Consider the following 111449-nt stretch of genomic DNA (forward strand, 5'->3'; position numbering starts at 1 on the left):
CGAGCCACGGCAACTCAGCGCGATCGCCGCCGTGGCGGACGATCATCGCCGCGGCGAGCGCGGGGATGTCGTCGCGACGCTCGGCCAGCGCACGGGTCGCCAGCGGGAAGACCGACAGGCGGTAGTAAAGGTCGGCACGGAAGCGGCCGGCGGCGACTTCGGCCTGCAGGTCGCGGTTGGCGCAGGCGATGACGCGGACGTCGATCTTCTCCGGCGTCGTCGCGCCGATCGGCACGACTTCGCGCTCCTGCAGCGCGCGTAACAGCTTGGCCTGGAGGCCCAGCGGCATTTCGGCGATCTCGTCGAGCAGCAGCGTGCCGCCGTTGGCTGCACGGAAGAAGCCGTCGCCACCCGACGATGCGCCGGTGAAGCTGCCCTTCACATGGCCGAACAGCATCGCTTCCAGCATCGATTCGGGCAGCGCGGCGCAGTTGATCGCGATGAAGGGACCGTTGGCGCGTGGGGATCCGGTGTGGATCGCGCGGGCCAGCACTTCCTTGCCGGTGCCGGTCGGGCCGTTGATGAGGACGGTGATGTCGCTGGCGGCGATTCGCTCGGCCAGCGTGTAGAGCGCCAGGCTCTCCGGATCGGCGGCGACCGGAGCGCCGGGGCGCAGCATCGCGGTCGCAAAGCCCGCGCCGATCGCGGCGTCGTGCGAATCGAAGCTCAGCCGGGCGGGGTTTCCGTCACGGAACGGTACCGCGCGCGGTGCGCCTTCGCCCATGACCAGCGTCCGACTCGCGATCGGCGGGGTTTCCCCATCCGCGATCAGGAACAGGTCGCCCGGCGTCGGACGGCCGGTCTCGAACGATCCGATCGCAAAGCCCTGCGCCCGCATGCCGGATACCACCGCATACTTCTGACGCAGCACCGCGGCCGATGGAAAGAGTGAAACCATGACGTGAAATTCCCCTGAACAGGATGGGGAATGCGGCATGAATGGTTAACGGCCGGTAAAATGCCGCAGCTTGCCGGCAAATTTCTGCCTCTGTCGTTCCCGTGCCCCCGCCCGCGTATCGCGCGCCGGTGTCGTTTTCCCTGCGCGTAGGGCATCTGACGGGTCCGAAACACCCGTCGCGTCGCCAGGCGAGGCGCGGCGAAAATTCTTCCTAAAACTCCCGAACGGGCGGCCGTTATCACCTTCGACGGCTCGAGCTTCCGCAGCAAGGGGGGGTGGCGGGATCGTCTGCTGACAAGGAGATTCGATATGACTGTTATCGGTACCAACCTCGCCTCGCTCCGCGCCGCCAGTGCTTCGAGCAAGGCCACCTCGGCCCTGTCGACCTCGATGGAGCGTCTGTCGACCGGCAAGCGCATCAACTCGGCCAAGGACGACGCCGCCGGCCTCGCCATCGCCACCTCGATGACCTCGCAGATCAAGGGCATGAGCCAGTCGATCCGCAACGCCAATGACGGCATGTCGATGGCGCAGACCGCGGAAGGCGCGCTGGAAGAAGTCGGCAACATGCTGCAGCGTGTCCGCGAACTGGCGGTGCAGTCGGCGTCGCAGACCTACAGCACGGCCGACCGCACCAACCTGGACGCGGAAGTCCAGCAGCTGAAGTCGCAGATCAGCGACGTTCTCTCGAATACCGAATTCAACGGCGTGAAGCTGTTCAACGGTTCGGCGGGTTCGAACGGCACCGTCGCGATCCAGGTCGGCGCGAACGCCGACACCACGGTCAATCTGGACTTCAGCGCCATCACGACCACCTCGGGCGGTGACATCGACACCGCCAAGCTGGACGTCACCACGGCGACGAAGGCCAACGAGACGATCACCGCTGCCAACGACGCGCTGAAGTTCGTGTCGACCAAGCGTGCGACGCTCGGCGCTTCGCAGAGCCGCCTGGAATCGGTCGTGAACAACCTGACGACCAACATCACCAACCTGAGCGACGCTCGTAGCCGCATCGAGGACACCGATTACTCGGCCGAAACCGCAGCACTCGCCAAGGCCCAGATCCTGAGCCAGGCATCGACGGCGATGCTGAGCCAGGCGAACCAGAGCCAGCAGTCGGTTCTCCAGCTGCTGCGCTAAGAGGTCCCGTCCTAGCGGGGGTGGCGTCACCCCCCTGACAGGCGCCATCTCCCGCATGTGGGGACAGAGCCCCGGTGGTTTCGGCCACCGGGGCTTTCGCCGTTTTTGCATGGCCGGGCCGAGCGACCTATCGTCGTTCGAAAAGAGGAGGCGAATAATGCGCGCAGCAATGGCGGCAGGAATATTGCTCGGCCTGACCGGTTGCGGCCCGAACGCGACGCCGGCGGCGCGGACCGACAGCGTCGCAGTGCAGCCCAGCCCGGCCGCGTCGCCCGCTCCCCCAACGCCCACCCCGATTGCGACGGCGCCGTCGATTGTCGTCGCGATCGATGGAGAAGGCTTGCGGCTGGTCGATCCGGACACCGGCCGCACCCGCCCGGTCGCCTTCGGCACGCCGCGGAGTCAGACGCTGAACGCGCTTGCCGCCCGGGGAACGGCGGAGACGGGCACGAACACGGAATGCGGTGCCGGGCCGCTGGCGTGGGTACGCTATCGCGATGGTCTTACGTTGCAGTTCCAGGACGATCGCTTTGCCGGCTGGTCGGTCGATGGAACCGCCAAGGGCAAGATAACGACACTGGCGGGGATCGGTCCGGGTTCGTCGCGTGCAGCGCTCGAATCGGCCTATGCGATCACGCTGCCCGACAGCACATTGGGAATCGAATTCGCGGCGGGCGACATGGGCGGCCTGCTCGACGGCGCCGGTAAGGATGCGAAGATCACCGATCTGTGGGCCGGCGTGACCTGTATGTTCCGCTGATACCGAGCGGACACATCCAAAGGCGCATCGGGCCGCCGACGATTCGCCGACGGCCCGACTCTGTTCGACAGACTTACTTCGCGCCGTAGCCGTTATACAGCAGTCCGAAGAAGTCGCCCTTGTTCCACCTGGGCCGCTCCGCGCCGTCGGCGATCTCGCGCGCGATGGCGTAGTTCACATCGACGAAGCGCACGCCCTGGCTCCAGTCGAGCGCCGGCATCTGCCAGACCTCGTCGCTGGGCTTGTGATAGTGGTTCTTGAAGAAGTCATCGACCGCGGCCTTGCCCGGGCCTGCCTGGCCCGGCCACAGGAACACGCTCGGCACGCCCTGCTGGACGAAGCGATAATGGTCGCTGCGGGTGAACAGGCCCTGTTCCGGCATCGGGTCGGGCGAGAAGCCGACACCGATCGAGGCGGCCGCCTTGCGCACGATCGGGCCGAGCGTCGAGCGGTCGGCGCCGAAGGCGATCACATCCTCGAACTTGTAGGTGATGATTGGCATGTCGAGGTTGACGTCGGCCACCATTGCGTTCTTCGGCACGGTCGGGTTGTTGGCGAAATACTCAGCACCGACCAGGCCCTTTTCCTCGGCAGTGACCGCCAGGAACAGGATCGAGCGCTTGGGCGGCTGGCCGCTCGCCTTGAACTTCTTGGCTTCCTCGATCAGCGACGCGATGCCGACGGCATTGTCCTCGGCGCCGTTGTAGATGGTGTCGCCGTTGACCGCACGGCCGACGCCGACATGGTCGAGGTGGGCCGACAGGACGACATATTCATCCTTCAGCTTCGGGTCGCTGCCTGGCAGCAGGCCGACGACGTTCGAGCTCGGCAGCGGCGTCCATTCGGTGTTGATCGCGGCCGAGATCCTACCCGGCAGCGCAGTCGCCTTGAAGCGCGTTTCGGCCGATTCAGCCCCCTTCACGACGTCCGCCCAGGCGAGCTTGCTGCCCGTGAACAACGTCTGGGCAAAGGCTTGGCTGATCATGCCGAGACCCGGTGCCTGCGGCGCAGGATCGAAACCGACCCCGTTCCTTTCCCACGTTACGCGCGGCGACTTATATCCCTGCGCCAGACGCGGGAATACGGCGTTCTTCGCCGATCCGTTCGGCTCGATAATCAGCACGCCGGCGGCACCCTTGGCCGCGGCGATCGCGCGCTTGGTCGCGGTGCTGCCGAAGTGCGCGCGAAGTTCCGGGTGCAGGCTTTCGGGCGCGCCACCGAAGATCAACACGATCTTGCCCTTCACGTCGACGCCCGCATAGTCGTCGCGCTTGATGCCCGGCTCGACGATGCCGAAGCCGGCGAACACGATGCCGCCGTCGACCTTGGTCGCCGGGTTCGCGGGATTGGTGCCGGGGATGTAATCCTTGCCGAACGTCATCGGCACCGCCGCACCCTTGGCCGGCTGGTAGCTGAAGCGGCCTTCGTCCTTTGCGGTGACGGTGATCAACGGCACCTTCTGCAGATAGCTGCCCTCGTCGCCCATCGGGCGCAGGCCCGCGGCGTAGAATTGCGATGCGACGTACTGCGCGGCGATGTCATACTCCGGGCTGCCCGCATCGCGGCCCTTCATCGCATCCGACGCCAGGAACATGACGTGCGCCTTCATCGCGGCTTCGGCCGGCGGCAGCGCGGCGTTGGTGACGGCGTTCCGGGCTGCCATATCGACGACCGGGGCGGCTGCCGGAGCCGCGGTGCTGGCCGGGGCGGGTCCCGGGGTGGGCGCGGCCGGGGCGGCCGGCGCGGTCTGCGCAGCGGCAGGAAGTGCGAGCACGATCGAGAGCGCCACGGAGGTCGCGAGACGGTATTTGGCCAAGGTTTGCAGGTCCTTTGGGAGAATTACGATGGCCCATGCGTAGCAACGTCATTCGCATCGGCGCAATTCGCAGGCTGTCAAATGCGCGCAAGGGGCATATGAACCGCATCATGGACGTCCAGAGCACCGCCGCCGCCGCCCCGCGTATCATTCGCCGCAGCGATTATCGCGCGCCCGACTGGCGGGTCGATACGATCGATCTGAACTTCGATCTCGATCCTGCGCAGACGCACGTGACCGCGGTGCTGAACGTCGTGCGGAACGGCGATCATGATCGTCCGCTGCGCCTCGACGGGGACGGCCTGAGCCCGCTGTCGGTTTCGGTCGACGGCGCCGCGATCAACGACTGGCGGCTAGAGGACGGAACATTGGTGGTGCCGCTGTCGGGCGACACCCATGCGATCGAGACCGTAGTCGAGATCGCGCCGGAGACGAATACGCAGCTGATGGGCCTGTATTCGAGCGGCGGGCTGCTTTGTACCCAATGCGAGGCCGAGGGCTTCCGTCGCATCACCTTCTTCCCCGACCGTCCCGATGTGCTTGCGACCTACCGGGTCAGGATGACCGCGGACAAGGCGCGTTTCCCGGTGCTCCTGGCGAACGGCGATCCGGTCGGTTCGGGCGACCTCGACGACGGGCGGCATTGGGCGGAGTGGCACGATCCGTTCCCCAAGCCGAGCTACTTGTTCGCGCTGGTCGCGGGCGATCTGGTCGCCAACCGCTCGACGTTCGTCACGCGGTCGGGGCGCGAGGTGCAGCTGGGCATCTGGGTCCGCGCCGCCGACCTGGCCAAGACCGACCACGCGCTCCAGGCGCTGGAGACGTCGATGCGCTGGGACGAGCGTGTCTATGGCCGCGAATATGACCTCGACGTGTTCAACATCGTCGCGGTCGACGATTTCAATTTCGGCGCGATGGAGAACAAGGGGCTGAACATCTTCAACAGCCGCTACATCCTCGCCGACCCCGACACCGCGACCGACTATGATTATGACGGCATCGCTGCGGTCGTTGCGCACGAATATTTTCATAACTGGTCGGGCAACCGCATCACCTGCCGGGACTGGTTCCAGCTGTCGCTGAAGGAAGGCTTCACCGTCTACCGCGACCAGGGCTTCTCCGCCGACCAGGGCAGTGCGGCGGTCAAGCGGATCGAAGACGTGCGGGGCCTGCGCGCGGCGCAATTCCCGGAGGATGCGGGCCCCCTCGCCCATCCCGTCCGCCCGGACGAATATATCGAGATTTCCAACTTCTACACCGCGACCATCTACAACAAGGGTGCCGAGCTCATCCGGATGATGGCGACGATCCTGGGGCCGGAACGGTTCCGGGCCGCCACCGACCTGTATTTCGACCGGTTCGACGGACAGGCCGCGACGTGCGAGGATTTCGTCGCGTGCATGGAGGAAGGCGGCGGCGTCGACCTCAGCCAGTTCCGGCTCTGGTATTCGCAGGCCGGCACGCCCCGCGTCACCGCACGACTGGCGCACAGCGGTGGCCGCGCGACCCTGCACCTGTCGCAGCGCGTGCCGCCGACGCCGGGCCAGCCCGACAAGCAGCCGATGGTCCTGCCGCTCAAGATCAAGCTGTTCGGCGGAGAGACGGGGACGGCGCTGACCGAGGAACAGCTGTTCCTGCTCGACAGCACCGAGGCGGAGATCGCGTTCGAAACCGTGCCGGAACGGCCGGTGCTGTCGATCAACCGCGGCTTTTCCGCGCCGGTCATCGTCGAAACCGACCGGACCGCGCAGGATCTCGCGTTCCTCAGCGCGCACGACGATGATCCCTTCGCCCGCTACGAAGCGATGCAGCAGCTGATGCTCGATACGCTAGTCACCACCGTCGCGACCGGGCGGGGGAACACGCGCGCCGTCGTCGAAGCGGTACGCGGCACGCTGACCGATCCGGCACTCGACGCGGCGTTCATTGCGGAGGCGGTGTTGCTGCCGTCCGAAAGCTTCGTCGGCGACCAGATGGCAGTGGTCGATCCGGATGCGATCTATCACGCGCGCGAGGCGCTCAGGACCGAGCTCGGCCGTGCGCTCGAGGACGAATGGCGGGCCGCCTATGCCGCGTGCCAGTCGGCGTCCTTCGAATATTCGCCGTCCGCAAAGGGCCGCCGCCGGCTGCGGACCGTCGCGCTCGGCTATATCACCGCCGGCGGGGCCAGCGATGCGGCGGCCCTGGCGTTCGCGCAGTTCGAGACGGCGGACAATATGACCGACCGCCAGGGCGCGCTCGTGACGTTGGTCGGCGGTGGGTCGGACGAGCGGGAGGCGGCGCTCGACATCTTCTACAACCGCTACGCCGACAATCCGTTGGTGCTGGACAAATGGTTCCAGGTCCAGGCGCTGTCGACGCGTGACGATACCGTGCAGGTGGTCGAGGAGCTGGCGCGCCACCGCGACTTCACGCTTGCCAACCCCAACCGGGCGCGCGCGCTGGTCGGGGCGTTCGGGGTCAACCAGCGCGCGTTTCACGACGTATCGGGGCGCGGCTATCGCTTCTTGGCCGATCAGCTGATCGCGCTAGACAAGCTCAATCCGCAGACCGCAGCCAAGCTGCTGCCGCCGCTTGGCCGGTGGAAGCGGTTCGACGCTGGTCGCGCCAGCCTGATGCGCGGCGAACTGGAGCGGATATTGGCAACGCCGGGCCTGTCGAAGGATATGTTCGAACAGGCGTCGAAGAGCCTCGACTAGCGAGAGGGGCGAGACGCGGGTCGGCTGCCGGTGCGCTTGCGAACCCGCGCGAAACCGTGTTCGTCGCGCGCCATGCGAGCCGTTCGCCCGACGCCCCTCCTGCTCCTGTTGACCGTTGTCCTGGTCGCGCTCGCGTTGCTGCGGCCGGTCGATCATGACGAAAGCCAATATGTCGCCGCGGCGATGCTGACGGCGGACGGGTGGCTGCCGTATCGCGACTACGCCTATCTCCAGACGCCGCTCCAGCCCTTCGCCTTTGCGCCGCTCCTATGGGTGTTTGGCGCGTTCGCTTGGCCGGCGCTGCGAATCGCCAACGCGCTGCTCGGCGTGACGACGATCGCGGCGGGGTGGCGGGTAATGCGCGAGGGTGGAGTCGCGCCTGGTGTCGCAACGGTGAGCGCGGCGCTGTTCGCGGCGAGCGACATCCTGCTGTTTTCGGTCGGCACCGCGCGCAACGACGCCCTGCCCGCCGCGTTGCTGGCGGTTGCGCTGATCCCGATGCTGCGGGCGGAACGCGGGATGGGCACGCGGGGCGGTGCGGTGCTGGCCGGACTGCTGCTGGGCGCCGCGGCGTCAGCGAAACTGTCCTACGCGCTGCCGGCCGCAGCCTATGGGCTCTACGCGCTCGCCGTCCGGCGGCACCGTCCCCTCTGGGTCGCGCTCGGGGCCACACCCGCGGTTCTGCTGGTGGCGGGGCTGGCGGTGCTGGCGCCCGACGGTTTCCTGTTCGGCGTGCTGACGTTCCCGGCCGAGGCGCCAGCGGAATATTATACGGCGGCCGGGCGGGCGTCGAAGCTGTCGGTCGCGGCGAAGCTGGTCGATACGCTGAAGTTCCTGGCGCTCGGTCCGGCGTTGCTGGCACTGATTGCGATCGTCGGCCGCGCGCGGTCGCCCCATGCACAATCCCTCTCGGTGCGGGGCAGGGAACGACGATTGCTCGACCTGCTGATCGCCGCCGGGCTACTCGCCGCGCTGCTCCCGTCGCCGACGTGGCGGCAATATTTGTTGCCTATGCTGGTGCCGCTGTTCGTTCGGCTCGGATACATATGGCAGAGCCGGCCACCGGCGCGTGGCTGGCGGATCGCGGCGGTGGTCTTCGCCTGCGCCGGCCTTGCGCCGAGCGTCGAGGCACTCGCCAAAGGCGGTACGCTTGCCGAGGGCATGGCCGTGGCGCGGACGCTCGGTCACGCCCGCGGTGTCGCGACCTTGTCCCCGCAAACCCTGACCACCGCGCCCGATCGCCGTTTCGCGACCGGCCCCTTCTATTTTCGGAGCCGGACGCTGCTGGCGGTGGAGCAGGAACGCGCGCTGCATCTCGTCTCCCGGGCGCGGCTGGACGTCCTGTCGGCTGATCCGCCGGCCTTCGTGCTCGTCGGGGGGGAGGGTGCGTGGAGCAGCGGCGACGAGTCGCTCGACGCGGACCTCGAGCGCTGGGCGGTAGCGAACGGCTATCGGCTGGACCGGCGGATCAGCGCGCGTTTCCGCCTCTACGCGCGCACCGCCGCGCGCGCCGTGCCCTCGATGGCTCCGCGGTAATAATCGACCAGTATCGCGGCATGGTCCTGATCGGTCCGGACCTTCACGGCGGCGTGGCGGCAGGCGGCGCGCAGGATTGCGGGGTCGCGGCGGAACAGTCGGCCGATCGCCGCGGCGCAGCTGCGGGCGTCGCGCGCGCGATAGGTTTCGGCGAAGGGCGCTTCGGCGATATCGGACGCACCGCCTTCGTCGGGGACGATCAGCGGCATTCCGCTCGCCACCGCTTCCAGCGCGACCAGGCCGAAGGGCTCGGCGTCGGATCCGTGGATCAGCGCATCGGCGCTCGCCATGATGCGCGCGAAGCGTAAGCGGTCGTAGACCGGGCGAAACAGGCGGATATGCGGGCTGTCCGCAACCTGCCGCGCAAGCTTCTGGTGATCGACGCCCTGGCCCAGCAGCACGAGCCCGACCGGAATCCGCTCGCCTGCGCGCTCGACCGCGTCGATGATCGTCGGCCAGCGCTTTTCCGGGTGATGTCGTCCGACGCCCAGCAGCAGCTTCGCCTCGGGCGGCAGGCTGCACTGGGCGAGCAGCGCGGCGCGCAAGGCCTCGTCGCGCAGATCGGGCGAGAAATAGCCGCGATCGATGCCCAGCGGCATCGCGGCATCGACGTGCAGCCCGCGGCGCTCGTGACGCCGGGCGAGCTCGCCGCCGTTGGTCACGAACAGGTCGAACCGGTCAAGGAACCGGGCCATGTAGCGTGTATACCAGCTGCACCAGCGTTCGACCGTCGACGTTTCCGCGACGCCCTCCAGCCAGCGCACCGCATAGGCGCCCATATTGTCGTTGTGCGCGAAGAACACCTTCAGCGCTCGGCCCTGCCACTCGGCAACGATCCAGGCCGGGCGCCAGGGCGAGGAGACCTCGACGACATCGGGATCGAGCGCATCGAGCAGCCGGGTGATCGGCGCCGCGTCCCAGAACATGCCATAGCTGCGATCGAACGGCAGGCGGGGCGCCTTGACCCAATGGATCACGCCGCCGCCGGGACGTTCCTCGACCGCGTCCTCATAACCGGGCGCGATGACGATCAATTCGTGGCCCAGGTCGGCCAGAATGCCCATCTTGCGATCGAGATAGGTGCGGACACCGCCGCCGGTCGGCGAGTAGAATTCGTTGACGTCGACGATCCGCACGAGGCGCCGTCAGTCTTCGTGTGGAGCGAAGCCGGACAGGCCCCGCAGATATTGCGCGCGGATCGTCACCGGCGTGACGCCGCTGCCGATGGTGACCAGCGCCTGGTCGAGCTGCGGGCGGCTGCGGCCAAGCTTCGCCGCACCGACGAAGCCCGCGCCGTCGCGCCAGAAGTTGAATTTGTTCTTGCCGTCGCGGTCATGCGTGAAGAGCAACGCATAGCGACCCGGGGCGGGCGCACGGATGCAGATCGTGACCGCGCCGCTGGCCGGGGTTTGCGCCCAGGCGCGTCGGAAGACCTTGCCCTCCTTCACCAGATCGGTGTCGTCCTTCAGGAAATCATTGGCGTTGGCGGGATAGAGTTCGAGTTTCAGCCGGCCGGTGCGGTCTTTCAGGCCGGTTACCGTCACCTGCAGCGCCGGTCCGCGGACGCCGGCGCAGCTGGCCGATTCCTCGATGACCTGCTGCGCGGCAGCGGGTGTCGCGAGTGAAAGGAGGGCGATGGCGGCAAACAAGCGGATCATGCGCGGTTCCGGACAAACAGACTGTGCACCCCGAACACGCCGATCAGCGCGACGTGGACGGCCAGGGTCAGCGCGGCGGTGAAGGCCATCAGGTCCGACAACGCTTCGCCTTGTCCAATCAATAGGATGGCGAAATTGGCGAAAAGAAGGTCCTTGTTCGGCACCAGCGGCAGACGCGACACCAGCAGGCGCGCCGCGGCCAGGAACAGCCACATGCCCAGCGCCACGTCGGGCATCGCAAAGGCCCAGGCGACCGCGATCATCAGCGACCCGAACGCGAGTCGCAGGCAGTGCATGTTGAACACCCACCACAGCATCCGCCGGGGCAGCGAGAAGACGCGGCGTGAAAAGATCAGGAACGGCAGCGAGATGGCGAGCGTAATGGCGGCCGAACCTGCCACCATCTTGAACATTTCGGGAGACAGAAGGTCGCGCGCGAACGGCAGCGACACGACGACCATCGCGAGCGTGATGAGGTTGCCGGCGACTGCAGACAGGATCGTCACGTCCTTCACCGCGCCGAACGGGGCGGCAACCATCTTCATTCGCGCGCGTGCCCAGACGTAGAAATAGGCATCGCCCGAATAGCCGACGACGACCTCGTTCGCGATTCGCTTCTTGACCAATGCAACCAGCCCCGCCGCCGGCAGACCCCATAACCGGCGGAAGATCAGCCAGTCGAACGTGGGCGCGGACATGTAGAGCAGCGCGAAGGCGAGGTAGAAGGCCGGACTCGCCGGCACATGCCGCCACAGCGCCTGCAGCCCGTGGTCGAGCAATTCGCGCGCCAGCCCGGCCACCATCAACAGCGTCAGCGCGCCCGCCAGGATGACCGGCCAGCGGCTGCGGATCCGTTCGATCGGCACCAGCGCATCGACGTCGTCGGTGGGCGCCGCGGCTATGGCGGTGGCGGATTGGCGCGGCAGTTCGGGTGAACTCAAGATGGGATACTCGGCCCTGTAACTTCCGACGCTCGGCTTCGGCGCTGGACGATATGATCGCCCGATCACACCGGAATTTTGCATGGCTGCAATAAACGGCAGTTTCGTGGCAGTCACCCAGTTACGTTAGCCTGCTTGCAAATTCGCCGTCACGGCGCGGCGCGGCGCGGCGCGGCGTCGAAGGGCGACGCCTGTCGTATTTGTCCGCCTTGTCTTCCCGCGCCGGGCGGGTAGGAGGCGCGCGCGATGACGCAGCCACCGGCCCATCATATCCTGACCTATGCTTTGACGCTGGACGGTGGCGGGGTGGAGCGGGTGCAGCTTCGATTGGCCCGCGAATGGATCGCGCGTGGGCGCCGGGTGACGCTGATCGTCGGCTGCGACGCCGGACCGCTGGCAGAGGAGGTCGCGCCCGGGGTGGAATGCGTGCGGCTTAACACGCGCGCCTATGCCGCATTGGTTGGACGGGTGCCCGCCATTGTGGCGCGGTTGCGGCCCGATGCGATCTTCTGCCCCGGCAATCGCTATACCGCCGTCGCCGGCTGGACGCGCCTACGGCTGGGGCGCGCCTGTCCGCCCACGCTGGCCAAACTGTCGAATGCGCTCGACCGCATCGATATGACGCTGCCGATGCGCGCAGCCTACCATATGTGGTTGCGGCGGCATCCGGCGTTCGTCGACACCCTCGTCGCCATGAGTCCTGCGCTGGCGGACGATGCGGCGCGACGCATGGGCATGCCGCGCCATCGGATCGCCGTAGTGCCGAACCCGCCGCCGCGACGGGGGGAGGGGGCGGTCGGCGTCGACCTGCCGCCCCGCTATCTGCTTGGAGTCGGTCGTCTGGTGCCGCAGAAGCGCTGGGACCGTGCGATCGAGGCGCTGGCGCGAATCGCCGACCGTACGGTTCCGCTGATCATCCTGGGCGAAGGTGCGGAGCGCGAAGCGCTCGTCCGTCAGGCGGCGATGCTGGGGCTAGGCGACCGGCTGCGCCTGCCCGGTCATGTTCCCGACCCTATGCCGGCGATGAGCGGTGCCGCCGCAGTCGTCCTGACGTCCGATTACGAAGGCGTGCCGGGCGTCGTGCGCGAGGCGTTGTCGGTCGGCACGCCGGTGGTCACCACCGATTCGACGCTGGCCATGCACGAACTCATCCCCGATGCCCGGCACGGCAGCATCGTTCCCCGCGACGATCTGGCGGCGCTGGTCGCGGCGATCGACGAGCGGCTCGGCGCGGGCGGCGAGCGTCCGGCACCGGTCGCGGTGACCGGCGACCCGGCCGGCGACTATCTGTCGCTGTTCGATTCGTTCGTGTCGTCGAAATCGTCCTCGCCATCCTGATCCTCGGCCGCGCGCTCGCCGCGGCGTTCGAGCGCCGCCTTGACCATCGCGGTGATCGGATCGGCCAGCGCCAATCCCAGGATGCCGAGCAGTGCGCTGGCCAGGATCTGCGTGCCAAGCGTCAGCGCCGGCGGCATATCGACCGTCTTCTTGGCGACGATCGGCAGCAGGACATAGCCGTCGAAGACCTGCACCACGACATAGGTCGCGATCGCCCAGATGCCGGTGTCGACCCCCGCCGAAAATCCGACCGCGATCATCAGCGCACCCGAAATGAACGCGCCGATATTGGGGATAAACGCGAGCAACCCGGTCAGGATGCCCAGGATCATCGCCATCGGCACGCCGCCCGCCATCAGCGCGACCCAGGTCAGCACACCTTCGGCGACCATGCCCAGGATACGCCCGAACAACAGCCGCCGCAGCGTATGTCCCATGCGCCGCACGGTCAGCGAGAATTCGTCGCGGTGCTCCTGCGGGACCAGCCATTGCAGCCCGCGTTCATAGGTCCGCGGATCGATCGCCACGAACAGGCCCACGACCAGGATCATGAACATCGTCGTCAGACCGCCGATGGCGGTGCCGACCCAGGACGTCAGCCGCCCGACCGAACTCAGCGCCTGGCGCGCGATGCCGTTGATGTCGGACGCGCCCGGCATCAGCCCCTGGCTGCTCAGGAACGCGCTGAACCGCGCGGCCTGGGACTCGAGCGTGGAGCGAAGCTGGGTGATCTGCTCGGTCACCTGTACCCCGGTCAGGTAGAAGGTGCCGACCAGGAACGCGACGGTCAGCAGGCAGACGATCAGCAGCCGCCACGGCCGCCCGATCGGCAGCACGCGCCCGAGCAGGCGAACGCCGCCATCGAGCAGCGAGGCGAAGACCAGGCCCGCCAGAATGATGAGCAGCGGCTGGATCAGCAACACGACCAGGGCGACCGCGGAGATCATCCCGATCCATACCGCCGCGCGCTTGATTTCCTGCCGGACGAAGGGATCGCGGACTTCGCTCGGGCTGGCGCCGTCCAGAACGGGCACCGGGCGGCGGCCGTCGCGGATGACGGTGTCGGACGACGGCGTGTCGCTCATTGCTGGTCCTTCTGCGGGTGAAGCGACAGGCCGGCGCGGCCCGAGCGGAAGGATTTCGGCCAGGTCAGCGGGTTGAGCGTCGCCGTACCATCCAGCGAGAAGGTGATGAATTCGGCGCGTCCGCCGATATTCTCCCACGGCACTGCGCCGCCCAGCCCCTTGTCGGGCTCCACGGGGAAGCGGCTGTCAGCCGAATTGTCGCGATTGTCGCCCATCAGGAAGACGTGATTGGGCGCGACGGTGATCGGGCCGTAGTTGTCGCCGAACGAGTAACCACTGTCGATCGTGTCGTAGGACCGCCCGTTCGGCAATGTCTCACGATAGATCGGCAGGCGGCACATTTCGCGGCCATCGGCGCCTCGCACGATCGCGTCGGGGCCATAGCTGGTGCACTGGTTGTTCGGATCGACCGGCAGCAACCGGTCGCCCATCGCGCGGCGCGGGACTTCGCGTCCGTTCAGGAAGACGACGCCCCCGCGGACCTCCAGTCGGTCGCCGGGCAGACCGATGACGCGCTTGATGTAGTCGGTGCGGGTGCCAGGCGGCGTCACGATCACCACGTCGCCACGCTCGGGCAGCGATCCGAACAGCCGCCCCTGCATGAACGGCAGCAGGTGGAAGGTCGGCGTGACGAAGCTGTAGCCGTAGGGAAACTTCGTCACCACCAGCCGGTCGCCGACCAGCAGTCCCGGCATCATCGATTCGGACGGGATATAGAAGGGCTTGGCTACCAGGCTGTGGAAGCCGAGCACCGCGACGATCAGCCAGAGCAGCCCTTTGAGCTCCGCCCACCAGTCGGTCCGGCGCGCGGCCGGGGCCGGTTCGCTGCCATCGACGTGCACGTCGTTCGGGTTGCCGGGATTGAGCGCCACGTCTTCCGCCATCATCCTTCCTTGATCGCCTCGATGATGACGAACGCCTGGGCCCAGGGAAGGTCGTCGGTCAGCGTCAGATGTACCACAGCGACGTGGCCCTCGGGGGTCATGGCGTCAAGCCTCGCCTTCGCCCCGCCGGTCAGGGCCAGCGTCGGGGCACCGCCGGGGCGGTTCACGACGCCGATGTCCTTCATGAACACGCCGTGCGCGAAACCGGTCCCGACCGCCTTGGAAAACGCCTCCTTGGCGGCGAAGCGCTTGGCGAGCGTGCCGGCTTTGGTGAACGGGCGGCGGTCGGCCTTGGCGCGCTCGACGTCGGTAAAGCAGCGCGCTTCGAACCGCGCGCCGAAGCGGTCGAGCGAGGATTGGATCCGTTCGATATTGCAGAGGTCGGAGCCGAGGCCGATGATCATGATACCAGTCCTCCCCTGCGAGGGGAGGTGGCGCGCACAGCGCGTTGGAGGGGTGTCCCGCTATGCGGAAAGGGTGACACCCCTCCGTCAGGCCTTCGGCCTGCCACCCCCCCTTGCAGGGGAGGATGAGCACCACCTATCACCGCGCCGAATCCATCAGGTCGCGCATCCGTCGCACGACCGGGCCCAGCCCCTCGAAGATCGCCTCGCCGATCAGGAAATGCCCGATGTTGAGCTCGCGCACCTGCGGTATCGCCGCTACGGGCACGACGTTGTCGAACGTCAGCCCGTGGCCGGCATGCACTTCGATCCCGTTCTTCGCCGCCAGCGCCGCGGCGTCGGCGATGCGGCGCAACTCCGCGGTCTGTGCGTCACCGGACAGTTCGGCATAGCGGCCGGTGTGGAGTTCGACGACCGGCGCCTTCAGCCGGATCGCCGCTTCGATCTGGCGTGGATCGGGTTCGATGAACAGCGATACCCGGACGTGCGCGTCGCCGAGCGCGGCCACCATCGGCGCCAGGTGGTTGTGCTGACCGGCGGCGTCCAGGCCGCCTTCGGTCGTCCGTTCCTCGCGCCGTTCGGGCACGATGCAGGCGGCATGCGGGCGGTGGCGCAGCGCTACGCCCAGCATCTCCTCGGTCGCCGCCATTTCCAGGTTCAGCGGGACCGGCAACCCGTCCGACAGTCGCGCGATATCGTCGTCGGTGATGTGCCGGCGATCCTCGCGCAGATGTGCGGTGATGCCGTCGGCACCCGCCTCCGCCGCCAGGAACGCGGCGCGCACCGGATCGGGATAGCCGCTGCCGCGCGCGTTGCGCACCGTCGCGACATGGTCGATGTTGACCCCGAGGCGAAGGTGGGGCGCGCTCATGCCGCGGCCCGGCTCCCCGGCTTCACCGCCGGAATCGCCGCGAGTTCAGGCGGCAGCGCATCCGCCGGATAACTCGGGACATCGAGGCGGATCAGCGGGAAGAAGGGCACGTCGAATTCGGCCTTGCCGTTCGACCGGTCGACCAGCGCGGCGGCGGCGACGACGGTGCCGCCAGCCGCGGCGATCGCCTTCATCGCCTCCCGGCTCGACAGGCCGGTCGTCACGACATCCTCCATCATCAGCACGCGCATCCCGGGCTCCAGGCGGAACCCGCGGCGCAGCTCGAAGGTGCCGGTCGGCCGTTCCAGGAACATCGCCGGCACGCCGAGCGAGCGACCCATCTCGTGTCCGGCGATCACGCCGCCCATCGCAGGCGAGACGACAGCGTCGATTTTCAGGTCTTCGGGCAGCGTCGCGGCGAGCGCGTCGGTCAGCCGCGCGGCGCGGCGCGGGTCCATCAGGACGCGCGCGCATTGCAGGTAGCGCGGCGAGCGCAGCCCCGACGACAGGATGAAATGGCCCTCCAGCAGCGCTTGCGCGGCACGGAACTCGTCGAGCACCTGTTCTTCGGTCATGGCCGCCCGCATAGGCAGCGCGACAGGCTATCGCAACGGCCGACGCAAAAACCGTAGCGCTGGGCGCTTGAGGCATCGGCATCCCCCGCGTATAGGCCGTCGGGATTGGGTCTTTTTCTTTAGGCCCGGGCGGCGCGTGTGTGTCTGCCGCCATCGAACAGGGACTTGGGCTAAACACAGATGCGCATGACTGGTCTGAAGACGATCATCGCCGCCGCCGGGCTCGTGCTCGCGGGCAGCGGTGCTGTCGCCGCTCCGGCGAATACTGCCGCGCCGGCGGCTGCTGCCGCGACGGGCGCTGCGCCCACCGCCGCCGCTCCGGCCGCGGCTGCGACTCCGGCCGCCAAGCCGGCCGATCCGCTGGTCGGCCCCGACGGCACGCCGCTGATCACCCCGGTCGAACATGTCGGTCAGCCGTCGGACGGCTGGTTCGGCATGCAGACGCAAGTCACGCCGAACGGCCGCCAGGCGCGTCATTTCCATGACGTGTGGCTGGTGCCGCTGATCACGGCGATCTCGCTGCTGGTTCTGGCGCTGCTCGTTTACGCGATGATTCGTTTCCGGGCGAAGGCGAACCCCAACCCGTCGAAGACCAGCCACAACACGCTGATCGAAGTGATCTGGACGCTCGTCCCGGTCCTGATCCTGGTTGCGATCGCGGTTCCCTCGATCCGGCTGCTCGCCGCGCAGTTCAAGCCGGCGCCGGCCGGCGCCGTGACGCTGAAGGCGACCGGGAACCAGTGGTACTGGACCTATGAATATCCCGACCATGGCGGCGTGCAGATCACGGCGAACATGCTGAAGGAGCGCAACGAGGTTCCGGCCGGCACGCGCTTCCGCACCGATGCCGACGGTCCGCGCCTGCTGGCGACCGACAACCGCATCGTCCTGCCGGTCGGCGTGCCGATCCGTCTGCTGACGACCGCCGCCGACGTGATCCACAGCTGGGCGGTCCCGGCGTTCTGGATCAAGCTCGACGCGATCCCGGGCCGCATCAACGAAACAAGCTTCACCATCGAGAAGCCGGGCCTGTACTTCGGACAGTGTTCGGAACTGTGCGGTGCGCGTCACGCGTACATGCCGATCGCGGTCGAGGCCGTGACGCCACAGCAGTTCGCGGCATGGATCGCGGCCAAGGGCGGCACGATGCCGGGGGCGGCTGCAGCATCGACGACCGCGGCGACCGCCAATCCGGGCGCCGCGCCGGATGCCGGCGACGACACCGCGACGGCAGCCAACGCGATCGTGCCCGCCAACGGCACCGACGCGGTCGTCAACATGACCGAGACTCCTCCCACTTCGAACCAGGCCGCAACCGCCACCAAGGCGGCGTTCGGCGCTCGTGGAAACTAACCGATGACCGATACCGCGCTCACCCCGTCCGCGTTCGACGCGCACGGTCACGCCCATGACGCGCATCATCACGATGCCGATCACAAGCCGGCCTTCTTCGCCCGCTGGTTCCTGTCGACCAATCACAAGGACATCGGGACCCTCTATCTGATTTTCGCGATCTGCGCCGGCATCATTGGCGGCGCGATCTCGGGTCTGATGCGGGCGGAACTGATGCACCCGGGCATCCAGTATCTGCCGCAGTGGGCGGGCGTGCTGCACGGCGGCACCGCGACCTTCGACGAAGCACTGCACTTCTGGAACGTGCTCATCACCGCGCACGGCCTGATCATGGTGTTCTTCATGGTTATGCCGGCGATGATCGGCGGGTTCGGCAACTGGTTCGTGCCGATCATGATCGGCGCGCCGGACATGGCCTTCCCGCGCATGAACAACATCTCGTTCTGGCTGCTGGTGCCGTCGTTCGCGCTGCTGCTGGCCTCGCCGTTCTTCGGTGGCGCGGGCAACGGCTGGACGCTCTACGCGCCGCTGTCCACTTATGGTGAGCCCGGGCCGTCGACCGACATGGCGATCCTGTCGCTCCACCTCGCCGGCGCCTCGTCGATCCTGGGCGCGATCAATTTCATCACGACCATCTTCAACATGCGCGCGCCGGGCATGACCCTGCACAAGATGCCGCTGTTCGTCTGGTCGGTGCTGGTCACCGCCTTCCTGTTGCTGCTCGCGCTCCCGGTGCTGGCGGCGGCCATCACCATGCTGCTGACCGATCGTAACTTCGGCACGACCTTCTTCGATCCGGCCGGCGGCGGGAACCCGGTGCTCTACCAGCACCTGTTCTGGTTCTTCGGTCACCCCGAAGTGTACATCATGATCCTGCCGGGCTTCGGCATCATCAGCCACATCGTCGCGACGTTCAGCCGCAAGCCGGTGTTCGGTTATCTCGGCATGGCCTATGCCATGGTGGCGATCGGCGTGGTCGGTTTCGTCGTGTGGGCGCACCACATGTTCACGACCGGCCTCAGCGTGAATACCAAGATGTATTTCACCGCGGCGACGATGGTCATCGCGGTCCCGACCGGCATCAAGATCTTCTCGTGGATCGCGACGATGTGGGGCGGGTCGATGCGCTTCCCGACCCCGATGGTCTGGGCGATCGGCTTCATCTTCATGTTCACCGTCGGTGGCGTGACCGGCGTCGTGCTCGCCAATGGCGGCGTCGACGATTACATGCAGGACACCTATTACGTCGTCGCGCACTTCCACTATGTGCTGTCGTTGGGCGCGGTATTCTCGCTGTTCGCGGGCTTCACCTACTGGTTCCCGAAGATGAGCGGCAAGATGCTGAACGAATTCCTCGGTCAGCTGCACTTCTGGGTGTTCTTCATCGGCGTGAACATCCTGTTCTTCCCGATGCACTTCCTGGGGCTCCAGGGCATGCCGCGCCGCTATCCGGATTATCCGGATGCCTATGCGCACTTCAACAACGTCGCCACGATCGGTTACATGATCATGGCGGCGGGCATGGTGATCTTCTTCGTGAACGTCATCTGGTCGTTGATGGCGGGCAAGAAGGCGGGCGACAATCCGTGGGGCGAAGGCGCGACCACGCTCGAGTGGACGCTCAGCTCGCCGCCGCCGTACCACCAGTTCGAGACGCTGCCGAAGGTCGACTGACCCCAGCGCAGCGCCTTGCTGGAATGATGAAACGCCTCGGCAGCAATGCCGGGGCGTTTTCTTTTGCTAACTGTTGCGCGCGCGAGGCGCCAAGAAATGGCGCAAATTACCGTGGCGATTTAGGCCTGTGTATCACCCGCCAAAGATAAGCGTTTCAGTCCAGTGCCTTAGGAGAATGGCACGCCTCCTGCAAAGTCCCTTGCGTGCAGCGGGACACGCCGCCGAGCCAACGCAGAAGGAGACACATCATGACCAAGACCATCGCCCTGATCGCCGCCACCGCCGCCAGCCTGATCGCCACCGCCGTCCCCGCCGCCGCCCAGTCGCGCGCGTTCGATGCGGTCACGCTGTCGCAGCAATCGGGGGGTGACCGATATTGCATCCGCAGCGGCTGGGGCCTGGCCGGCACCTATGCTAACCGCCTGATCCGTCGCGGCGACTGCCACAACGTCCAGGGCTGGCGCGAACGCGGCGTCGCGATCGACCCGGTCGAGGTCCAGGTAGCGGCCCGTGCCAAGGCGATCCAGGTCGCCGCCCGCTGATCACGCGCAGCACAGCGTCTTGAGCGCCTCGGCCCCGCAGCCGGGGCGCTTTCGCCTTTCCGTCTCGGGCCAGCGAGGGTTAGAGTTGGTCCATGACGCCGTTCACCCGCCGCTTCACCGCTCAGGCAGAGCACATCGACGAACTCGGCCACGTGAACAATGCCGAATGGGTCCGCTGGATCCAGGATATTGCCGTCGCCCACTGGGCGGCGGTCGCCCCGTCCGAACATCAGGCCGCCTATGTCTGGGTCGTCGTCCGCCACGAAATCGACTATCGCGGCAACCTGATCGCCGGCGAAAGCGTCACCGGCGAAACCTGGGTCGGTGACGCTCCCAAAGGCGCCCGCTTCGACCGCCACGTCCGCTTCACCGGCGACGACGGCAAGGTCAAGGTCGAGGCGCGGACGACCTGGGCGCTGCTCGACAAGGCGAGCGGGCGGCTGCTGCGGATCACACCGGAGATCGCGGCGCCGTTTCTTCAGGCGTAGGGAGCGCCACGCTTGTCGTTTCGGGCTCGTAATGTTAGGTTCCTGCCGTGCTCACGATGCTCCCCTTGCTGCTGGCCGCGACGACGACACCGCCGTGTGCGACCGGCCGCTGGATCACCACCGCCGGCGATCGGCCGATCTTCGCCCTTACCATTGCCGACGGTCCCAATGGCCCGAGCGCGATCTGGGAGCGCCCAGCGCATTTCGACGCGGATGCCGAGAATTTCTCGAATGTCCGCGGCCCCGCCGTCCGGCGCACCGCGCAAAGCGTCCGGAGGGACGGGGATGTGCTGCAGCTCGCGTTCGACGACCCCCGCCCCGGCGCCACCCCGGACGTGTTCCGCGTCCGCTGCACGCCACCAGGCCGGCTCAGCGTCGAGCTGGAAGGAGCCGAAATGGAGCCGTTCGATTTCTCCAGAGCACCCGCGCAGGCGGCGACGCTAGGCGGGTGGGACGCGAACCGCACCTATGTCCGCGCGATCGATCGGGCGACCAATGCCGAGATGACGCGGATCTTCACCGCCGACCAGGCCGACCGCAGGACGACCGACGCAGACTGGCGCGCCGTCAACGAGGCCGACGCCCTCCGGCGCCAGCGGACCGAGGCCTTGCTCGATGCCGGCCAGCTGAACAGCGGCGACGACTTCTATCACGCCGCCTTCATCTTCCAGCATGGCGACAAGGCGAACGACTATCTGAAGGCCCATATTCTCGCGACGATCGCCGCGGCGCGGGGGAAGCCCGCCGCGGTGTGGATCGCGGCGGCCACGCTAGACCGCTATCTCCAGGCGATCGGGCAACCACAGGTGCTGGGCACGCAATTTACAATCCCGAACAACGCGCCGGCGACCCAAGAGCCGTACAATCGCACGCTCGTGTCGGACGCCCTGCGCAAGGCGCTGCGCGTGCCGCCGCTGGCGGAGCAGGAAAAGCAGCGGGTCGAATATTCCACCCCGCCGCCGACGGCGGTGCCATAGCTTCAGCAGTGACTATGGACCTACACCTTTGGTTCGCCTTCGCCGCCGCATCGCTGGTGATGGCGGTCATTCCCGGCCCCGGTGTCGCGAGCATCATCGGTTTTGCGTTCAGCTCGGGGCGTCGCACCGCGCTCGCCTCGGTCGCCGGGATGGCGGTCGGCAATGCCGTGGCGATGACGGTGTCGCTGGCCGGGGCGGGCGCGATCCTGGGAACTTCGGCGCTGGCCTTCACCATCCTGAAATGGGTCGGGGCGGCGTATCTGATCGCGATCGGTGGAATCGCGATCCTGCGCAGTGGCGGGCAGACGGCAGGCCTGCCGGACTATCGCCTGGTCAGCGCGCGTGCGGCGTTTCTGACCAACGTCGCGGTCGGCACCTTCCACCCCAAGACGATCCTGTTCTTCGTCGCCTTCGCCGCGCAGTTCATCCGTGCCAGCGCTCCCTATCTCCCGCAGGCGGCAATCCTGATCGCGACCTTCACGCTGATCGCCGCAACCACCGATACACTCTACGCGCTGACCGCATCCAAGGCGTCGGGCCTGATCCGACGCCCGGCCGTGCGCGTCTGGTCGCAGCGCGCCGGGGGAGGGGCAGTGATGACGGCGGGCATCGCGATGGCTGCGATGCGGCGGTAAGCTAGTCGCCGGCAAATCCGAATGGCGACACCCCCGCCTCGCGATCGTTGACGATCAACGCCCGTCCGGCCGGTGCGGCCGACCGTTGCGGGCAGTCGGGCCGGGTGCAGGCGCGGCAGCCAAGGCCGATCGGCGTCGCTTCGCCGGCGAGATCGAGGCCGCGCGCGGCGGCGAGCGTGCCGGCGGCGTCGGCGGCAAGCCCCAGCGTCACCGCGAAACGCGCGCGGACGGCGCCTTGCCAGCCTCCCGGCGGCCCGACGCAGCGGGACGAGGTGAACCAGCGGCTGCCGTCCTCCAGCTGAACCAACTGGACGATGCGCTCGTCGGGGCGCTGGAACACAGTGAAGGTGTCGAGCAGCGGGCACAGTCCCGGCCCCTCGACAATGGGCGCGTTGCTCGCGCCGGCGAACCGCTTCGACACCTGACCTGCGCGGTCGATCCGCAGCATGAAGAACGGCAGCCCGCGTGCGCCGACGCGGCTCAAGGTCGTCAGCCGGTGTGCGACCTGTTCGGGCGACGCGCCGAAGCGGCGGCGGATCAGGTCGAGGTCGTATCCGGTCGCCTCGCAGGCGCGCAGGAAGCGGGCATAGGGCATCATCACCGCAGCGGCGAAATAGCCGGTCAGATGGCGGCGGTAGAGCCTGTCGGCGGTGCGATCGGCAAAGCCTGCGCCGCGCACGAGCGCGTCGATCTCCGCGCGTGCCTCGATCTGCCCGAGGTGCCGGGCGAGCGCGAACACGCGGGACGGCGGATCGAGCGTTTCCGACAGCTGGATTTGCCGCGCATGAAGGTCGATGCGCACGCGGACGTCGGTCAACACTTCCAGCGGCAGGATACGGATCGACAGCTGGTGCTTCACGCGGAGCCGGTCGGCGAGGCTGCCGAACAGGTCGCCCGCGCCTTGGCGGAGTTCGTCGGCCAGTGCCTCGGCGGCGGTGTCGAGGTCGGCGAAATGGTTGCGCCACCGCTCGATCTCGCGGCGGACGGCGGTGCCGGTGTCGGCGGACTCTGTCCCAGTCGCGCGCCCGCCGCGATCATAGGCGCGGGCGAAGGCCTCCGCCCCGCCGGGCGCGCCGACCAGCCATTCCTCCAGCTCGGCGCGATCGATCTCCAGGTCGGCGAAGATAGGATCGGCCAGCCGCCGGCGGATCGCCTCGGCGCCGCCCCCCGGCTCTCCGGCGGCCAGCGCGCGGGGGTCGAAGTCGAAGCGCTCGGCCAGGCCGAGCAGCAGGCTGGCCGACACCGGCCGCTGATTACGCTCGACGAGGTTCAGATAGCTGGGCGAAATCCCCAGCATCTCGGCCATCGCCGCCTGCGTCAGCGCTGCGCCACGGCGGAGGCGGCGGACGGCGTGTCCAGCGAAGATCTTGCGATCGGCCATTTTGGTGTTGTGAAGAATTTACAATACGACATCAAGTCGCCTTCCGAAGGCCGACCTCGCGACCTCGCGATTGTGAATTTAAGCTGTTCTGTCGCGCCGACTGCTCGTTATCCCCGCGGCATCACCCTAACACGACGAAGGGACGACACCATGAGCACGACGTTCGAAGACCTGGTTCCTGCCCCCAAGGGCCGCTTCGACGGCATCGTGCGCCCCTATGCGCCAGCCGACGTCGAGCGGCTGCGCGGGTCGGTGCCGATCGAGCACAGCCTTGCCCGTCGCGGCGCGCTGAAGCTGTGGGAGCTGCTCCAGACCGAGCCCTATATCAACTCGCTCGGCGCGATGAGCGGTAACCAGGCGATGCAACAGGTCCGCGCCGGGCTGAGGGCGATCTACCTGTCGGGCTGGCAGGTCGCGGCCGATGCGAACACCGCGGGCGCGATGTACCCCGATCAGTCGCTCTACCCCGCCAACGCCGGGCCGGAACTGGCGCGGCGGATCAACAACGCGCTGCTGCGTGCCGACCAGATCGAGCACAGCGAGGGTGGGGCGACCCGCGACTGGCTGGCACCGATCGTCGCGGACGCGGAGGCCGGCTTCGGCGGCCCCCTCAACTGCTTCGAGATCATGAAGGCCTATATCGCCGCAGGTGCCGCGGGCGTACATTACGAGGACCAGCTGGCGGCGGAGAAGAAGTGCGGGCATCTGGGCGGCAAGGTGCTGATCCCGACCCAGGCGCACATCCGCAATCTTGATGCGGCGCGCCTGGCCGCGGACGTCAGCGGCGTGCCGACGATCATCTGCGCCCGGACGGACGCGGAGTCGGCGCGGCTCATAACCAGCGACATCGACGAACGCGATCGCGAATTCCTGACCGGCGAACGCACGCCCGAGGGCTTCTATCGCCTGAGGGACGGCACCGGCGTCGACCACTGCATCAAGCGCGGTCTGGCATTCGCCGAACATGCCGACCTGCTGTGGTGGGAAACGTCGAAACCCAACATGGACGACGCCCGCCGCTTTGCCGAGGCGATCAAGAAGGAGTTCCCGAACAAGATGTTGGCGTACAATTGCTCGCCCAGCTTCAACTGGGAAAAGAACCTCGACCGCGACGACATCGCCCGCTTCCAGCGTGAGATCGGGGCGATGGGGTACAAGTTCCAGTTCGTGACGCTCGCGGGCTTCCACCAGCTCAACTACGGGATGTTCGAGCTGGCGCGCGGCTACAAGGACCGCGGCATGGCGGCCTATTCGGAGCTGCAACAGGCCGAGTTCGCCGCCGAGGCCAACGGCTACACCGCGACCAAGCACCAGCGCGAAGTGGGCACCGGCTATTTCGATCTGGTGGCGACCACGCTCGCCGGGGGCAGCAGCTCCACCACCGCCTATTCGGAAAGCACCGAGGCCGATCAGTTCACCAAGCAAGCCGCCTGAAAGGAGACGACCGATGACCAATGAACCGCAGAGGAGCCGCGCCGTCTTCTCGACCGAAGACTTCGGGCTGATGAAGGAAGCCGTCGCCGATTACGTCCGCAAGATCGCCGACGAACCGCGATCGGCCAAGTTCAGCAACCTGTACCACCGGCTGGGCCGGTTAGGCTGAGATAACGCTCCCGGGAGAGGGTGCCTGCCCGTCCGGTCCAAAGTGGCCGGGCGGGCATTTTCGTTGGCGCGCACCATCCCCACCCGTTCGTGCTGAGCTTGTCGAAGCACCGTTCTTCGTGCCGCAAGCGAGGCGCGGGCGTATCGGAGGGCGGCCCTTCGACAAGCTCAGGGCGAACGGGGATAGGGCGAGCGGATGCCTCTCAACGGGTTGCGCCACCCCACCCAACCCCCTATCTGCCCAATCGGAACGATTTCCTCCGATTTGAGAGCCGCTCGCAACAATGCGCCTGACCGCCCAAGCCGATTACGCCGTGGTGCTGCTCGCGGCCGCCGCGCGCCATTGCGGCGTGTCGGGTCGGCTGAACGCGACCGTCATCGCCGAGGAAACCGGCCTGCCGCTCCCCACCGTGCAGAAGCTGGTCAGCCGCCTCAGTGCCGCCGGGCTGATCGACAGCGCGCGCGGGACCGGCGGAGGCTTTCGTCTCGCGCGCCCCCCGGCGACGATTACGCTCGCCGACATCGTCGAGGCGATCGAGGGGCCGATCGGTCTCACCACCTGCGTCGATCCGTCGAGCCATGATTGTGCGGTAGGCGGCACGTGCCACGTCCGGCCGCATATGGGTACGGTCAACGGCGCGGTGCGATCGGCGCTTGCCGGCATCACGCTTACTCAACTCAGTTCCCCGGCGCAGGGTACGCATCAAAGTACGACTTTGATGGGACCCAAGGCCGGGGCCCAGTCGCAACCGGTCGGAGGCTGGACCCCGGCCTTCGCCGGGGAACAGGTTTAAGATCATGGCTACGAAGAACGCCAAGGCTTACGAGGCCGCGAACAAGAAGTACGAATGGGGCTTCAGCTCGGACATCGAGCAGGAATTCGCGCCAAAGGGCCTGTCCGAAGACACCGTCCGCTACATCAGCGCCAAGAAGAACGAGCCGCAGTGGATGCTCGACTGGCGGCTGAAGGCGTTCCGCCTGTGGCAGACGATGGAGCAGCCCGACTGGGCCAAGCTGAACATCGACCCGATCGATTATCAGGACGCCTATTACTACGCCGAACCCAAGGCGAAACCGACCATCGCGTCGCTCGACGAGCTCGATCCCGAGATCAAGCGCGTCTACGAAAAGCTCGGCATTCCGATCGAGGAGCAGAAGGTGCTTGCCGGCGTCGAGGGCGCGCGCAAGGTCGCGGTCGATGCGGTGTTCGATTCGGTCAGCGTCGCGACGACCTTCCGCGCCGAACTGGAGGCCGCCGGGGTCATTTTCCGCTCGATCTCCGAGGCGATCCGCGAATATCCCGAGCTGGTGAAGAAGTGGCTCGGCAAGGTCGTGCCGATGCACGACAATTACTTCGCGACGCTCAACTGCGCGGTCTTCAGCGACGGGACGTTCGTCTATATCCCGGAGGGCGTCCGCTGCCCGATGGAGCTGTCGACCTATTTCCGCATCAATGCCGAGAACACCGGCCAGTTCGAACGCACGCTGATCGTCGCCGACAAGGGCGCGTATGTCTCGTATCTCGAGGGCTGCACCGCCCCGATGCGCGACGAGAACCAGCTGCACGCCGCGGTCGTCGAACTGGTCGCGCTCGACGACGCCGAGATCAAGTATTCGACGGTCCAGAACTGGTATCCGGGCGACGAGAACGGCAAGGGCGGCATCTACAATTTCGTGACCAAGCGCGCGCTCTGCCAGGGCAAGCGCAGCAAGGTCAGCTGGACCCAGGTCGAAACCGGCAGCGCGGTCACGTGGAAATACCCGTCGTGCGTGCTGAACGGCGAGGATTCGGTCGGCGAATTCTATTCGGTCGCGGTCACCAACAACCGCCAGCAGGCCGATACCGGCACGAAGATGATCCACAACGGCAAGGGATCACGCTCGACGATCGTGTCGAAGGGGATTTCGGCCGGCCGCAGCGACAACACCTACCGCGGCCTCGTGCGCGTCGCGCCGAATGCGGAGGGCGTGCGCAACTTCACCCAGTGCGATTCGCTCCTGCTCGGCGACAAATGCGGCGCGCACACCGTGCCGTATATCGAGGTCCGCAATCCCTCGGCGCAGATCGAGCATGAGGCGACGACGTCGAAGATCAGCGAGGACCAGCTGTTCTACGCCATGTCGCGTGGGCTTGATCAGGAAGCGGCGGTCGCGCTGATCGTCAACGGCTTCGCGCGCGAAGTGCTGCAGCAGCTGCCGATGGAGTTCGCCGTCGAGGCGCAGAAGCTGCTGGGGATTTCGCTTGAGGGGAGTGTGGGGTGACACCCCTTGATGACTCCAAGCGCCTTAACTCCCCTCCCCTTCAGGGGAGGGGCCGGGGGTGGGGCCTCTCCGCGAATACCATCGCTGAGTTGCAGGCGCGCGCAGCCGAAATGCGGCGCAACCCGACCGAGCCGGAAAAGCGGCTGTGGCGCATTCTATGCAACGCGCAGTTGGCCGACAGCAAATTCCGCCGCCAAGCCGTAGTGCCACCGTTCATTGCCGACTTCCTCTGTCCACGTGCTGCGCTGATCGTAGAAGTGGATGGCGACAGTCATGATGCCGGCAAGGACCGCGTCCGCGACGATCTGATGGCGCAGCGCGGATATCGCACCGTTCGCGTGACCAATGCCGAAGTGATGACCAACCTGGAGGGTGTGGCATACGCCATTCGCGATGCGCTCGCGGCGACGCCCCACCCCAACCCCTCCCCTGAAGGGGAGGGGCTTTAAGGATGACAATGCTTAAAATCGAAAACCTCCACGCCGAAATCGACGGCAAGCCGATCCTAAAGGGCCTCAGCCTCGAAGTGAACGCAGGCGAGATCCACGCGATCATGGGGCCGAACGGCGCGGGCAAGTCGACGCTCGGCTATGTTCTGGGCGGGCGGCCGGGCTATGAGGTGACCGAGGGGTCGGTGACCTTCGACGGGCAGGATCTGCTCGACCTCGAACCGCATGAGCGCGCCGCCGCCGGCGTGTTCCTGGGCTTCCAATATCCGGTCGAAATCCCCGGCGTATCGAACGTCCAGTTCCTGCGCGAAAGCCTGAACGCCCAGCGTGCGACGCGCGACGAAAAGCCGCTGTCGGGCGGCGAGTTCCTGAAGCTTGCCCGCGCCCAAGCCGACGACCTTGGCCTGCCGCAGGACATGCTCAAGCGCCCGGTCAACGTCGGCTTCTCGGGCGGCGAGAAGAAGCGCAACGAAATGGTGCAGATGGGCATCATCGCGCCGAAGTTCGCGATCCTCGACGAGACCGACTCCGGCCTCGACATCGATGCGTTGCGCATCGTTGGCGACGGCATCAATCGCATCATGCGCAAGCCCGACAAGGCCGTGCTGCTGATTACCCACTACCAACGCCTGCTCGATTATGTGCAGCCGGATCGCGTCCACGTGCTGGCCGACGGCCGCATCACGCGTTCGGGCGGGCCGGAACTGGCGCTGGAACTGGAGCGCGAAGGTTACGGGGCGGTCGCGGCGTGATCCTGGCGGCTCTCCTGATGCTGCAGGCAGCGGCACCGCCACCCGCGACTGACGAGGTCACGGTGATCGGCCAGCGGCTGCAGGCCTGGCGCGGCACGTACAAGAACGGCATTTGCAAGATCCGCAAGTCGAGCGGCGACGCGGAGGTCGATCGCATCGGCTGCGCCGCGATGGAAAGGTGCTTTCCGCAATTCCAGTCACGCTTCCAGGGCGCTCAGGATCGCGCCATCCGCCCCGAGGTCAAGAAGGTAATGATGACCGCGCTGAACGGCGAACTGACCAAATGCGTCGTGAGCGAACACAAAGCCGGCATCGCCGCTCTGGCCGCAAAGCGGCAGGGGGCGTGAAGATGGTGATCGAAGGCCGCGCGGCACGCGCAATTCATCTTCGCGCCTTTGCGCCTTTGCGTGAACCGACCCTTTTTCTCACGCAAAGGCGCGAAGTCGCAAAGAGGGCGTACTGATGGCGACATTTGCTCTCCCCTCGACACGCGAGGAAGCTTGGCGCTGGGCCGATCTTGAGGCGCTGCGCGCCGCAGCTGTTAGCGAGCGGTCGGTCGCGCCGGCTGAGGCGTCGCTCGGGCTCGATGGCCCCCGGCTGGTTTTCGTCGATGGCGTGTTCGTGCCCGAGCAGAGCAATCCCGGGCGGCTGGTGGTCGAAGCGCTCGACCTTGCGACCGGTCACCCGCTGGGCGCGCAGGCGAGCGGCACCGGTTGGTCGCTGACTCTGGATGCCGCCGGGGCCGAGACGGCGGTCGAGATCGTCCATGTCTCGACCGGCGGCGAAAACCACCTGCCCGCGCGCATCCGCCTCGGCGAAGACGCGGTCGCGACGATCGTCGAGAGCTATGTCGGCGCCGGCTGGGCGAACCGGCTGGTTCAGGTCGAGCTCGCCCGGTCCGCGCGGTTGCAGCGCGCGGTGCGGGTCATCGCTGATGCAGGCTTCGTGTCGACCCGCGACGAAGTGTCGGTGGGGCAGGGCGCGAGCTATGTCGCGACCTTCCTCGGCGCCGGCGGTATGGGCACGCGCTTCGATGCGGCGATCGCGCTCGACGGCGTGGAGGCCTATGCCGAGATGGGCGGCACGCTGCTGACCCGCGGCGCGCAACGCCAAGAGTGCGCGGTGCGCGTGCGCCACGCCCAGCCGCATGGCAGCAGTCATCAGACATGGCGTGCGGTCGCGGCGGATACCTCCACCGCCAGCCTCGCCGCCGCGGTCGAGGTCGCGCGCGATGCGCAGAAGACCGATGGCGAACAGTCGTTGCGCGGGCTGCTGCTCCAGCGGACCGCGACGGTGAACCTGAAGCCCGAGCTTGAGATCTTCGCCGACGACGTGAAGTGCGCGCACGGGGCGACCGTGGGCGAACTCGATGCGCGCGCGCTGTTCTATCTCGAAAGCCGCGGCATCCCGCCGGCGCGCGCCAAGGCGCTGTTGACGCGGGCGTTCGTGGCCGACGCGCTGGATCGGATCGGCGATGAGGGCGTCCGCGCGGCGTTCGTCGCGGACGCCGATCGCTGGCTGGAGACGGCGTTGTGAGCGACACCACCCAAATCCTCCCCGGCACGGGGAGGGGGACCGCTGGCGAAGCCGGTGGTGGAGGGGGAGCGCCTCATGGTGAGTCCTTCGCGGAGGGCCCCCTCCACCAGCCTGCGGCTGGTCCCCCTCCCCGTGCCGGGGAGGAACTGGATGCGGTCAGCGACTTCCCCGCCATCCCCGAAGGCTGGGCCTACCTCGACACTGCCGCCACCGCGCAGAAACCGCGGCCCGTGATCGACGCGATCACTCGCGGCTATGCGCAGGATTACGCCACAGTCCACCGCGGCGTGTACCAACGCTCCGCCGACATGACGCTCGCCTATGAAGCCGCGCGCCGCCGGGTCGGGAGTTTCATCGGGGCACAGGAAAACGAAGTCGTTTTCGTTCGCGGCGCGACCGAGGGGATCAACCTCGTCGCGCAATGCTGGGCCGGCACCCAGCTGCAGCCCGGCGACCGCATCCTCCTCTCGGCGCTCGAACACCACTCGAACATCGTACCGTGGCAGATGGTCGCCGAGGCCAGGGGCTTGGGCGTCGACGTGGTGCCGCTCACCGCCGATCACCGCATCGATCTCGACGCGATGCAGTCCATGCTGACGCCCGCCCACAAGCTGGTCGCGCTGGCGCATGTGTCGAACGTGCTCGGCTCGGTCCTCGACGTTCGCCGCGCCGCGGATCTGGCGCACGGCGTCGGCGCAAAGCTGCTGGTCGACGGTTGCCAGGCGGTCGCGCGGTTGGGCGTCGACGTGCGCGCGCTCGACTGCGACTTCTATGTCTTCTCCGGGCACAAGCTCTACGGCCCGACCGGCATCGGCGCGCTGTGGGGCCGCGCCGAGCTGCTCGACGCGATGCCGCCGTACCAGGGCGGCGGATCGATGATCGACCGCGTCACCTTCGAACGCACCACCTACGCGCCCGCGCCGACCCGGTTCGAGGCGGGGACGCCGCATATCGTCGGCGTGCTCGGGCTGCATGCTGCGATCGACTATGTCAGCGAAATCGGGCTCGACCGCATCCACGCGCATGAAACCGCGCTGGTGCGTCCGACGCGCGAGGCGCTGTCGGGCATTAATTCGGTCACGCTGTTCGGGCCGGAGGACTCCGCCGGAATCGTGAGTTTTGCGATCGAAGGGGTGCATCCGCACGACATCGGCACCATCTTGGACGAAAGCCGGGTGGCGATCCGTGCCGGCCACCATTGCGCGCAGCCGCTGATGGATCTGCTGGGCGTGCCGGCGACCGCGCGGGCGAGCTTCGGTGTCTATAATTCCCCCGCCGACGTCGAGGCGCTGGTGCGCGGGATCGAGCGAGTAACGAGGATATTCGGATGAGCGAGCGTTTCGCTGTCGAGGAAGTGGATGCCGTGGCCCCGCCGCCACGCGCGCGTGTCGAGGATGCGGTCGAGGGTGGTGAGCGGAAGCGCGATTACCTGTCAGGCTTCCTCGCGGAAAAGCCGCAGGGGCTGAAGGCCGGCGAGCCCGGGGGCGAGACCTATGACGGGATCATCGCCGCGCTGAAGGATATCTTCGACCCCGAAATCCCGGTGAATATCTATGAGCTGGGGCTGATCTACAATGTCGAGGTGACCGATGACGGTCACGCGGTGGTGACGATGACGCTCACCACGCCGCATTGCCCGGTCGCCGAATCGATGCCCGCCGAAGTCGAACTGCGCGTCGGTGCGGTGCCGGGCGTCGGGACGGTCGACGTCAACCTCGTCTGGGATCCGCCATGGGATCCATCGAAGATGAGCGACGAGGCCAAACTCGAACTGGGAATGCTCTGATGGCTACGACCGCACGCCCGCGTCCGGCGGTGTTGAACCTGACCCCCGGCGCCGAAGCCCGCGTCGCCGACCTGATGTCGCGTGCGCCGGAAGGGGCGATCGGCGTCAAGCTGTCGACCCCGCGGCGCGGGTGTTCGGGCCTTGCCTATTCGGTCGATTACGTGACCGAGGCCAAGCCGTTCGACGAAGCGATCGCGACACCCGGTGGCACGCTCTATGTCGACGGCGCGTCGGTGCTGTACCTCGTCGGGTCGACGATGGACTGGGTCGAGGACGACTTCGCCGCGGGCTTCGTGTTTAACAACCCGAACGCCAAGGGCGCGTGCGGGTGTGGTGAAAGCTTTACGGTCTGACCGACCGCTGCCCCACATGTCGCTCGCCGCGCGCTTCCGCCAGCGCGGCCTGTTTCGCCCGCTCGGCATAGCCCGCGCGTTGCGTCGCGTCCCGCTGGTCGTGGCAGGCGGGACAGGCGACGCCCTCTTCGTACAAGGGGGACGCCCGGTCCTCGGGGCTGACCGGCATCCGGCACGCGCGGCACAGGCCGTGAGTGCCGAGTTCCAGACCATGGCCTACCGCGACGCGCTCATCGAACACGAAACATTCGCCGCGCCACAGACTCTCGGCAGGCGGTACATGCTCCAGATAATTCAGGATGCCGCCCTGCAGATGGTGGACGTCGGCGAAGCCTTCGGCCTTCACCAGCGCGGTCGCCTTTTCGCAGCGGATGCCGCCGGTGCAGAACATCGCGATCCGCTTGCCCTCTAGTCGCCCGCGGTTCTCGCGGACCCAGGCCGGAAAGTCGCGGAAGCTGTCGGTCGCGGGATCGACCGCGCCTGCGAACGTGCCGATCCGCACTTCATACGCGTTGCGGGTGTCGACGACGATGGTGTCGGGGTCCGCAATCAGCGCGTTCCAGTCCTCCGGCGCGACATACGTTCCGGCATCGGAAGCATCGACCTCGGGCACGCCCATCGTCACGATCTCGCGCTTGATGCGCACCTTCATACGGTGGAACGGCGCGGCGGCGGCGCGGCTTTCGCGGCCGACCAGGCCGGCGCAGCCCGGCAGGTTCCGCAGATGGTCGAGCACCGCCTGCACCCCCGCATCGCTGCCGGCGATCGTCCCGTTCAACCCTTCGGTCGCGAGTAGTAGCGTGCCGTGGACGTCGTTGCGCTCGCACACGTCGAGCAGCGCCGGCTTGATCGCCGCGGGATCGGCAAAGGGCGTGAAACGATAGAGCGCGAGGACGCGGTAGGGCAGCGGGGGCGGAGACACGCGCGTCCCTTACCCGCCCCGGCCGCGGCGCTCAATCGTCAGAAGACAGGCTTCTCCTTCGCCACCATCGCTTCCCACGCCGCCTGGTCGGGCACGTCGCCGCCGCGATCCCAGGCCGACCCCGTGTAGTAGGTGAACGGCTGCCCCGGTGTGACGCGCACGAGGATCAGGTAATTCTCCGCATCTTCGGCAAAGCCGGCGATCATCTTCGGGTCGACCAGCACGGCGAGCCCCATGCGCCCATGATCGGCATTCTCCGCGCCCCAGAAGATCATCCGACCGTTCGACTGGTCACGGATGATCGTCGGGCGCGTGCCGGGCGCGCCGACCTTGCCGATGCCGATGCCGACGATCAGCGGCTCTTTGCTGTCCGATTGCAGCGTCGATCGCATCCGCGTGAAATGCGTGCCGAGCGGCAGTGCGAACTCGCGCGTCTCCCACACCTTGCGGACGACATCGACCGGCCAGGGGCGGTAATCGACGCTGAACTGCGCCACGTCGCCGCCTGTCTGAGCGATGCGGTACGTCGAGAAATTGCGGCTGGTCCACAGCTTGTTCTGATACCAGATGCCCAGGCCCCCGGCCCCGCGGGTGCGGCCGACGTCGTAGAAGTCCAGCCCCTCGCCACGGTCGGTGTGATAGTTGGGGAATTTCAGCTGCCGGTCCATGAACGGCCAGCGCACGCGCTTTGCCCAGGCGTCGATGCCCGATCCCGACGGCGGCTCCTTCGCCTCCAGCGCGGGGCCGTAGATGCGGTGCGCGACCAGGTCGTTCTCCCACAGCAGGTCGTCGAGCCGGTCGGGCGCGAAGCGGGCGACCGCGCGGCGGCGCTGTTCGTCCGGCGGCGGGGGCGCGAGCGGGGCGACTTCGGGCGCACGGCCGAGCGTCGCGGGTTCGTAGCTGAGCTTGGCGACTGCGGCCATCTCCTCGGCGCGTCGGGCCTGTTCCTCGGCACCGACGACGGTCGCGGGTGCCGGCGGCTGGGGGGTGGTCGCGGCGATCCGCGCGGGTGTGTCCGGACCCGGCTCGGCCCGGGGCAGCGTCTGCACCGGACCGTTGAGGTCGGCGATCTCCAGTGCGGCGAGGATATAGGCGCCATTGGCATAGGGCCCGGTTTCCTCCGGGCGGGTGTGGACCGGCTGGTCCCCGGTCTTCTGCGCCGCGCCCAGTTGCCCATCGGGCGTCAGCTGGCGATTGAGCGCCGCCCAGCCTTTCAGCACCCGCGGCAGATAGGTCGCGCGGTCGAGCAACCCGTGATTGATCCCCCACGCCATGCCATAGACGAAGAAGGCGGAGCCCGACGTTTCCGCCTCCGGATAGGCCTCGGGTGCAAGCAGGCTGGCTGGCCACAGTCCGTCCGGGCGCTGTACCTCGGCGATGCGACCGATCAGCGTGCGGAACAGGTCGGTGTAATAGGCGCGGCCTGCATGATCGGCCGGCATCGCCTCCAGCCAGCGTGCGAGGCCACCGACCACCCAGCCATTGCCGCGCGACCAGAAGATAGGTTGGCCGTTCGCCTCCCTGCGATCGAGGAACCGCGCGTCGCGAAAGAACAGCCGGTGCTGCGGCGACCACAGCAGCCTGGCCGTCCGTCGCCATTCCTTGTCGGCGGCGGCGAGATATTTCGGATCGCGCGTGATCGCCGACATCCGCGCCAACACCGGCGGCGCCATGAACAGCGCGTCGCACCACCACCAGATCAGCGCCGGCGTCTCCGTGGCGCGCGCCAGATGCGGCACCTGCCAGTCGAGCCGCTGGCGTAAGGGGAGGATCGTCCCCTCCTGCCGGCGTCGCGAATAGAGTTCGGCGTACAGGTCGCCGATCGCGATATCGTCGGCGTTGAGCATCGTCGCCCCCGACTTCGCGCCGCGGACGCTGTAGTTATAATGCTCGGCGACGGCCGTCAGGAATCGTAACGTCCGCGGATCCTCCGACACCCGCGCCAGCCGCGCCGCGCCGACATAGTAGGCCGCCGACACCCAGTTCGAGGACATGTGATCGAGCGCCCCGCCGGTCGAGACGGGGATGGGCTTGCGGGCCATTGCCGCGATCTGCGCGGCGGAGACATATTCGGCCATCCGCACCGCTTCCTCGCGGGTCGGCAGGCGGTCGGTGACGATCGTCGGGCGCGGAAGCGGGGTCAGCCAGGCGGCGTCGATGCCGGGCGGCACTTGCGCGGTGGCGGGCGCGGCGAGCGTGAGGGCGATGGCGGCAAGGGGGAGGCGGATCATTGTGTCTCCACTCAAGAAACGAAAAAATCCCGTTCGTGCTGAGCCTGTCGAAGCACCGTACTTTGTGCCGCGAGCGGTGCGCGGGCGTATCGGAGAACGGTGCTTCGACAAGCTCAGCACGAACGGGAAGGGAGAAGAAGTCACGCCTTCGCGACCTCGACCGCGTACACATGGTTTGCCCCATGCATGTTCGACACGAACACGATCCACTTGCCATCCGGCGTGAAGGTCAAATTCGGCTCCAGCCGGTAATCATGTCCCGACAGGTCGACCAACCGTTCGCGCCGCATGACCTCGCACGTAATCAGGTCGGCCCGATAATTTTCGGGCTCGGCGTCGGGCACCGGTTCGGGCCGCAGCAGTGACAGCCATTTGCCGTCCTGGGCATGCGCGACCATGTCGGCGTCGCCGCCGTCGCTGGCGAACAGCTTGCCGTCCATCGACCGGTTGAAATGCACGCCCCAGTCGTCGCGATCGACCAGCCGGTACACGCGCTTGCCCGTCGCCAGATCGACCGAGGCGACCCAGAACACCTGCCCCCGCGGCGTCTGCAGGTCGTAATAGACCTCGCGCCCATCCGCGCCGAACCATTCGTGACCGAAGATTTCGAAGTTCATCGTGCGATCATGCGTGCGACGCAGGTCGCTGCCGTCGACCCGCATCGTCCACATCCGGTCGACGCGGTCCCACGGTCCTTCGTGGCAAAAGATGAGGCGCGTCGGGTCGGTCGGTGAGAATTGGGTATGGCCGATCCACTCGTTGGTCTTGTGGATGACGCGCCGTTCGCCCGTCTTCAGATCGAGGACGAAGATCTCCATTGGATATCGCGCCGCCCAGCGCTGAAGCATCCGAACGCCCTTGGCCTTGGCGAAATTGAGCGGCTTTCCGTCGGGCCCGGTCGCGGCATATTCGGCCTGGTCGAACTTGCGGTTCCGCACGTCGGCGACGCCGGGTTGCAGCGGTTGCGAGCCATAGGCGACGAAGCCCAGCATCAACGTGTCGTCGGCGTTCAGCGAATTAAGGACGCCGTTCGGCATCCGGGCGACCTGCCGTGCCTTGCCGCTGTCGATATCGACCGCAAAGATCGTGCGGCCGCGGTCCATCGGCTGCCCCTCGCCGGGGTCGCTCACCGAATAGAACAGGGTGCGCGACCGGCGCGCGGTGAACATCAGTTCGGCACGCGTATCGGCGACGAGCGTACGCAGCCTGCGCGTCTTCAGGTCGACGACCGCGATCCCCTCGGGCACTGACATCGCCATCAGGTCGCCTTGGGGGCTGAAGCTATTCTTGTAGAAGTACAGCTTGCCACCCCCGCCATCGGGGCTCAGCCGGACAATGCGGTGGCCCGTCTTCGGGTCGACCCACTCGCGCGGTGGCGGGCCGGCGGGCCTGGGGGCGGGCGTCTGCGCGGCGACCTGGGTCGCGGCGAGCGCGACCGATCCGCCCACCAGACCCTTCAGCACATCGCGCCGGCTCTCGTTCGTCATCGCTGCATCCTTCATGGCGCGGGGGTCAGGCCTTCGGCGCGGACGCGCCAGCCGGTTTTGGGAAAGCCGGGGGCGGGGCCGTGAGACCCGTCCCAGCCGCCCGCCATTAGCCCGACCGCCATCAGCAGTGCGCCGTTGGACGGGAAATAGGTCTCGGCCGCGCGCTTGTAGCCGGGTCCGTCGGGGTTCTTCTCCATCGCGACGCCACCCGCGCCGCCGCTGGTTGGCACCAGGTCCGCGGCATGCGCGTCGAGGTGCACGCGCGGCGTCATGCCGGTCACACCCCATTGGTTGTTCTTTTGTGGGGTGAACAGCCAGTCGACCGCCTTGTCGGGCATTCCCAGCCGCGCGGCGGTCATCGCCATCATCGGGAAATCCCAGCCCCAGGTCTGGCGCAGGTCCCAATGCGCTTCGGTCGCGGCAAAGGTGCGACGCATCGTCGCCGGATCGATTCGCGCGCCGGGAATGAAGCCATAGGCCATCAGGAACGAGGGGTGATCGCGGTTGCGGCACGGCAGGGCTTCGGCCTTGCCCTTGCAGGCGGGCGAGGCGGCGGTGCGCCAGAAATCGGGCAGGCTTTCGACCGGAAGGTAGAGGCCATCGCGGGTCGGCGGCGGGGCAATGCGCGCGAGCGTCCGGTCCCAGTCGGCGCGGCGCTTCAGGCCGCGCCGCTCGCGCCAGACTTGCGCCGTCGTCAGCCCCCAGCGGAAATATTCGACCTCGAAGGTCGGATTTCTGGTCGTCAGCGGATCGTAATTCTCCTGCGCCGGGATTAGCGGCGGGCCGAGGTCTCGCCCGTCCAGCGGCCACTCGGCAAGCAGCGTCGCCGTCTCCTCGACCAGCTGCGCATAGCGATCGAGCGTCGCCCGGTCGTGGCGGGTGCGCCAGACGAGTTCGGCGAGCAGGATCGGGTGGGGCTGCTGCCACATCAGGAAGGGCGACACGGGACTCGGGCTGTTGCGCCCCTCCGGCCCGACCATCTTCGGCCACCAGGCGCCAGAGATGCGGTGGCGGGCGGCTTCGGCGCGCGCCTTGGGCAGGTGCTGGACGTACCAGCCCAGACTCCGCTCGAGCAGGTCAGGGCGCCCCCACATCGCCTGCCAGCCGGCGTGCCAGGGGTGCATCTCGAGATGGAACTTGCCGAACCAGCTGTTCGAGAACAGCCCTTCCTCCTGTGGTGGAAGCTCGCCCGCGCCGTTGATCGCAGACAGATATTGCGACAGCACGACGCGGCGTTCCAGCTCCTGCGCGCGGGAATCGGTGCTCCCTGAGAAGTCGACCGCGCCACCCGTCGTCCAGAACCGCCGCCACGCCGCCGGGGTCGCGGTGGCGGTCGCGCCGAGCGCGGGCATCGCGGGGGCGGTCGCGCTGCGTTCGAAGCGGATGGCGACCGTCAAACGGTTACCGGTGCCGCTCGCGCTCAGGGCGGCGGGGCCGCTCTGTGCCACCCGGCCGTTGGCGGCGACGGTCGACCAATATCGCGTCGCGTCGATCGTGCGCGACAGGCGGATGCGGCTTGGCGTTCGGGCGAGGATCGCGGTCGTCCCGCCGGCATCGTCATCCCAGCGCGACGGATCGGGATTTACGCTCTCACTCACGCCCGGATAGCGCACGCTGACCGCCAGCCGCCTGCTCGCCACCAGCGGCGACGTGACATCGGCCTCGACCAAATCCTGCGTCGGGTGGACGTGTGTCACCACCGTCACCGGCTGGCCCGCATAGACGAACCGGCTGGTCAGCGTGCCGGTCCACAGGTCGAGCGTCTGGCGGGTCTGGGTCAGCTTCGCCGGGTCGGGCGCGGCACCGTCGATCGTCATCGCGACCCGGCCGAGCGAGATGCGATGCGGGTTCGCGCGCAGCCAGCCGAGCGCCGGATTGGTCTGCACCGCGTCGAAGCTTGTCATCCAGGCGTACGGTTGCTCACCCCGCCCCGCGACCGGCACCTGCACCAGCCCGTCCGCCTCGGCATAGCCTTTGGGGTTGGGGAAGCTGTGCCACGCCCATTGCGCCATCGTCAGCAGGGGCGCGAGTTCGGAGTAGAGGCTCGGGAAACTCTGCAGACCGGTGATATCGACGGTGAACCCCAGCGCGCCGTTGCCGAGCATGACCGGGGCATGGGGATCGGGCGCGGTCAGCGTGATCGCATGGCGGCGGACGAGCGCGGCGCGGTCGATCGGCTGGGCGGGCAGCGCGCTGGCGGCCAACGCGGTCGCGACGATGCCGAACGCAAACCGGGACGGCAATCGCATCGCGTCTCTCCTCTTCGTCCCGCAATCTGGGACACCGGTGTCAGGACAGCGCCGATCTGGCGGGGCGCTTGTCCTAAATCAGGCTGGTTCGCCTGATCTCCTGCCGATTGTGATTGTAAAACCGGCTTTGACAGGTGAAATAGTGGGAACAAGGTTCGCATGCTAGGAAAATCTTCCGGCATGGAAAAGAGGAGAGGGCCATGTGGGCAAAGATCGGTAAGTTCGGGGCGATGACACTGGCGGCAGCGGCGGTCCCGCTCGCCTGGCCGGTGGTGGCAAAAGTCATCGGCACCAACCAGCCCGCGCCATCGTTGACCCGAGAACGCATCTCGACGCTGCCGGTGCGCGAGCGTGCCGCCTGGCTTGCCTATCTCGCCCGATCCGAAGCCGCGATGCGCGCCGACCGCGCGTCGCTGGCGGCCGAACTCCGCCCCGGCGAAACGCCGCCCCCGCCGCCTCTCGCCAAAGCCGGGGGCCACAAGAACGCCCCGCTCGACCGCGATGTGGTGTGGTATACGTCGGCAGAGGCCAAGCGGATCGGCGACACCATCGTCAGCTTCCAGACTCCTGCCGGCGGGTGGAGTAAGAACCAGGACCGCGGCGGTCCGGCGCGCCTCCGTGGTCAGCGCTTCGCCAACGATGCCGAAACGATGGTGCTCGACCCCACCAACTTCGACGCGCCGGCCGACCGGTTCTGGACCTTCGTCGGCACGATCGACAACGACGCGACGACGCACGAGATGCACTATCTCGGCCGCCTCGCCGCCGCCCTGCCGGGCCGCGACGGCGACCGCTATCGCGCCAGTTTCGTGAAGGGCGTGCGCTATCTGCTCGCCGCGCAATATCCCAACGGCGGCTGGCCGCAGGTCTATCCGCTGGAAGGCGGCTTCCACGACGGCATCACCTTCAACGACAATGGCGTGGCGCTCGTTGCGATGCTGCTGGAGGATGTGGCGGAGCACGCCACGTACCGCTTCGTCCCCGCCGACCTGCGGACAAAGGCCCGTACCGCGGTTGCCCGGGCGACCGATGTCATCCTGCGGGCGCAGGTCCGCCAGAACGGCCGTCTGACCGGCTGGCCGCAACAGGTCGACGCGCTGACGCTCGCGCCGATCTCCGCCCGCAACTACGAACCGCGCTCGATCGCCAGCGGCGAGACGACCGACATCCTGATGTTCCTGATGCGGCAACCCCGCCCGACCCCGGCGATGCGCACGGCGATCGACGCCGGCGTCGCGTGGCTGCAGTCGGTCGCGGTGAACGACGTTGCCTTCACCCGCACGGCCGAGGGGCGCAAGCTGCTCCCTAAGGCCGGGGCGGGCCCACTCTGGTCGCGCAACTACGACCTCGTTACCGGCAAGCCGATCTTCGGCGACAAGGACAAGTCGATCCACGACGATGTCAACGGCATCTCAGAAGGCCGGCGCAACGGCTATAGCTGGTGGATGGACGTGCCCAAGCGCGCGATCGCGGCATATCCGGCGTGGCAGGCGCGGGTGACGGGCTGAGCGACCAAACGGTGATCGGAAGGAAGATCGTGTCCCCTCGCGCTGCCCTGCTCGCAACGTCGCTGTTCGTTCTGGCGGTGCCCGCGCCCGCCCAGACCCTGGTCGCGACCGAGGGCGTCCAGCCCAACCGCACGGGGCACCTCGACCGCCCGATCCGCTATCGCCCGGAGGGCGACGCGTTCGTGATCGAGAACGGGACCGAGCGGTTCAACCGTCCGCTCTACGGCGGCAATACCGCCTTCCGCGTCGACGGCGGCGACCGGCCGGAGTTCGTGCTGTATCTGCCAGGCCGCGGCGGCAATTTGCGTTTCGCGGTACAGGCGGCGGACGGGACGCGCTGGTGGCTGCACGATGCCAGGAGCATCACGACCCGTTACCGCCCGGGCGAGCTCGACTATCGCATCACCGACCCGCGGCTGGGTGCCGGCACGATCACACTGACATTGGTAGCGCTGGCCGCAACGGAAGGTGCCGTGGTGCGGGCGAGCGCCACAGGCGTGCCGAGCGGGACCACACTGGCCTGGCGGTTCGGCGGCGTGAATGGCCAACGCGGGAAGCGCGATGGCGATATCGGGACCGAAAGCATTCCGATCAGCGAGTGGTTCGCTTTTCGTCCCGCCTTTGCCGAAGGGAACAAACCGATTCTCGATCTGCGCGGCTTCAGTCTCGAAGGCGCGCCGGGAACGATCTTCGGGACGCTGTTGAACGGCGACATCCGCGGCTTTCACGAGGGGGAGGCGTGGGACGACGCGGACGCAGCGATCACGCGCGGGGCGGCACCGAAGCGACCGGTTATCGCAGGGACGCTGAAGCTGACCGAGGCCGATGCGTATCTCGTCCTCCAGCGCCGCAGCTATGCCCCGGCGGCCAACGCCGATCTCTCGACCTACACCGCCGTGAGTGCCGACCCCCGCGCCCCGGCGGCCCTGCCGCCGCTTGCACCGCGCTACGCGCCAGCCGATCTGCCCGCGGTGTTCGAGGCCGCGCGGGCCCATGCCACCGACGTACGCGGGCGGGTGCGCATCACGACGCCCGACCCGTGGCTCGATGCCGCGGTGGGCGCGCTCAACATCGCCGCGGACGCGGTGTGGGATGCGCCGCAATCGGCGATCATGCACGGCGCGGTCGCGTGGCGAACGAAGCTGCTCGGCTGGCGTGGACCCTATGCGCTCGATGCGCTCGGCTGGCATGATCGCGCGCGGGCGAACGTCCGTGCGTGGTTGCCACGGCAGAATGTGTCGCCGATCCCCGGCGCGATCCCTCCGGCCGATGCCGACAGCAATCTCGCCCGCAACGAAACGGCGCTGCATTCGAACGGCGACCTGTCGAACTCGCACTACGACATGAACGCGGTCTTCATCGACGCGCTGTTCCGCCATCTCGCCTGGACCGGCGACCTCGACGTCGCGCGGGAGGCGTGGCCCGCGATCGAGCGTCACCTGGCGTGGGAGCGCCGCCTGTTCCGCCGCCCCTTTGCCGGCGGGCCGCTGTACGAAGCCTATGCCCAAATCTGGGCGAGCGACGACATCCAATATTCGGGCGGCGGCGTCGCCTATGCGTCGGCCTATAATCTCTTCCACAACCGCGAAGCCGCCCGGATCGCCCGCGCGCTGGGCAAGGACCCGGCCCCGTACGAGCGCGAAGCAACAGCGATCGGCAAGGCGATGCGCGCCGAATTGTGGCGGCCGGAATTGGGCAGCTTCGCCGAATATCGCGACTGGCTGGGCGAGCGCGCGCTGCACCCGAGCGCGGGCCTGTGGAGCTTCTATCACACGATCGATTCGGGCGTACCGACGCCTCAAGAGGCATGGCGGATGGCCGATGCCGTTACCCGCGACATGCCGCGCTTGCCCATTGCCGGCCCCGGCGTGCCGACCGACCGCCGCTACGGCGTCTACGCTTCGTCGAACTGGATGCCGTACACCTGGTCGGTCAAAAACGTGGTGATGGGGGAGAATCTGCACACCGCGCTCGCGCTGTGGCAGGCAGGGCGGGGCGAAGATGCGTTCACCCTGGCCAAGGGCGCGCTGCTGGCCAGCATGTACATGGGGATCAGCCCGGGCAATGTCGGGTCGATGAACTATCTCGACGTGTATCGGCGCGAGGCCCAGCGCGACTTTGCCGATGGCTCGGGCGTGATGGCGCGAACGATCGTCGAGGGGCTGTTCGGCGTTGCGCCCGATGCGCTGGCCAAGCGGCTGACGCTGCGGCCCGGCCTGCCCGCGACATGGGATCATGCGGCACTGACGCATCCCGATTTGGGCATGGCGTTCCGGCGCGCGGGCGGCATCGATCGCTGGACGGTGCGCCAGTCGGCGGGCCGTTTCGCTACGCTCCGGCTGCGTCTGACGGCACCGCGCGACGGGGTTAGCGTCACGGTCGGCGGCAAGCCTGCTCGCTGGTCGATCGACGCAGAAGCGGTCGGCGCGCCCGCGATTGTGGTCGATGTGCCCTTCAGAGCGGACGTGAACGTCGAGGTCCGCTGGTCTGGCAAGCCGATCACGGTAACGACGACACCGGGTGCGGGCTTCGTCCGGAAACGGCAGGGGGTGATGACGTGGTGGGCGCCCGTCGGCCCCGCGCCGAAGCGTATGCCCGAGCCGACCGTCGTCGATCGCGCACCCGCCGGCGCGCAGCGCACCATCGACCTGACGTCGGCGTTCAACGACGATGTCACCGCCATTTTCGCACCCGGCAAATACCGCACGCCCCGCTCGCCCTTCGCGTCGCTCGCGCTACCGGCACAGGGGCTCGGCGCATGGGCGGGACACGTCAACGCTACCGCCGAGATCGACGACCGCGGCCTGCGCGCCAGCGGGGGCGAGCTGCGCCTGCCCGACGGCGGTCGCTTCGCGACGCCGGCAAAGGGCCGCAACGCGCTGTTCGTTTCGAAATGGTCGAACTATCCGGCCGAAGCGACGGTGCCGCTCGCCGGAAAGGGCCGCTTTCTGCGCCTGTTGATGACGGGCAGCACCAACGCGATGCAGAGCCGGATCGACAATGGCGAGGTCGTGGTCAGCTATGCAGACGGCGGCATCGCACGGCTGCCCTTGCGCAACCCAACGACCTGGTGGCCGATCGAGCGCGATTACCTGATCGACGACTATCAATTCCGCGTCCCCGGCACCGCACCGCTGCGCGTCGACCTCGCCACCGCCCGCGTCCGCCGGGGCGGCGCGTCAGGCGGCAGCGAGGGCAGCGAACAGCGCGTACCGGGCGGCGCGGCGACGGTCCTGGGCCTGGAACTCGACCCGAAACGCCCGCTCCGGTCCCTGACCGTCCGTGCGCGGGCCAATGACGTCGTCATCGGCCTGCTTGCCGCAACCGTCCAGGACTAAACGCCTCACAAAAAAGCCCGGCTTCCCATCAGGAAGCCGGGCGGAGGAGACCCCGGGAGGGGAACCTTAGAAGGTGATGATCGCGCCTGCGTAGAAGGTGCGGCCGGCATAGAGCGAGTCGTACAGATACGGCGCGCCACCGGCGTCACGGAATTCGGTCGGCGCGTATTTTTCGATGGTCGTGCCAAGCAGGTTCTTGCCCTCTGCAAAGAGCTGAAACTTCTTGGTGATCGAATAGGACGCGCGCGCGTCGAGCGTCTCGGTGCCATTCTTGAAGATCGGCGAGAGATATTTGAAGTAGGAGCCGTTTTGCGCGCTGCCTGTCAGGCCAGGGAACGTCGGCACGCGATTTTTAGTATCCGCATCATACAGATCGAAATAGCTGGCACGCCGTTGATAGGCGACGCGGGCATTCAGCTTGCCGTCGTCATACCACAGGTTGATGTTATAATAATATTTGGACTGCGACCGGGGGGGCAGCGCGATCCCCGTCCACGGATCGACAATGGTATTCTTCTCGTTCGACTTGGTGAACGAGTAGTTGAAGCCGCCACCCAGGTACCGCAGGAAGCCGGGGAGGAAGGTGAAGGCGGTGCGACCCGACACTTCGAAGCCGCGCTGACGCAGCCCGCTCGGCCCGTCGCGGTAGCTGCCGACTTCATAGGTGTCGCCGCTCAGCTCGTAAGCACCGATGTTGACGGTTTCCGGACGGCCCGAATTGACGTCGATCTGATAGACGGCGGCGCTGAGCTGGGTATCGCGGTTGGGATACCATTCCAACGACACGTTCTGCGTACGGGCGCCATATCCCTTCAGCTCGGGATTGCCGATGCGGCCGCTGCAGCGGTTGACGAAATTGTCCAGCACCGAGCGTGCTTCCGAACTGTCATCCGTGTTGGGATCGTCGTCCTGGATTGCGCCCGGGTTGGCGGCAAGGAATGCTTCCAGTGCGGCGCGCTGGGCCGGGTCGACGACGCCGCAATTGGCGACGCTGCTGCCGGTCAGCTGAAGGATGCTGGGGCGGGCGCGCTGCAACGAACCGGAGTATCGCAGGCCCAGTTTCCCTTCGATCGGCCAGACCGCGAAGTTGACGCTGGGCAGCCAATCTTCGCTCGTCCGATTGACCTGTCCGATCTCGCGACGGATGATCTGGTTCTCGATCGTATAACCCGGGAACGGCGTCGTGACGGGCGTGGCGACCCGCCGGCTGAAGTCGACGACCGGCTGTGCATCGACCTTGATGCGCTGATACCGCACGCCGATGTTGCCGTTGAACAGCAATCCGAAGGGCCGCGTCTCGAAGTCGAGCATCGCGTAAGCCGACGACGTCTGCTCGTTGGTCAGATAGGTCGGACGATCATAGGTGTTCCCGTCCGACGCGCGGCAGGAATAGAGGCAGTCCGGATTATAGTCGGTCAGATTGGCGATCTGGCGCAACTGGCCAAAGAACGCGTCGACGTCGTACGTTCCCCAAGTGGAAATCAGGTCGCCGCGGTTGGGCGCCCCGCTGAAAAACTGCGCACCCGGCAGGGCGATCAGGCTGGCGTTGAGCAGGTCCTGATATTGCTGCCGCGTGATCGTGTGGATCTTGTAGGTCTGATCCGCCGTCCCCGCAGTCGTCGTGCGGCGCACCGAGCCGAACTGACATGGCGTCGTGGCGGGCGCGAGCGCAGGGTCGCAGAATTGCAGCAGGTCAAGGCTGCGTGCGCGTGACAGAACGACGCCCGGCGACAACTGGAAGCCATTCTCCCGCCGGCTTTCATTATCGTACATGCGGTGCTGGATACCGGCCTTGATCCGCGTGATCGGGCCGAAATTGTCGAACGTCCGATCGACGTCGAGCTGGTAGTTCCATTCCTTGTTCTTGTCCGCGAACGGCGTGTATTCGATCTGCGAATTCGCGCTGACGCCGGTCGTGCCAACCGTCGGATAATAGGATGCGGCATTGAGCAGGTCGACGTTCGGGATCTTGATCGTCCATAGCCCACTGTCGAGCCGGCTGTAGCTCGCGCGTTCGACCGGTGCGAGAATGGAGAAGGCCAGATCCTCGCGCTTGTTGGTCGCCAGGCTGAACTGCGCGCGCGCCTTCACCGTCCACGGGCCGGAGTAGAAGTCCGCGCCGGTCTGAGCGTAATGCTGCGAGATGCGCCGCTGGATGTCGCGCACCTGACTCGTGACGTTCAGCGCGGTGATGCCGCCGACGCCACGGACGAAGTCGAATGCGGTGACGTAATGGTTCGAATTCACTACGGCGTTAGTCACATTTACGTTGGCGTTGGCGCCGTTTGTGCCGATCGATCCATTCGGCGTCGCGACGCTCCAGTTATAGTCCTGCGACGACACACGGCGGATGTTCGGATTGTAGGAGGCGAAGACCGTCAGGTCGCGGTTCACCCGCCAGTCGACGCGGGCCTGAATCGACAGGCGCTTGTCGCCGCGGATCTGGCGGCCAGGGCGGGGCAGCGAGGGGACGAAATCTTCCCACTGCGCATAGCAGTTCAGACGGCTGTTGATCCCCGTTGTCGTGAGATTGGCGCAACCCGCCTTCGTAGTCACCGCCGCCGCGATCGGATCGAAGGGCTGGGTGAAGCTCTTTTCCGGCGAATTGTCGAGATCGCCGAACGCGGCATAGCCAGCGCCCTTGTCCGAAACGCGCGCGTAGTCGGTGCCGATATTCTGTGCTTCGTACGTGCCGCTCAGCAGGACGCCGACATTGCCGCCAAAGAACTTCTGGGTGACGATGCCATTGATCCGCGGCGTCAGACGCTGGCTGAGCGTCTGATAGGCGCCTTGAAGGTTAAGCCGGTAGAGCGGTTCCTTGAAGTCCAGGCCGGTGCGCTGTTCGATGCGGACAGTGCCGCCGACGCCGCCCGGCGTCATGTCGGCGGTCTGGCCCTTGATTACGTCGACGCTCTTGATGAGGTCGGACGAAATCTCGCCGACGCCGGCAGCGCGGCCGCCCTGATCGCCATTGGCCGACAAGGTGGTCATGCCATCGACTTCGATACGGATCAGATCCGCCGACTGGCCGCGAATCGTAAAGCCGCCCTGTTCGCCCGAGTCCGCAACATCCAGTGCAACGCCGGCGATGCGCGAGATCGCTTCGGCCGCGTTCTTGTCGGGGAACTGGCCGACGTCGTCCGCGACGATCGAATCCTGCGCGGTGCGTGCGGTCCGCTTGCGGGCGATGGCCGAGGCTTCGGCGTTGCGCACGCCGGTGACGATAACCTCGCCTTCGCGCGCCTCCTCTTCGGCAACCGGTGTCATGCGCTGAGAGACGACCGGTTCGAGCGGACCCGAGATCATCTCGTTGTTCGGCACCGTGCTGTTGGCGATGCCCGGGCCTGCAACCGGCGCGGTCTGCGCGGGTGCGGTGGCGCTCGAGGAAGGACGCGGCGTCGTCTGCGCCGGTGCAGGGCTATTGGTCGCGTTCTGCGCACCCGCGAGCGGGGTGAAGGCTCCTGCGATCGTCAGGGCCAGCAACGACGCGCCCGCGCGCGTTGCAATGCGATGGGCCGCGGTGTCCTTCATCATTCCTCTCCTCCGCCCGGCGTTGCCGGGTCGCCTGTCGTCGCCCAGACGCACGTCCGCAATGTCCAACGGCAGTCGGACATGGGGCAGGGCCCCGCGGATCACGGCTGTGACGACATCCCCTCTGTGCGGTCCGGTTCGGCCTGCTTAGCCTGGCACCGGTTCCGACGAAGGCGATCCTAGAGCAAATCCCAGCAATTGGAAACCGGTTTTTATTAGTGACACAAACTTGTCAGTCGGAAACTATATTGATCGAAGTCAGCTATGCGTGGACCAAGCGGCAAATTCGGTCAGCGCGGCCTGCGGCCCCGTCCCGAACCAGGCATAGCCGCCGCGCCGGCCGGCACTGATCCCCATGACGTCGTCGTGCAATGTCTTGTCGCGGTCGCCGAAGACGGGGGCGTTTGCGTCGACCGAGTAGAAGCGGGCCCAGATCGGCGGGGCTGCGGGGTCGGGGATCAGGCGGCGTCCCTGACCGTCGCGAGGGTCGCGCCAGGCCTGACCCTGGATCGCGCTCGCCTTCAACCAAGCGACGCCCGCGGTGACCGCTGCCGTGATTGCCGGCGTGCGTGGCAGACGCATCAGATAGCGCAGGATCGCCGCGCTTTCAGGTGCGGCCAGCGCGGCCGGCTCGTAATTGCGGGCCGAGGTGATGCGCAGCGTCAGCGCGTCATGCTGCTGACCCCAGCCGGTGCGGCGTCCGTCGGTCGTCACCTGCATCTGCAACAGGCAGTCGATCCCGCGCGCGGCGGCCGCGGCGGCCTCGCGTCGCAAACCCGCAGGCATCACGGCGAAGTCGCCGCGGCCGGCGCCGACGTCGGTCATCAACGTCAACACCTGCACCATCGCATTGTCGTTCAGCGTGATCGCATCGTGATAGCCGCCCTCCAGCGGCCAGACCTGCGGCCAGCCGCCATTGGGATATTGCGCGGCAAGCAGATACCGCAGCCCGCGAATTGCGCCGGCGCGATAGCGGTCCGCGGCGGCACTCGGCAACGCCGCTGCAACCTTGGCGAGAAAGCGCGTTTCGGTGATCGTCGCGTCATTGTCGATCGTGCCGACATAATGCCAAGCTTCCGACGGATCGAAGTCGCCTTCCGCCGGAACGCCGGAGTTGTTCGACACATAGGACTGGCCCAGCGCGCGCACTGCACCGTCGCGCGGCTGATTCTTGCCCCAGCCACCGGCAGGCGTCTGAAAACTCAAGATGACGTCGGCGACGTGACGCGCCTCCGGCCCCGCATACCACGCAGCGTCGCGGGTGAGGGGCATCGTCCGCTCGCCATTGCCGGTCGCCGGCTGGGGTGGAATCGCCATGCCGGGCTTGCGCTCCGCGGCGAGGGCGGCCTTGTCCGCACGCATTTGCGCCTGCGAGCGGGCGAGATAGGCCGACCAGACCGCACGGTCGTTCACGGGCAACAGAGCGATCCGGGCCGCAGTTACCGGTTCGGCGGGCTGGTTCATTCCGATGACGCGCGCGGCCACGGGCGTCAACGTCGTAGACGCGGTCAGCGCGCCAAGCGCCAGCGCGAGCGAAATCCTTTTGGCCACAATCCTCTCCCCTTGCTCCCATCAAACGGGATGTATAGCCATAGTGTAGGACAGGATCGGGTCACAGGCCAAGCGCCGATCTGCCGCTCAAAAGACGGAGGGGATACGCACGTGTCGGATCAACAGACCGAAAGCTGGCGGGACACGATCCTGGCCGGGCTCGCCAACTATATCGATGCGGGCTCGATCGTCGCGGGATCGGTGGCGCTGGCGCTGTGGAAGGACATCTACGGCCTGTCCGACAGCTTCATCGGCCTGATCGCGGCGTTCAGTGCGAATGCGATCTCGGCGGGTGTCGGCGCGCTGATCGGCGGCATGCTGTGCGACAGGTTCGGGCGCAAGAAGATCTACCAATATGATATGCTGTTCTACGCCTTCGGCATGGCGTGGCTGGTGTTCGCGTCCGCCCCGTGGATGATCGTGCTCGGCTTCGTTCTCGTCGGTCTCGCGGTCGGTGCCGATATCCCTGCATCCTGGTCGCTGATTGCCGAACAGGCGCCGGACAAGAAGCGCGGGGCGCATTCGGGCGTTGCCCAATTGCTCTGGTATCTGGGGCCGGTTGCCGTGCTGGTGGCGGCGTATTTCCTGAAGCCCTTCGGCCTCGATGGCGTCCGCTGGCTGTTCATCCACCTGCTGGTACTCGCGCTCGCGCTGACGTTCCTCCGCTCCAAGATGCGCGAATCGCAGCGGTGGGAGGAGGCGCAGGCGGCGTCCGGCGGCGGCGCGCCGCAGCGGGACTGGCGCCAGCTGCTACGCGCACCCTATCTCGGTTCGGTCTTGTTCCTCGCCGCCATGTACGGATTCTGGAACCTGTGGGCTGGCTATAACGGCTTCTTCACGCCGTATCTGATTGAGCGGAACAACCTGCCCGAATGGACGGCGACGATGCTGCCGGCGAGCTATTTCCTCATCGGCATGCTCTCGATCCTCGGCATCTTCATGACGCTGTCCGACCGGGTGAACCAGCGGCTGCTGTTCGGCATATCCGCCGCGCTGCACGTCGTCGGCATGGCGTTGCTCGCCATCTTCGGCTTCCGGCTCGAAATCGTCATCGCGCACATCGTCATCATGGGGATAGCCGGCGGCTTCGGCGCGCAGAGCTTCTTCCAGCTGTGGTCGGCGGAGCTGTTCCCGACCGCGATTCGCTCGACCGCGCAGGGGCTGACCTTCGCCATCGTCCGCATCGGCCTCGGTATCTGGAGCCTCGCGGTGCCGACGCTCGCGGCTTACGACTTCACCGTGCTGGCGTGGATCTTGACCGGTTTCCTGGTCGTATCGGGTGTGATCGGCCTGATCTGGGCGCCGCGCAACGAGGGCAAGTCGCTAGAGCAGATCGACCGCGCACGGGGCGCGGGGGCGTGAGTATCAGCGGTGTCGGGAAATGGTGCCTAGGGACGGGATCGAACCGCCGACACTGCGATTTTCAGTCGCATGCTCTACCAACTGAGCTACCTAGGCATTTCGTCGGACCGGGCCGCGAAGGAGCGCTGCCTTTAGTCGCGGGAATCGGGCATGTCTAGCCCCGGATCGGCAGGTGGGCCCGGAATTCGGTAGCCTTCGCCCAGCCATTGCAACAGATCGCGATCGCGGCAGCCTTGCGAGCAGAAAGGGGTGTGCTCCGACGAGGACGGCTTTGAGCAGACCGGGCAGAGGTTACGCGTGGCGGGCTTGGACATGGCCGGCGGATATGGCGAGCGCTGCGTCGCCCCGCAAGACGATCGCGGTGCCGGTGCGGCGGGCGAGTTCCTCGACCCACGTGGTGCGGGATCCGATTTCGGCGATGACGGCCGGGTGCGCGGTCAGAACGCGCTCGCCGATGCCGAGGCTGCGTTCGGCGCGGCGCAGCAGGGCGCGGGCATGCGCCAGCGGGCCGTCCATGGCATAGAGTTCCGCCAGCGACCGGCGCCGCCGTGGGCGGACGATCTGGACGAAACCGAAGCCGTTGACCGCGGTGCGCTCGAACGGCTGCGGCAGCATGACGTCGATCGCGTCGGCGGCGGCGGTCCGCGCGGCCTTGTCGGTGCCGGGCAGGTCGATGCCGATCGAGCCGGTCAGGTCGAGGCGGCGGATGGTCCGCGCCGCCGCGGTTGTGCCGATGACGGAAAGTGCGGCCGGAGAGAGTGTGCCGTCGATATCGATCAACGTCATCGCCGGCGTCAGCGCGATGTCGAGCGCACCGCCGAGGAAGCGCGCCCGGCCGGTCGCCGCTTCTTCGAGAAGTTCGGACCAGCCCGCGACCTCGAGTCGATCCGTATCGGTGTGGCGCAGGATCGTGCCGGCGGGCAGATCGGCGGCAGCATCGCCTTCGCATGCATCTGACCGTGCCGGGCGTGCGCGCGCCCGTTTGGACTTATCGGGTTCGGAGATGGCGGGACGGGTGATCTCGACCAGCGTCTCCGCCCCTTGCGTCACGCCGGCGGGGAGGGGAGCGATCAGCGCCTCGCCACCGGACCAGGCGACGATGCCCTGGCCGCGCTCGGGCATTCGGGCGATCAGGCGTGCGCGCAGGATGGTCCCAGCGATCAGCTCGCCTTCGGGAAAGATGCGGGCTTCGAGGATCGTGTCGCCCTCGATCAGCGCGGCGCGTATTTCGCCAATGCCGTGTTCGATGAACCATTCAGGCATCGGCGGCTCCGGGCGCGCGCCATGTTCCGTTCGTGGTGCGCTTGTCGACGCACCGTATTTCGTGCCGCAAGCGACGGAGGGGCGTATCGCAGAACGGTGATTCGACAGGCTCAGCACGAACGGGGAGAGGAAAGCGCGTCACTCTCCCGACAGACTCACGCAAACACCCAGCCGGACGCCTCGAGCAGCCCCCGCGTCTCGAACAGCGGCAAGCCGACGACCGCCGAATGCGACCCCGACAGGAACCGCACGAACGTCTCGGCGCGGCCCTGGATCGCATAGCCGCCCGCCTTGCCCATGCCTTCACCGCTCTCGACATACCAGTCGATTTCGGCGTCGCTCAGCCGCTTGAAGGCGACGACGGTACCGACGGACCGCACCCGCGCGCGCCCCTCGCGATCGATGACGCACAGGCCGGAAATGCAGCGATGCCGTCGCCCCGACAACAGGCCGAGCATGCGGCGCAGGTCAGCCTCGTCGACGGGCTTCTCCAGGATGCGCGTGCCCACCGCGACGGTCGTGTCGCCGGCAAGCACGATCTCGTCCGCAGCCCGCTCCACCGCCCGCGCCTTGCCCTCGGCCAGGCGCGCAACATAGGCGGCCGGCGCCTCTCCCTTCAACGGCGTCTCGTCGATATCGGGGGCAGCGATCCGCGTCGGCACGACGCCGATGCGCGCGAGCAGTTCGCGCCGGCGCGGCGACGTCGAGGCGAGGACGAGCGCCGGTGCGCTCATGACGAAGGCGTCGCTTATTGCGGCCCGGGACCGCCGCGGCCCGGCATGAAGCGGTAAGTGATGCGCCCCTTGGTCAGGTCATAGGGAGTCAGCTCGACCAGCACCTCGTCGCCGACGAGGACGCGGATGCGGTTCTTGCGCATCTTGCCTGCGGTATGGCCCAGGATCTCGTGATCGTTCTCCAGCCGGACGCGAAACATCGCGTTGGGCAGAAGCTCGACCACCTGGCCGCGCATTTCGAGCAGTTCTTCCTTGGCCAAACGGCAACCTCTTTTAAAAATCAGGCGTAAAAGCTGGCCGCGCCCTTACGCCGAGAGACGCGAAAAGGGAAGAGGACCGAAACTACGCTGGGTTATGCTTGTCGAGGAACGCCTGCATCGCACGCAGGAACTCCAAGCGATCTTCGCTGCGACTGAAATGGTGATCGCCCTTCGGCTGTTCAATATAGGTGACGTCCCGCCCGGCCGACCGCAGCCGTTCCGCCATTTCGCGTGATTGGGCGATCGGGACGACGGTGTCGGCCTTGCCATGTACCAGCAATAGCGGGATCGCCGACTTCTCCGGCGAATAGATGGGCGATACCGAGCGGAAATCGGTGGCTTGCAGCTGGAGCCAGTCGCTACGCGCCCCCGAATTCAGGAACTGGGCATCATAGCGGCGCAAGCGTGGCAGGTCGGACACACCGGCGTAGGAAACCGCGCAGCGATAGACAGTCGGGTCGCGCTGCGCGGCCCGCATCGCGGCGTAGCCGCCATAGGAGGCGCCGATGATGCACACGCGTTTGGGATCGGCGACGCCGTCTTTCGCCAGCTGCGTCACCGCATCGTTCAGGTCGTCCTGCATCGCGAGACCCCACTGGCCCTGTCCCTTCAGCGTGAACTGCGTGCCATAGCCCGACGAGCCGCGATAATTGGGCTGAACGACGGCATAGCCACGCTCGGCAAGGTACTGCGTCCACCAGTCCCATTCCTCGCTGTCACGTGCGAACGGGCCGCCATGGGGCAGGACGATGAGTGGCAGGTTCGTCGACTTGCCGCGCGGCAGCGTCAGCACGGCGGCGATTTCCAGGCCGTCGCGTGCCTTATAGCGAATCGTGCGGACGGGGTTCAGCCGTGCGGCTCGGATCGCGCTATTGGTATAGGCGAGGAAGCGCAGGTCACGCGTCTTGCGATCGTAAAGGTAGAAAGCGCCAGGCGAATTGCTCGCCCCGATGTTGACGATCGGACGATCATGGTCGTGGCTGAAGTTCAGGATGTCGACCTGGCCGTTCGACACGAAGCCCTGAACTTCGGCCTGTAGCTTGACGAGGTCGGGGTCGATCCATTCGGTCCGCGCCCGGTCGTCGAGGTAGCTGACGCCGGCTAATCCATCGCGCGTGGTGTTCAGGACATAGCCTTCGAGGTCGAAGTTCTTGCTGCCGTAGAGCCGCTTGCCGAGCTCCAACTTGATAAGGTCATATTCGTACAGACCGCCAAAGCCATCGGCATCATCGGCCATCGCCAGCGCCTTGCCCGGTTCGGCCAGGAAGCTGGCGGGGATGACATAGCTGTCCTTATGGGTGCGCGCCTTGACAATCGTTTCGAAATCCTGGCCCGCTCCACCACGGTAGAGAACGCGCATTTGCCGGCCGTCGAGCGACCGACCGATGCCCATGCGGACGACGCCCTGGCCATCCGCGACCCAGGACATGACGCCCTCGCGCGGGCCGACGACGCGCTTCGTCTTGCCGGTCGACACATCGACTTCAGCCACCTGCGGCCAGAAATTGATGTTGCTCGGCTCGAGCGACGACTGATAGGCGATCAGCACGCGCGGCGTCCCGTCGCGCGCGGTCCATAGTACGTCGTCGGCGTTCTGCGCAGCGTCGCGCGTTACCAAAGGCACGACCTTGCCGTCCGCCGCGGCAATGCCGACCGCGCGTCGAACATACCATTCGCCGGCGTCTGGAACCGGCACCTTGTCGCCGACCCCCACGACCAGCCAGTCGTTGTTAACCCATTGCCACCAGTTGAGGTCGCCCTTGCCGGTTGCGATGAGTTGCGGCGGGGCCTGTCCCTCGACAGCCAGGATAGCAAAATACTGCTGACCCTTGATCGCGACCCGCGCGGCGATCCGCTTGCCGTCAGGGGACAGTTTAGGGCTGACCAGCGCAGGCAATTCAGCGAATTGCTCGATCGGCCGGGGAACGGCCGCGGGCGCGGCGGGCGGCGTTTGCGCGACCGTGGCGGCGGCTAGGCCACATGCGGCTACGGTCAGAGCGAGAAGAGACTTTCGACGCACGGTGTACCCCTCGCAAGCTCAAAGTACCGAGCAAGCTATCCGAGGAGTTGCTTTAGATCAATAGATTGGAGCGCTCAGCGCCGCGGCGACGTTTTGCACATCAAGCCATGTCGGCGACGATTGCGGGGCCGGGAAGCGCGTTTTTTTGGGAGCGCCAGACGTCGCGCTTCTTCAAATATGCCAGCGAATAACTGAATTCGTTGTGGTGGCACGTGCATTTATTCAGTCACACGACGCGTCATCTGCACCGAAAGACGACGGCATTCTCGGCGCCAGCGACGCGTATGGAGGTCGCCTGGTCAAAATGGACGTCTTTGCGGAAAGATAGAGAAATCCAAACGACCAAACCGACCGCGGCGACTGACGCCGCGGTCAAGTGGATTACATGCGGACGCCCAGGCCCAGCTTGACCTGATGGCGTTCGAAGTCCTCGGTCGGTCCCGGCAGCGTCGTCACGTCGAAGCCGCGCAGCTTGGTGTAGACATATTCGATCTTGCCGTATGCGCTCGGGCCGAACTGCTGTTCGACGCCGCCACCGATGTGATAGCCGTTCAAATTCTGGCGCAGGCTGAGAATGCTCGGCGGGTTGGTGGTGCGCGTCGAGTCGTACGCAATACGCCCGCGGCTATAGCCGCCCTTCACGTACAGCAAAGTCTCCAGGCCGACGGCGATGCCAACGCGGCCACCGGCGGTCAGCGACAGCGGCGCGCGGTAGCAGTTGGTCGCACCGATCAGCGTGGTGCAGGCTTCGCCCGACGAGCCCTCGGCGCCGACGTATCCGCCGATGAGCAGTGCGCGGCCGACCGGAACGTCGAAGCCCGCTTCACCGCCATAGGTCACGCCTTCCTTGGTGACGATGTCGCCGCTCAGCCGGTCATAGCCCGCCTGTACTTCCAGGCGCAGGCCACCGAAGACTTCAGCATCGCTCGGCAGCGGTTCGTACGGGAGGTAGGGCCCGTCCTGTGGCACCGGCGCGGCATAGACTGGATAGCCGCCGGTCTGCGTCGTGACGACGACGCCGGGGCGCGTCGTGCGGGTGACGGTCGTGTGGGTCTGCTGCGCGGCGGCGGGCAGCGCGACGGACGCGAGTGCGACGAAGGCGAGTTTCTTCATGGACGTGTCCCCTTTGTTGCCTGCGGGCGTATGGGGAGGGGGCGGGCCGGGCAAGCGGAGTCCCGGGCGGGGCTGTGCCGGGTGTGCCGTTTTCGGAAAAGTCGCCGGGGAGTCTCGCTAAGCGACGCGGCGAAGCCGCGCCGTCGGACGGAGGGGTGGTGTCTGCCGCCCCTCCGCCGGCCGGTCGCGCTTGTTGACGCGGAGCGTCAGCCTGCGCTGCCAGCTAACGCTGCCAGCAGCAGCAGTGCGACGATATTGGTGATCTTGATCATCGGGTTCACTGCAGGCCCCGCCGTATCCTTGTACGGATCGCCCACCGTGTCGCCGGTGACCGCGGCCTTATGGGCTTCGCTGCCCTTGCCGCCGTGGTTCCCGTCCTCGATATACTTCTTGGCGTTGTCCCACGCGCCGCCGCCGCTGGTCATCGAAATGGCGACGAACAGCCCAGAGACGATCACGCCCAGCAGCATCGCGCCGAGCGCCGCGAAGCCCTGAGCCTGTCCCGCTACCGCGCGGACGATGAAGTACACCGCGATCGGGCTGACGACCGGCAGCAGCGAGGGGATGATCATTTCCTTGATCGCGGCTCGGGTGACGATGTCGACCGTCCGGCCGTAGTTGGGCCGGCTGGTCCCCTCCATGATGCCCGGATTGTCGCGGAACTGATCCCGGACGTCCTGCACCACGCTGCCCGCTGCGCGGCCCACGGCGGTCATGCCGAACGCGCCGAACAGATAGGGCAACAGCGCGCCGAGCAGCAGCCCGACGATGACGTACGGATTGCTCAGCGAGAAATCGACCGTGACGTCGGGGAAGAACTCCTTCAAATCGGTTGTATAGGCGCCGAACAGCACCAGCGCGGCAAGCGCCGCGGAGCCGATGGCATAGCCCTTGGTCACCGCCTTGGTGGTGTTGCCCACCGCGTCCAGCGCGTCGGTTTTGTGTCGGACGTCGTCGGGCAGCCCTGCCATTTCGGCGATGCCGCCGGCATTGTCGGTGACCGGACCGTAAGCGTCCAGCGCGACGACCATGCCGGCCAGCGCCAGCAGCGATGTCGCAGCGAACGCGACCCCGATGATCCCCGCCAGCTGATAGGTCGCGATGACCGCGACGACGATGACGAGCGTGGGCAGCGCGGTCGATTCCAGGCTGATCGCCAGCCCCTGGATGACGTTGGTGCCGTGGCCGGTGACCGACGCCTTGGCGATCGACTTGACCGGGCGATAGGCGGTGCCGGTGTAATATTCGGTGATCCACACCAGCAGGCCGGTGACGGCAAGCCCGATCATCATGCAGTAGAACAGGTCGAGCGCGGTGAAGGCTTGGCTGCCGACGGCCTCAGCGCCCAGCACCGCTTCGGTCGTCAGCGTGTCCGTCGCCCCTTCCAGGAAGCCCGCGCCGCCGATGACCGCGTTCAGGTCGCCGAATGCATATTGGAACACGCCGTAGATCGCGAAGACCGACAGGCCGACGGTAACCCAGAAGCCCTTGTACAGCGCGCCCATGATCGATCCCTTCGATCCCAGCCGCACGAAATAGGTGCCGATGATCGAAGTGATGATGCATACGCCGCCGACGAGCAGCGGGACCGACATCAGCGTCAGCAGCTCGGCCGACGACGCCTTAACGAGCAGCGCGATCGACACCATCGTCAGGCCGATCGTGACGACATAGGTTTCGAACAGGTCGGCGGCCATGCCGGCGCAGTCGCCGACGTTGTCGCCGACATTGTCGGCGATGACCGCGGGGTTGCGGGGGTCGTCCTCGGGAATGCCCGCCTCGACCTTGCCGACCAGGTCAGCGCCGACGTCGGCGGCCTTGGTGAAGATGCCCCCACCCAGACGCGCGAAGATCGAGATGAGCGATGCGCCGAAGGCGAGCGCGGTCAGCGCCTCGATCACTTCACGATCGTTCGGCGCGACGCCGGCCGGGCCGACCAGATACCAGAAGATGCCGGCGATCGAGAGCAGCCCCAGGCCCGCGACCAGCATGCCGGTGATCGCACCTGACCGGAACGCCATGGTGAGGCCGCCCTGCAGCGATCCACGCGCAGCCTCCGCGGTCCGCACATTCGCGCGCACCGAAATGTGCATCCCGACATAGCCCGCGACGCCCGACAGGATCGCGCCGATCAGGAACCCGGCGAGCGACACGGTGCCGAGCGTCAGGAACAATATGGCGGCAACGACGACGCCGACGATGGCGATGGTGGTATATTGGCGCCCTAGATAGGCCTTGGCGCCTTCCTGGATGGCGGCGGCGATGTCCTGCATCTTCGCATCGCCCGCGGGGCTTTTCAGCACCTGCGAACTGGTGACGAGGCCGTAGAGCACGGCGATGATGCCGCACGCGATGGCCAGATAGACGATTGTCATAGGCGATCTTCCCCTAATTCCTGGGGTTCAAACTTGACCAGGACGGGGATCGTGATCGTCCGCGGGAAGACGCTGGCTAGAAGCGCAGCGCGGCATGTAGCGGTGCTACATGCAAGTAAGCGACGCCGACCAGCGCCTCCCCGCGGACGACCGCGAAGCGGCGGGTCGATTTTGGCACCGGGCGGCGTCGCTCGTCAGTCACGATGCACTGGCATCGCTCCTGTCCTCGCTTCTTGCCCGACACCAAAATCGCCTCCGTCACGACCCCGTCCTGATCAAGTTTGAACCCTCAACGCAACGCTACGCGAGCACACAGTCAGGAAACGGCCCGGCTCTTTGGCGGTCGGGTCCGAGATCAAGGAGGGGGAGGCTATAGGTGCGATCCGGTGGGCGCAAGCCGCACGGGTCAGGCGTGCAGCCAGCCCAGCTTTTCAGGCAGCGAAACCGACAGTCCAGCATCGGTCACGGTCAGACTGTCGCCGGATGAAAAGTGGCCGATGCGTGTCGCGGGGACGGCCGGCTCGACCCCCACGGGCAGGGCGAAAAGCAGTTCGTAATCATCGCCCGCGGTGGCGGCAGCCATCCGATCTCCGCTCCAACGGCGATAGGCGTCGGACAACGGAATGCAGGCCAGATCGATTGTCACGGCACAGCCGCTGGCGCTCGCCATGCGTGTCGCGTCAAGCAACAGGCCGTCCGATACGTCCATCATCGCGTGCACCTGTCGCGCGAGTGTCTGCCCCTCCACCAGCCGGGGCGTCGGCCTGCGGTAGCGATCGACCAACGCCGCCGGCCCTGCGGCCCCCCGCGCGATGGCCAGGCCTGCCCCGGCATCCCCGATCGTCCCCGTCACCCACAGAGCGTCGTCCGCCTGAGCACCGCTGCGCATCGGCGCAGCCTTCGCTCGCCCGATCGCCGTCAACGCATAGGTCCGGCCGCCCGATACGGTATCTCCACCGAGCAGCGTGCACCCGAGCGTTCGCAGGGCGAAGGCCAGTCCGTCCAGAAATGCGCCGTCCCAGGCCGGATCCCTGACCGGCATGCCGAGCAACACGCCCTCCGGCACGGCACCTTTTGCCGCGAGATCCGACAAATTTACCGCCAGCAGCTTCCAGGCGACATCGTCAGGCGGATCGTCGGGCAAAAAATGCACGCCTTCCACCATCAGGTCGGTCGTCAGCACGAAATCGCCGATTCGCGCGGCATCATCGCGCAGGTCGAGCGCTCCGGGATGGAGCGGCAGGGCGCGCAATCGTCGGAGAATTTCGATTTCTGTCATGACCGTTCCTGGCGAGATCAGGTCGCCCGCGTTGCCGGCCTTCACAACGACCATAGGCAACATCAAGAAACACAATAAAATTATTTGGGCGCTTAGCCGTGAGGCGTGATCTCGCGATAAGTTAACGTCACGTCACCAAAAAGCGACTGTCAGACCGCGCCCTCAATCATTAATCCAAATTTAGCCACTCCGTCCTAGTTCCACGGTTAACGCCCGATTTTCGGGGGCCAAGCCCGCCCGCGCTGATCGTCGGGATTAGGAGACGGAAACGTGTTTCACTGGTTTTACGCAAATGCTCCGGTCCGCCGCAAGTTCGACATTCTGACCGGCGCCTATACCACGCTCGGCGCAATTCCCGTCGCGACGACATGGCTGGCAACTACCGGAGCGGCGGCCCCCACGACGTTGACCGCGGTCGCCGGCGGGGCGCTGGCGGGCATCATCGCAGTCGCCCTGTGGTCGAAGAAGGCGGTCTGCGATCCGTACGTCAGCACCGTCGTACGCATGGAGGGCATTGCCGCCGGTGACCTGACCAGTCCGATCGATTTCATGGACCATCGCGACTGCGTCGGGCGCATGGCCCGCGCGATGGAGGTGTTCCGCAAGAATGGCGAGATCGTGAAGACCGCCACGGCTGCGCAGGAGCAGGTCGTGGGCGCGTTGGGGGACGGCCTGTCGAAGCTGGCGAACAGCGATCTGACTCATCGGATCAACGACAGCTTCCCGGCCGATTACGAACGCTTGCGGGTGGATTTCAACCGCGCGATGGATGCGGTCAGCGAAGTTATGACCGCAGTCAGCGAAGCGACGGCGGGGATCAACAACGGCGCCAGCGATATCCGCCAGGCGTCGGACGATCTGTCGCAGCGCACCGAGCAGCAGGCCGCGAGCCTGGAGGAAACCGCCGCCGCGATGGACGAGATCACCGGCACCGTGCGCGAGACCGCCGCGGGCGCCAGTCGCGCCAATTCGGTGGTCGCCGAAGCACGGGAAGAGGCCGAGCAGTCCGGTGACGTCGTCCGTCGTGCGGTCGATGCGATGAACGGCATCGAGCGCGCCTCGGCCGAGATCAGCGAGATCATCACCGTCATCGACGGCATCGCGTTCCAGACCAACCTGCTGGCGCTCAACGCCGGGGTCGAAGCTGCGCGCGCCGGCGATGCGGGCAAGGGCTTCGCCGTCGTCGCGTCCGAAGTGCGTGCGCTCGCGCAGCGGTCGGCCGATGCGGCGAAGGACGTGAAGGCCAAGATCATGGCGTCGTCCGAACAGGTCGAAGTCGGCGTCGAACTCGTCAGCGAAACCGGCAAGGCGTTGCAGCGCATCATCAACCGCATCGGCGACATCAGTTCGCTGGTCGGGTCGATCGCCTCGTCGGCTGCGCAGCAGGCGAACGGCCTGCAGCAGGTCAACACCGCCGTGTCGGAGATGGATGGTGTGACTCAGCAGAATGCGGCGATGGTCGAGCAGGCCACGGCGGCCGCGCGCAGCCTGGCCGAGGAGGCCGACCAGCTGGCACGGCAGGTCGCGCGCTTCCGACTGGACGAAACGCAGCGCATCGCCGCCGCCAGCCAGAACATCGTCCACACGCTCCAGGCACGCGCCGCCCAGGCCGGGCGCGACATCGCGCGGGCGCCGCGCAAGTGGGTCGCGGTCGGCGGCGGTGGCGGATCGGCGGCGGTCGCCACGGCGGCGGTCGCAGAGGACGACTGGTCGGAATTCTGACCGGCACCGTTCGCCCATCCCGACCCCGCTCAGGAGCCCTTTCGTCATGACCATCGCGCTTGCTTCCATCCTCGACACCGCCGCGGCGGGCCCGCTGCGGGCTGAGCTGCGCAAAGCGGTCGACGGCGGCCGGCCGGTCGTGATCAACGGCAGCGCGGTGGAGCGGACCGGACAGGCCTGCCTCCAGGTGCTCGTTGCTGCCAAGGCAGCGGCGGACGGAGCCGGACTCGCCTTCGGCATCCAGGAACCGAGTGCCGCGCTGACGGAGATGGCAACCCTCGCCGGGCTCCATCCGCTCGTCGCTGCCGCTTGAGCCCTTCCGGAGTTCAATCCATGGATCTCGATGCAATCCAGCAGATCTTCTTCCAGGAGTGCGAAGAAGGCCTGGCCGGAATGGAAGCCAATTTCGCGGCGCTGCGCGACGGCGACCGCGATGGCGAGACGATCAACGCGGTGTTCCGCTGCGTCCATTCGATCAAGGGCGGTGCGGGTGCGTTCGGCTACGAACGGCTGCAAGCCTATACCCACCACTACGAGACGTTGCTCGATCGCATCCGCGACGGCACGCTGGAGCTGACGCCCGATCTGCTCGACCTGGTGATGATCGCGTTCGACCTGCTGTCCGATCATGTCGCGGCGGCGCGGGACGGCAGCGATACGCCGGCCGACGCCCAGATGCTCGCGCGGCTGGAGGCAGCGGCCGACGGCCACGGCGCGGGCGAGACGGGTGCAGCGACACCCGAGCCCTCGGCCGACGACGGGGTCTTCGACATGCTCGACGACGTGGTTGCCCCCGCCGCCCCGACGGCCGCGGCAGGCGATGACTTCGATGACCTGATGGCGATGCTCGGCGACGTCGCCCAGGCGGCCGACGTGTCGGAAGATTCCTGTGCGACGGCGGGCTGGCAGCTGACCTATCGTCCGACCGCCAATGCCTTCGACAATGGCGCCGAACCGCTGCTTCTGCTGCGCGAGCTCGCCTATCTGGGCGGTGTCGTGACCCACTGCGACACGTCGGCCGTGCCGTCGCTCGACGCGATGGATCCGGACTGTGCCTATCTGGCGTGGACGGTCGCGCTGCCCGGCCATGTCGCCGAGGACGACATTCGCGCGGCATTCGAGTTCACCGATGCGTGCTCGATCACGCTCGGGCGTGCCGATGCGCCTGCGGCGCCGTCGGCCCCCGCCGCGCCGACCGCTCCCGTCGTCGTTGCTGCACCGGTTTCGGCGCCGGCCCAGGCCCCGGCCCCAGCCCCCGCCCCCGCACCCGACGTAGCCCCGGCGGCGGAGGAACCCATCAAGCCCGCTACCGCCCCGGTGCCGGCCGCCGCTGCGCGGCCGACGCCGGCCGCGGCGGTTGCGCAGACGATCCGCGTCGATCTCGATAAGCTCGACCGCCTGGTCAACCTCGTCGGCGAACTCGTCATCACGCAGGCGATGCTCGCCCAGCGACTGTCGGAGCTCGACATGAGCGGCACGTCCGAGATGACCGACCTCGAGCATCTGACGCGCGAGCTGCAGGAATCGACCATGGCGATCCGCGCGCAGCCGATGAAGACCGTGTTCAGCCGCGTACCCCGCATCATCCGCGAGCTCGAAAGCGAGACCGGCAAGCGCGTCCGCCTGGACGTCGAAGGCGAGATGACCGAAGTCGACAAGACCGTGGTCGAGCGCATCGGCGAACCGCTGACCCATCTGATCCGCAACGCCGTCGATCACGGCCTGGAATCCCCCGACGAGCGTGTCGCGGCGGGCAAGCCGGCCGAGGGCGTCGTCCGCCTGTCGGCCGCGCACCAGTCGGGCCGCATCGTCATCACCGTCGCCGACGACGGCAAGGGCATCGATCGCGAGCGCGTCCGCGCCAAGGCGATCGAGCGCGGTATCGTCCATGCCGACGCGACGCTCAGCGACGAGGACATCGACAATCTGATCTTCGCGCCGGGCTTCTCGACTGCGGCGACCATCACCAACGTGTCCGGCCGCGGCGTCGGCATGGACGTGGTGCGCAAGAACATCCAGGCGCTGGGCGGTCGCATCGGCATCCAGTCGCAGAAGGGCGCAGGGTCGAGCTTCTCGCTCAGCCTGCCGCTGACGCTTGCGGTGGTCGATGGCATGATCGTGACGGTCGGCAACCAGACCTATGTCATCCCGCTCAACCACATCGTCGAAAGCGTGCGGCCGACGCCCGACATGCTGAACGCGCTCGGCCCCAGCGGATCGGTGCTCGACGTGCGCGGTGCCTATGTCCCGGTGCTGCCGGTCTGCGATCACCTCGGCATTCCCGATGCCAACCGCGACCCGATCGGATCGGTGCTGATCGTCGTCGACGGCGATCAGGGCCAGGCGGCGCTGATGGTCGATTCGATCCAGGACCAGCGCCAGGTCGTCGTCAAGAGCCTGGAATCGAACTTTCAGGCGATCGACGGCATCGCCGGCGCGACCATCCTGGGTGACGGCCGTGTCGCCCTGATCATCGATGTCGATGCCCTGACCGCCCGCAGCCGCTCGAGCGCGCGCGCACCGATGGCGAAGGCGGCATGAGCGCCGCGGCAGCCCTTATCGCCGGCGACCGGCAGCGTGAATTCGCCTATCAGCCGGCGGATCACCGGGCGGTCGCCGAGATCGTCTATGGCGAGGTCGGCATCCTGCTGCCCGACGGCAAGGCGCAGCTGGTCTATGGCCGACTGGCCCCCCGCGTGCGGGCGTGCGGGCTGAAGAGCGTCGGCGACTATATCGCGCTCGTCGGGCGCGATGCTGCCGAAAAGGCGCGGATGATCGACGCGCTGACGACCAACCACACCAGCTTCTTTCGCGAGAACCATCACTTCGACGATTTCGTCGAACGGCTATGGCCCGATCTGTCGGATCGCCTGACCCGCGGCGGTCGCGTGCGGCTGTGGTCGGCGGCCTGTTCGAGCGGCGAGGAGCCCTATAGCTGGCTGATGGCGACGTTCGGCACCGACCGCGCCGCCGCCCAGCGCATGCTGAAGCGCGACATCCGCCTGCTCGCCACCGACGTGTCGCCCAGTGTCATCGCGACCGCGCGGATTGGCCATTATGCTGCGGCCACGCTGCGCACGATTCCCGACGCATTGCGCAGCACATGGGTGTCGGGAAGCGGCGATACCCAGGCGATCGACCCGCTGCTGCGCGACGCGATCAGCTTCCGCGCGCTCAACCTGCTCGGCGACTGGCCGATGCGGGGCAAGTTCGATGCGATCTTCTGTCGCAACGTCATGATCTATTTCGACGAACCGACGAAAGCCCGCCTCCAGGCGCGGCTCGCCGATCAGCTCGAGGTCGGCGGGATGCTCTACATCGGTCATTCCGAACGGCTGCTCGGCGGGGTCGAACAGCGTTTCCAGTGCGTCGGGCGCACTGCGTATCTGAAGGTGTCGGCATGACCGTGCGCACGCTGATCGTCGACGATTCCCCGACGATGCACGCCTTGATCGGCCGCAAGCTGGCCGCCGATCCCGAGATCGAGGTCGTAGGGGTTGCGCACGACGCGAACGAGGCGCGTGCCCAGATCAAGGCGCTCAATCCCGACGTCGTCACGCTCGACGTCGAGATGCCGGGGATGAACGGCCTGGACTTCCTCGAGCGGCTGATGCGCCTGCGCCCGACGCCGGTGGTGATGCTGTCGACGCTGACCTCGGCGGGGGCGGAGGTAAGCCTCGCCGCGCTCGAGCTGGGCGCGTTCGATTGCTACGACAAGGCGCGCCTGCAACTCGGGCCCGTCGGTGGGTACGGCGAGCCCAACCTGACTGATCTGGTCCGCGCCGCCGCCCGGGCGCAGGTCGCCCGCTCGCGCGATATGGCGCCCGCACCGACCGCCGCTGCAGCGTCGGCACCGGTCGCCCCGGTCGCGGGCAAGGTCTTCACGCCGCGCGCCAACAGCGTGATCGCGATCGGCGCATCGACCGGCGGGGTCGAGACGCTGATCGCACTGCTCACCGAATTTCCCGCCAACTGCCCGCCGACCGTCATCACCCAGCATATGCCGGCCAGCTTCACGCCGAGTTTTGCCGCGCGGCTCGACCGGTTGTGCAAGCCAAGCGTGTCGGAAGCGCGTCCCGGCGCGCCGCTCGAAGTGGGGCGCGTCTATCTGGCACCCGGCGGCGAACGGCACCTCGAAATCGCCGGCGAGGGCGCGCGGCGTCATTGCCGCCTGGTCGAAGGTGACAAGGTCAACGGACATCGCCCCTCGGTGGACAAGCTGTTTCACTCGGTCGCCAGGGTCGCCGGGCGCGACGCGGTGGGCGTGATTCTGACCGGCATGGGCGGCGACGGAGCCGAGGGGTTGAAGGCGATGCGCACCACCGGCGCGATGACCATCGGCCAGGACAAGGCCACCAGCGTCGTCTACGGCATGCCGGCCGTCGCCTTCGAGATCGGCGCGGTCGCCGAACAGCTCCCGCTGCGCCGTATCGCGCCGCGCATCCTGACGGCCTGTTCGGCATGACTGCGCTGGCACCCCGTGACGGCTTTCGCCGCATGACCGTCGCGCAGGGCGAGATGCGGGTATCGAACGAAGCCGACATCGTGCTGACGACGGTGCTCGGCAGCTGCGTCGCGGCGTGCTTCTACGATCCTGTAGCGCGCGTCGGTGGCATCAACCATTATCTGCTGGCGGACGGCACCGCATCCGACCCCGCCTCGATGCAGCGCTACGGCGTCTATGCGATGGAAGTGCTGATCAACGCGATGCTGTCGCATGGCGCGGCGCGCCACCGGCTGAAGGCGCGCATCTTCGGCGGAGCGACGATGCGCCGCGGGTTTCGCGACATCGGCGGCGCCAACATCGATTTCGCCCGCCGGTTCCTGCGCGACGAACGCATCGCGCTGGTCGGTGAGGACGTCGGCGGCACCAGCGCGCGCCGGGTCGAGTTCCGGCCGGCGGTGGGGCTCGCCCGCTGCCGGACCGTGACCGATGCCGTCCGGACGCAGAGCGCACCGCGCCCGGTGCTCCAGCCGGCGTCGACCGGCGACGTCGAATTCTTCTGATGACACGATTTGACCGCGAAGGACGCAACACTGTGACCAAGACGATCATGACCGTCGACGATTCGCCCAGCATGCGCATGCTGCTGCGGGTCGCTCTGACCGACATGGGCTATAGCGTGATCGAGGCCGAGGACGGCGTCCATGCGCTCGAGACTTTGGGCCAGGCGGGCGTCGAGCCCGATCTGCTGATCACCGACATCAACATGCCCCGGATGGACGGCTTCGGCCTGATCTCGCACGTGCGCGGGCAGGGCAGGCGCAGCCTGCCGATCCTGGTGCTCACGACCGAAAGCTCGGACGAGAAGAAGCAGCGTGCCCGCGACGCCGGGGCCACCGGCTGGATCGTCAAGCCGTTCCATCCCGAAAAGCTCGCCGCGGCGATCCGCCGCGTGCTGCACTGATTTCCCGCGTATCTGAAGGAGGCTCACCCATGACCCGCCAACTCATCACCTTCGAACTCGGCGATCAGGCGCTCGGCGTCGACATCATGGCGATCCGCGAGATCCGCGCCTGGTCGCCGGCGACGCCGCTGCCCAACGTCCCGTCCTATGTCCGCGGCGTGGTCAACCTGCGCGGCGTCGTCCTGCCGGTGCTCGACCTGCGCGCGCGCCTGGGCTGGGGAACGACCGAGCCGACGTCGCGCCACGTCATCGTCGTCGTGCGCATCGGTGAGCAGCTGCAGGGCATCATCGTCGATGCAGTGAACGACATCGTGTCGGTCCCGGCCGAACAGATGCAGCCGTTGCCCGACACGGGTGACGCCGAATCGGCGCGCTTCCTGGATGGGGTCGCGACGATCGACGACCGCATGATCCTGGTCCTCGCGCTCGACCGGCTGATCGACCAGCCGAGCCTGGCCGAAGCCGCCTGACCCTCCCCTCGCTCCCCCCTTCCCCTTAAGACCGAAAGCATATCCCGATGGCCGCCACCAAGGTTCTCGTCGTCGACGACTCACTCACCATGCGAGCGCTCATCTCCGGCGCGCTGGAGAAAATCCCAAACGTCACTGTCGTCGGTCTCGCCGATGGCGCGGCGGAAGCGCGCGAGATGGTCGCCGAATTCCGCCCAGACGTGATGACGCTCGACGTCGAAATGCCGGGTATGAGCGGGCTCGAATATTTGGCCGAGATCATGGAAACGAAACCGATGCCGGTCATCATGTTTTCGACCCGCACCACCGATGGCGCGGCGGATTCGATCGAAGCGCTGCGGCTTGGCGCGATCGACTGTTTCCCCAAGCCCAAAGTGGCTGCGCCGAAAGAACTCGAATCGATCATCGTCAAGCTCGGCAAGCGGATCAAGGCGGCCAAGAACGTCGAATTGAAAGGCAAGACCCCAACCGTGAAGGCCGCGCCGCCGATCAACTGGAACGGGCGTCTGGTCATCTTGGGGGGCGATGCGTCGAGCACGACCAAATTCTTCGAGATTTTCGGGGCGTTCCCCCAAAACTGCCCGCCGACCCTCGTCGTCCAGCATCTGGGCGAAGGCATGCTCGACGGGATGGTCGCAAAGCTCGACGAGCAGGTCGCACCTAAGGTCGTCGTCGCGGCCGACGGCATGAAGATCGAACAGGGCCACATCTATTTCGCGCCCGCGGGCGAGCATCACATGGTGATCGACGCCTGGCCCGACGGTCACATCCGCTTCCTGGCGCGTGAGCCCGTGGCGGGCGAGCGGCCGTCGATCTCGCTGCTGTTCGCCGCTGCGGCCAAGGCAGCGGGCAGCAATGCGGTCGGCGTGCTGCTGATGGACGGCAACGAGGACGGCGGCGGCGGACTGAAGGCGTTGAACGGCGCCGGCAGCTACGCCTTCACGCCGGGTGAGACCCCCGGTGCCTATATCCTGTCGCGCAACATCACGTCGCAGCCGGTGCCGCCGGGTGCGCTGCCGGCGTCGATCCTGAAGATGTGCTCGAAATGACGGCGGTTGCGGCCTCCAACGATAGCGGCTTGTCGCTGCCCGAAGTGCTGGCCGAGGAACTGGTGCTCGCCTCCAAGGTTCTCGCCGACCTCGCCTATGATCTGGGTGCCGACGAAGCGACGCTGCGCCGGCACATGACCAGCCTGCAGAAGATCGACCAGCTGACCCAGGCCCAGCTCGCCATCGCGGGCGTGTTGCGGCGGATCGACGAACCGCAGGCTGCGCTGGGCGAGATCACGCTAGAAAGCATGGCCGCACGGATACGACGCAGCCTGGTCGAAGGGCCCTATCCCGCAACCACAAGCTACGACATCGCCGTCTGAACACCCGGCTGCGGTCGATCCTCGACCGTCAGGCGAAACGTCGTCGTCGGCATGGGCCGGCTGGGCAACGCTCGCCTGGGCACGGCGCTACGACTGACGCGCTGGCAAGGGTGGGGCTCGTCTACGCCCGCTGCGCGCGTTCGTGATGACGGATCACTTCATCGATGATGAACCGCAGGAATTTTTCCGAAAATTCGGGGTCCAGCTGGGCTTGTTCGGCAAGGCCGCGCAACCGTGCGATCTGCGCCTCTTCCCGCCCCGGGTCGGCGGGGGGCAGCTCGACCTCCGCCTTGTAGCGGCCGACCGCCTGGGTCACCTTGAACCGCTCGGCCAGCATGAAGACGAGGGCCGCATCGATATTGTCGATGCTCTGGCGATAGCGCTCCAGCGTGGGGTCGGTCATTCCGGCTCTTTGGAGCGGTCGCGCGCGCGTCGCAAGGGTTGCGTTTCTCGGCCCCGCCCGCCATTTGCTCCCCTAGAATGACCGCCACCATCCACCGCCTGGGCGATAAGCGTCCGCCCTCGCTCGACCCGATGCTGGCGCTGGTCGCGCACGACATGAACCTCGTGAACAAGGCGATCCTCGACCGGATGCAGTCGGACATTCCGCTGATCCCCGAGCTTGCCGGTCACCTGATCGCGGGCGGGGGCAAGCGGATGCGGCCCATGCTGACGCTGGCGAGCGCGAAGCTGCTCGGCTATCCCGGCACCCGCCACCACCGGCTGGCCGCCGCGGTCGAGTTCATTCACACCGCGACATTGCTCCACGACGACGTGGTCGATTCGTCCGATCTGCGCCGCGGTCGCCGCACCGCCAACATCATCTGGGGCAATCCGGCGAGCGTGCTGGTCGGCGACTTCCTGTTCTCGCGCTCATTCGAGCTGATGGTCGAGGACGGCAGCTTGAAGGTGCTCAAGATCCTGTCGAACGCGAGCGCCGTGATCGCGGAAGGCGAGGTCAACCAGCTGACCGCGGTGCGCAAGATCGACCTCAGCGAAGAACGCTATCTCGACATCATCGGCGCCAAGACCGCCGCGCTGTTCGCCGCCGCCTGTCGTATCGCTGCGGTGGTCGCCGAACGGCCAGAGAGCGACGAGGCCGCGCTGGATGCGTACGGCCGCAACCTGGGCATCGCGTTCCAGCTGGTCGACGACGCGATCGACTACACGTCAGACGCGGGCACGATGGGCAAGGACGCCGGCGACGACTTCCGCGAAGGTAAGATGACGCTGCCGATCATCCTCGCCTATGCACGCGCCGATGCCGAGGGGCGGAGCTTCTGGCAGGATGCGGTGCTCGGCCGCCGGTCGTCGGATGCCGATTTCGCCGAGGCGATCAGTCGCGTCCAGGCGACCCGCGCCGTCGACGACACGCTCGCCCGTGCGCGCCACTATGGCCAGCGTGCGATCGATGCGCTCGGCCGGTTCGACGGCGGTGCGGCCAAGGATGCGATGATCGAGGCGGTCGAGTTCGCGGTCGCCCGCGCGTATTGATATGGGCATGACCGATCTTAGCCCCTCCCCTTCAGGGGAGGGGTTGGGGTGGGGGCCACGGGCCACGCACTCTGTAAGACACCGCCCAACCCCCGGCCCCTCCCCTGAAGGGGAGGGGAGTTTTCTATGACCTTCGCCGTCGACATGGGCACCGACACCAGCGGGCGCCCGATCGCCATTGATCTGGAGGAACTGCTTGCCACCCGCCTGCTCGTCCAGGGCAATTCGGGGTCTGGCAAGTCGCACCTGCTGCGCCGCCTGCTGGAGGGCAGCGCGAACCAGGTGCAGCAGGTCATCATCGATCCCGAAGGTGATTTCGTCACGCTCGCTGACGCCTACGGCCATGTCGCGATCGAGGCGGTCGATTACGCCATCCCCGAACTGATCCGCTTCGCCGGCCGCGCGCGGGAACACCGTACGTCGGTGGTGCTGAGCCTGGAGGGGCTGGAGATGGAGGGGCAGATGCGCTCTGCCACCGCCTTCCTGAACGGCCTGTTCGATGCTCCGCGCGACCATTGGTATCCGGCGCTGGTCGTCGTCGACGAAGCGCAGATCTTTGCGCCGTCGGGCGGTGTCGAAGTCTCCGAGGAAGTCCGCCGCACCTGTCTCGGCGCAATGGCCAACCTGATGTCGCGCGGGCGCAAGCGTGGCCTTGCTGGCGTCATCGCGACCCAGCGGCTGGCCAAGCTCAGCAAGAACGTGGCGGCGGAAGCGTCGAACTTCCTGATGGGACGCACCTTCCTCGACATCGACATGGCGCGCGCGGCTGACCTGCTGGGCATGGAGCGGCGGCAGGCGGAATCGATCCGGGACCTCCAGCGCGGGACGTTCCTCGGCCTTGGTCCCGCCATCGCGCGACGGCCGGTCACGGTGAAGATCGGCAGCGTCGCGACCTCTGCCCGTTCGTCGAGCCCCAAGCTGACGCCTTTGCCGACTGCGCCGGCCGAGGATGCCCGCGAGCTGCTGTTTGCTGATCTCGACCTGCCGCCGCCTTCGCCCCCCCCGGCGCCGCCACCGCCGCCGCCGGTCAATGACGTTCTGCGTGACCTGGGTCCGCAACCGAATCCCAACGGCTTCGACTTCCCTGAACCCGACGCGCCCGACCCCGACGTGGTGGTCGAGAACGCTCTGCGCGCGATCGTCGCCGATCCCGAAGCTGCGACGAAGCCGGCGGCGGTGCTCTACCAGGATTTCGGCGTCCGCTGCCGGATGATGGGCGTCCGAAAGCCCCCGCTCGACGTCAACGGCTTCGCACGCCGGCTCTCGGCGGCGCGCGCCGGTATCTTCGAGCCGCTTGAGGGTGAGTGGGCCGAGGCACTGGCCGCGGCGCAAGGCCTGCCCGACGACATGCTCGGCGCCTTCCTGCTGATCGCCCGCTCGGCGCGTGAAGGGCTGCCGACCCCCGACGACGCCGCGATCGCGCAGACATATGGCACCAGCTCGCTGGGTCGCGCGCGGCGGATGCTCGGCTACATGGAAAGCCGCGACATCATCGTAACGCGGACCGATCTGTCCGGGCGGCGGTCGATAACGATTCCCCGACTGGGTTGGAGTACGGCTTCGGCGGAGGGCTGACGGTTCCCTGGCGAAGGCCGGGGTCCAGGTTCGCCGAACCATCGACCGCATCGCGTCAAGCTTATGCATGGCACCTGGGCCCCGGCCTTCGCCGGGGGACAGCAGCTTCCAAAGTTGGATTTCTTCTGCCAACCGAATTGGCATGCTCGCTCGCCGCCGACTACCGATCATCTGCTCCGCGACGAGCATCGCCATGATCTCAACTTTCTCAACTTACGCCGGGTCGGTGCCATGACGCTGCCGATCCACGCCGTCCTGCCCGACCTGCTCGCCACCTTGCGCGCGGCGGCCAACGCGGTCGTCGTCGCGCCCCCGGGCGCCGGCAAGACCACGGCTATCGCGCCTGCATTGCTCGCCGAACCCTGGTGCACCGGCGAGGTCCTGCTCCTTAGCCCCCGCCGCCTTGCCGCACGGGCGGCGGCCGAGCGCATGGCCGCTCTGGCGGGGGAGGGCGTCGGCAAGACCTTCGGCTATGCGACCCGCATGGACAGCAAGCGGTCCGCGGCGACACGCGTCACGGTCGTGACCGAGGGAATCTTCGTCAACCGGATCCAGGCCGATCCCGAACTCGCGGGCGTATCGGCGGTGCTGTTCGACGAGGTGCACGAACGCAGCCTCGATTCCGACTTCGGGCTGGCACTCGCGCTCGATGCGCAAGCCGGGCTGCGGCCCGACCTGCGCCTGGTCGCGATGTCGGCCACGCTCGACGGCGCACGCTTTTCGGCGTTGATGGCCGAAACCCCTGATAAGCCTGCGCCCGTTATCGAGAGCGAAGGGCGATCCTATCCGCTGACATTGCGCCACATCGGTCGCTCCGCCGACGCCCGGATCGAGGATGCCGTTGCCGGCGCTGTCCGAACGGCGCTGCGCGACGATAGCGGCGGGGTGCTCGCCTTCCTGCCCGGCGTTGCCGAGATCGAGCGGACGGCGGAGCGGCTGGCGGGCATTCCCGGCATCGCGCTTCACAAGCTCCACGGCCAGATCGATCCCGCCGCCCAGCGCGCCGCCATTGCCCCGGCGGGCGTGCGCAAGGTCGTGCTGGCGACCTCGATTGCCGAAACATCGCTGACGCTCGACGGCATTCGTATCGTCGTCGATTCGGGCCTCGCGCGTCGGCCACGCTATGACCGCGCGGCGGGGATGACGCGGCTGGTGACCGAGCGGGCGAGCCAGGCCGCCGTCACCCAGCGTGCCGGTCGTGCCGCGCGACAGGGGCCGGGGGTGGCGTATCGCCTGTGGGAAGAGGCGGCGACCGCCGGCCTGCCGCGGTTCGACCCGCCCGAAATGCTGGAAGCGGACCTGTCGGGGCTGACACTGGCGTGCGCGATCTGGGGCGTTGCCGACCCGCGTGATTTGCGCTGGCTCGACGCGCCGAGTGCAGCGGCGGTCAGCGAGGCCAAGCAACGGCTGGCAACGCTGGAGGCGATCGACGCCGATGGCCGTCCGACGCCCCACGGCCGCGCCCTCGCCGCGCTGCCGCTGCCGCCGCGGCTGGCGCATATGCTGGTGCGGGCTGGCGAGCTGGGGGTGGCCAAGGTCGCCGCGGAGGCAGCGGTCCTGCTGAGCGAGCGCGGGTTGGGCGGGAACGATGTCGATCTGGAACTGCGGCTGCGGCGATGGAAGACCGAGCGTGGCCAGCGGGCGGAAGCGTCACGGCGGCTGGCGGAGCGGTGGGGCAAACTAGCTCCCTCTCCCCTTCAGGGGAGAGGGCCGGGGAGAGGGGAAGGGGTCTCACCGAGTGACTGGCTCGCGGATAGGCCCCACCCCAATCCCTCCCCTAAAGGGGAGGGGCTAGAGCTTGCGGTAGCCCTCGCCTATCCCGACCGTATCGCCAGACGCCGCGATGCGTCCGGCGAAACCTGGGCCTCGGCGGGCGGGCGGGGGTTCAAGCTCGATCCTACTTCCAGCCTCGCGCGCGCCGAATGGCTCGCGGTGGCGGAGACTGCCGGCATGGCGTCGGGCGCCCGCATCCTGTCGGCGGTGGAGATCGATCGCGCGACCGTCGAGGCGCTGTTTGCCGACCGCATCGTCACGCGCCGCTTCGTCGAGTTCGATCCGGCAACCGGCGGGATCACTGCCGCGCGCGAGACGCGGCTGGGCGCGATCAAGCTCGCCTCCGGTCCCGATTCGGCCGCTACGCCCGACGAAATTGCGACGGCCCTGATCGAGGGCGTCCGCCGCCACGGGCTTGCCTTGCTACCGTGGAGCGCGTCGGCCGAGGCGCTGCGCACGCGTGCTGCCTATGCCGGCCTCGACATACTGTCCGACGAATCGTTGATCGCACATCTCGACGACTGGCTCCGGCCGTTGCTCACGGGAAAGCGGCGGCTCGATCAGATCGAGGGGCTGACCGGCGCACTGGAAAATCTGCTCGGTTGGGAGGCTATGCAGCAGGTGAACCGGCTCGCACCCCCGCGCTTCGCTTCGCCGGCCGGATCGACGCACGAGATCGACTATGCCGCCGACGCCGGCCCGACCGTCGAGCTGCGGCCGCAGGCGCTGTTCGGGCTCGCCGAGCATCCATGCGTCGGCCAGAACCGCGTGCCGCTGGTGCTCAGCCTTACCTCGCCGGCCGGGCGTCCCATCCAGACGACGCGGGATCTGCCAGGGTTCTGGGCAGGCAGCTGGAGCGCGGTCGCAAAGGAAATGCGCGGACGCTACCCGCGCCATCCCTGGCCCGACGACCCCGCTGGCGCATCGCCCACGCTCAGGACCAAAAATGCGGATGCGCGCGCGCGCGGATCGCGATAAGGAGACGCTCATGTCCGAAGCCCGCATCTTCCAGCGTCCCAAGAACGCCATGCAGTCCGGTCGCGCCCGCACGATGATCTGGGTGCTCGAATTCGACCCCGCAGAGCCGCAGCGACCCGACCCGCTGACCGGCTGGGCCGGGTCGCGCGACACTCGCAACCAGCTGCGCCTGACCTTTCCGACGCTCGAGGCGGCGACCGCCTATGCAGAAAAGGAAGGGCTGCCGTATCACGTGGTGCCGGCACCGGAGCGGACGCTGAAGCTGCAGGCCTACGCGGATAATTTTCGCTGACAACGTGCTCCCGCGCAGGCGGGAGCCCAGAGTTGTAGAGGTCCAGGCTGTGGGTCTCTAGGCTCCCGCCTGCGCGGGAGCACCGAGGTATCTGAGGCCGAGGATACCCGGCCCCAGCAGCATCAGCAGCTTGACGTCGATCGCCATTCCTTCCGCGCGGCGGTCTGCGACATATTCTGAGATGTCCTCTATCGGCACGCGGTGGACGGTGATGCCTTCGCCAGGTTCGCCACCACCCTCGGACACCCGCTCCAGGCCCTCGGCACGGACCAGGGTGAAGCATTCGCTGACCATGCCGGGCGAGGAATGGAAGTCGCCGATGCGGCTGACCCGTGCCGGGCGATAGCCGGTCTCCTCCTCCAATTCGCGCGTCGCGGTCGTCTCGACATCCTCGCCGTCGTCGACGAGACCCGCAGGCAGTTCCAGACAATATCGGCCGAGCGGCACGCGATACTGGTCCACCAGCAGAACGTGGCCGTCATCGATCGCCAGAATGACCGCCGCCTCTCGCGCGCCGGTGCGGCCGACATATTCCCAGCGTCCGCGACGCTTGGCGACCAGCCATTTGCCTTTCCAGACGGTTTCCTCGACCGCGTCGGCGTCGGGTACGCTCACAATTCGATCAGCCGGTCGGGCAGTTCGTTGACGTCGCCTTCGCTGACCGGGAAATGCTCGGCAAGCACGACACCGATCTCGCGCACTGCTGCGGCCATGCCGTCGCCGGGGCGGCCGTCTTTCACCGCCGCGATCAGGCTGGCCATCGCGTGGCCCCAGACGTCGTCGGGGACGCGGCCGTGGATCGCTTCGTCAGCTATCAGTTCGGCGCGGTGCTCGGTGAGGCTCAGATAGAGCAGCACGCCGGTCGCGGCGATCGTGCGTTTCTCTGCGCCCGTGCGGAACAGCTGCATCGCCTTCGCCCGCACGCGGCGCGTCTTGGTGGCACCGGGGGTCAGGGCCATGCGCACGGCCAACGGCGCGAAGGCGAGGCGGCAGATGAGGAACGTCACGCCCATGAGCACCAGCGCGATGGTGTAATAGGCGCTGCCCGGCACCGTCTCCGCCCAGCCGTCGACCAGCCGCAGGTGAACGCCTTCCGCCACGCCCGGAAAGACCGCGAGCAACGCGAGGACGAGCAGCATGACGATGACGCTCCATTGCAGCGCCACGTCATGATATTTGTCCGACTGGCGGGCGACGATCGTCACGATCTCGCCATCGGTGCCGGCTTCGGCGGCGGTCACCGCCGCCGCGACGGCCGCGCGATCCTGGTCGGTCAGCCGCATCACCAGCTCCCCGAGGCGCCACCGCCCCCGAACGATCCGCCGCCACCGCCGGAGAAGCCACCGCCCCCCCAGCCACCGCCGCCGCCGCCACCATCTCCACCGCCCCAGCCGCCGAAGCCGCCACCGCCGCCGCGGCTTGCTTCGCGGCCGATCTCATTCGCGATCGACCAGAGGATGATCGGCAGCGCGCTGGAATCTCCACCGCTACGATAGCGTCGGCCCCTGCCGCGACGGGCGAACGACAGCAGCACGAACAGGACAATCATACCCCAGAAGATCAGGCTGATCGGAAAGGCGCCGCCACCGCCGCTACGCTTGCCCCTGCGGCTCTGATCGAATTGTTTGACCGCGGCATCAACCTTCGCCTGCTGCTCTTCGGGGCTGGCACGCAATTGCGCGATGATCGCGTCGGTGCCGGCCTCCATCGCTTGCGGTAACTGACCGTCCCGCAGGAGGGGCATCATCTGCTGGTTGATGATCTGGCTCGAAAGGGCATCCGTCAGGATGGGCTCAAGGCCATAGCCGACCTCCAGCCGCGGACCGCGCTGCCCGGCCGGGTTGTTCGGCGCGACGAACAGGATCGCGCCGTTGTTCGCGTCCTTCAGCCCGACGTCCCATGCCCGGCCAAGCTTGTAGCCATATTCGTCGAGCGGATAGCCCTGCATGTCCTTGATCGTCGCGACGACGACCTGGCGCTTGGTATCCTTCTGCAGCTGGTCGAGCTTCTGCGTCAGCGACGCTTCGACGTCGGGCGGCAGGACGTCCGCATCATCGACGACGAAGCCGGTGAATTTCGGGAAGGTCTGCGCGGACGCCGGCACCGCTGCAACGAACAGCAGCGCCAGCGCGAGCAGGATACGGTGAAGGGCGTGGGTCATGTCCGCTCCTCGAACGGAACGGATCAGCTACCGTTCCCGAAGGCAGTCGCCACCGACGGCGCGACTTCCGCATTCGGCGTGGTCGCCTGGAACGGGGTCAGCGGCTTCGCACCGTAGAAGATCTTCGCGCCCACCGCGTCGGGGAAGGTGCGGATGCGCGTGTTATAGGCCTGCACGGCCTGGTTGTAATCGTTGCGCGCGATGGTGATGCGGTTCTCAGTGCCTTCCAGCTGGCTCATCAACGTCGTGTAGTTCGCCTGGCTCTTCAGCTCGGGATAGGCTTCCTGCAGCCGCTGCAGCGACAGGGTCAGGCCTGCCTGCGCACGCTGGTACGCTGCCATCTTGTTCGGATCAGACAGGTCGTCCCCCGACACCTGTACCTGGTTCGCCGAGGCGCGGGCCTGGGTCACTTCGGTCAGGATCGCCTTTTCCTGCGCGCCCGCCGCCTTCACCGTCGCGACCAGATTGGGAATGAGGTCGGCGCGGCGCTGATACTGGTTCTGGACGTCCGCCCAGCGCGCCTTGGCGTTTTCCTCCGCCGTGGGCACGCTATTGAGCCCGCAGGCCGAGAGCGAGAGAGCAGCGAAACCGACGAATGCGACGCGAAGCTTCATGGGACTTGTCCTCCAACCCTCAGGCGCGCAACATTTAGGCGGACGGCCGATCGTTACAATGGGGAATCGGTTCGGCGGCAGGCGGAGGGATCACGATGCTCAAGGAATTCAAAACCTTCATCATGCGCGGCAACGTGCTCGATCTGGCCGTCGCGGTCATCATCGGCGCGGCGTTCGGCAAGATCGTGACCTCGCTGACCGAGGACATCCTGATGCCGGTGATCGGCAAGATCTTCGGCGGTCTCGATTTTTCGAGCTATTTCCTGGTGCTGGGCGAAGTGCCGGCCACTCTTCGGGGCTCGACGGACTATGCGGCGCTGAAGAAGGCGGGCGTGCCCCTGCTCGGATATGGCGAGTTCGTGACGCAGGCGGTCAATTTCCTGATCGTCGCCTTCATCATTTTCCTGCTGCTGCGGATCGTGAATCGCGCAATCCGGCTGCTCGAGCAGGAAAAGGCCCCGGAGGCTCCGGCCGCGGAGCCGGTCGACGTTCAGCTCCTGCGCGAGATCCGTGACGAGCTCCGGGCTCGGCATCCCTGACGCGCCTACCGTTCGTGCTCCGCCTGTCGAAGCACGTGTCCCCATGGACACGCGCGGCGACGGGCTCAGGACCAACGGTCGCTTAGGCTGCCGCCAGTTCCTCCGCGGTCGCATCCGCCAGGCTGGTGCCGTCGAGGATGCGCGCGGTTTCGTCCCGGACCCGCGCCATCGCCCGGCGGATCGCGCAGGCGGCCTCGTCGCGGCAGTCCGTGCAGGGGCGATAGGCGGTGCGGCTGACGCACGGGACCAGCGCCAATGGGCCCTCGATCACCCGGATCACTTCGCCGAGCGAAATGAGGTAGGCCGGGCGCGACAGGCAATAGCCGCCCGCCTTGCCGCGGTGCGAATGAAGGAAGCCCGCCTCGCGCAGATCGGCCAGGATCAGCTCAAGGAACTTGCGCGGCACGTTGGCGGCGACCGCAATGCGGTTCATGGGCACGGGTGGCCCGCCCGGCTTCTGCGTGGCGAGGAACAGCATCGCGCGTAGCGCGTAGCGGGAACGCTGCGTCAACATGATACGCTATTCCATGCGCCGACATTATGGCGGTGTGAAGGCCTTTCCTTACGCCTGCACACTTCCTATATCGACCGAGCCGGCGGGTTCGCCTGCCCGGCTATGGCGATAAAGGATTGCGTGCAATAGACGCAGCGGACCCGGGGGCAGTACCCGGCGGCTCCACCATAACCGGTGGTGTACTGGACACCGTTTCTGACGGGGCCGAACCAGGATCGACGTGTGTTGAAAAGCGCTGTCTTTCGCTCGGAATGGGACCACCGCAACGGCCCATTACACAAGTGCCAACGATAACGAAGCACTCGCGATTGCGGCGTAACTGATGGCCTAACGGCCTGACGTTACACCAAAATAGCGCGGTCGGACCCCACCGGGCAACAGAAGGGGATTCCAGCGGTTCGGGGAGCACCGGGCAACAGAAGCTCCCCACTGACCCTTACCATGACTGCGCCGTCCGCCCTCAGCGAGGCGAAGGGGGATGCGTCGACACACGCCCCCTTCGACGGGCCCGGCACGAACGTGCGAAGCGTCAGGCCCCGCCGGCCACCAGCTTTGGCGTCTGCTGATGCTGCACCACCGTCCACTTCTCATGCTCGATCCGGCGATAGGTTGAGGTGCAATGCGCCTCATACGCCGCCTCGCCGCGTTTGGCGGTGACGTGATAGGCAACGACGATCAGCCCTTCCTGCGGCCGCGCGATCTGACCACCGGCGAAGTCGGCGGACTCCCAGCGTGGGGTATCCGACACCGCCTGCACCGCGTCGTCGCCCGACAGCACATACGGTTCGGCCGGTACGACGACCAGGCATTCGGCGTCCATCTTCTCGCGGTAATTGTCTGCGTCGCCGGTCCACAGGCTTTCCTCGAACGCCCACACCCGATCGTCTTCCATCGTCCATCTCCGCTATCGTGAAGCACCCCAAGCGGTTGGCGGCACGCGATGTTCCGGCACGATTGCGGACGGGGGCAAGCCCGCTTACTCTCTTCTCCAAAATATCAGGAGAGACCCGATGGCGACGCTTGCCCGCGATCCCGAGACAATGGCCCCCGGCGAATGGGAGGCGCGGGTCGACCTCGCCGCTGCCTACCGCCTCGTGGCGCTCTATGGCTGGGACGATCTGATCTTCACCCATCTGTCGGTGCGGGTGCCGGGGCCGGAGCATCATTTCCTGATCAACCCGTACAACATGATGTTCGAGGAGATCACCGCATCGTCGCTGGTGAAGATCGACGTCGAGGGGAAGCCGGTCGGCGCATCGCCCTATCCGGTCAATCCCGCGGGCTTCGTCATCCATTCGGCGATCCATATGGCGCGCGAGGATGCCGCCGCGGTCATGCATCTCCACACGCCTGACGGGCAGGCGGTGTCGGCGATGGAGTTCGGCTTGCTGCCGCATACCCAGACCTCGATGATCGCGGGCGGCGATGTCGCGTATCACGACTATGAAGGCATCGCGACCGACCTGGAGGAGCGTGAGCGGCTCGTGCAGGACCTCGGGCGTAAGAACGCGATGATCCTGCGCAACCACGGCACGCTGACGGTCGGCGATTCGGTCGCGGCCTGTTTCCTGCGGCTCTATTTCCTGGAACGTGCGTGCCAGGCGCAGGTGAAGATGCTAGCGGCGGGCCGGGAGAACCTGAATACGCCCCCTCAAGGCACGCCGGAGAAGGTGGCGATGCAGTCCGCTCCGGCGGGGATGGGCATGCTGGCGAAGGCGCTGGCGTGGCCGGCGTTGCTTCGCAAACTCGACCGGGTCGATCCGAGCTATCGGGACTGACGCCGCCCGCGGCCCTTGGTCATCGGGTCGGGCTTCTTGGGCTTCACCCAACCCTCGGGCGGCGAATACCGCGCCTGGCTGGTGCCGAGCCCCATGCTGCCCGGCTGCTGGCGGGTCAGGCCACTGGTATCGGCGTCCGCCGCATCGCCGCCGGCGCGCAACAGGCTGATCTCGTCGCGCAGCCGTCGTGCGGTTTCGAAGTCGAGCGCGGCGGCAGCGGCGTCCATGCGGGTCTGAAGATCGGCGAGGCGGTCGGTCATGCCGGGTTCAACGCTTGTCCGGCGCCAGACGCTCCTCCTCCGCGCTGTAGCGCGAGCGCTTTCCCTTGCTGGCGTCCGCGACCGCGCTGGCGAAAAAGGCGACGCCGTGGCCCGATGCCCGGTCGATCCACAGGCCGGAGCGCAGGGCATAGGCTTCGCCGGCATGGCCGACCCATGTCCGGCGGTCGCCGAACAGATCGTCCTCGCACCCGGCGACGCGCGTAGGCACGGTTTGGGTCGCGAGGCCGTAGCGGCAGTAGAAGCCCTGCGCGGTATCGCCGTTGCTGCCGTCGAAGGTCCATGCGGCCGCTTCGATCGCGGCGACCGACTCGGGGCGGAGGAAGCCCCCGCCGTTCTGGAGCAGCATGCGACCGATCTTGCCGAGATCGCGCATCGAGATGCGCAGACCACCTTGTGGCGAGAAGATCGCACCATTGTCGCCGGGACGATAGCCGGCGAGGTCGCAGCCCTGAACCGCCACCACCGGGCAGTCGGGCCGACGCCCGTTCAGGTCGTCGCGCGCCACGTCGCCGTTCGCGCGGTACAACACGACTGCGCGGGCGATTGCGGCGTCGCTGCACCCCGCACCCCAATTGTAGCAGGCGTCGAGGCCGAGCGGCGCGAGGACCTCGCGTGCCATGACTCGGTCGAAGCGGTCGCCGGTCGCCCGTTCGATGACGGTCGCGATCACGCCGAAGTTGAGGTTGGTGTAGCGGAAATAGCGGCCCGGCGGATGGCCTGCGTCCCATGCCTTTGGATCAGCGACCGCGTCCTGCATCCGCACGCCGAGCGGCACGATATAATCGATCCCATCGGTCAGGCTGGAGCGATGGGACAGCAGCAGGCGCAGCGTGATCGGCGTGTCGGGGTGCGCCGAGTTGCGCAACCGCCAGCCGAGCCAGTCCGACACATCGCGGTCGAGGTCCAGCGTGCCCGCCTCGACCAGGCGCATCAAGCCAAGGGCCACGACAAGCTTCGATACGCTGGCAACCCGCACCGGATCGTCCGCCGTCACGCGCCGGCGAGTCACGCGATCGGCCAGGCCGCGTGCGTCGACCGACGTTTCACCCGCCGAATCGAAGCCCACCCGCACTTCCGCCGGCCGCGTCGCGCAGGCGCCGAGCAGCAGCGCCAAGGAGAGGGCGGCCGCCTTCATTTCTGAAGCTGAAAGGCGTCGAACACGGTTCGGCCGATCTCCGCCAAACGGCTGTCGCGTGCCGCGGGGTCGGCGATCCCGTAGGACAGCAGGGCGATGGCGACGCGGTGGCCGTTCGGGAGTGTCAGCACGCCGATGTCGTTCGAGATACCCGGCAGCGTGCCCGTCTTGTGCGCCCAGGGCGTCCCGGCGGGCAGCAGCGCCTTCACCCGCTTCGTGCCGGTCTTGCAGCGGGCGAGGACGTCGAAAAGGAATGTCGTGCTGGCGGGCGTGAGCAGTTCGCCCGTTCGTAGCCGCACGAGCAGGTCGCCCATCGCCCGCGGCGTGGTGCTGTCGCGCGGATCGGTATCGAAGACCGGGTTCACCGGCCAACGCTCGTCGTCGCTCTTCCACGGCTCGACCGGCATGAAGGTCGCGAGTGCGGGGCCATCGGCCAGTTTCGGATCGGGGGTGTGGCCGCTGACGTCGATCAGCAGCCGCGCAATCGTACGGTCGACGCGCTGACCCGCGATCCCCTTCGCCTGCAGCCAGCGGGTGACCGCGGCAGGGCCGCCAACCGCTTTCAACAGCATGTCGGTCGCCGTATTGTCGCTAACGGTCAGCGACAGCTCGATCAGATTCGCGCCGGACAGCGCGACGCCGGCGTGCGGCAGCGTGTCGGTGATGCCGTCGGAGCGGACGCGCATCCCCTCGTCGAGCGTGTGCATCGTCGCCAGGCTCCAACGACGCTTGTCGACGCCGTCGAGATAGGTCGCGGCGATCGCCAGTTTCACCACGCTCGCCATGGGGAAACGGTCGTCGGCGTTGATGGCCAGCGTCGCCCCGGTGTCGATATCGACCGCATAGGCACCGACCTTGCCGGCATCGGTCTTCGCGATCTGCGTGACGCGCTCGGTCAGGCCGGGTGGCAAGGTCTGCGCGGTTGCGACCGGTGCGGCGAGGATCGCAGCCGCGGCGGCAAAGTTCACAAAGCTCACCCATATGGCGTGTGAAAATTTCGTGTGAAATTCGGCTGGGCTGGCGGAGAGGTTGGTGCGCGTCATGGCGCTACGCTGCACCAAAGCGGGTCATGTAGGAAAATGGTATTTTCAGGCGCGCCATCGCGCGAGTCTGTTTTAGGCGAAGCAGGTCGTGCTTGTGCTCCGGCGAAAGCCGGAGCGGCGGCGGACGGGGGCCGCAGTCGCCAGGGCTCCGGCCTTCGCCGGAGCACAGCGCGGCGAGTGGCGGCGGACGCGCAAGAGAAAGGCCCCGGAGATCGCTCTCCGGGGCCCATCCTCCCCATACCTTTCCGGCACGGTAACTTGTCGCGAAGGACTTAGTCCTTGTCGCCCGTCAGGAACGCGGGCGCGAATTCGGGCTCGGGGCCCTCGTCCTTGCCGCCTTCGCTGCGCTCGCGGCGCGGACCGCGGTCGCCACGGTCCCGACGGGGACCGCGATCGCCACGATCGCCGCCGCGGCCGCCACGGTCACCACCGCGGTCGCCGCCACGATCGCCGCGCGGGCCGCGATCGCCACGCTCGCCGCGCGGTTCGCGGGCAGGACGGGTGTCCTCCAGCTCTTCGCCGGTTTCCTGGTCGACGACACGCATCGACAGGCGCACCTTGCCGCGCGGGTCGATTTCGAGGACCTTGACCTTCACTTCCTGGCCTTCCGACACGACGTCGGTCGGCTTCTCGACGCGCTCGTTCTTCATCTCGCTGACGTGGACGAGGCCGTCCTTGCCACCCATGAAGTTCACGAAGGCACCGAAGTCGACGATGTTGACGACCTTGCCGGTGTAGATCTTGCCGACCTCGGCCTCTTCGACCAGGCCCTTGATCCAGTTGATCGCGGCTTCGATCTGCGACGGATCGCTCGACGAGACCTTGATCACGCCCTCGTCGTCGATGTCGACCTTGGCGCCGGTCGTCGCGACGATCTCGCGGATGACCTTGCCGCCGGTGCCGATAACTTCGCGGATCTTCGACTTGTCGATTGTGAAGGTCTCGATGCGCGGCGCGTGCGCCGACAGCTCCGAGCGGGTCTCGCCCAGCGCCTTGTTCATTTCGCCAAGAATATGCGCACGGCCTTCCTTGGCCTGATGCAGCGCGGCCTCGAAGATCTCCTTGGTGATGCCGGCGATCTTGATGTCCATCTGCATCGTGGTGATGCCTTCGGACGTGCCCGCCACCTTGAAGTCCATGTCGCCTAGGTGATCTTCGTCACCCAGGATGTCGCTGAGGATTGCGAAGTCCTTGCCCTCGAGGATCAGGCCCATCGCGATGCCCGACACCGGGCGCTTGATCGGCACGCCGGCGTCCATCAGGGCCAGCGAACCGCCGCAGACCGACGCCATCGACGACGAGCCGTTCGACTCGGTGATGTCGCTGGTCAGGCGGATCGTGTAGGGGAAGTCTTCCTTCGACGGCAGCACCGGGTGCAGCGCGCGCCAGGCGAGCTTGCCGTGACCGACTTCGCGGCGGCCCGGCGCACCGAAGCGGCCCACTTCACCGACCGAATAGGGCGGGAAGTTATAGTGCAGCATGAAGTGCTGGTACGACAGGCCGCCCAGGCCGTCGATCATCTGCTCCGCGTCGCGGGTGCCGAGCGTCGCGGTCGCGATCGTCTGCGTCTCGCCGCGGGTGAACAGCGCCGAGCCGTGGGCACGCGGCAGGAAGTGCGTTTCTGCTTCGATCTGGCGGATCTGCGTGGTGGTGCGGCCGTCGATGCGCTTGCCATCCTTCAGGATGGCGCCGCGCACGATGTTCGCTTCCAGCTTCTTCACCAGCTTCAGCGTGCCGAGATATTGCGCCGGATCGCTTTCCTTCAGGTCGGCGAAGGCGTCCCGCGCCTTGGCGCGCGCTTCGTTCAGCGCGACCTGGCGCTGCTGCTTGTCGGTCAGCTTGTAGGCGGCGGCGATGTCGGCGCCGATGATGTCGTTCAGCTTGGCGAGCGTCGCCGACTTGTCGTCGACCTTGTCCAGCTCCCACGGATCCTTGGCGGCCTGTTCGGCAAGCTTGACGATCGCCTTGACGACTTCGCGGCAGGCGTCGTGCGCGAACAGCACCGCGCCCAGCATGACCTCTTCCGACAGCTCGTTGGCTTCGGATTCGACCATCATCACCGCGTCGTAGGTCGCGGCGACGACCAGGTCGAGGTCACCCTCGGCGACCTGTTCGTCGGTCGGGTTCAGGACATATTCGCCGTTCACATACCCGACGCGCGCGGCGCCGATCGGGCCCATGAAGGGCACGCCCGAGATGGTGAGCGCGGCCGAGGCTGCGACCATCGCCAGGATGTCGGGCTCGTTCTCGCCGTCATAGCTCAGCACCTGAGCGATGGCGTTGATTTCGTTGTAAAAGCCTTCGGGGAACAGCGGGCGGATCGGACGGTCGATCAGGCGGCTGACCAGGGTTTCCTTTTCGGTCGCGCCACGCTCACGCTTGAAGAAGCCGCCCGGAATGCGACCGGCGGCGGAGAATTTTTCCTGATAGTGGACGGTCAGCGGGAAGAAGTCCTGCCCTTCCTTGACGGTCTTCGCGGCGGTGACGGCGCACAGCACCACGGTTTCGCCGAGCGTCGCGATCACCGCGCCGTCGGCCTGACGGGCAACCTTGCCCGTTTCGAGCGTCAGCGTCTTGCCGCCCCACTCGATCGATACAGTCTTCTTGTCGAACATTTGGTTTCCTTCACTCCGGCGGCCAGATGCCGGCCGGGGCCTTTAGATCCCCACGAAAGTGATACTTTCGTGGGACCCGTTTTAGGGCTGCCCTTGCAGCCCCGTGCGACGGAGGTTCCGTCTGCCAGGGCGCACGCCGGATTGCGCGGCCCCGAATGCGACAAGGGCGACCCGAAGGCCGCCCCTGGTGTTACTTGCGAAGGCCGAGCTTCGCGATAAGGGCCAGATAGCGATCGCCATCCGACTTGCGGAGATAGTCGAGCAGCGAGCGACGCTTGTTGACCATCATCAGCAGGCCGCGGCGCGAGTGGTTGTCCTTCGCGTGGCCCTTGAAATGCTCGGTCAGGTTGCGGATGCGCTCGGTCAGGATGGCGACCTGGACCTCGGTCGACCCGGTGTCGCCTTCGGCGCGGGCGTGGTCCTTGATGATTTCCTGACGGCGTTCTGCGGTAATCGACATGGTGTTTCCTTCGACATCGTCTACAGATTGAAGCCGCGGACGACACGGGCTTCCCCGTGGCTGACCTCGATCAGCGCGACCGGAGTATCCTCCACACACGCGAAATACTGGCCATCGTCTTCGGCGATCCCGACCAGCACACGCCCCTGTCGGAGCGCCCCTGCCTGGTCGGGGTCGAGGGGTAGAGCCGGGATGTCGTCCAGCCCCGCCCTCAGTGGCAGGAGTATCTGTTCAAGGGTGCCGCCCTTAGCGACTTCGTCCAATTTGTCCAGCGATATCGCGTCGGGCAGGGTGAACGGCCCGGCCTTCGTTCGGCGGAGCATGGTGACATGGCCGACGGTGCCGAGCGCCACGGCGATGTCGCGGGCCAGGCTGCGGATGTACGTGCCCTTGGAGACGTGGGCGGTGAGGGTGACGTCCTCCAAATCCTCCCCGGTACGGGGAGGGGGACCAGCCGCAGGCTGGTGGAGGGGGGGCTCCACAGGCGACACCATCTGCGGCCTGCCCCCTCCACCACCGGCTTCGCCGGCGGTCCCCCTCCCCGTACCGGGGAGGATTTGGAGGCTGTGAATCACCACATCGCGGCTCGCGAGCTGCACGTCCTCTCCCGCGCGGGCCAAGTCATACGCCCGTGCGCCATCGACCTTCAGCGCGGAGTATTTCGGCGGGACCTGCGCGATTCCGCCGGTAAAGTGCGGCAGCACCGCCTCCACCGCCGCCAGCGTCGGCCGCACGTCGCTCTGCGCGATCACGGCACCTTCGGCATCGAGCGTGTCGGTCTGCGTTCCGAACTGGATCGTGAAATCATAGACCTTGTCGCTGTCGAGCATCCGACCGGCGAGCTTCGTCGCTTCGCCCACCGCGATCGGCAGCACGCCGGTCGCCAGCGGGTCGAGCGTGCCGCCATGGCCGACCTTCGCCTTGCCATAGCCGCCCTGCCGCAGTGCCCGCTTCACCGCGGACACGCCCTGCGTCGACCCCAAGCCCAGCGGCTTGTCGAGAATCACCCAACCATGCATCGGCGTCAGATAGCGACGCCGGCCAGGCCCAGGAAGCCGCCCGCGACCGCACGGACGATCGGCACCACCGCGCGCGCGACGATATCGGCCTGCGGCAGGATCGTGGGGACGACGAGCAGCAGGACGATCAGCAGCGGAAAACCGACGCGCGCCAGCTTCTGCCACGCCGGCACGGCGCTGCGCGGCAACAGCCCCTCGACGACGTGGCCGCCGTCGAACGGCGGCAGCGGGATCAGGTTGAAAATCGCCAGAAAGACGTTGATCAGCAGAAAGTTGAGCAGGTTGCGCGCGACGAACGCCGCGGCGCCGCCGTCGCCGGCGCTTCCGGTGCCGACGAGCGCGGCGAGCCCGAGCGCCGCCGCGAGCGCGAGCAGCACGTTGATACCCGGCCCGGCTAGCGCGACCAGCATCATGTGCCAGCGCGGATTGCGCAGGCGCGATGCGACGACCGGCACGGGTTTCGCCCAGCCGAACACCGGCGCGCCCGTGACCGCCAGCAGCAGCGGCAGGCCGACCGTGCCGATCGGATCGACGTGGCGGATCGGATTCAGCGTCAGCCGCCCGAGTCGCGCCGCGGTTGGATCGCCGAGCGCGCGGGCGACCCAGCCATGCGCGACTTCATGGAACACGATCGCGATGACCAGCGGGATCAGCCAAGTGGCGATGGTGTAGAGCGTCTCGTTCACGTCGCGGTCCCTGCGGTCGCCAGCACCAGCTCGCCCGCCAGCGCCTCGGCGAAATGGCGGCGGCAGAGCGCGACATAGCGGTCGTTGCCGCCGATCTCGGTCTGCGCGCCTTCGCTCGCCGCACGGCCATCGGCGCCGATCCGCGCGTTCATCGTCGCCTTACGCCCGCACAGACACACCGACTTGATCTCGACCAGCGCGTCCGCGACCGCCAGCAACCGCGCGGACCCCGGGAACAGCGCGCCCTGGAAATCGGTGCGCAGGCCATAGGCGAGCACCGGCACGCCCAGCACGTCGCAGACCCAGGCCAGCTGCGCGACCTGTTCGGGAGTGAGGAACTGCGCCTCGTCGACCAGCACGCAATCGACCTTCGTCTCGTCATGCTGGTCAGCGACGCACGCGCCGATATCGGTCGCGGCGTCGAAGGCGATCGCCGGCATGGCGAGCCCAATCCGCGACGTGATCGTCCGCGCTTCGTAGCGATCGTCGATCGCGGCGGTGAACAGCATCGTCCGCATGCCGCGCTCGCGATAGTTGAAGTCGGCCTGGAGCAGGGTCGTCGATTTCCCCGCATTCATGCTGGCGTAGTAGAAATAGAGCTTGGCCATCAGTTGAGGCACTCCACCGCGACGGGGGGCTCGTCGCCCGCGCGCGAGACAAGACGGCGCTCGAAGGAGGCGAATCGACCCGCCGGTCGGGCCGCCGAGATATGAAGGTAATCGGCGAATTCGCCTGCGAGGGCATAGCGTTCGAGTGCCCACCGGACGTCGGCCGGATTCTCGAAGACGATGTCGAAGGCCTGGTACAGGCTGGCGATGGCGACGACGATGCGGCCGCGGTCATAGCCGTACACGGACCGGAGAACCCAATCGGTTTCGACCAAAACGGTCAGGGAGACATACATCGGCTCGGTCGCCGCCAATGCCAGCGCGCGTTGAAGCTGCGTCTCATCGTCCGCGACGATCAGCCTGACGATGATATTGGTGTCGACGGCGACCAAGCGGTCAGCCCTTCCAGTCGTGAAACAGCGAGCCGATCTGCGCGGTCATGTCCTCGACCGAAACCGGCTTGCCCTCATAGGCGGGCACGCGGCGACGAAATTCGGCATAGCTGATCTTTTCGCGCGGCGGTTCGGCCTGTTCGATGATGATCCGCCGGCCGATCCGCTCCAACGTCAGCCGCTCGCCCGGGCGCAGGTCGAGCGCATCGCGCACGTCCTTCGGCAGGACGATCTGTCCTTTCGACGACAAGGTGATTTCGAATCCCACGCCGGTAAGATGCGTCTTACCTCAATCCCCGTCAAGATCGCGCGCCACCTGATCCGAGCGCAGGATCGCGTCGATGTGGCTGCCTTCGTCGAAGCTTTCGTCGGCCAGGAATTTCAGCCGCGCGGCGTATTTCATCTTCACGCGGTGGGCGACCTCGCGTTGGAGATAGGCGGTGTTGGTCCTGAGAGCCTTCAGCACCGCATCCTCGTCCTTGCCCAGCAGCGGCTTCACGAAGACGGTTGCGTGGCGCAGGTCGGGGGACATGCGGACTTCGGTGATGCTGACGACATGGCTGGTCAGCACGTCGTCGTGCACGTCGCCACGTTGCAGGATTTCGCTCAGGATGTGGCGGACCTGCTCGCCGACGCGCAGCGTGCGGACGGATTTCTCTTGCGGTTCGGATTTCATAATTCCCTCTCCCGGCGGGAGAGGGAGGGACCCGCTCGGCGTCAGCCGAGTGGGAGGGTGAGGGCAGAAATCTCGCCCTTACCTGCCCTCACCTTTCCGCCGCTTCGCGGCTCCCTTCCTCTCCCGCAGGGAGAGGAAAGACTTACAAAGTCCGCTCGCGCAGCTCGACTTCGAACGTTTCCAGATAGTCGCCGGGCTTGATGTCGGTGAAGTTCTGGCTGAACGTGACACCGCATTCCAGACCCGCGCGCACTTCGGCGACATCGTCCTTGAAGCGGCGGAGCGAGGCGATTTCGCCCTGGTAGATGATGACATCCGCCCGGGTGATACGCGCCTTGAGCGCCTTGCGGATAACGCCTTCGGTGACGAGCAGACCCGCCGCCTTGCCATGCTTGCCCGCCGAGAAGACCTCGCGGATTTCGGCGCGGCCGACGACCGTTTCGAACGCTTCCGGCCCCAGCTGCCCCGCCATGCCGGCGCGAATTTCGTCGGTCAGGTCGTAGATCACGTCATAGTATTTCAACGCGACCTTGTGGCGCTCGGCGATCTGCCGGGCGTTGGCGTTCGGGCGCACGTTGAAGCCGATGATCGGGGCGCCGCTGGCGGCCGCCACGTTCACGTCGCTCTCGGTGATGCCGCCGACGCCCGAATGCAGGATGCGGGCGCGGATGTCATCGGTCGAGATCTTGTTGATCGACGCGACGATCGCCTCGACCGTTCCCTGCGTATCGGCCTTCACGACGAGCGGATATTCGATCGCCTGCTTGGCCTTCAGCGCCGAGAACATCGATTCCAGGCTGGCCGGCGCCGCGGTCGTGCGCTTCTGCGTCAACACGCTCTGGCGATATTCGGCGACCTCGCGGGCGCGCGCCTCGTTCTCGACGACCTGCAGATTGTCGCCGGCCGACGGTGTGCCCGAGATGCCGAGCACTTCGACCGGCATCGACGGATCGGCCGACTTGATCTGGCGACCCTTGTCGTCGACCAGCGCACGAACCTTGCCGCTTTCGGCGCCGACGACGAACACGTCGCCCACCTTCAGCGTGCCGCGCGTGACGAGCACGGTCGCGACCGGACCACGGCCCTTGTCGAGCTTTGCCTCGACCACGGTGCCTTCGGCCGCACGGTCGGGGTTGGCGGCCAGTTCCATCAGTTCGGCCTGGAGCTGGATCTTCTCGATCAGCGCGTCCAGACCGGTGCGGTTCTTCGCCGACACTTCGACGTCCTGCGTGTCGCCGCCCATGGCTTCGACCTGCACGTCATGCTCGAGCAGACGCTCGCGCACGCGCTGGGCGTTGGCTTCGGGCTTGTCGATCTTGTTGATCGCCACGATCATCGGCTTGCCGGCCGCCTTGGTGTGGTTGATCGCCTCGATCGTCTGCGGCATCAGCCCGTCGTCGGCGGCGACCACCAGCACCACGATGTCGGTCACGTCGGCACCACGCGCACGCATGGCGGTGAACGCTTCGTGGCCGGGCGTGTCGAGGAAGGTGATCTTCGACTTGTCCTTCAACGTCACCTGATACGCACCGATGTGCTGGGTGATGCCGCCGGCTTCGCCCTTCACCACGTCGGTGCCGCGAAGGGCATCGAGCAGCGAGGTCTTGCCATGGTCGACGTGGCCCATGATCGTCACGACCGGCGGGCGCGGGCGCAGGCTCTCGGGCGCATCCTCGACCGTGTCGGTCGACAGGTCGATGTCCGAATCGCTGACGCGAACGATGTTATGGCCGAATTCGGTCACCAGCAGTTCGGCGGTGTCCTGATCGATCGACGCGTTGATCGTGACGGGCATGCCCATCTTGAACAGCGCCTTCACCAGGTCGGCGCCGCGTTCCGCCATACGATTGGCGAGTTCGCCGACCGTGATCGTCTCGGGCACCTGCACGTCGCGGACCTGCTTGGCCTGCGGCTCGCGCGGGCCGCCAAAGCCACGCTTTTCCTTTTCGCGCGCACGCTTGAGTGCCGCGAGGCTGCGAGCGCGCGCACCGTCTTCGTTGAGCGCACGGTTGACGGTCAGCTTGCCACCGCGGCGCTCGTCGCCCTTGCGGTCGCGCTGCTGCGGACGGGCCGGTGCGGCGTTGTTGCGCGGCGTCGCGACACCCGAGGGCATCGAGCGCTGCGGCGCGTTGCCGCCCGACGCCGCGGCCGGCGACGATGCCGCGGGCGGCGTCGGCGCAGGGGCTGGCGCGGGCTTGGGTGCCGGCTTCGGGATTTCCGGACGCGGCACCGGCGTGAAGCGGCGCGGTGCCGGGCGCGAGGCATCCGGCATCAGCGTGATCGGTTCGGGCGCAGGGGCCGGCGCGGGCGCAGGCTTCGGCGCGGACGCGGGCGTCGGCTTGGCGGCTGGAGCGTCGGCGACCGGCGCCGGGGCGGGGGCGGGGGCGGGCTCGGGCGCCGGCGCAGGCTCGGGCGCCGGCGCAGGCTCGGGTGCCGGCGTGGGCTCGGGCGCGGGGGCAGGCTTGGCCGCTTCGGCTTCCGCCGCGGCACGCTCGGCCGCGCGGCGCTTCTCGTCTTCGGCTGCCTGGGCACGCGCCTGCTCTTCGCGGCGACGCGCGTCCTCAAGCGCAGCCATGCGCTGCTCTTCGGCTTCGCGCAGCAGCTTGGCCTGACGCTCCTGCGGCGACAGATTGTCGGATGCGGCGGGGCGCGGGGCCGGGGCGGGCGTGGCGACCGGGGTCGGCGCCGGTGCTGCCTCAGGCACGTCCTGCACCGGCGCGTCGGTCGGTTGGCCACCCTGCGGGCCGAGCACGCGGCGGCGCTTCACTTCGACCACCACCGTATTGCTACGGCCGTGGCTGAAGCTCTGCTTCACCTTGCCGGTCTCGACCGTGCGCTTCAGCCCCAAGGGTGCGCGCATTCCGAGTTTCGGCTTGTCGTTGTCGGTGTCGCTCATGCGCTCGCTCAAATTCCTGTGCTCGCCGAACCCGCGGTCGGGTCGGCCGTAATGTCGGGTGCCGATGGCCCTCGCGCGTCATCGGCGCAAGGTTCAGCGGCACGTTCGGGTCCGATAAAATGCAGCCAGCGGGTCAGCGCGTCGCGCACCCGCTTGGCCGCCTGGGCGTCCGTCAGGCCAGCATGTACCACATTTTCGCGGCCCAATGCCACGGACAATGTGGTGCGTGTCACCGGCAAAACCAAGCCCTTGAGGGTCGAGCCTTCGCGATCCGACCCTACGCGCCACGCCTGTGCCAGCTTGGCCGCCCCATCGGGGCGCGCGTCGTGCGCGTGGAGCAGGAGGTGCAGCTGGCCGCTGCGTGCTGCGGTTTCGATGCGTTCGGCACCGATCAGCAGATGTCCTGCCTTTGCCTCCAGCCCCAGCCGGTCCAGCGCCGCGCGTTCGAGCTGGGTCGCGATTCGCGCCGGAAGATCGGTCGGGATCGACAGGGGCGCGCCCTTGAAGGCCCGCGCCAGTGCGCCGCGAAGCTTGCCATTGGCGATGGCCGTTTCCAGTTCGGCGCGCGTCACCCCGATCCACGCGCCACGGCCGGGGGCCTTGGCACGCACGTCGGGGGCGACGTCACCGTCGGGGGAAAGGGCAAGCCGGATCAGCCCCTCGCGCGGCCCGGAGTCGCGCGAGAGGATGCAGGTGCGGTCGTTCATGCCGCACCTCCCAATCGTAATTCGTCGTTCCCGCGAAGGGGCGCTCCGCAAAGTAGCACTTTGCGGAGACCGCGAGGGCGGGCATCAATTCTGGCAGACGTTGCGGCTCCTCGCCCATTCAGCCAGAATTTACCCCCGCCTGCGCGGGGGCGACGACCTTTTGTGCTGGTCAGCCGACCCGTATCATTGCTCGGATTCCGCATCAGCGTCCTCCTGAGCCGGCTCTTCGTCCGCGAACCAGTGGGCGCGGGCGGCCATGATGATCTCGTTACCCTGCTCTTCCGACAGACCGTACTGGCCCAGAACGCCGCCCTTGTCGCCTTCGCGCTGCGGTGCCGGCTTGTCGGCATCGTTGCGGCGGCGCGGTTCCTGGCGCTTCTTCGCGATCAGTTCGTCGGTCGCCAGGTCGGCAAGGTCGTCGAGCGTCTTGATCCCCGCCTTGCCGAGCGTGACCAGCATCGCTTCGGTCAGATACGGCATCTCGGCCAGCGCGTCCTCGACGCCCAGGGCGCGGCGCTCTTCGCGCTGCGCGGTCTCGCGCCGCTCGAGCGCTTCGGCGGCGCGGCTCTGGAGCTCCTGCGCCAGATCCTCGTCGAAGCCCTCGATGCTCGCCAGTTCGTCGAGCTCGACATAAGCGACCTCTTCCAGCGCGCCGAAGCCTTCGGCGACGAGCAGCTGCGCCAGCGTCTCGTCGACGTCGAGCTCGTTCTGGAACATCTCGCTGTTGGCCACGAATTCCTGCTGCCGCTTCTCGCTCGAATCGGTCTCGGTCAGGATGTCGATCGCCTTGCCGGTCAGCTGGCTGGCCAGACGCACGTTCTGGCCGCGACGGCCGATGGCGAGGCTGAGCTGATCGTCGGGAACGACGACCTCGATGCGGTCCTCTTCCTCGTCGATGACGACGCGGGCGACGTTCGCCGGCTGCAGCGCGTTGACGACGAAGGTCGCGGTGTCGGGCGACCAGGGGATGATGTCGATCTTCTCACCCTGCATTTCCTGGACGACCGCCTGCACGCGGCTGCCCTTCATGCCGACGCAGGCGCCGACCGGATCGATGCCCGAATCATGGCTGATGACGCCGATCTTGGCGCGGCTGCCCGGGTCGCGCGCGGCGGCCTTGATCTCGATGATGCCGTCGTAGATTTCGGGCACTTCCTGCGCGAACAGCTTCTTCATGAAGTCCGGATGCGCGCGGCTGAGGAAGATCTGCGGCCCGCGGTTCTCACGGCGGACGTTCAGGATGATCGAACGGACGCGGTCGCCGACGCGGACCAGTTCGCGCGGGATCTGCTGGTCGCGGCGGATGACGCCTTCGGCGCGGCCCAGATCAACGACGATGTGACCGAATTCGACGCGCTTGGCGACGCCGATGATGATCTCGCCCTGGCGATCCTTGAATTCTTCATACTGGCGCTCGCGCTCGGCATCGCGGACCTTCTGGAAGATGATCTGCTTCGATGCCTGCGCCTGGATGCGGCCGAATTCGATCGGGGGCAGCGGATCGACGATGAAGTCGCCGACCTGGGCGTCCTTCTGCAACTTCTGCGCGCCCTTCAGGTCGACCTGCTTGAAATAGTCGTCGACCTGCTCGACCACCTCGACGACGCGCCACAGACGCAGATCGCCGGTGTTCGGATCGAGCTTTGCGCGGATGTCGTTTTCCGAGCCATAGCGGTTCTTGGCCGCGCGCTGGATCGCGTCCTCCATCGCCTCGATGACGATGGCCTTGTCGATCAGCTTTTCCTTCGCAACCGAATCGGCGATCGCGATCAGTTCGGCGCGGTTTGCGGTGATGCCGCCGGACGGGGACGAGGCCATTGCGCTTATTCCTCAGTTTCGATGATCTTGTCGGCGCCCTGCGTCGACAATGGTGCGGTTGCGGCGATCAGCTTGTCGGTGATGACGAGCTTCGCGTCGGAAATTTGGGCAAAGGGGACGGTCATCGGCTGATGGCCGCGGACGTCGACGGTGACGGTGTCGCCTTCGATGCCGGCGAGCGTGCCGTTCAGTTGCTTGCGCCCGTCGATCTTCTCCGCAAGCGTCACGCGCGCTTCATGCCCCGCCCAGTCGGCATAGTCCTTCAGGCGGGTCAGCGGACGGTCGATGCCGGGCGACGACACTTCCAGGCGATAGGCGTAATCGATCGGATCCTTGCCCGCTTCCTCCAGCGCGTCGAACACGTCGGAGATACGGCGCGACAGGTCGGCACAGTCGTCGATCGTCAGCTGACGCGTGTCGGGCCGTTCGGCCATGACCTGCAGCGTCGGGTCGGACTGGCCGCCGAACATCTTCACGCGCACGAGGTCCAGCCCCAAAGCCTTCGCTTCGGGTTCGATGAGCGCGGTCAGATGCGCGATGTCGGCCAAACGCCAGTCTCCAGATACGAACATGCAACCTCGCTGCCGGCCCCGGTGGGACCAGCCTCGGCATGTATGACGATGTCGAGAAGGCATGCGGGATATAGAGCGAAGCGGGCGTGCGCGCAAGCGGCGTGGACGATTAGCGCGGCTTTAACCCACTTTGTGCCAGGATCAGTCCATCCGTTGGAGAAGCGCATCATGTACGAAGGCAAGATCGTCGCCGAAGCCGCCGTTGCGATGCCGCGGGACGTACGCCGTACCCTGGGCCGGCCCGACCGCGACCAAGGCAGCGCGGCGCTCGGTCTGGCGGTGCTGGTGATCGGGCTCCCGTTGCTCGCGGTGCGCATGTTTGTCTGGGCGGTGATAACCGACCTGCGCAAGCTCGGCCGCCTGGCCGGCGTCATCGGTGCGGCCGTGCGCGACGCGCGGCGATAGCGTAACACGCGAAACCTCGATCCGACTTGGGCGTTGCCGTGGAACATTTTCCCGGGAACATCTTCATGCGTCTCACCGCCATCCTGCTTGCCACGACTCTCATCGCCTGCACCGAAACGACCCCCGGCAATGCGCAGAATGCCGCTGCGCCGACCCCGGCAGGGCAGGGTACCGCGACCGCGGGGCTTCCGTTCGCCGTTACCGAGGTCGCCGATCTGACCTCCCCCTGGGCGATGGCCTTTCTTCCCGACGGGCGATTGCTGGTGACCGAAAAGGCCGGCGAGATGCTGCTGCTGTCGGGCGACGGCAGGCAGAAGCGCACCATCGCGACGATCCCGGTCGACAGTGCCGGCCAGGGCGGATTGATGGACGTCGTTCTTGCGCCGGGCTTCGCGCGGAACCGGCAGGTCTATTTCAGCTATTCGACCGCCGGCGCCGGCGGCAAGGGCGTGGTACTGGCGCGCGGCGTGCTGTCGGGCGCAGCCGGAGCGGAACAGTTGACCGGTATCACCGAGTTGTTCCGCGCGACGCCGTTCGTCGAGGGTAATGGCCATTATTCCGGCCGCATCGCCTTTGCCCCCGATGGCCGGCACCTGTTCTTCACCAATGGCGAGCGGCAGAAGTTCACCCCTGCGCAAGACCCGAAGGCGACACTGGGCAAAGTGCTGCGGCTGACACTTGACGGAAAGCCCGCGGGCGATCCGGGCCTGACCGCCAAGGGCTTCCATCCGGCCGTCTGGTCCTATGGCCACCGCAATCTGCTGGGCATCGCGTTCGACCGCGCGGGCAATCTGTGGGAGCAGGAGATGGGGCCGGAGGGCGGCGACGAGGTCAATCTGATCCTGCCCGGCCGCAACTATGGCTATCCCAAGGTGTCGAACGGCCGCAACTATGGTGCTGCGACCGACGACATCCCCGATCACGCGCCCGGCGACGGGTTCGAAGCGCCCAAGGTCTGGTGGACACCCGTCATCTCGCCGGCCGGACTGCTCGTCTATACCGGTGCGATGTTCCCCGAGTGGCAGGGCGATCTCTTCATCGGCGGTCTGTCGTCGAAGGCGCTGATCCGGGTCGATGTGAACGGGACCTCCGCGACCAAGGGTGACCAGTGGCCAATGGGCACCCGCATCCGCGATGTCGATCAGGGGCCGGACGGTGCGATCTGGCTGTTGGAGGACGGGCAGCGTGGCAGCAACGGTCGCGTCATCAAGCTTACGAAGCGATGAAAAGCGGCAGGGCGTTCGGGCCCATCGGCCCTCCCGCGAAGGTGGGAGCACGCAGCCACGAGCAGCCGGCCCGACACACCTAGGCTCCCGCCTTGCGGGAACACGGCGGAGTGGAGACCAATTCAATCCGTTCGTGCTGAGCTTGTCGAACCACCGTTCTTCGTGCCGCCGGCGATGCGCGGGCGTAATGTGGAACAGGGACAGTGGTTCGACTTCGCTCGGCACCCAACGACGGAAGCGTAACGGTCATGGCCCCGCCGCGGCGAAGCCGCGTCGTCGGTCGTCGCTTAGGCGACGCCGGCCGTGGGTCGGGCCGTGACGCGGAATAGCTGCGCTATTCCGCTGCCCTCCCCTTGAATCCCTGTGCCACGACATACCATTCGCTCGACCCCTTCCGGCTGGCCGGGGGCTTGGCATGTTTCACGCTCGTAAAATTGCGCTTCATCTCGGCCACCAGCGCCGAATCCGCGCCGCCTGCGAACACCTTCGCAACGAAGGTGCCGCCCTTCTCCAGCACGTCGATCGCGAAGGCGACCGCGGTTTCGACCAGGGCCATGGTGCGCAATGCATCGGTCTGGGGATGGCCGACGGTGTTCGCCGCCATGTCGGAGATGACCAGGTCCGGCGCGCCGCCCAATGCCTCGATCAGCACGTCGGGCGCCTTGTCGTCCATGAAGTCCATCTGGAAGATGGTGACGCCGTCGATCGGGTCGACCGGCAACAGATCGATGCCGACGATCGCGGCCTTGGGGCAGTATTTGCGTACGACCTGCGCCCATCCACCCGGCGCGATGCCCAGGTCGACGACCCGCTTCGCCCCGCGCAGGATCGTGAATCGCTCGTCGAGTTCGGTCAGCTTGTACGCCGCGCGGCTGCGATAGCCTTCCGCCTTCGCGCGCTTCACGTACGGGTCGTTCAGCTGCCGCTCGAGCCAGCGGGTCGATTGGGCTGTCCGTCCGCGCGCGGTCTTGACGCGGGTCCGCCCGCCGCTGCCGCCCCGGCTCACTGGCGGGTCCCCATCAGGCGGCGCAGGATGCCTTCGCGAATGCCGCGGTCGGCGATGCCGAGTTGTTCGGCGGGCCAGATGTCCAGAATTTCCTCCAGGATGGCGCAGCCCGCGACGACCAGGTCGGCGCGTTCGGGGCCGATGCACGGCACCTTGGCGCGGCCGGCGACGTCCAGGCTGGCGATGTGTCGGCTGACGTCGCGCATCGCGCCCGCCGGCATGATGAGTCCGTCGACCGCCGAGCGGTCATAGCTGTCGAGGCCGAGGTGTACGCTGGCCAGCGTCGTCACCGTGCCCGATGTGCCCAGCAACCGCCGCCGCTCGACGTCGCGTGGCAGGCGCCCGGCGAACGGCGCGAAGCTGGCCCGCACCAGTGCGCGCATCGCGGCATAGCCGTCCTTCGCCGCGCTTTCGGTCAGCGACACCACCCCCCAGGGCGCGCTGTGCCAGTCGAGCACGGTCGGCACCGCGCTGCGCGTGTCGACCAGGACCAGCTCGGTCGACCCGCCGCCGATGTCGAAGACCAGCGCCGCCCCCTCGCCCGGCTCGATCAACGCGTGGCAGCCGAGCACCGCCAGCCGTGCCTCTTCCTCTGCCGAGATGATGTCCAGCATGATGCCCGTCTCGCGGTACGCACGCTGGATGAACTCCGGGCCGTTGGTAGCTCGGCGACACGCTTCGGTCGCGACCGAGCGGGCGAGCGCCACGTCGCGGCGCTTCAGCTTGTCGGCGCACACCCGCAAGGCAGCGATGGTCCGCTCGATCGCCTCGTCGCTCAGGCGACCGGTCGCAGCGAGGCCTTCGCCCAGCCGAACGATCCGGCTGAAGGCGTCGACGACCGCGAAGCCCTGGCCCTGCGGCCGGGCAATGAGCAGGCGACAATTGTTGGTGCCAAGATCCAGCGCGGCGTAATGCCGCGCCTGCGGCCAGCGGCCATGCGCTGGCGATCGTGGGGCCGGACGGGGCGCGTGGGCACGCGGTCCGTACGGCCCTCGGGCGGAAACATCCCCCACGGCCGTAACTTTCTTCTTATCGTTCTCGTCCGTCACGACCGCGAACCGGTCGTTCGGTGCTTGGATGCGAAGGTAACGGTTCATCGCACGATCGACAAGAGACGTCCGCATAAGTGGTTGACAGCCTCGACGACTTGCGACTAGAGGCCCGCCTCCCAATGGATCGTTGCCCGATCCTCTAATGGTAAGAGAGCGGACTCTGACTCCGTCAATCAAGGTTCGAATCCTTGTCGGGCATCCATCTTCGATTGCGGTATCAGGTAGCGATCGCGCCTAGATCCGGATGGCGCTTTTGACGCCCTTTCCTGATATCAGCGAGCATCCGAACCCTCGCCATTTCCTGAAGTGGCGGCATCCCGCGCTGGCCGGACAGCATGAAGCTGCGGCGCTTCCTTCGAGCTGGAAGCGTTCGGGATTGTTCGAATGTCCCTCGAGGAACCGACGGCTTGGCGCGGCGGCTCGGGCCGGCATTCCGGTCCGGTGACGTCATCTTGCCGCGGAGGCCGGGGGCGTCGAGCCCGCTAACCACCCACCATAGCTTCCGATACACGCGGCGAGGCCCAAATTGCACGCGATTAGGGCGGCTGCATACCGCCAGGAAATCGCGATCGGCCAGTCCCAGACAGAACTCGCCACGAGGGCCAGTAAATAGCCGCAGGCCACACCGAGAAACGAGCCCGCGATCGTGAGAATAAGGTTCTCGATGATGATCTGTCGCGCGACGTTATGGCGGAGCGCACCCATTGCCATCCGGATCGCGAATTCGCGCCGGCGAAGTTGGCAAGCGGCGATCGTCACGGCGCAATAGCAAATGACGCTGACGAGGATGACTATGGCCGTGATACTTGCAAGCAATCGCGCCACCATGTTCCGTTGACGTTCCTGATCACGGACGCTCGCCTCGGGATCGTCGAAGAGATAGGGCGAAAGCCGGGTCTGCGGCACACCGTGACGCTTTCGCAGAAGCGTGTCTGCGCTCGTTCGCGCGGCCGCCATGTCTTCGCCTTCCGGAAAGAAGAGCGTAAGCCAACTCACCGCTCGCCGCGGCTCCTCCTCCTGGCCAAAATATCGTTTGACGATCTGGAAGGGCAGGATCGCCGCGTCGACGAAACGACGCGCCGGACGTGTATCCGGATATCGCAACACGCCGATGATTTCGCAGCTCACGCCTGAAAGATGCAGCGTTCGACCCACGGTCGCGCCATCGCCGAGCTGATCTGCCGCGCCACTACCGAGCAGGCAGACGCGCGCATTCTCCTCCAGTTCGGTTTCGGTAAACCACCGGCCTGATGCAAGCGGCGTATCCAGTTCGGACCGATACTGACCGAGCACGCCATAGACCGGAATATTGGCGGCGCCGTTTTCGAAGCGGACTGCAGCTCGGCCCGTCGTCCAAGTCGCCGCTTCCGTCGCTCGCGGCATGGCTTGGCGAAGGAATGTCAGATCATCCAGACTCGGCGGGCCTACTCGTTCGTTCGTGATCTCGTTCGCACGAATCGTTAGCGTAAAGGCAGAGCGTCCGAAGCTCATCCGACGCAGGATGTCATCGAAGCCTCCGATGATCGCGGTGCAGAAGAAGACCGAGCTCACAGCACACATGACCGTGATCAATATCGTCCCACTCCGCCAGCGGGCGGAGCCGATGCCCCAAAGCGCCGACTGCAGCGTGATGTTCATTCATCCGCCTCGAGACGTCCCCGATGCATAGCGAGGCGACGCGACAACCGGCCCATGACAAGCGGGTCATGGGTGGAACACACGACCAAGGTTCCGCGGCTTGCGGATGCGGCCAGCGCGTCGATGACTGCGAGGCTGTTCGCCTCGTCTAGCGACGCCGTCGGCTCATCGCAGATGAGGATCGCTGGCTCCTTCAGAAGCGCACGCAGCAGTGCGATCCGCTGTCGCTCGCCACCCGACAGATTGTCGACCGGCCTGTCTGCGAAGCCATGCAGATGATACTCCGCGAGCTTCATGAAGGCCTTCTCCCGGGCTCGTTTGCCGGACCAGCCCATGTAGCGCAGCGGCAGCGTCAGATTGCCGATGACCGACATATTCGCCAGCAACCCTGCATCCTGGAAGAGAAAGCCGATCCGGTCCCGCCGTAGACGCGCGATGCGACGATCCAGCTTGCCGGGTGTCACGATTTCTTCGCCGATCCGCAGCGTACCGGCACTCGGCGCGTCGAGCAGACCGATCAGGTTGAGCAGGGTAGATTTCCCGCAGCCCGACGGCCCGATCACGCCGACGAACGAGCCTGCATGCAGATCGAAGTCGACACTATCCACCGCGGTCGTTTGGGTAGCGCCGGATCCGAACCGGCGACTGACGCCGCGCGCTTCGATAAGCGGGCTCATGTTTCTTTCGGAGGGACCCGGCGTGCCTCGCCCAGCACGACCGTCTCGCCGGGCCGCAGGCCGCTGATCGCGGCAAAGACATCCTCTCCCTGTTCACCTACCCGGATCAGCCGTCGAACGGGCTTTCCGCCCTCCAGCACGAAGATTCGCCGCAGCCCCTTCGAAAACAGAAAGCCGAATTCATATCCTTCCCCCATAGCGATCGCCAGTCGCCGTTCCTCGGCATCTTTCGCACTCTGCAGCGCCTTCGTCATCGAGGGCGTCATCAGCGGAATATAGTCAGGGGGGCGGAAATACAGTGCCTTCACCGGCACCTTCAGTACGTTGCGTGCATCGGCATTCACGAACTCGACATTGGCTGTCATACCGGGGCGAATGGTCGGGTTCGAACGCGTAAACGACAGCGAGATCGTATAGTAAATGAACCGACCCTCTTTGATCGGGCGGTTGCTGATGTAGGCGATGGTCGCAGGAAAAGTCTCGTTTGGAGCCGTATCGACGCTGAACCGTATGTTTTCCGCCTGCTGTGCCCGCGCAAGATCCTGTTCGGGGACCTTTACCTTGACCTGAAGCGCGTCGCCGCCGCCCGCCAGGTAGAACGCATCGGCGAGCGAGGGACCGACGATCTGACCCGGTACGATCGAAACATCCTCCACCGTGCAGGAACAGGGTGATCGAAGGATTTCCTGCTCAGCGACCCGGGTCCGCAGGCGGGATGTTCTCGACGTCAACGCCGCCAGCTTGCGCTCCGCACTGCGAACATTGAGTTGCTCGGACTCGAGATCCTTTGCTTCCGCAGCCAATCGCGCATTCGGAACGAACCCTTTTTCATGAAGCTGCTTGACGCCGGCAAAGGTCGCCGCAGCCTTCGCCTGCCGATTGTGGGCGATCTCAAGCGCAATGCGCGCCTGTTCGAGATCAATCGAAGCGTCGTTCGCAGCGTCGGATGGTTCACGCAGCGAAAGGCGCGCAAGCGGCTGTCCCTTTACGACGTGATCACCCAGTCGGGCGGAAACGGACACGACCTGCGCGTCGGCAAGAACCGGCACCATCATCTCGATGGGCTGGCGGACATCGCCGACGGCCTGGACGATGTCTCGTAAGTCGCCGCGCTGAACGTCGATCGTTTCATAGCGCTGCTGATCTTCACGGTCCGAACAGGACAGCAAGGTAAGAAGGATCAGCGGAAGCAACGGCCGGACGGGATTTCCAAACATCACGCCTCGTCTTTGTCCGTTCACCGTAGGATCTGATCGATAATCGTGGCGCCACCCACTCCATCTTGACGCAGCATGAGACCATGACGGATCGAGATGTAATATCGCAGATCCTGTATCGTGATGCTTTCCACCGCCGGTACTGATCTGACATCCCGGACCCTGACGGGACGGACCACCGGAACACCTTCGCAGCTTCGGTAAGCTGGCCAGTCCTTATGTCAGCGCAACCCAGGAGCTTCACCCGCATCTGGCCATTGATGGTCCGCGGCGATCCGTTGATGTTCGAGTATTCATCAAAAGGTATGGACGTGATCTGCCCGACGGGGGCGTGCCATATACCATCCGCCGCCGCACCGTACCGCCATCGGCGATAGATAAAGTCCCCGGGTACCCCATCCTGCAATGACAGTATGCCGAATAAAGATCGCGAATAGTCGCCCTTTTGACCGAGCATAGCGCTGCCCGGTCGGATGAAATACTCCGACTTGATACGGTAGTGGCGGAGGCGTTCTTCAGCTGTGTGGCAAATTTGCTCGATGATCCGTCCGAGAAGCGATAAATTACCGTCGCTCCGATGAAGGCTTTGGGGATGGCCCATTTTGCCACCGACTCCGAAGCATTGCACTGGCGGATTCGGGCAGACGACGATGCGGCCGTTGCTCCCCCTGCGGAAAGCGTAAAGGCAGTTGCTACGAGGGATAGTTTCAGCCGTATCAACGCATGTCGCCGGTTGTGCTGCGCTCGGTTGTCCAAATATGGTTGCAAGTTGGGGCAATCTCTTACGCGTTTAGTGGGCTATGCAGCAGCCACGAGCCTTACGATTGCCGGTGCGGCGCTTGAAGATAGGAGTATAACTTCCTTATGTTTTACCTTTTTTAGCCTGATCGTCGGGCGTCAATTATTTGAAATTGTCTGCTGAAAATATTACGCCGATTCTCTATTGATTATTTTGACGTAATGCAAATTAAATTTGTATCCAATTTTGCTCTTATGCAAATGTCATTAGTAGCATGCGATGAAGCCGATCACTCTGAAATATTAGAGCTAAATTCCTGATTAAAATGGTGCTTTGGGTACTGTTCGGCGTGTATGCCTTGTTCTCAAAGTCGGGAAGGACACCGTCCCCGACCGTAACGACGATCCGTCCCTTAGGCCGGGCGCGTCGATCTTTTTGTCGCGCCCGATCCCACGCCTGCGTCGAACACCGACACCGCCTGCTGGCGGAAGTTCCGATTGGCGATATGGGCGGGCCGGACTAAAGACGGCGCCATCGACGGCTTGAACGCGAAGCTGTCGCTTCGACCTGTCCTGGTTCGAACCGGATTGCAGTTCCGAGAGTCCGAAAAATTTTGCATTCGATGTGGCGGTCGACGTCACTTCGGTTGAGATCGGCGCCGGCTTGTGCGCAAAGTGCGGACGATGTCCGCTGACGATCCCCTGCGACTGACCGACCGGCAAATCGATTGCCTGCGCCTGGTCGGCCAGGGGCTGTCGTCGAAGGAGATCGCTGCCGAGCTCGGCATTTCCCACCACACCGTCGACCTGCATCTCAAGCGGGCGATCCGCACCCTTGGGGTCGCCACCCGGCGCGATGCGGCGCGCCGGTGGGATGCGATCGCGGCGCAGGAAGGGGGCGCCGGGTCGGTCGAGACGCGCGCGCTTGCACTGGAACCGGCGACCCTGCCCGAGGAGGCGGCGGAGGCGCCGGCTGCCGGGGATACCCAGCCATTGGATACCCAGCCGGCCGGGCTTGCCGAACCGGCCCCGATTGCAGCCATAATGACCCCAGCCGGACACGACCGCCGCCCCAGGCTGCGGCTCCCGTTCCTCCGGCAAGGGAGGCAGTATAATGATCTGGAACCTGCCGCCCGTCTGGGCTGGATCGCGGCGTTGTCGCTGGCGATGCTCCTGGCGGCGGCGAATTTCCTGAACGGGCTCCGGGCTCTTCACGACCTGGTCTTCTGACCTTTCCGAACAGTGCAAACCATCGACGCGGTCGCCAAGGGGTGGCCGCGAAGGAGATCCGTCATGCCTTCTCCCAAGACGATTGCGGCCGTCCGCATCGCCCGGTCGCTCCAGCCGGCCGAGCTCGCCGCCAACCAGGCCGCGCTCAAGGTCCTCGCCATGGGCACCGCCGTGCTGACCGCGCGCGCCGACGGCACCTTCCTTCCGCTCGAGGCGCAGCGCGCGGTCGACTATATCGGCGATGCGACCAGCAAGGTCTTCGCTGCGATGAAGGACATCAAGAGCGCGCATGGCGAACTGAAAGCCGCGGCGATCCGTCACGACGTGCTGGGCCAGGGCGACATCTTCGAGACGCCCGACGGCAAGGAAACCCACGGCGCCCTGCCGACGCTCGCCGCGGTCGCCTGATGACCGCATTGACAGTCGCTGCAGACAAAGGCTCGATCGTGCACGATGAACGTCCTCTTCTATCTGGCCCTGCTCGTCTCGTGTTCCCTCTACGCGGCGATACGGGGCGGGGTGCCGGAAAGGATCGGGGTGGCCGTGCTGCTCGGCGCGGTCGTCGCCTCGCAGCTGGTCCCGACCGCCGGGGCGCAGCGGTTCAAGGTGATCGAGACCGGCATCCTGGCGGTCGATGCCGCGATGCTGGCCTGCGTCCTGATCCTGTCGGTCTATGCGCAGCGATACTGGCCGATGTGGATGGCCGCTGTCCTGGTCAACACGGTCGTCACGCACCTCCTGATGTTGTCGCCGACGCTGCGGCCCTGGTCCTATTCGGTGGCGCTTGCCGCCTGGAGCTATCCCAATCCGATCATTCTGGCGGTGGGGGCCTGGCGGCACCGCGCACGGGTGCGGCGGTATGGCGAGGATCCGCCGTGGAACCGGGCGCTGTCGCCGGGAGGCTGACATGAACGCGGGGCGCCACCCCAATGTGTCGAGTGCGCAGGAAGCCCTCGGCACGATCGGCGAGATCGAGGAGATGCTGGCGAGCGCTCGGCAACGCCTGTTGCGATCCAGCTGTGCCCGCCACCCGGACCTGGCCGGCAAGCTCTATCGCCTGCGCCGCGCCCGCGACCAGATGTTCGGCGACGACGCCGATCTCTTCGGCGAACCCGCCTGGGACATATTGCTCGACCTGTACCAGGCCGAGCGCGAGGGGCGCATCCTGGCGGTGTCGAGCGTGTGCATCGGCGCCAATGCCGCGACCTCGACGGCGCTCCGACGCATGCGCGAGCTGGAGCAGCGCGGGCTGATCGAGCGGCGGCGCGACCCGCAGGACGGCCGCCGGTCGTTCGTGCGCGCCAGCGACAAGGCGATCGTGCTGCTCGACGCCTGGCTGGACCGCGCATCGGTCTTGCTCGACGCACGGTAGCGGGCGCAGAACGGGCGGCATGACCCCGACCGAGGCCGTGCTGACCCTGCTCGCCGCCCGCGCCGACGACGCGACGATCTGCCCCAGCGAAGCCGCCCGCGTGCTGGCGACGGCGAAGGGGCAGGCGGCGGATTGGCGGGCCGAGATGCCCGCGGTCCACGCCGCCGTCGATGCGCTGGTCGAGGGCGGCCGCGTCGCGCTGCGCTGGAAGGGGGCCGCGTCGCGGTTGCGCAGCGGGCCGTATCGGATCGGGCATCCGCACTGACGCGCACCCCGGCCGCAGCCGAAGTTGACGAAGTTGCCGCCAATGCGCGTTTTCTCGGACGATGCGCCGCCGGCGGGACGCCCGGGCGACACCGGCGCAACACCGGCGCGACACTGACGCGACACCGGTGCGAGACCGACGCGACACCCCTGCGCCAGCCCGGCGCCGGTCGGGCGACGATGCCGCGCCGGTGCCGCGCCCGTTCGTTCTCACCCGCGGGGCCCCGGCGCGCCGCCGGCGGTCGGGCGCTGCGGCGCAGGCGGACGCGCGAAGGGATCGGCCAGCCGCCGCGCATGCTCGGTGAGCACCGCGTCCCAGTGGCGGACGAAGGGCGTGCCGGCCAGCCGCGCGCGCAGGCGATGCGCACTCGACCGCGACATCCCCGCCGCCCGCGCGGCCTGCGACACGCAGCCGCTGTCGAGCAACGCGGTCAGAAAAAATCCGCTGCCGCGCCGGCGTCCAGCGGGCGCGTTCGGGGCGGGGTGGGGCGGGCGGTGGCGCTACGGGCGCGGGCGGTGTCTGGTCCATCGACCAGCGTAGATCAGACAAATTCCAACATTTGAAGGGGGCAAACCGCCCGTGCCCCGGCGCCGTTGCGAGCCCTGGGGTTTCGTGGGGGTGGGGGCTTGCGCCGGCAACCCCTCCGACCAGCGCCGGAGAGCGATATGAGGCGGGTCGTCGGCTCGCGTGGGTTCAGCCTTCGGACAATCGCATCGCGACGTCGCACCGCGCATAGGTCGCGCCGTAGCGCGCGCGGATCTCGGCATCATGGACGAAGCCGGCGCGCTCATAGAGGTGGATCGCCGCCGCGCAGGCGCTGTTGGTGAGCAGATAGAGCATGGTGAGATCGGGCAGCGCCCGGGCCCGCGCGATCAACGCGTCGAGCAGGACCGCCCCGGCGCCCGAGCCGCGGACGTCGGCGCGCACGCCCATCTTGGTCAGCTCATACGCACCCCCGCCGGTCGGCATCAGTGCACCCGCGCCAATGACGCCGTGATCCGGAATGCGCGACGAACAGGATGACCCCGCCCCGGTCGATGATCGCCTCGCGCGGGTGCGACAGCACATGCTCGTCATGCGGTTCGAGCGTGAACATGTCGGCGATCCACGCCGTGTTGATGTCGCGGAACGCGGGCGCGAGGGCGTCGGTATAGGGCAGGATGGTGAGCATGGGCGACGTCGTAGCGCGCTCGGCCTCGCCTGTCCCGCGCCGGCGTCAGCCCGCCGAAGCGCCGCCCGGCGCGGGGCCGATCAGGTCCCACAGATTGCCGTAGAGGTCCGCAAACACCGCGACGCGGCCATAGGGCTGGTCGACCGGCGGCCGGACCCACGTCACGCCCGCGGCGGTGAAACGGGCATGGTCGCGGTCGAAATCGTCGGTGGCAAGGAAGACGGCGACCCGCCCCTGTCTGATCCCCGACCCGCGCGCCTGCTCGGGCGTCGCGGCACGGGCAAGCAGGATGGTGGTTGCGTGCGGGCCGGCGCCGGGCGGGCGGATGACGACCCAGCGTTTGTCCTGCTCGGGCTGTGCGCTGTCTTCGACGAGGTTGAAGCCGAGCTTGCCGACGTAGAAGGCGAGGGCTTCATCATAGTCGCGGACGACCAGGTTGATGTGGGCGAGGTGGGGCACGGCGCCCACATTGACGTTGGACAAGGAATTGTCCATATAAAGTGCATGCACGCCGTCAGCTATTCCGAAGCCCGCGAGAATCTGAAGTCGATGATCGACAAGGTCGTCGCCGACCGCGCCCCCCTCGCCATCACCCGCCCAGCGCGGACAGGAGGGGGCAGTGCTGATTTCGGCGAGCGAATGGGCTTCGATTGAAGAGACGCTTTATCTGCTGCGCTCGCCAAAGAATGCAGAGCGATTGCTGGAGAGCATCCGCGAGCTTGAGGCGGGCGGCGGCGAGGAGCATGAGCTGATCCGCCGTGAACGTCCGGTTCTCGTCGCGATCCTGGGCCGAATATCTCGACATGCAGTCTGACGCGAAGCTGTTCGCGAAGATCAATGCGTTGATCGAAGAATGCCGCAGGCATCCGTTCAAGGGCACGGGCAAGCCCGAACCGCTCGGCGGCAACCTGTCAGGCTGGTGGTCGCGCCGGATCAGCCACGAGCATCGGTTGGTGTACCGGGTGGCTGGCAGCGGAGTCGAGCAGGTGCTGCAGGTGGCGCAGTGCCGGTATCATTATTGATTCGAGCCTAGCCACGCATCATTGATGGTTAAGCGAATATCTGTATGGGCCCGTCACGAGTTTGGAGTGACGACATGCTGGCAACCATAGGCTACGAGCGATCCACGCTTCCAGATTTTATCGCGACCTTGCGGTTGGCAGGTACAACCGTACTCGTCGACATTCGGGATCGTGCGCAGTCGCGCCGGCCAGGATTTTCCAAGACTAGCTTAAGCGAAGCCCTCTCGGAAGCAGGCATCTTGTATGTGCATCTTCGCCAGCTAGGTGATCCGGCAGAAGGACGGGCTGCCGCCCGCAGTGGCCAGAGGCAGTTGTTTCAGGAAATTTTTGGCGAGGTCATGAAGACGGACGCGCAGCCGATGCGCTAGACAAAATTGAACAGTTGACACAGTCCAAGTAGCGTATGTCTGATGTGTTTTGAGCGAGACCACCACGATTGTCATCGAAAGATCGTAGCGGAAGCTCTCGAAAATCGCCTTGGGATCAAAGCTAGGCACCTCGGCGTCAGTCTCGGAGCGGCTAATGGCGGCAGCAAACGACGAATGCTTCATTCTGATCAAGGCGCAGCCTCATCGCTCTAGCAAATATTTTGAGACTGTTTGTTGCGCCGGCGTGGGCCGGGATAGAAAATGGCGCAGACAGTATCCGGTGCCATTCCGAATTTTAGCTGAGGGGCAGAAATTTAAGCGATGGGATTGGATACAATATCAATTTACAAAATCCAAAGAAGATATCCGCCAAGAAAGTCAAAAGGTTATTCCCGAATCGCTCAAAGTTTCAGGTTCAGTGAAAAATACCGAGCGTGCAAGTTTTCTTCAGCCATTGATACGTGCATCGTTCGCAGATGCAGATGCCCATCGAGAGTCATTGACTCTGATCCGGCCCAGAAGCCTATTACTTGAAGCTCACCCAAAATCCTCATCCGAAATTGCAGATGAGGCAGTCAAACATGGAGAGTTGGCTAATCAGCTTTCCATGTTTGATGCGACAGCAAAGCCGCTTACTCCCTGCCCAATGCGCTTTGTTGCGAAGTGGCGCGATGAGGACGGAAAAGACCGTAAGCATGACTGCGACGATTGGGAAACCTCTGCCGCATTCATGCGGTTTGAGCGGGCCTATGGCCGGCAAGCAGCCATAGCCGCCCTCAAACGGAAGTACGAGGACGAATACATGGCTGCTGGCCTTGTTTTTAGGTTTTAGCACCCACAAAAGAAGAAACGCCGAGTTTGGCACGCAGAATCAATGGCTGCTTGTAGGCATGATCCGTCTCGATGAAACGACGCAAACCTCAATGATCTTTTAATTTTGAGGTAGGTAGAGGTTTGATCCTCGGGCGGCATAGGACTCTGCCATTCCCCTCATCCCCGCCTCAGCCTCTTCCGCCGCAACGAAGGTCTCGACCGGCGCATTCTGCTTCGCCGCGAAGTCGCGGACCTCTTGGGTAATCTTCATCGAACAGAACTTCGGCCCGCACATCGAGCAGAAGTGCGCGGTCTTGGCGCCTTCTGCGGGCAACGTCTGGTCGTGGTATTGCTCGGGCCGTCTCGGGATCGAGCGACAGGTTGAACTGGTCGCGCCAGCGGAATTCGAAGCGGGGCGCAGCTCAGCGCGTCGTCGCGCAGCTTGGCGGCGGGGTGGCCCTTTGCCAGGTCGGCGGCGTGGGCGGCGAGCTTGTAGGTCACCACGCCGACCTTCACGTCGTCGCGGTCGGGCAGGCCCAGATGCTCCTTGGGCGTGACGTAGCAGAGCATCGCGGTGCCGTACCAACCGATCATCGCGGCGCCGATGCCGCTGGTGATATGGTCGTAGCCCGGCGCGATGTCGGTGGTGAGCGGCCCGAGCGTGTAGAAGGGCGCCTCGCCGCACGCTTCCAGCTGCTTGTCCATATTCTCCTTGATCTTGTGCATCGGCACGTGGCCGGGGCCCTCGATCATCACCTGGACGTCCTGCTCCCAGGCGCGCTTGGTCAGCTCGCCCAGCGTGTAGAGCTCGGCGAACTGCGCCTCATCGTTGGCGTCGGCGATGCTGCCGGGGCGCAGGCCGTCACCGGAGCGAATAGGCGATGTCATACGCCTTCATGATCTCCGGTGATCTCGTCGAAGCGCTCGTAAAGGAAGCTCTCCTTGTGGTGCGCGAGGCCCCATTTCGCCATGATCGAGCCGCCGCGCGACACGATTCCGGTCACGCGCTTGGCGGTGAGCGGCACGTAGGGCAGGCGGACGCCGGCGTGGATGGTGAAATAATCGACGCCCTGTTCGGCCTGTTCGATCAGCGTGTCGCGGAATATCTCCCAGGTCAGTTCCTCGGCGATGCCGCCGACCTTTTCGAGCGCCTGATAGATGGGGACGGTGCCGATCGGCACCGGCGCGTTGCGGATGATCCATTCGCGCGTGTCGTGGATGTTGCGGCCGGCGACAGGTCCATGACCGTGTCCGCGCCCCAGCGGATCGCCCAGACGAGCTTGTCGACTTCGGTCGCGACGTTGCTGGCGACCGCGCTGTTGCCGATGTTGGCGTTGATCTTGACCAGGAAGTTGCGGCCGATCGCCATCGGCTCGGTTTCGGGGTGGTTGATGTTGTTGGGGATGATCGCGCGGCCGCGGGCGACCTCGTCGCGGACGAATTCGGGCGTGACGTAGTCGGGGATGGCGGCGCCGAAGCTGTTGCCGTCGCGGACGTAGTCGCGGAGCATCTCGCGGCCGAGGTTTCGCGGGTCGCGACATATTCCATCTCGGGCGTGATGATGCCGCGGCGGGCATAGTGCATCTGGCTGACGTTGGCCCGGCCTTGGCGCGCAAGGGGCGGCGGACGGTATTGGGGAATTGCGGCACACGCCCGAACGGTCGGGGCCGAGCTGGCCGTTGTCCTCGGGGCGGACCTCGCGGCCGTCATAGGCCTCGACATCGCCGCGGGCCATGATCCAGTCGCGGCGCAGTTGCGGGAGCCCTGCCATGATGTCGATGCGGGCATTCGGGTCGGAGTAGGGGCCCGAGGTGTCGTAGACGTTGAGCGGGGGCTCGCCGGACGAGGGCTCGAGGTCGATCGCGCGCATCGCGACGTTCAGCGGTCCGACGTGGATCTTGCGGCTGCCGCGGATCGGGCCGGTGGTCACCTTCAGTTCGGTGCGGGCGGGGACGTCTGCCATTGTCACTCTCCATCTTTCGGGAGAGGGGGCGGGGTCCGGTGGCGGGCGCCGCTTCCACTCCCTACGC

The 111449-nt window shown here is 66.7% G+C and carries 109 protein-coding genes, 2 tRNA genes, 1 other RNA gene and 1 pseudogene (1 of these 113 running past the window's edge); 56 read left to right on the forward strand and 57 right to left on the reverse strand.

Annotated features, from left to right (window positions below; genetic code table 11):
* Window positions 1-898, reverse strand: the 5' portion of a protein-coding gene (locus JW805_17665; protein MBN2973839.1) for a sigma 54-interacting transcriptional regulator. 398 nt of this gene lie to the left of the window's left edge; only the first 898 of its 1296 coding nucleotides appear in the window; it begins with the start codon at window positions 896-898; its stop codon lies off the left edge, out of view.
* A 309-nt stretch (window positions 899-1207) separates the two neighbouring features.
* Here JW805_17665 and JW805_17670 point away from each other — a divergent pair, with 309 nt between their 5' ends.
* Together JW805_17670 and JW805_17675 are read left to right on the forward strand one after the other, a co-directional pair.
* The gene (locus JW805_17670) at window positions 1208-2041 is read left to right on the forward strand and encodes a flagellin (GenBank protein ID MBN2973840.1); all 834 of its coding nucleotides are present in this window, start codon (window positions 1208-1210) and stop codon (window positions 2039-2041) included.
* 157 nt (window positions 2042-2198) lie between these two features.
* Entirely contained in the window at window positions 2199-2801 is a 603-nt protein-coding gene (locus JW805_17675; GenBank protein MBN2973841.1) for a hypothetical protein, read from the forward strand.
* Between the two features lie 73 nt (window positions 2802-2874).
* On the opposite strand, the gene JW805_17680 is transcribed toward JW805_17675, so the two are convergent.
* Window positions 2875-4590, reverse strand: a complete 1716-nt coding sequence (locus JW805_17680; protein ID MBN2973842.1) for a M20/M25/M40 family metallo-hydrolase — start codon at window positions 4588-4590, stop codon at window positions 2875-2877.
* Between the two features lie 125 nt (window positions 4591-4715).
* Here JW805_17680 and pepN point away from each other — a divergent pair, with 125 nt between their 5' ends.
* Both pepN and JW805_17690 read left to right on the forward strand, forming a co-directional pair.
* Window positions 4716-7316, forward strand: coding sequence for an aminopeptidase N (gene pepN / locus JW805_17685; GenBank protein ID MBN2973843.1), 2601 nt, complete (start codon window positions 4716-4718; stop codon window positions 7314-7316).
* Window positions 7317-7388: 72 nt separating this feature from the next.
* The gene (locus JW805_17690; protein MBN2973844.1) at window positions 7389-8852 is read left to right on the forward strand and encodes a hypothetical protein; all 1464 of its coding nucleotides are present in this window, start codon (window positions 7389-7391) and stop codon (window positions 8850-8852) included.
* Here JW805_17690 and JW805_17695 read toward each other — a convergent pair.
* Genes JW805_17695 through JW805_17705 form a run of 3 tightly spaced genes read right to left on the reverse strand, consistent with a single transcriptional unit; the run spans window position 8804 to window position 11451 of the window.
* Complete coding sequence (locus JW805_17695; GenBank protein MBN2973845.1) at window positions 8804-9988, reverse strand: glycosyltransferase; 1185 nt, start codon at window positions 9986-9988, stop codon at window positions 8804-8806. The genes JW805_17690 and JW805_17695 overlap by 49 nt on opposite strands.
* A gap of 9 nt (window positions 9989-9997) precedes the next feature.
* Complete coding sequence (locus JW805_17700; GenBank protein MBN2973846.1) at window positions 9998-10510, reverse strand: DUF2141 domain-containing protein; 513 nt, start codon at window positions 10508-10510, stop codon at window positions 9998-10000.
* On the reverse strand, window positions 10507-11451 hold the full coding sequence (locus JW805_17705; GenBank protein MBN2973847.1) for a hypothetical protein: 945 nt from the start codon (window positions 11449-11451) through the stop codon (window positions 10507-10509). Before JW805_17705 ends, JW805_17700 begins: the two co-directional genes overlap by 4 nt.
* Before the next feature lie 246 nt (window positions 11452-11697).
* Between JW805_17705 and JW805_17710 the strand changes: the two genes are divergently transcribed.
* Window positions 11698-12789 (forward strand): glycosyltransferase, encoded by a 1092-nt coding sequence (locus tag JW805_17710; protein MBN2973848.1) that lies wholly within the window; start codon window positions 11698-11700, stop codon window positions 12787-12789.
* On the opposite strand, the gene JW805_17715 is transcribed toward JW805_17710, so the two are convergent.
* From JW805_17715 to JW805_17735, 5 genes are all read right to left on the reverse strand, one after another.
* On the reverse strand, window positions 12735-13874 hold the full coding sequence (locus tag JW805_17715) for an AI-2E family transporter (GenBank protein ID MBN2973849.1): 1140 nt from the start codon (window positions 13872-13874) through the stop codon (window positions 12735-12737). The genes JW805_17710 and JW805_17715 overlap by 55 nt on opposite strands.
* Window positions 13871-14758: a signal peptidase I gene (gene lepB / locus JW805_17720; GenBank protein MBN2973850.1), complete on the reverse strand. Its 888-nt coding sequence runs from the start codon at window positions 14756-14758 to the stop codon at window positions 13871-13873. The genes JW805_17715 and lepB overlap by 4 nt, the downstream gene beginning before the upstream one ends.
* Window positions 14758-15162, reverse strand: a complete 405-nt coding sequence (locus JW805_17725) for a holo-ACP synthase (GenBank protein ID MBN2973851.1) — start codon at window positions 15160-15162, stop codon at window positions 14758-14760. Before JW805_17725 ends, lepB begins: the two co-directional genes overlap by 1 nt.
* Before the next feature lie 139 nt (window positions 15163-15301).
* Window positions 15302-16033: a pyridoxine 5'-phosphate synthase gene (locus JW805_17730; GenBank protein ID MBN2973852.1), complete on the reverse strand. Its 732-nt coding sequence runs from the start codon at window positions 16031-16033 to the stop codon at window positions 15302-15304.
* The gene (locus JW805_17735) at window positions 16030-16608 is read right to left on the reverse strand and encodes an orotate phosphoribosyltransferase (GenBank protein ID MBN2973853.1); all 579 of its coding nucleotides are present in this window, start codon (window positions 16606-16608) and stop codon (window positions 16030-16032) included. The genes JW805_17730 and JW805_17735 overlap by 4 nt, the downstream gene beginning before the upstream one ends.
* Before the next feature lie 186 nt (window positions 16609-16794).
* Between JW805_17735 and coxB the strand changes: the two genes are divergently transcribed.
* From coxB to JW805_17765, 6 genes are all read left to right on the forward strand, one after another.
* Complete coding sequence (gene coxB, locus JW805_17740; GenBank protein MBN2973854.1) at window positions 16795-17961, forward strand: cytochrome c oxidase subunit II; 1167 nt, start codon at window positions 16795-16797, stop codon at window positions 17959-17961.
* 3 nt (window positions 17962-17964) lie between these two features.
* Entirely contained in the window at window positions 17965-19635 is a 1671-nt protein-coding gene (gene ctaD, locus JW805_17745) for a cytochrome c oxidase subunit I (GenBank protein ID MBN2973855.1), read from the forward strand.
* Window positions 19636-19883: 248 nt separating this feature from the next.
* Entirely contained in the window at window positions 19884-20177 is a 294-nt protein-coding gene (locus tag JW805_17750) for a hypothetical protein (protein ID MBN2973856.1), read from the forward strand.
* Window positions 20178-20269: 92 nt separating this feature from the next.
* Window positions 20270-20665, forward strand: a complete 396-nt coding sequence (locus tag JW805_17755; protein MBN2973857.1) for an acyl-CoA thioesterase — start codon at window positions 20270-20272, stop codon at window positions 20663-20665.
* A gap of 47 nt (window positions 20666-20712) precedes the next feature.
* Window positions 20713-21642 (forward strand): hypothetical protein, encoded by a 930-nt coding sequence (locus JW805_17760; protein ID MBN2973858.1) that lies wholly within the window; start codon window positions 20713-20715, stop codon window positions 21640-21642.
* A gap of 14 nt (window positions 21643-21656) precedes the next feature.
* Window positions 21657-22277 (forward strand): LysE family transporter, encoded by a 621-nt coding sequence (locus tag JW805_17765; GenBank protein MBN2973859.1) that lies wholly within the window; start codon window positions 21657-21659, stop codon window positions 22275-22277.
* A 1-nt stretch (window position 22278) separates the two neighbouring features.
* Here the strand turns inward: JW805_17765 and JW805_17770 are convergent, their stop codons facing one another.
* Window positions 22279-23658, reverse strand: coding sequence for a DUF2083 domain-containing protein (locus JW805_17770; protein ID MBN2973860.1), 1380 nt, complete (start codon window positions 23656-23658; stop codon window positions 22279-22281).
* A gap of 150 nt (window positions 23659-23808) precedes the next feature.
* On the opposite strand from JW805_17770, the gene aceA reads away from it, so the two are divergent.
* From aceA to JW805_17825, 11 genes are all read left to right on the forward strand, one after another.
* Window positions 23809-25092 carry an isocitrate lyase gene (aceA, locus tag JW805_17775; GenBank protein MBN2973861.1) on the forward strand — a complete coding sequence of 428 codons (1284 nt, stop codon included), beginning with the start codon at window positions 23809-23811 and terminating at the stop codon, window positions 25090-25092.
* 13 nt (window positions 25093-25105) lie between these two features.
* Window positions 25106-25261 (forward strand): hypothetical protein, encoded by a 156-nt coding sequence (locus JW805_17780; GenBank protein MBN2973862.1) that lies wholly within the window; start codon window positions 25106-25108, stop codon window positions 25259-25261.
* A 283-nt stretch (window positions 25262-25544) separates the two neighbouring features.
* Entirely contained in the window at window positions 25545-26054 is a 510-nt protein-coding gene (locus JW805_17785; protein MBN2973863.1) for an Rrf2 family transcriptional regulator, read from the forward strand.
* 4 nt (window positions 26055-26058) lie between these two features.
* Window positions 26059-27522, forward strand: coding sequence for a Fe-S cluster assembly protein SufB (gene sufB / locus JW805_17790; GenBank protein MBN2973864.1), 1464 nt, complete (start codon window positions 26059-26061; stop codon window positions 27520-27522).
* Between the two features lie 110 nt (window positions 27523-27632).
* On the forward strand, window positions 27633-27971 hold the full coding sequence (locus tag JW805_17795) for an endonuclease domain-containing protein (protein ID MBN2973865.1): 339 nt from the start codon (window positions 27633-27635) through the stop codon (window positions 27969-27971).
* 8 nt (window positions 27972-27979) lie between these two features.
* On the forward strand, window positions 27980-28723 hold the full coding sequence (gene sufC / locus JW805_17800; GenBank protein ID MBN2973866.1) for a Fe-S cluster assembly ATPase SufC: 744 nt from the start codon (window positions 27980-27982) through the stop codon (window positions 28721-28723).
* Complete coding sequence (locus tag JW805_17805) at window positions 28720-29070, forward strand: hypothetical protein (GenBank protein ID MBN2973867.1); 351 nt, start codon at window positions 28720-28722, stop codon at window positions 29068-29070. The genes sufC and JW805_17805 overlap by 4 nt, the downstream gene beginning before the upstream one ends.
* 115 nt (window positions 29071-29185) lie before the next feature.
* Window positions 29186-30259, forward strand: a complete 1074-nt coding sequence (locus JW805_17810) for a SufD family Fe-S cluster assembly protein (protein ID MBN2973868.1) — start codon at window positions 29186-29188, stop codon at window positions 30257-30259.
* A gap of 14 nt (window positions 30260-30273) precedes the next feature.
* A complete protein-coding gene (locus JW805_17815; protein MBN2973869.1) occupies window positions 30274-31590 on the forward strand; it encodes a cysteine desulfurase in 1317 nt (438 codons plus the stop codon).
* Complete coding sequence (locus JW805_17820) at window positions 31587-32045, forward strand: SUF system Fe-S cluster assembly protein (GenBank protein ID MBN2973870.1); 459 nt, start codon at window positions 31587-31589, stop codon at window positions 32043-32045. The genes JW805_17815 and JW805_17820 overlap by 4 nt, the downstream gene beginning before the upstream one ends.
* Window positions 32045-32398 carry an iron-sulfur cluster assembly accessory protein gene (locus JW805_17825; GenBank protein ID MBN2973871.1) on the forward strand — a complete coding sequence of 118 codons (354 nt, stop codon included), beginning with the start codon at window positions 32045-32047 and terminating at the stop codon, window positions 32396-32398. Before JW805_17820 ends, JW805_17825 begins: the two co-directional genes overlap by 1 nt.
* Here the strand turns inward: JW805_17825 and JW805_17830 are convergent.
* The 4 genes from JW805_17830 to JW805_17845 all read right to left on the reverse strand — a co-directional run bounded on the left by JW805_17830 (window position 32388) and on the right by JW805_17845 (window position 39287).
* Entirely contained in the window at window positions 32388-33320 is a 933-nt protein-coding gene (locus tag JW805_17830; GenBank protein MBN2973872.1) for a rhodanese-related sulfurtransferase, read from the reverse strand. The genes JW805_17825 and JW805_17830 overlap by 11 nt on opposite strands.
* 38 nt (window positions 33321-33358) lie before the next feature.
* A complete protein-coding gene (locus tag JW805_17835) occupies window positions 33359-35551 on the reverse strand; it encodes a glycoside hydrolase family 88 protein (GenBank protein ID MBN2973873.1) in 2193 nt (730 codons plus the stop codon).
* A 140-nt stretch (window positions 35552-35691) separates the two neighbouring features.
* Window positions 35692-37038, reverse strand: coding sequence for a PD40 domain-containing protein (locus JW805_17840; GenBank protein ID MBN2973874.1), 1347 nt, complete (start codon window positions 37036-37038; stop codon window positions 35692-35694).
* 11 nt (window positions 37039-37049) lie between these two features.
* On the reverse strand, window positions 37050-39287 hold the full coding sequence (locus JW805_17845) for a hypothetical protein (GenBank protein ID MBN2973875.1): 2238 nt from the start codon (window positions 39285-39287) through the stop codon (window positions 37050-37052).
* A gap of 200 nt (window positions 39288-39487) precedes the next feature.
* Between JW805_17845 and pelA (JW805_17850) the strand changes: the two genes are divergently transcribed.
* Together pelA (JW805_17850) and JW805_17855 are read left to right on the forward strand one after the other, a co-directional pair.
* Window positions 39488-40795: a pectate lyase gene (gene pelA / locus JW805_17850; protein MBN2973876.1), complete on the forward strand. Its 1308-nt coding sequence runs from the start codon at window positions 39488-39490 to the stop codon at window positions 40793-40795.
* Between the two features lie 29 nt (window positions 40796-40824).
* Window positions 40825-44133 carry a DUF4450 domain-containing protein gene (locus JW805_17855; GenBank protein MBN2973877.1) on the forward strand — a complete coding sequence of 1103 codons (3309 nt, stop codon included), beginning with the start codon at window positions 40825-40827 and terminating at the stop codon, window positions 44131-44133.
* A gap of 66 nt (window positions 44134-44199) precedes the next feature.
* Here the strand turns inward: JW805_17855 and JW805_17860 are convergent, their stop codons facing one another.
* Together JW805_17860 and pelA (JW805_17865) are read right to left on the reverse strand one after the other, a co-directional pair.
* Window positions 44200-47664: a TonB-dependent receptor gene (locus JW805_17860; protein MBN2973878.1), complete on the reverse strand. Its 3465-nt coding sequence runs from the start codon at window positions 47662-47664 to the stop codon at window positions 44200-44202.
* 258 nt (window positions 47665-47922) lie between these two features.
* On the reverse strand, window positions 47923-49215 hold the full coding sequence (pelA, locus tag JW805_17865; protein MBN2973879.1) for a pectate lyase: 1293 nt from the start codon (window positions 49213-49215) through the stop codon (window positions 47923-47925).
* Between the two features lie 111 nt (window positions 49216-49326).
* Between pelA (JW805_17865) and JW805_17870 the strand changes: the two genes are divergently transcribed.
* Complete coding sequence (locus tag JW805_17870) at window positions 49327-50577, forward strand: MFS transporter (protein ID MBN2973880.1); 1251 nt, start codon at window positions 49327-49329, stop codon at window positions 50575-50577.
* A 20-nt stretch (window positions 50578-50597) separates the two neighbouring features.
* On the opposite strand, the gene JW805_17875 is transcribed toward JW805_17870, so the two are convergent.
* From JW805_17875 to thiL, 9 genes are all read right to left on the reverse strand, one after another.
* Window positions 50598-50673, reverse strand: a tRNA-Phe gene (locus tag JW805_17875).
* Between the two features lie 35 nt (window positions 50674-50708).
* On the reverse strand, window positions 50709-50891 hold the full coding sequence (gene yacG, locus JW805_17880; GenBank protein ID MBN2973881.1) for a DNA gyrase inhibitor YacG: 183 nt from the start codon (window positions 50889-50891) through the stop codon (window positions 50709-50711).
* Complete coding sequence (locus JW805_17885) at window positions 50869-51840, reverse strand: hypothetical protein (GenBank protein ID MBN2973882.1); 972 nt, start codon at window positions 51838-51840, stop codon at window positions 50869-50871. Before JW805_17885 ends, yacG begins: the two co-directional genes overlap by 23 nt.
* A 155-nt stretch (window positions 51841-51995) precedes the next feature.
* Entirely contained in the window at window positions 51996-52574 is a 579-nt protein-coding gene (gene maf / locus JW805_17890; GenBank protein MBN2973883.1) for a septum formation protein Maf, read from the reverse strand.
* Window positions 52575-52588: 14 nt separating this feature from the next.
* A complete protein-coding gene (infA, locus tag JW805_17895) occupies window positions 52589-52834 on the reverse strand; it encodes a translation initiation factor IF-1 (GenBank protein MBN2973884.1) in 246 nt (81 codons plus the stop codon).
* 82 nt (window positions 52835-52916) lie between these two features.
* Entirely contained in the window at window positions 52917-54854 is a 1938-nt protein-coding gene (locus JW805_17900; protein ID MBN2973885.1) for a S9 family peptidase, read from the reverse strand.
* 381 nt (window positions 54855-55235) lie between these two features.
* Window positions 55236-55967, reverse strand: a complete 732-nt coding sequence (locus tag JW805_17905) for an outer membrane beta-barrel protein (GenBank protein ID MBN2973886.1) — start codon at window positions 55965-55967, stop codon at window positions 55236-55238.
* Window positions 55968-56173: 206 nt separating this feature from the next.
* Window positions 56174-58342, reverse strand: a complete 2169-nt coding sequence (locus JW805_17910) for a sodium-translocating pyrophosphatase (GenBank protein MBN2973887.1) — start codon at window positions 58340-58342, stop codon at window positions 56174-56176.
* A 406-nt stretch (window positions 58343-58748) separates the two neighbouring features.
* Window positions 58749-59621 carry a thiamine-phosphate kinase gene (thiL, locus tag JW805_17915; GenBank protein MBN2973888.1) on the reverse strand — a complete coding sequence of 291 codons (873 nt, stop codon included), beginning with the start codon at window positions 59619-59621 and terminating at the stop codon, window positions 58749-58751.
* 270 nt (window positions 59622-59891) lie between these two features.
* Between thiL and JW805_17920 the strand changes: the two genes are divergently transcribed.
* Genes JW805_17920 through JW805_17965 form a run of 10 tightly spaced genes read left to right on the forward strand, consistent with a single transcriptional unit; the run spans window position 59892 to window position 68593 of the window.
* Window positions 59892-61343: a methyl-accepting chemotaxis protein gene (locus JW805_17920; GenBank protein ID MBN2973889.1), complete on the forward strand. Its 1452-nt coding sequence runs from the start codon at window positions 59892-59894 to the stop codon at window positions 61341-61343.
* A gap of 46 nt (window positions 61344-61389) precedes the next feature.
* The gene (locus tag JW805_17925) at window positions 61390-61656 is read left to right on the forward strand and encodes an STAS domain-containing protein (GenBank protein ID MBN2973890.1); all 267 of its coding nucleotides are present in this window, start codon (window positions 61390-61392) and stop codon (window positions 61654-61656) included.
* A gap of 20 nt (window positions 61657-61676) precedes the next feature.
* Window positions 61677-63884: a chemotaxis protein CheA gene (locus JW805_17930; protein ID MBN2973891.1), complete on the forward strand. Its 2208-nt coding sequence runs from the start codon at window positions 61677-61679 to the stop codon at window positions 63882-63884.
* Complete coding sequence (locus JW805_17935) at window positions 63881-64747, forward strand: chemotaxis protein (protein ID MBN2973892.1); 867 nt, start codon at window positions 63881-63883, stop codon at window positions 64745-64747. The genes JW805_17930 and JW805_17935 overlap by 4 nt, the downstream gene beginning before the upstream one ends.
* The gene (locus tag JW805_17940; GenBank protein ID MBN2973893.1) at window positions 64744-65808 is read left to right on the forward strand and encodes a chemotaxis response regulator protein-glutamate methylesterase; all 1065 of its coding nucleotides are present in this window, start codon (window positions 64744-64746) and stop codon (window positions 65806-65808) included. The genes JW805_17935 and JW805_17940 overlap by 4 nt, the downstream gene beginning before the upstream one ends.
* Window positions 65805-66350 carry a chemotaxis protein CheD gene (locus JW805_17945; protein MBN2973894.1) on the forward strand — a complete coding sequence of 182 codons (546 nt, stop codon included), beginning with the start codon at window positions 65805-65807 and terminating at the stop codon, window positions 66348-66350. The genes JW805_17940 and JW805_17945 overlap by 4 nt, the downstream gene beginning before the upstream one ends.
* 32 nt (window positions 66351-66382) lie before the next feature.
* On the forward strand, window positions 66383-66751 hold the full coding sequence (locus JW805_17950; GenBank protein MBN2973895.1) for a response regulator: 369 nt from the start codon (window positions 66383-66385) through the stop codon (window positions 66749-66751).
* 29 nt (window positions 66752-66780) lie between these two features.
* The gene (locus JW805_17955; protein MBN2973896.1) at window positions 66781-67221 is read left to right on the forward strand and encodes a chemotaxis protein CheW; all 441 of its coding nucleotides are present in this window, start codon (window positions 66781-66783) and stop codon (window positions 67219-67221) included.
* Between the two features lie 47 nt (window positions 67222-67268).
* Window positions 67269-68270 carry a response regulator gene (locus tag JW805_17960; GenBank protein MBN2973897.1) on the forward strand — a complete coding sequence of 334 codons (1002 nt, stop codon included), beginning with the start codon at window positions 67269-67271 and terminating at the stop codon, window positions 68268-68270.
* Window positions 68267-68593 (forward strand): hypothetical protein, encoded by a 327-nt coding sequence (locus JW805_17965; protein ID MBN2973898.1) that lies wholly within the window; start codon window positions 68267-68269, stop codon window positions 68591-68593. The genes JW805_17960 and JW805_17965 overlap by 4 nt, the downstream gene beginning before the upstream one ends.
* A 121-nt stretch (window positions 68594-68714) precedes the next feature.
* Here JW805_17965 and JW805_17970 read toward each other — a convergent pair whose 3' ends face one another.
* Complete coding sequence (locus JW805_17970; GenBank protein MBN2973899.1) at window positions 68715-68996, reverse strand: chorismate mutase; 282 nt, start codon at window positions 68994-68996, stop codon at window positions 68715-68717.
* A 77-nt stretch (window positions 68997-69073) separates the two neighbouring features.
* Between JW805_17970 and JW805_17975 the strand changes: the two genes are divergently transcribed.
* From JW805_17975 to JW805_17990, 4 genes are all read left to right on the forward strand, one after another.
* Entirely contained in the window at window positions 69074-70087 is a 1014-nt protein-coding gene (locus JW805_17975) for a polyprenyl synthetase family protein (GenBank protein MBN2973900.1), read from the forward strand.
* 126 nt (window positions 70088-70213) lie between these two features.
* The gene (locus tag JW805_17980) at window positions 70214-71662 is read left to right on the forward strand and encodes an ATP-binding protein (protein ID MBN2973901.1); all 1449 of its coding nucleotides are present in this window, start codon (window positions 70214-70216) and stop codon (window positions 71660-71662) included.
* 231 nt (window positions 71663-71893) lie between these two features.
* Window positions 71894-74413: an ATP-dependent helicase HrpB gene (hrpB, locus tag JW805_17985; protein ID MBN2973902.1), complete on the forward strand. Its 2520-nt coding sequence runs from the start codon at window positions 71894-71896 to the stop codon at window positions 74411-74413.
* A gap of 10 nt (window positions 74414-74423) precedes the next feature.
* Window positions 74424-74705, forward strand: coding sequence for an ETC complex I subunit (locus JW805_17990; GenBank protein MBN2973903.1), 282 nt, complete (start codon window positions 74424-74426; stop codon window positions 74703-74705).
* A 57-nt stretch (window positions 74706-74762) separates the two neighbouring features.
* On the opposite strand, the gene JW805_17995 is transcribed toward JW805_17990, so the two are convergent.
* From JW805_17995 to JW805_18010, 4 genes are read right to left on the reverse strand one after another with little or no spacing between them, the layout of a single operon-like run.
* Window positions 74763-75323: an NUDIX hydrolase gene (locus JW805_17995; protein ID MBN2973904.1), complete on the reverse strand. Its 561-nt coding sequence runs from the start codon at window positions 75321-75323 to the stop codon at window positions 74763-74765.
* Complete coding sequence (locus tag JW805_18000) at window positions 75317-75988, reverse strand: hypothetical protein (protein MBN2973905.1); 672 nt, start codon at window positions 75986-75988, stop codon at window positions 75317-75319. Before JW805_18000 ends, JW805_17995 begins: the two co-directional genes overlap by 7 nt.
* Entirely contained in the window at window positions 75988-76866 is an 879-nt protein-coding gene (locus tag JW805_18005; protein ID MBN2973906.1) for a TPM domain-containing protein, read from the reverse strand. Before JW805_18005 ends, JW805_18000 begins: the two co-directional genes overlap by 1 nt.
* Before the next feature lie 23 nt (window positions 76867-76889).
* A complete protein-coding gene (locus JW805_18010; GenBank protein MBN2973907.1) occupies window positions 76890-77480 on the reverse strand; it encodes a LemA family protein in 591 nt (196 codons plus the stop codon).
* Between the two features lie 95 nt (window positions 77481-77575).
* Here JW805_18010 and mscL point away from each other — a divergent pair, with 95 nt between their 5' ends.
* Window positions 77576-78019, forward strand: coding sequence for a large conductance mechanosensitive channel protein MscL (mscL, locus tag JW805_18015; GenBank protein ID MBN2973908.1), 444 nt, complete (start codon window positions 77576-77578; stop codon window positions 78017-78019).
* A gap of 82 nt (window positions 78020-78101) precedes the next feature.
* On the opposite strand, the gene JW805_18020 is transcribed toward mscL, so the two are convergent.
* Entirely contained in the window at window positions 78102-78533 is a 432-nt protein-coding gene (locus JW805_18020; protein ID MBN2973909.1) for an Rrf2 family transcriptional regulator, read from the reverse strand.
* 39 nt (window positions 78534-78572) lie between these two features.
* On the opposite strand from JW805_18020, the gene ssrA reads away from it, so the two are divergent.
* Window positions 78573-78964: a transfer-messenger RNA gene (gene ssrA, locus JW805_18025) on the forward strand.
* A gap of 98 nt (window positions 78965-79062) precedes the next feature.
* Here the strand turns inward: ssrA and JW805_18030 are convergent.
* The gene (locus tag JW805_18030) at window positions 79063-79425 is read right to left on the reverse strand and encodes a DUF4440 domain-containing protein (protein MBN2973910.1); all 363 of its coding nucleotides are present in this window, start codon (window positions 79423-79425) and stop codon (window positions 79063-79065) included.
* A 118-nt stretch (window positions 79426-79543) separates the two neighbouring features.
* On the opposite strand from JW805_18030, the gene JW805_18035 reads away from it, so the two are divergent.
* Window positions 79544-80311: a class II aldolase/adducin family protein gene (locus JW805_18035; protein MBN2973911.1), complete on the forward strand. Its 768-nt coding sequence runs from the start codon at window positions 79544-79546 to the stop codon at window positions 80309-80311.
* Here the strand turns inward: JW805_18035 and JW805_18040 are convergent.
* The 14 genes from JW805_18040 to rimP all read right to left on the reverse strand — a co-directional run bounded on the left by JW805_18040 (window position 80299) and on the right by rimP (window position 95219).
* Window positions 80299-80736 (reverse strand): UvrB/UvrC motif-containing protein, encoded by a 438-nt coding sequence (locus tag JW805_18040; GenBank protein ID MBN2973912.1) that lies wholly within the window; start codon window positions 80734-80736, stop codon window positions 80299-80301. The two genes, JW805_18035 and JW805_18040, sit on opposite strands and share 13 nt — an antisense overlap.
* Before the next feature lie 987 nt (window positions 80737-81723).
* A complete protein-coding gene (gene bla / locus JW805_18045) occupies window positions 81724-82770 on the reverse strand; it encodes a class A beta-lactamase (protein ID MBN2973913.1) in 1047 nt (348 codons plus the stop codon).
* 272 nt (window positions 82771-83042) lie between these two features.
* A complete protein-coding gene (gene pnp / locus JW805_18050; GenBank protein MBN2973914.1) occupies window positions 83043-85385 on the reverse strand; it encodes a polyribonucleotide nucleotidyltransferase in 2343 nt (780 codons plus the stop codon).
* A 190-nt stretch (window positions 85386-85575) separates the two neighbouring features.
* The gene (rpsO, locus tag JW805_18055) at window positions 85576-85845 is read right to left on the reverse strand and encodes a 30S ribosomal protein S15 (GenBank protein MBN2973915.1); all 270 of its coding nucleotides are present in this window, start codon (window positions 85843-85845) and stop codon (window positions 85576-85578) included.
* Window positions 85846-85865: 20 nt separating this feature from the next.
* Window positions 85866-86852 carry a tRNA pseudouridine(55) synthase TruB gene (gene truB / locus JW805_18060; GenBank protein ID MBN2973916.1) on the reverse strand — a complete coding sequence of 329 codons (987 nt, stop codon included), beginning with the start codon at window positions 86850-86852 and terminating at the stop codon, window positions 85866-85868.
* Between the two features lie 17 nt (window positions 86853-86869).
* Window positions 86870-87550, reverse strand: a complete 681-nt coding sequence (locus JW805_18065) for a site-2 protease family protein (GenBank protein MBN2973917.1) — start codon at window positions 87548-87550, stop codon at window positions 86870-86872.
* The gene (locus JW805_18070) at window positions 87547-88158 is read right to left on the reverse strand and encodes a thymidine kinase (protein ID MBN2973918.1); all 612 of its coding nucleotides are present in this window, start codon (window positions 88156-88158) and stop codon (window positions 87547-87549) included. The genes JW805_18065 and JW805_18070 overlap by 4 nt, the downstream gene beginning before the upstream one ends.
* Window positions 88158-88550, reverse strand: a complete 393-nt coding sequence (locus JW805_18075) for a type II toxin-antitoxin system VapC family toxin (protein ID MBN2973919.1) — start codon at window positions 88548-88550, stop codon at window positions 88158-88160. Before JW805_18075 ends, JW805_18070 begins: the two co-directional genes overlap by 1 nt.
* Window positions 88551-88554: 4 nt before the next feature.
* On the reverse strand, window positions 88555-88818 hold the full coding sequence (locus JW805_18080) for an AbrB/MazE/SpoVT family DNA-binding domain-containing protein (GenBank protein ID MBN2973920.1): 264 nt from the start codon (window positions 88816-88818) through the stop codon (window positions 88555-88557).
* A gap of 21 nt (window positions 88819-88839) precedes the next feature.
* Window positions 88840-89226, reverse strand: a complete 387-nt coding sequence (gene rbfA / locus JW805_18085) for a 30S ribosome-binding factor RbfA (protein ID MBN2973921.1) — start codon at window positions 89224-89226, stop codon at window positions 88840-88842.
* Window positions 89227-89368: 142 nt separating this feature from the next.
* Window positions 89369-92122, reverse strand: a complete 2754-nt coding sequence (gene infB, locus JW805_18090; GenBank protein ID MBN2973922.1) for a translation initiation factor IF-2 — start codon at window positions 92120-92122, stop codon at window positions 89369-89371.
* Between the two features lie 8 nt (window positions 92123-92130).
* Complete coding sequence (locus JW805_18095) at window positions 92131-92829, reverse strand: DUF448 domain-containing protein (GenBank protein MBN2973923.1); 699 nt, start codon at window positions 92827-92829, stop codon at window positions 92131-92133.
* 183 nt (window positions 92830-93012) lie between these two features.
* Complete coding sequence (gene nusA / locus JW805_18100) at window positions 93013-94647, reverse strand: transcription termination/antitermination protein NusA (protein MBN2973924.1); 1635 nt, start codon at window positions 94645-94647, stop codon at window positions 93013-93015.
* 5 nt (window positions 94648-94652) lie between these two features.
* Window positions 94653-95219 (reverse strand): ribosome maturation protein RimP, encoded by a 567-nt coding sequence (gene rimP, locus JW805_18105; GenBank protein MBN2973925.1) that lies wholly within the window; start codon window positions 95217-95219, stop codon window positions 94653-94655.
* A 168-nt stretch (window positions 95220-95387) separates the two neighbouring features.
* Here rimP and JW805_18110 point away from each other — a divergent pair, with 168 nt between their 5' ends.
* Window positions 95388-95624: a hypothetical protein gene (locus JW805_18110; GenBank protein ID MBN2973926.1), complete on the forward strand. Its 237-nt coding sequence runs from the start codon at window positions 95388-95390 to the stop codon at window positions 95622-95624.
* A 65-nt stretch (window positions 95625-95689) separates the two neighbouring features.
* Window positions 95690-96850, forward strand: a complete 1161-nt coding sequence (locus JW805_18115) for a PQQ-dependent sugar dehydrogenase (protein MBN2973927.1) — start codon at window positions 95690-95692, stop codon at window positions 96848-96850.
* A 334-nt stretch (window positions 96851-97184) separates the two neighbouring features.
* Here JW805_18115 and JW805_18120 read toward each other — a convergent pair whose 3' ends face one another.
* On the reverse strand, window positions 97185-97856 hold the full coding sequence (locus JW805_18120) for an RlmE family RNA methyltransferase (GenBank protein ID MBN2973928.1): 672 nt from the start codon (window positions 97854-97856) through the stop codon (window positions 97185-97187).
* On the reverse strand, window positions 97853-98953 hold the full coding sequence (locus JW805_18125; GenBank protein MBN2973929.1) for a Ppx/GppA family phosphatase: 1101 nt from the start codon (window positions 98951-98953) through the stop codon (window positions 97853-97855). The genes JW805_18120 and JW805_18125 overlap by 4 nt, the downstream gene beginning before the upstream one ends.
* Before the next feature lie 83 nt (window positions 98954-99036).
* Between JW805_18125 and JW805_18130 the strand changes: the two genes are divergently transcribed.
* A tRNA-Gln gene (locus tag JW805_18130) sits at window positions 99037-99110 on the forward strand.
* Window positions 99111-99355: 245 nt separating this feature from the next.
* Here the strand turns inward: JW805_18130 and JW805_18135 are convergent.
* The 3 genes from JW805_18135 to JW805_18145 are packed head-to-tail and all read right to left on the reverse strand — an operon-like array spanning window position 99356 to window position 102440.
* Entirely contained in the window at window positions 99356-100546 is a 1191-nt protein-coding gene (locus JW805_18135; protein ID MBN2973930.1) for an ABC transporter permease, read from the reverse strand.
* A complete protein-coding gene (locus JW805_18140; GenBank protein ID MBN2973931.1) occupies window positions 100543-101223 on the reverse strand; it encodes an ABC transporter ATP-binding protein in 681 nt (226 codons plus the stop codon). Before JW805_18140 ends, JW805_18135 begins: the two co-directional genes overlap by 4 nt.
* On the reverse strand, window positions 101220-102440 hold the full coding sequence (locus JW805_18145) for an efflux RND transporter periplasmic adaptor subunit (protein MBN2973932.1): 1221 nt from the start codon (window positions 102438-102440) through the stop codon (window positions 101220-101222). The genes JW805_18140 and JW805_18145 overlap by 4 nt, the downstream gene beginning before the upstream one ends.
* Window positions 102441-103862: 1422 nt before the next feature.
* Here JW805_18145 and JW805_18150 point away from each other — a divergent pair.
* The 5 genes from JW805_18150 (at window position 103863) to JW805_18170 (ending at window position 106045) form a co-directional block, all read left to right on the forward strand.
* Window positions 103863-104408 (forward strand): helix-turn-helix transcriptional regulator, encoded by a 546-nt coding sequence (locus JW805_18150; GenBank protein MBN2973933.1) that lies wholly within the window; start codon window positions 103863-103865, stop codon window positions 104406-104408.
* Between the two features lie 63 nt (window positions 104409-104471).
* Complete coding sequence (locus JW805_18155) at window positions 104472-104816, forward strand: hypothetical protein (protein ID MBN2973934.1); 345 nt, start codon at window positions 104472-104474, stop codon at window positions 104814-104816.
* Window positions 104817-104861: 45 nt separating this feature from the next.
* Window positions 104862-105314: a hypothetical protein gene (locus tag JW805_18160; GenBank protein MBN2973935.1), complete on the forward strand. Its 453-nt coding sequence runs from the start codon at window positions 104862-104864 to the stop codon at window positions 105312-105314.
* Between the two features lies 1 nt (window position 105315).
* Window positions 105316-105780 (forward strand): winged helix DNA-binding protein, encoded by a 465-nt coding sequence (locus JW805_18165; GenBank protein MBN2973936.1) that lies wholly within the window; start codon window positions 105316-105318, stop codon window positions 105778-105780.
* 19 nt (window positions 105781-105799) lie between these two features.
* Complete coding sequence (locus tag JW805_18170) at window positions 105800-106045, forward strand: DUF3253 domain-containing protein (protein MBN2973937.1); 246 nt, start codon at window positions 105800-105802, stop codon at window positions 106043-106045.
* A 209-nt stretch (window positions 106046-106254) separates the two neighbouring features.
* Here the strand turns inward: JW805_18170 and JW805_18175 are convergent, their stop codons facing one another.
* The 4 genes from JW805_18175 to JW805_18190 form a co-directional block, all read right to left on the reverse strand.
* A complete protein-coding gene (locus JW805_18175) occupies window positions 106255-106452 on the reverse strand; it encodes a hypothetical protein (GenBank protein ID MBN2973938.1) in 198 nt (65 codons plus the stop codon).
* A 286-nt stretch (window positions 106453-106738) separates the two neighbouring features.
* Window positions 106739-107014, reverse strand: a complete 276-nt coding sequence (locus JW805_18180; protein MBN2973939.1) for a GNAT family N-acetyltransferase — start codon at window positions 107012-107014, stop codon at window positions 106739-106741.
* Window positions 106989-107216, reverse strand: coding sequence for a hypothetical protein (locus JW805_18185; protein ID MBN2973940.1), 228 nt, complete (start codon window positions 107214-107216; stop codon window positions 106989-106991). The genes JW805_18180 and JW805_18185 overlap by 26 nt, the downstream gene beginning before the upstream one ends.
* Before the next feature lie 45 nt (window positions 107217-107261).
* Window positions 107262-107711 (reverse strand): VOC family protein, encoded by a 450-nt coding sequence (locus tag JW805_18190; protein ID MBN2973941.1) that lies wholly within the window; start codon window positions 107709-107711, stop codon window positions 107262-107264.
* Between the two features lie 9 nt (window positions 107712-107720).
* Between JW805_18190 and JW805_18195 the strand changes: the two genes are divergently transcribed.
* From JW805_18195 to JW805_18220, 6 genes are all read left to right on the forward strand, one after another.
* The gene (locus JW805_18195; GenBank protein MBN2973942.1) at window positions 107721-107870 is read left to right on the forward strand and encodes a type II toxin-antitoxin system Phd/YefM family antitoxin; all 150 of its coding nucleotides are present in this window, start codon (window positions 107721-107723) and stop codon (window positions 107868-107870) included.
* Window positions 107836-108030 (forward strand): type II toxin-antitoxin system Phd/YefM family antitoxin, encoded by a 195-nt coding sequence (locus JW805_18200; protein MBN2973943.1) that lies wholly within the window; start codon window positions 107836-107838, stop codon window positions 108028-108030. Before JW805_18195 ends, JW805_18200 begins: the two co-directional genes overlap by 35 nt.
* Window positions 107975-108238 (forward strand): Txe/YoeB family addiction module toxin, encoded by a 264-nt coding sequence (locus JW805_18205; protein MBN2973944.1) that lies wholly within the window; start codon window positions 107975-107977, stop codon window positions 108236-108238. The genes JW805_18200 and JW805_18205 overlap by 56 nt, the downstream gene beginning before the upstream one ends.
* Before the next feature lie 74 nt (window positions 108239-108312).
* On the forward strand, window positions 108313-108606 hold the full coding sequence (locus JW805_18210; GenBank protein ID MBN2973945.1) for a DUF488 domain-containing protein: 294 nt from the start codon (window positions 108313-108315) through the stop codon (window positions 108604-108606).
* A gap of 42 nt (window positions 108607-108648) precedes the next feature.
* Entirely contained in the window at window positions 108649-108819 is a 171-nt protein-coding gene (locus JW805_18215) for a hypothetical protein (protein MBN2973946.1), read from the forward strand.
* Window positions 108761-109438, forward strand: a complete 678-nt coding sequence (locus JW805_18220; protein ID MBN2973947.1) for a hypothetical protein — start codon at window positions 108761-108763, stop codon at window positions 109436-109438. Before JW805_18215 ends, JW805_18220 begins: the two co-directional genes overlap by 59 nt.
* A gap of 99 nt (window positions 109439-109537) precedes the next feature.
* Here JW805_18220 and thiC read toward each other — a convergent pair.
* Window positions 109538-111382, reverse strand: a pseudogene (gene thiC / locus JW805_18225) (phosphomethylpyrimidine synthase ThiC).
* Window positions 111383-111449: the final 67 nt, after the last annotated feature.

It is taken from the genome of Roseomonas aeriglobus (genome assembly GCA_016937575.1).
Classification (GTDB): domain Bacteria; phylum Pseudomonadota; class Alphaproteobacteria; order Sphingomonadales; family Sphingomonadaceae; genus Sphingomonas; species Sphingomonas aerigloba.

Excerpts from the sequence above, each read along its gene's own strand:
- JW805_17670 (MBN2973840.1), top strand. The coding sequence starts at position 1,208 with ATGACTGTTATCGGTACCAACCTCGCCTCGCTCCGCGCCGCCAGTGCT.
- infB (MBN2973922.1), bottom strand. The coding sequence starts at position 92,122 with ATGAGCGACACCGACAACGACAAGCCGAAACTCGGAATGCGCGCACCC.
- JW805_18135 (MBN2973930.1), bottom strand. The coding sequence starts at position 100,546 with ATGAACATCACGCTGCAGTCGGCGCTTTGGGGCATCGGCTCCGCCCGC.
- JW805_18125 (MBN2973929.1), bottom strand. The coding sequence starts at position 98,953 with ATGAACCGTTACCTTCGCATCCAAGCACCGAACGACCGGTTCGCGGTC.
- JW805_17840 (MBN2973874.1), bottom strand. The coding sequence starts at position 37,038 with ATGACGAACGAGAGCCGGCGCGATGTGCTGAAGGGTCTGGTGGGCGGA.
- JW805_17755 (MBN2973857.1), top strand. The coding sequence starts at position 20,270 with ATGACGCCGTTCACCCGCCGCTTCACCGCTCAGGCAGAGCACATCGAC.
- JW805_17925 (MBN2973890.1), top strand. The coding sequence starts at position 61,390 with ATGACCATCGCGCTTGCTTCCATCCTCGACACCGCCGCGGCGGGCCCG.
- JW805_17765 (MBN2973859.1), top strand. The coding sequence starts at position 21,657 with ATGGACCTACACCTTTGGTTCGCCTTCGCCGCCGCATCGCTGGTGATG.
- JW805_17690 (MBN2973844.1), top strand. The coding sequence starts at position 7,389 with ATGCGAGCCGTTCGCCCGACGCCCCTCCTGCTCCTGTTGACCGTTGTC.
- JW805_17975 (MBN2973900.1), top strand. The coding sequence starts at position 69,074 with ATGACCGCCACCATCCACCGCCTGGGCGATAAGCGTCCGCCCTCGCTC.
- sufC (MBN2973866.1), top strand. The coding sequence starts at position 27,980 with ATGCTTAAAATCGAAAACCTCCACGCCGAAATCGACGGCAAGCCGATC.
- JW805_17810 (MBN2973868.1), top strand. The coding sequence starts at position 29,186 with ATGGCGACATTTGCTCTCCCCTCGACACGCGAGGAAGCTTGGCGCTGG.
- maf (MBN2973883.1), bottom strand. The coding sequence starts at position 52,574 with ATGAGCGCACCGGCGCTCGTCCTCGCCTCGACGTCGCCGCGCCGGCGC.
- JW805_17825 (MBN2973871.1), top strand. The coding sequence starts at position 32,045 with ATGGCTACGACCGCACGCCCGCGTCCGGCGGTGTTGAACCTGACCCCC.
- JW805_18180 (MBN2973939.1), bottom strand. The coding sequence starts at position 107,014 with ATGCCGACCGGCGGGGGTGCGTATGAGCTGACCAAGATGGGCGTGCGC.
- JW805_18145 (MBN2973932.1), bottom strand. The coding sequence starts at position 102,440 with ATGTTTGGAAATCCCGTCCGGCCGTTGCTTCCGCTGATCCTTCTTACC.
- JW805_17730 (MBN2973852.1), bottom strand. The coding sequence starts at position 16,033 with ATGAGCGCGCCCCACCTTCGCCTCGGGGTCAACATCGACCATGTCGCG.
- JW805_18030 (MBN2973910.1), bottom strand. The coding sequence starts at position 79,425 with ATGGAAGACGATCGGGTGTGGGCGTTCGAGGAAAGCCTGTGGACCGGC.
- pnp (MBN2973914.1), bottom strand. The coding sequence starts at position 85,385 with ATGTTCGACAAGAAGACTGTATCGATCGAGTGGGGCGGCAAGACGCTG.
- JW805_17835 (MBN2973873.1), bottom strand. The coding sequence starts at position 35,551 with ATGATCCGCCTCCCCCTTGCCGCCATCGCCCTCACGCTCGCCGCGCCC.
- JW805_17940 (MBN2973893.1), top strand. The coding sequence starts at position 64,744 with ATGACCGTGCGCACGCTGATCGTCGACGATTCCCCGACGATGCACGCC.
- thiL (MBN2973888.1), bottom strand. The coding sequence starts at position 59,621 with ATGACAGAAATCGAAATTCTCCGACGATTGCGCGCCCTGCCGCTCCAT.
- JW805_17935 (MBN2973892.1), top strand. The coding sequence starts at position 63,881 with ATGAGCGCCGCGGCAGCCCTTATCGCCGGCGACCGGCAGCGTGAATTC.
- JW805_17905 (MBN2973886.1), bottom strand. The coding sequence starts at position 55,967 with ATGAAGAAACTCGCCTTCGTCGCACTCGCGTCCGTCGCGCTGCCCGCC.
- JW805_18000 (MBN2973905.1), bottom strand. The coding sequence starts at position 75,988 with ATGCGGCTGACCGACCAGGATCGCGCGGCCGTCGCGGCGGCGGTGACC.
- JW805_17860 (MBN2973878.1), bottom strand. The coding sequence starts at position 47,664 with ATGAAGGACACCGCGGCCCATCGCATTGCAACGCGCGCGGGCGCGTCG.
- JW805_18155 (MBN2973934.1), top strand. The coding sequence starts at position 104,472 with ATGCCTTCTCCCAAGACGATTGCGGCCGTCCGCATCGCCCGGTCGCTC.
- sufB (MBN2973864.1), top strand. The coding sequence starts at position 26,059 with ATGGCTACGAAGAACGCCAAGGCTTACGAGGCCGCGAACAAGAAGTAC.
- JW805_17955 (MBN2973896.1), top strand. The coding sequence starts at position 66,781 with ATGACCCGCCAACTCATCACCTTCGAACTCGGCGATCAGGCGCTCGGC.
- JW805_17960 (MBN2973897.1), top strand. The coding sequence starts at position 67,269 with ATGGCCGCCACCAAGGTTCTCGTCGTCGACGACTCACTCACCATGCGA.
- rpsO (MBN2973915.1), bottom strand. The coding sequence starts at position 85,845 with ATGTCGATTACCGCAGAACGCCGTCAGGAAATCATCAAGGACCACGCC.
- JW805_17770 (MBN2973860.1), bottom strand. The coding sequence starts at position 23,658 with ATGGCCGATCGCAAGATCTTCGCTGGACACGCCGTCCGCCGCCTCCGC.
- JW805_18095 (MBN2973923.1), bottom strand. The coding sequence starts at position 92,829 with ATGAACGACCGCACCTGCATCCTCTCGCGCGACTCCGGGCCGCGCGAG.
- rimP (MBN2973925.1), bottom strand. The coding sequence starts at position 95,219 with ATGTTCGTATCTGGAGACTGGCGTTTGGCCGACATCGCGCATCTGACC.
- JW805_17675 (MBN2973841.1), top strand. The coding sequence starts at position 2,199 with ATGCGCGCAGCAATGGCGGCAGGAATATTGCTCGGCCTGACCGGTTGC.
- JW805_17785 (MBN2973863.1), top strand. The coding sequence starts at position 25,545 with ATGCGCCTGACCGCCCAAGCCGATTACGCCGTGGTGCTGCTCGCGGCC.
- yacG (MBN2973881.1), bottom strand. The coding sequence starts at position 50,891 with ATGTCCAAGCCCGCCACGCGTAACCTCTGCCCGGTCTGCTCAAAGCCG.
- JW805_18185 (MBN2973940.1), bottom strand. The coding sequence starts at position 107,216 with ATGCTCACCATCCTGCCCTATACCGACGCCCTCGCGCCCGCGTTCCGC.
- JW805_18070 (MBN2973918.1), bottom strand. The coding sequence starts at position 88,158 with ATGGCCAAGCTCTATTTCTACTACGCCAGCATGAATGCGGGGAAATCG.
- pelA (MBN2973876.1), top strand. The coding sequence starts at position 39,488 with ATGTGGGCAAAGATCGGTAAGTTCGGGGCGATGACACTGGCGGCAGCG.
- JW805_18190 (MBN2973941.1), bottom strand. The coding sequence starts at position 107,711 with ATGGACAATTCCTTGTCCAACGTCAATGTGGGCGCCGTGCCCCACCTC.
- lepB (MBN2973850.1), bottom strand. The coding sequence starts at position 14,758 with ATGGCGGAAGACGTGGCGCTCAATCCCGGCAACCCGAACGACGTGCAC.
- JW805_17845 (MBN2973875.1), bottom strand. The coding sequence starts at position 39,287 with ATGCGATTGCCGTCCCGGTTTGCGTTCGGCATCGTCGCGACCGCGTTG.
- JW805_17885 (MBN2973882.1), bottom strand. The coding sequence starts at position 51,840 with ATGCCTGAATGGTTCATCGAACACGGCATTGGCGAAATACGCGCCGCG.
- ctaD (MBN2973855.1), top strand. The coding sequence starts at position 17,965 with ATGACCGATACCGCGCTCACCCCGTCCGCGTTCGACGCGCACGGTCAC.
- JW805_17990 (MBN2973903.1), top strand. The coding sequence starts at position 74,424 with ATGTCCGAAGCCCGCATCTTCCAGCGTCCCAAGAACGCCATGCAGTCC.
- JW805_18195 (MBN2973942.1), top strand. The coding sequence starts at position 107,721 with ATGCACGCCGTCAGCTATTCCGAAGCCCGCGAGAATCTGAAGTCGATG.
- JW805_18035 (MBN2973911.1), top strand. The coding sequence starts at position 79,544 with ATGGCGACGCTTGCCCGCGATCCCGAGACAATGGCCCCCGGCGAATGG.
- JW805_18010 (MBN2973907.1), bottom strand. The coding sequence starts at position 77,480 with ATGAAGCTTCGCGTCGCATTCGTCGGTTTCGCTGCTCTCTCGCTCTCG.
- JW805_18115 (MBN2973927.1), top strand. The coding sequence starts at position 95,690 with ATGCGTCTCACCGCCATCCTGCTTGCCACGACTCTCATCGCCTGCACC.
- aceA (MBN2973861.1), top strand. The coding sequence starts at position 23,809 with ATGAGCACGACGTTCGAAGACCTGGTTCCTGCCCCCAAGGGCCGCTTC.
- JW805_18150 (MBN2973933.1), top strand. The coding sequence starts at position 103,863 with ATGTCCGCTGACGATCCCCTGCGACTGACCGACCGGCAAATCGATTGC.
- JW805_18160 (MBN2973935.1), top strand. The coding sequence starts at position 104,862 with ATGAACGTCCTCTTCTATCTGGCCCTGCTCGTCTCGTGTTCCCTCTAC.
- JW805_18215 (MBN2973946.1), top strand. The coding sequence starts at position 108,649 with ATGTGTTTTGAGCGAGACCACCACGATTGTCATCGAAAGATCGTAGCG.
- rbfA (MBN2973921.1), bottom strand. The coding sequence starts at position 89,226 with ATGAAATCCGAACCGCAAGAGAAATCCGTCCGCACGCTGCGCGTCGGC.
- JW805_17715 (MBN2973849.1), bottom strand. The coding sequence starts at position 13,874 with ATGAGCGACACGCCGTCGTCCGACACCGTCATCCGCGACGGCCGCCGC.
- JW805_18170 (MBN2973937.1), top strand. The coding sequence starts at position 105,800 with ATGACCCCGACCGAGGCCGTGCTGACCCTGCTCGCCGCCCGCGCCGAC.
- JW805_17700 (MBN2973846.1), bottom strand. The coding sequence starts at position 10,510 with ATGATCCGCTTGTTTGCCGCCATCGCCCTCCTTTCACTCGCGACACCC.
- JW805_17980 (MBN2973901.1), top strand. The coding sequence starts at position 70,214 with ATGACCTTCGCCGTCGACATGGGCACCGACACCAGCGGGCGCCCGATC.
- coxB (MBN2973854.1), top strand. The coding sequence starts at position 16,795 with ATGACTGGTCTGAAGACGATCATCGCCGCCGCCGGGCTCGTGCTCGCG.
- JW805_18110 (MBN2973926.1), top strand. The coding sequence starts at position 95,388 with ATGTACGAAGGCAAGATCGTCGCCGAAGCCGCCGTTGCGATGCCGCGG.
- JW805_18020 (MBN2973909.1), bottom strand. The coding sequence starts at position 78,533 with ATGTTGACGCAGCGTTCCCGCTACGCGCTACGCGCGATGCTGTTCCTC.
- JW805_17930 (MBN2973891.1), top strand. The coding sequence starts at position 61,677 with ATGGATCTCGATGCAATCCAGCAGATCTTCTTCCAGGAGTGCGAAGAA.
- JW805_17725 (MBN2973851.1), bottom strand. The coding sequence starts at position 15,162 with ATGATCATCGGCCTCGGCTCCGACCTCTGCAATATCGAACGGATCCAA.
- JW805_17970 (MBN2973899.1), bottom strand. The coding sequence starts at position 68,996 with ATGACCGACCCCACGCTGGAGCGCTATCGCCAGAGCATCGACAATATC.
- bla (MBN2973913.1), bottom strand. The coding sequence starts at position 82,770 with ATGACGCGCACCAACCTCTCCGCCAGCCCAGCCGAATTTCACACGAAA.
- JW805_18140 (MBN2973931.1), bottom strand. The coding sequence starts at position 101,223 with ATGAGCCCGCTTATCGAAGCGCGCGGCGTCAGTCGCCGGTTCGGATCC.
- JW805_17710 (MBN2973848.1), top strand. The coding sequence starts at position 11,698 with ATGACGCAGCCACCGGCCCATCATATCCTGACCTATGCTTTGACGCTG.
- JW805_18220 (MBN2973947.1), top strand. The coding sequence starts at position 108,761 with ATGGCGGCAGCAAACGACGAATGCTTCATTCTGATCAAGGCGCAGCCT.
- JW805_17965 (MBN2973898.1), top strand. The coding sequence starts at position 68,267 with ATGACGGCGGTTGCGGCCTCCAACGATAGCGGCTTGTCGCTGCCCGAA.
- JW805_18005 (MBN2973906.1), bottom strand. The coding sequence starts at position 76,866 with ATGACCCACGCCCTTCACCGTATCCTGCTCGCGCTGGCGCTGCTGTTC.
- nusA (MBN2973924.1), bottom strand. The coding sequence starts at position 94,647 with ATGGCCTCGTCCCCGTCCGGCGGCATCACCGCAAACCGCGCCGAACTG.
- hrpB (MBN2973902.1), top strand. The coding sequence starts at position 71,894 with ATGACGCTGCCGATCCACGCCGTCCTGCCCGACCTGCTCGCCACCTTG.
- JW805_17780 (MBN2973862.1), top strand. The coding sequence starts at position 25,106 with ATGACCAATGAACCGCAGAGGAGCCGCGCCGTCTTCTCGACCGAAGAC.
- JW805_17750 (MBN2973856.1), top strand. The coding sequence starts at position 19,884 with ATGACCAAGACCATCGCCCTGATCGCCGCCACCGCCGCCAGCCTGATC.
- JW805_17795 (MBN2973865.1), top strand. The coding sequence starts at position 27,633 with ATGCGGCGCAACCCGACCGAGCCGGAAAAGCGGCTGTGGCGCATTCTA.
- JW805_18040 (MBN2973912.1), bottom strand. The coding sequence starts at position 80,736 with ATGCCGGCGAAGCCTATGCCCTGCGCTCCGGCCTGTGGATCGACCGGG.
- JW805_17735 (MBN2973853.1), bottom strand. The coding sequence starts at position 16,608 with ATGACCGAAGAACAGGTGCTCGACGAGTTCCGTGCCGCGCAAGCGCTG.
- pepN (MBN2973843.1), top strand. The coding sequence starts at position 4,716 with ATGAACCGCATCATGGACGTCCAGAGCACCGCCGCCGCCGCCCCGCGT.
- mscL (MBN2973908.1), top strand. The coding sequence starts at position 77,576 with ATGCTCAAGGAATTCAAAACCTTCATCATGCGCGGCAACGTGCTCGAT.
- JW805_17910 (MBN2973887.1), bottom strand. The coding sequence starts at position 58,342 with ATGACAATCGTCTATCTGGCCATCGCGTGCGGCATCATCGCCGTGCTC.
- JW805_18210 (MBN2973945.1), top strand. The coding sequence starts at position 108,313 with ATGCTGGCAACCATAGGCTACGAGCGATCCACGCTTCCAGATTTTATC.
- JW805_17945 (MBN2973894.1), top strand. The coding sequence starts at position 65,805 with ATGACTGCGCTGGCACCCCGTGACGGCTTTCGCCGCATGACCGTCGCG.
- JW805_17820 (MBN2973870.1), top strand. The coding sequence starts at position 31,587 with ATGAGCGAGCGTTTCGCTGTCGAGGAAGTGGATGCCGTGGCCCCGCCG.
- JW805_18165 (MBN2973936.1), top strand. The coding sequence starts at position 105,316 with ATGAACGCGGGGCGCCACCCCAATGTGTCGAGTGCGCAGGAAGCCCTC.